Here is a 113231-nt window from a genome sequence, read left to right on the forward strand (position 1 = left end):
CCTGCGCCCCGGCCCGGCGCTCGCCCCGGCCCCGCCCCCGGACACCGGCTACGCGCTCCGGCTCCTCCGCGAGCCCGGACCGCGGCTCGTCGTGCTCGGCTATCTCGGGCACATGTGGGAGCTGTACGCGCTGTGGACCTGGCTGGGCGCCGCACTCGCCGGCGGGGACCCCGGCCCGGCGGAGCACCTGCTGGTGTTCGTGGCGGCCGGGCTGGGCGGCGCCGCCGGCTGCGTGCTGGGCGGCCGCGCCGCGGACCGCTACGGCCGCGTCCCGGTGATCGCGACGTCGTTGCTGGTCAGCGGGGTCTGCTGTGCGGTGTCCCCGGTCGTGCTCGGCGCCGCGCCGCTGCTGGTGAGCGCGTTCTGCGTGCTGTGGGGCGCGGCCGCCGTCGCCGACTCCGCGGTCCTGACGACGGCGACGATCGAGGTCGCCGACCCCCGCTACACCGGCACCGCCCTGACCGTGCAGACCGCACTCGGTTTCCTGCTCACCGTCGCCGGGATCGCGACGGTCCCCGTGGTCGCGGCGGCGGTCGGATGGCAGACGGCGCTCGTCGTGCTCGCCGTCGGACCGGCGCTGGGCCTGCCCGCGGTGCTCGCACTGCGCCGGTACCTGCCCACCGCGCTCCCGACCCCGTCCCCCTTGGCCCCGTTCCCCCCGGCCGCCCCTACGGCAGCTCCGGTGGCAGCCCCGGCGGACGCGCCGACCGTCGAGCTCCCACGGATCGCGATGGACGACCGCCCGACGGCGCCGCTGTTCCGCGTCGTGGACGGGCCGCCGACCGTGGAGCTGTACCGCCTGCGCCGGGCGGCGGGACCGGACCCCTCCGGCTTCGCCGACCGCCTCGCGCGGGTGCTGTCCGACCGGTCCCGGGCTGCCGCCCCGCCGCCCGCGGCCCCACCGACCGCAGCCCTGTCGAACGCCGCCACGCCGACAGCCGCCCCACGGAGCTCCGGCACTGCCGCGGCTCCGCGGCGGCGGGCTCGACCGGGCGGATGACGTCGCTGCGTCGCGTGGACGATCTTCGCGGCCGACCACCGTCGACGGAGCCGTGCGGCCGTCCGGTGTAGGTGACCACCGCCGACGGACCACCGCGGCCGCCGGTGGGGGATCCGTGAATTCGCTTACCGGGTAAGCGAATTCACGGAAGGAACCGTCCCCGCGCGGCATCGGGGGACACCGACGCAGGACGATCTGCACCATCGCTCGCGGCTCGCGCGGTCGATGCGGGGTGGTCGACAGACCCTTGTGTAGGGAATTCGCTTACCCGGTAAGCGAATTCGTAGAGGGAGCACTCCCCGCTTGGCCACGGCGACACCGACGCACGACGATCTGCGCCATCGCTCGTGGCTTGCGCGGTCGACACACGGGGGTCGACAGACCCTTGGTGCGTGGATTCGCTTACCGGGTAAGCGAATTCGCAGAGGGAGCCCCCGGAACCACGGCGTCGGAGGTCCGGGCGATCCGCAGCAGGTCCGCGTGCTGTGCCACCGCCTCGTCGTGCGACAGGGGATCGCCGTGCCCCGGGACGAACACCCGTGTCCCGGTGGAGGAGGGTGCTGCGCCGACGTCGAGCAGCAGCCCCACGGCGGCCGCCCAGTCCCGGCGGTAGGAGTCCGGCCCGAACGACGGCGGTGCCCCGTTCTCCAGCAGGTCCCCGGCGAAGAGCACGCCCGCGTCCGGGACGTGCACCGCCAGGTCGTGTCCGGTGTGCGCGGGGCCGGGGTGCACGAGCTGCACGACGCGTCCGCCCAGGTCGAGCGGGTGCACGGAGCCCGGGCGGGGGCAGACCGGGCGGTCGGGCAGGACCGGGACGGTGGCGGCGAGCGCATCGGCCGTCGCGGCGGCGGAGCTGCCGGTGTCCCCGGAGCCGCCGGTGATGGAGCCGCCGGTGTCCCCGGAGCTGCGGGTGTCCCCGGCGTCGCGGTAGTGCCGGGTCCAGTGGGCGCGCTGGGCGGCGGCCGTCACCAGGAGGGCGCCCGCGCAGCCGGCCTGGGCGTACACCGGGGCGCCGGGGAACGCGGCGGTGCCGAAGCAGTGGTCGAAGTGGGCGTGGGTGAGGGCCACGACGACCGGCAGGGCGGTCACCGCGCGCACCGCCGCGGCGAGCTCGGCGCCCTGGGCGGTGTCGCCGCGGGTGTCGATCACCAGGGCCGCGGACGTGCCGAGCACGAGGCCGGTGGTCAGGTCGAGCTCGTCGTGGCGGCGGGCGAGCACCCCGTCGGCGAGCTCGAGCCAGCGCCCGTCCGAGCGCTGCCCGGCCGCTCGCTGCTCGTCCGACCGCTGCCCGTCCACCCGGTGATCCTCGCGCTCAGACCGCGATCGCGGTGGACCGGCCCAGGGCGTCGGTGCCGGGGCCGAGCAGCTCCGCGGTCCCGCGGGCCACGCGCTCCGCGGTCCAGGCGCAGGCGAGTGCGTCGAGGACGTCGTCGAGCCGGACGGCGGTGGGCAGGTCACCCAGCGACGCGGCGGAGGGGACCCACTCCGACAGCGCCGCGACCCGCTGGCCCGCCCCGCGCGCGGTCTTCTTCGACGCGAACGCGCACGACGGCGCCATCGTGCGGAACGTCAGCTCCGGGTGCGCCTCGACCACCGACGACGGCAGCCGTACCTGCTGGAACTCGCGGATCTTTCCGACGATGTACCAGGTCTGCAGGCTGATCTTCTTCCCCGTGACGGCCTGGGCGGCGGCGCAGGCCTCGTCGTAGGAGCCCGCGTCGAGCACCGGGGCGGGCGGGGTCGGGAACAGCGACGACCGGGCCCGGCCCAGCCGCGCCGACGCGAGGATCTCGGCCTCACGCCGCTGCGCACCGGCCGGGACCGACAGCGGGATGTCGACCCCGACGGCGTCGCACCCGGCCGTCGCGGCGAGCACCGACGCGGCGTCGGGGACCACCGTCCACGTCACCTCGCGTGTCCGTCCGCTGCCGGAGAGCACGCACACCACCCAGCCACCCGGGACCCCGTCCACGCCGCCGATCCGCATGGGGGAGGATCGTGCCCCGTGCGCGTCTACCTGGGCAGTGACCACGCCGGTTTCGAGGTCAAGGGCAAGCTCGTCGAGTACCTGACCGAGCAGGGGATCGAGGCGATCGACGTCGGGGCCCCGACCTACGACGCCCTCGACGACTACCCCGCCTGGTGCATCGAGACCGCGCGGCGCGTGGTCGAGGACCCGGAGTCCCTCGGCATCGTGCTGGGCGGATCCGGCAACGGCGAGCAGATCGCCGCCAACAAGGTGCAGGGCATCCGCGCCGCGCTGGCGTGGAACGAGGCCACCGCGAAGCTCGCCCGCGAGCACAACGACGCCCAGGTCATCGGCGTCGGCGCGCGGCAGCACAGCTTCGAGGAGGTCGTCGCGATCGTCGACGCCTTCCTGGCCACCCCGTTCTCCGGCGACGCGCGCCACCAGCGGCGCATCGACCAGGTCCTCGACTACGAGCGGACCGGCGAGATCGAGCTCCCCGCGTCCTGACCCGGAGCCGAGATGCCCGAGGGACACACGCTGCACCGGCTGGCGCGGCTGCACCGGAAGCTGTTCGTGCGCCGGCCGGTCGGCGTGTCCAGCCCGCAGGGCCGTTTCGCCGCCTCCGCGGCGCTGCTCGACGGCGAGGTGATGACCGGGGCCGAGGCCCACGGCAAGCACCTGTTCCACCGCTACGGCCGCGACCGCGTCGTGCACGTCCACCTCGGTCTGTACGGCACGTTCGTCGAACAGCCGCTGCCCGCTCCGGAACCGGTCGGGCAGCTGCGGATGCGCCTGGTCGGGCAGACCCACTACGCCGACCTGCGCGGCCCGACCGCCTGTGAGCTCCTCACCTCGGCCGAGGCCCGCGCCCTGCGGGCCCGGCTGGGTGCGGACCCGCTGCGTCCCGACGCCGACCCGGACACGGTCTGGGCCCGCGTCTCGGCCTCGCGCAGCCCGCTCGCGACGCTGCTGATGGACCAGAAGGTGCTCGCCGGCGTCGGGAACGTCTACCGCGCCGAGGTGCTGTTCCGGCACGGCCTGGACCCGCAGCTCCCGGGCCGGTCGCTGGACCGGGAGACGTGGGACGCGATGTGGGCCGACCTCGTCGTGCTCATGCGCGACGGCGTGCGGACCGGCCGCATCGACACCGTGCGTCCCGAGCACGACCCGCGCCGGCGCGGGCAGGCCGGACGGAAGGACCGGCACGGCGGCGAGGTCTACGTCTACCGCCGCACCGGGATGGACTGCCTCGTCTGCGGGACGCCCGTACGGCACGCCGAGCACCAGAACCGCAACCTGTTCTGGTGCCCGCGCTGCCAACCGGCAGCCACCTAGGGAGGCGGCCTAGGGTGGCGGCCGTGGTGGAGCAGAAGCCGATCGAGTGCTGGATGACCGACATGGACGGCGTCCTCGTCCGCGAGGGCAGCATCGTCCCGGGCGCGGACACACTGCTGTCGCGGCTGCGGGACAAGAGCGTCCCGTTCCTGGTCCTGACCAACAACAGCATCCACACCCCCCGCGACCTGCGCTACCGGTTGCAGGCCACCGGCCTCGACGTGCCGGAGGAGTCGATCTGGACCTCCGCGCTCGCCACCGCCGCGTTCCTCGGCGAGCAGCGCCCGCAGGGCAGCGCCTACGTGATCGGCGAGGCCGGGCTGACCACCGCGCTGCACGACATCGGCTACGTCATCACCGACCGCAACCCCGACTACGTCGTGCTCGGCGAGACCCGCACCTACAGCTTCTCCTCGATCGCGACCGCGATGCGCCTGGTCGAGCAGGGCTCCCGCTTCGTCGCCACCAACCCCGACGCGACCGGCCCGTCCCCGGAGGGCATCCTGCCCGCGACCGGCTCGGTCGCCGCGATGATCTCCAAGGCGACCGGGGTCGACCCGTACTTCGTCGGCAAGCCGAACCCGCTGATGATGCGGGCCGCGCTCAACCGGCTCGGCGCGCACTCGGAGTCCACGGTCATGATCGGCGACCGGATGGACACCGACATCCTCGCCGGGCTGGAGGCCGGGATGCGCACGGTGCTGGTGCTCTCCGGCATCACCAAGGAGCACGAGATCGACCGGTTCCCGTTCCGCCCGACGCGGGTCGTCTCCTCGGTCGCGGACCTGATCGACGACGTCTGACCCCGCCCCGGACCTGCGGGGTTGCGAACTACACCGATGTGGTTCACCCTCGAACACATGTACGGAGAACTGGTGTCCTGGCAGCGGTGCGCCGGCTGCGGCGCGGAGGCCGAGCTCCCCGGTGACGAGACGGCGGGCGTCGCCGTCCCGTGCCCGGACTGCCCCGGCTCGATGACCGAGGAGTTCAGCTGGGACGCGGTCGCCGCCTGAGCGGCCCGCTCAGACCTTGAACCCCAGCGCGCTGGGCTCGCCCCGGCGCAGCGCCGCGACGTGCTCGACGACCGTGGTCAGCGAGTGCAGGTCGTGGCCGTTGCGCATGGCCGAGACCAGCGCGCGCTCGGCGGCCTCGATGCCCTCGGCGGTGTCGACGACCTCGGCGAGCCGGTCCGGCGCGGCGATCAGCAGGCCGTCGTCGTCGCCGCACACCAGGTCGCCCGGGCTCACGACGAGCCCGCCGAACGACACCATCTCGTCGACGGTGCCCGGGTCGCTCGTGCTGCCCGAGGCTGGGCAGGTCCCGCGGGCGAACACCGGTAGCCCGATCCCGCGCAGCCCGCGGACGTCACGGACCAGCCCGTCGACGACGATCCCGGCCAGCCCGCGCCGCTTCGCCTCGGTCGCGAACAGCTCACCGGACACGGCGCGGTGACCACCCGCCCCGGCGACCACGAGCACCGAGCCGGGGCGGGCCGCGGACAGTGCGGCGAACATCGGCAGGTGGTCGTCCACACAGGACACCGTCACCGCGGGCCCGGCCATCGACACATCCGGCACCAGGGCCCGGATCGCGGGGTCCACCACGGGAAGCGACTTGTCGGCGTCGCAGATGGAGGACACCTGCAGCTCGCGCAGACGGTCCAGGAGGTCGGTCATGGACGTCATCCTGTCGCACCGTCCGCCGTTGCGCGCCGTCGAGCGTCCGCGGCGCGCGCGGCGATCTCCGAGCGGCGCACCTTCCCGGCGTCGTCGCGCAGCGGGTGGTCGACGACCTCGATGCTCCGTGGCTGTTTCGCCCTGCTCAGACGCCCGTCGAGGAACTCGCGAAGATCGTTCTCGATGCCCGGTTCGGCCTGCACGACGGCGTGCACGACGTGCCCGTAGTCGGCGTCCGGCAGCCCGACGACGACGGCGTCCCGCACCCCGGGGTGCGCGGTCAGCGCCGCCTCGACCTCCGCCGGGTACACGTTCGCGCCGCCGACGAGGATCATGTCCGAGCGCCGGTCGGCCAGGTACAGGTAGCCGTCGGCGTCCAGCGAGCCCATGTCACCGAGCGACTCCCAGCCGTCGCGCTCGCGGGCGGAGGCGCCCAGGTAGTGGTACGTCGGCGCCCCGCCCGACCGCATCCAGATCTCACCGGTGACACCGGGGCCGAGCTCGCGGCCGTCGTCGTCGCGGACGGTGATCTCGCCGCGGGTGACCCGCCCGACCGACCCCGGGTGGGCCAGCCAGTCGCGGCCGTCGATGGCGGTGCCGGCCTGCGACTCGGTGCCGGAGTAGATCTCGAACACCGTCTCCGCGCCGACCCGGTCGATCCAGCCGCGCTTGACCTCCGGCGGGCAGGGCGCGCCGACGTGCAGCACGGTCCGCAGGGTCCCGGTGTCGCAGGCGGCCCAGTCGGCGTCGGGCAGGCGCAGCATCCGGCTCATCATGGTCGGCACCGCGTAGAGCCAGGTCACCCCGTACGCGGGGACCATCGCCAGCGCGCGGGCGGCGTCGAACCGGCCCATGAGCACGACGTGGTGGCCCTGGAGCAACGCCATCAGCGTGAACATGAAGGGCGCGTTGTGGTGCAGCGGCGCGGTGCAGCCGAAGACGCCGTCGCGGTCGATGCGCAGCCCGTCGGCGCGGGCCAGGACCTGTTCGACGCAGGCGGCCTGACCGGCGACGATCACCTTCGGGGTGCCGGTCGACCCGCCCGAGGTGGGTGCCTTCCAGCTGGGCCCGACGACGTCGGGGAGCGCGCCGTCGTCGTAGGAGCCGGCGTCGAGCGGGGTGTCGACGACGAGCGCCGGCGCGGCGACGGCGAGCACCGCGTCGCGCTCGGCGGCGGGCAGCCGGGCCGACAGCGGCTGGGGCACCGCGCCGATCTTCCACGCCGCGACCGAGCACTCGAGGTGCGCGGCGGTGTTCGGCAGCGCGATCGACACCAGGTCCCCGCGCCGCACCCCGCGGTCGGCGAACGCCCTGGCCAGGCGGTTGGTGCGGGCGTCGAACTCCGCGCGGGTGCGCACCACACCGGGGCCGTCCGCGGTGTCTTCGGTGACCAGCGGGCGGTCCGGGTCGGCGGCGACGAGCGCGCGCAGCCGGGCGGCGAGCGCGGTCGCGCCGGCGGGCACCTCGGGCTCGGGGAAGCGGGGTTCGCGGAGTCGTGCGGTCATGCGGTCCTCCCGGTGGTGCCGGCGACGGCGGGGTCGAGCCGCTCGTCGTCGGGGACCGGTCCGCGGGCCAGCACGTACCGGGCCGCCGCGAGCGAGACGAGCACGATCACCAGCGAGTACCCCACGACGGGCACGATCGACCCGGTCGCGGCCAGCAGCGACTGCCCGACGAGCGGGGCGGTGCCGCCGAACAGCGTGCCCGCCAGCGCGTAGGACAGCGAGATCGCGGTGTAGCGCATGCGCGCGGGGAACGCCTCGGCCAGCATCCCGGCGAGGATCGCGTAGTACATCGTGTGCGGCAGCGTCGCGAGCGCCATGCCGAGCGCGGCCAGCCCGAAGCTGCCGGTGGAGATCAGCCAGAACATCACCGGGAACAGCGGCAGCTCGATCAGCAGCAGCGCGGTGACGACCTTCCGCGGGTTCCACCAGGTCGCCATGAACGCCCCGAGCGGCTGGGTGAAGAACTGCACGGTCGAGCTGATCAGCACGACGTTGAGGAAGACCTGGCGGTCGAAACCGAGGTCGTTGACCGCCCAGGACAGCGCGAACGTGTTCTTGAAGTACGCGGCCGCGGCCACCAGCGCGCACGCGCCCACCGAGACGACCACCAGCATCGTCCGCTCCCGGAGCAGCTCCGCGAGCGGGAAGCGCGCCGTCGTGCCGCGCGACCGCATCGCGACCAGCGCCGGGCTCTCCTCGATCCGCAGCCGGATCACCAGCCCGACGACGACCAGCGCCGCCGACACGAGGAACGGCACGCGCCAGCCCCAGGACAGGAAGGCGTCCTCCGGCAGCATCGCGACGAGCGCGAACGAGCCGGTGGCGAGCATCTGCCCGGCCGGACTGCCCTGCTGGGCGAAGGCGCCGTAGAGGATCCGGCGGTTCTTCGACGCGTGCTCCGACGCGATCAGCACCGCGCCGCCCCACTCGCCGCCGACGGCGAGCCCCTGCACGAGCCGGGCCACGACCAGCAGCACCGGGGCGAGGACGCCGATGTCGTCGTAGACGGGCAGCAGCCCGATCGCGAGCGTCGAGACGCCCATCAGCAGCAGCGTCGCGACCAGCGCGGTCTTGCGGCCGAGCCGGTCACCGAGGTGGCCGAAGACGATCCCGCCGATCGGCCGGGCGAGGAACCCGACCCAGAACGTGGCGAACGAGGCCAGCACACCCGCGGCGGGGGAGGCGTTCGGGAAGAACAGCGGCCCCAGCACCAGCGCGGCGGCGGTGCCGTAGATGTAGAAGTCGTACCACTCGATGGTGGTGCCGACGAACGAGGCGATCCCCGCCTTGCGGCGCATCGACGGTGTGCTCGTGCTCAACCCGGTGCCCCCTTGCACTCGTCGTGGAGCGACGGTCGCGACCACGCCGTCGTGACCACCGCCACGCAACGGTAGAACAGCACTGGGACGTCATCGGGACGCTCTTGCTTCCGTTCCTGTCGTTCGATCGACATGATCGGAGGGGTGGAGCTACGGCAGCTGGAGTCGTTCGTCGTCGTCGCCGAGGAGCTGCACTTCGGCCGGGCCGCGGCCCGCCTGCAGGTCTCGGGGCCGCCGCTGTCCCAGCAGATCCGCAGGCTCGAACGCGAGGTCGGCGCCACGCTGTTCGACCGGCACACCCGCGCCGTCGCCCTCACCCCGGCGGGCGCGGCGTTCCTGCCCCGGGCCCGCCGTGCCCTCGCCGCCGCGGACGAGGCCGCGGAGGCGGCGCGCGAGGCCGCCGCGGGCGGCACCGGCTCGGTCCGCCTCGGGTTCGCCGGGCCCAGCTCCAACGCCTGGCTGTACCGGACCGCCCGCCGCTTCCGCGCGCACCGGCCGCAGGCCCGGCTGGTGCTGGTCACCGGCCGGTTCTCCGGCGAGCTGGCCGAGGACCTGCGCGCCGACCGGGTCAACGCCGCGCTGATCCGCACCCCGGTCGACGACGACGGCCTCGTCGTCCACGAGATCGACCGGCACCGGCTCGTCGCCGCGCTGCCCGAGGAGCACCCGCTCGCCGGGCGGGACGCGATCGACCTGGCGGAGCTGGCCCACGACCCGTTCGTCACCTACCCGGCCCGGCGGATGGCCGTCATGCGCACCTCGGTCGACGCGGCATGCCTGCACGCCGGGTTCCTGCCGCGCATCGAGCAGGAGGCTCCCGAGACGCACACCCTGCTGTCCCTGGTCGGGGCCGGTGTCGGGGTGGGGCTGGCGCTGGAGGCGACGGCGGAGCTGCGCACGCCCGGGGTGGTGCTGGTGCCGCTGACCGACCCGCCGGAGGTGCCGCTGGCGCTGGCGTGGAAGGCCGGCGCGGTGAACCCGGTGCTGGCGGGGCTGCTGGAGGCGGCCGGTGTGGGTGGGGCGGTCGTGCGGGGTGTCGGGTCGGTCTGACCCCCGCCCGCCCGCCCCACCTGCTCAGCCGGCGACCCCGGCCCGGGCGATGTAGTCGATCATCGCCTGGTCCGGGCCACCCGCCGCGGTCACCTCGTCGGGGTTCTCGTCCCGCAGCCGGTACAGCTGCCGCTGCAACGACTCGTCGCCACGGTGGAAGGTCGCCAGCAGCTCCGACCACCGCGCGGCGAGCGCCTGCACGCGCGGCTCCGCCGGGTCGGTGCCCGCGTCCATCTCGGCCTGCACGTCGGCGATCAGTCCGGGCCACGCGGCCGCTGCCGCCTCGCCCTCGGCGCGCCGCGCACGGAGCGCGGCGACCTGCTCGGGAGTGAAGTACTGCGCGAAGGTGTCGTTCACCCTGCTCACCTCGTCGATCATCATCAACACGTCCGACGGGTCGGGGTCCGGCGCGTCCCGGAGCCGGTCGACGACCGCCGCGAGCGTGCCCCGCAGGGCGTGCAACGCGGCCAGCCGGGCGTCGACCTGGTCCAGGTGCGCGGTGAGGACGTCGGCGAACGACCCGGACGAGAGCAGCCCGCCGATCGCCTCCAGCGGCAGGCCCAGCTCCCGCAGGGCGACCACCTGGTAGACGCTGCGGACGTCGCCGTCGTCGTAGACGCGGTGGCCGGAGGCCGTCCGCGCCGACGGCACGACCAGCCCCCGCTCCTCCCAGTGGTGCAGTGTCCGCACGGTCAGCCCGGTCACCCGGGCCAGCTCGCCCACCTTCACCTGAATCCCCTCCTGTCGGGCCGCCACGTCGTGGCGGCATGATGGACGGTGCCGCCTCACGCCGCGTCAGGTGCAAGCCCCGGAAGCGACGGTCCCGCCGCGACACGCCGGGGCCTGCGACACGCCGGTCACGGATTCACCCCCGCGAGTGGTCGGCCCCCGCCCACGGTCCGGTCGGCCGATCACCCTTCGCATCGGCCGCCCCGGACGTGGGGACGGAGGGTGTCCGGCGTCCTGGGAGAACCGGTTCCGTCCGTTTCACACCACACTTTTGGTACCCGTGGTGACCGGGTCACCCGTTGGTGTCGCTGCCGTATCCCCGCCGGTGAGCGGCTGCCTACTGTCCGCTTGCCGCGACGCACAGGCGTCCCGGTGGTGCTCACGGGAATCGTGAGACACGTCCGTCCCACCGGACACGATCGGGGAGAAAGACATGCGCAGGAAGCTTGCGGTCACCGGCGTCGCCGTCATCGCCACCATGGTCGCCTTCAGCCCGCTGGCGTCGGCTGCGCCCGCGCCGAAGGACGACGACGGTGACTCCTTCGTCCAGGACGTCGGCAACACCCGGGGCGACCAGTTCGGCCTGGTGAACCTCGACGACGTCAACGTCCTCAACAACGCCAACATCTGCCCGGGCGTCAACGCGGCCCTCGGCAACGTCCTCGGGATCCTCGGCGGCGGGGCGGCGCAGAACCGCGACAACCCGACGTCCTGCGACTGACGCCCGACGACGACCTCCGCCCCCTGCCTCCCGCCGCCACGGGACGCAGGGGGCGGTTCCGTGTCCGACGCCGGCCCCGGCCGGGACTCAGTGGAAGACGTAGTCCGACGGCTCGACGCGGCGGGTGCGCTCGTCGTACTCGCGCATGTAGCCGGGCCAGTTGGTGACGATCCGCCCGGTGTCGTCGCGGTACCAGGAGTCGCAGCGGGTCCACGCGGTGCCGGGGAAGCGGGCCTGGACCTCCTCGTCGTAGGCCTGCTCGACCTCGGGGCGGACCTCCACGCCGGACGCGCCGCGGCGGGCCGCCTCCTGCAGGGCCTCGCGGACGTAGCGGACCTGGTGCTCCAGGTACCGGATGATCGAGCCGCCGGAGGTGTTGGTGTTCGGGCCGTAGAGCACGAACAGCGACGGGAACCCGGGGACGGTCATGCCGAGGTAGGCGTGCGCGCCGTCGGACCACTCGGTACGCAGCGACCGTCCACCCGGGCCGCTGATCTCCATCGGGAACATGAAGTCGGTCGCCGCGAACCCGGTGCCCCAGATGATCGTGTCGACCTCGTGCAGCGTGCCGTCCTCGGTGCGCACCCCGGTCGGCTCGACGGCCGCGATGCGCGACGTCTCGACCTCGACGTTGGGCCGCTGCAGCGCGGGCAGCCAGTGCGAGCTGAACAGGATGCGCTTGCAGCCGAAGGTGTAGTCCGGCCAGACCTTGCGGCGGACCTCGGGGTCGCGCAGCTGGGCCCGCATGAACAGCGTCGCGTAGAGCCGCCCCAGCCGGCCCCAGGTGGCGGGGTGGCGGATCATCAGCGTCAGCGACTCGCAGTACTCGGTGATGAACCGGCGCCGGGCCCGCTGCAGGCCGGGCACCCGCGCGATCGCGGCCCGCCACCACGCCGGGAACCTGCGGTTCCGCCGCGGCAGGAACCAGTTCCCGGACCGCTGGAACACCGTCATGTGCCCCACCTCGGGGGCGATCGCCGGCACGAACTGCACGGCGCTGGCCCCGGTCCCGATCACGGCGACGCGACGTCCGCGAAGGTCGTGGTCGTGGTCCCAGCGCGCGGAGTGGAACATCGTCCCGGTGAACGAGTCGACGCCGGGCAGGTCGGGGGACACCGGCCGGTTCAGCTGCCCGGTCGCGACGATCAGTACGTCGGGGGTCCAGGTGCGCCCGTCGTCGGCGGTGACCGTCCACGGTCCGTCGGCCTCGTCGCGCCGGGCGTCGACGATCCGCACACCGGTCTGCACCAGCTCGTCGACCCCGAACTCGGCGGCGACCCCGCGCAGGTAGGCGAGGATCTCGGGCTGCGGTGAGCAGAGCCGCGACCAGTCGGTGCGCTGGGCGAACGAGTAGGAGTACAGATGGCTCGGCACGTCGCAGGCGGCGCCCGGGTAGGTGTTGTGCAGCCACGTACCGCCGATGCCGTCGGCGGCGTCGACGATCGTGACGTCGCGGATGCCGTGGGCCCGCAGCTCGATCGCGGCGGCGATGCCGCCGAACCCGGCGCCGACCACGAGAACGCTCGGTGCGTGCACGGGACCTCCCTGTCTCCGGAATACAGCAGCGATCACCGTAGCGACGCGGCCCGGGGCCCCGGGTGCCCGTCCCGGCCCGTGCGGGCCGTCTCCGACCTCACACGACGGGGCCGTGCGACCCGGCCCGCGACGGAGCACAGTGGAGGGTGAACGGCCGACACCGGGCCGGCCGGGAACGGAGCACAGTGATGAGCACCGTCGTCGTCGGCGTGGACGGATCGGACGCGGCCCTGGACGCCGTCGCGTGGGCGGCCCGCGAGGCCGCCGCCCGGCACGCCGACCTGCTGCTCGTGCAGGCCTTCGACGTCGCCGGGCTGTACGCGGACGCCGCCGTCGCACCCCTGCTCGACGACGTCGAGGAGTCGATCCGCGAGGAGTCCCGCGCGACCCTCGACGCGGCCCGGCACGCCGCCGCGCAGGCCGCACCCGAGGTCGCGGTCGACGTCGCCGAGGACCGGCGGGCGCCGTCGACGGCACTGGTCGAGCGGTCCGCCACGGCCGAGCTGCTGGTGCTCGGGTCCGCCGGGCGCGGGGCGATGGGCACCGCGCTGGGGTCGGTGACCCTCGCCGTGGCCTCGCACGCGGGCTGCCCGGTCGTCGTCGTCCGCGGCACGTCGTCCGACGGGCCGGTCCTGGTCGGGATCGACGGCGGCCCGCTGTCCGACGTCGCGCTGGAGCACGCCTTCGCCGCGGCCGCCGAGCACGGCACCGGGCTGGTCGTGCTGCACGCCTGGCACGACGGCCGGTCCCCGGCCCTGCGTGCGACCGGTGCGTTCGACCGGCTGCGCGAGGCCGAGGAACGGGCGCTGGCCGAGCGGCTCGCCGGCTGGTCGGAGCGCTATCCCGACGTCGCCGTCGAGCGGGTGATCGAGCGCGCCGAGCCGGGACGGGTGCTGGCCCAGCGCAGCGGGGCGGCGCGACTGGTCGTCGTCGCCACCCGGGGGCGGGGCGGGTTCACCGGGCTGCTGCTCGGCTCGACCGGGCTCGCGCTGGTCCAGCGCGCGGACTGCCCGGTGATGCTGGTCGGGCCCGCCGCGACGGCCTGAGCGGCTACGACCGGAGCGCGGGGTCCAGCGCGGCGGTGAGCGCGGCGACGGTGACGTCGCCGCGGTACTGCTCGCCGTTGACGAACAGGGTCGGCGTGCCGCGCACGCCCGAGCGCACCGCCGCGTTGAACCCGGCCTCGACGCGGTCCTCCGCCAGCCGCGTCGCCGGCCAGACGACCCGGTCCGGCCGCACCCCCGCGGCGACGGCGTGCTCCCGCAGCTCGTCCTGCCGCAGCCGCGGCGGACCGGGGGCGAACAGGGTGTCGTGCATCTCCCAGAACCGGCCGTCGAACCCGGCCATCTCCGCGGCGAGGGCGGCCGCGATGGCGTGCGGGTGCACCTCGTGCAGCGGGAAGTGCCGGAACGCGAACCGCAGCCGCCCCTCGAAGCGGTCGCGGACCGCCTCCAGCACCGGTGCGGCGTCGCGGCAGTAGGGGCACTCGAAGTCGCCGTACTCCACCAGCGTCAGCTCGGCCTCGGGCGGGCCCAGGACGTGGTCGTACGGTCCGACGGGCGGATCCAGGCTGATGACGGCCTCCTCGTTGCGTCCCGCGACGGGCGGGGCAGGATCAGCACATGGCGGTGGTGACCCTAGCCGAGCGCGGCGACCTCTCCGATGCCGCGCGGCGGTTCCTCGGGACCGAGTCCGGATCGGCGGTCCTGCTGGTCGGGGCGGCCGTCGTCGCGCTGCTGTGGGCCAACCTCGGCGCCGGCTACGAGACGTTCTGGCACACCCCGCTGGCCGTGTCGTTCGGCGGGTCCGCGCTCGACCTGGACCTGCGGCACTGGGTCAACGACGGCCTGATGGTGCTGTTCTTCCTCTCTGTCGGGCTCGAGATCGCCCGCGAGACGACGCTGGGCGAGCTGCGCGGGTTCCGCGCCCTGGCCGCACCGGCCGCGGCCGCGCTCGGCGGGCTCGTCGTGCCCGCGCTGTTCTTCCTCGCGCTCAACGCCGGCGGCGAGGCGGCGGGCGCCTGGGGCATCGCGATCTCCACCGACACCGCGGTGATGCTGGGTGTGCTCGCGCTGCTCGGCCCGCGCTGCCCCGACCAGCTGAGGGTGTTCCTGCTGGCACTGGCCATCGTCGACGACATCGGCGCGGTGCTGGCGATCGCGCTGTTCTACACCGACGAGGTCGACCTGCTCGCGCTGCTCGTCGCCGTGGTGCTGCTCGCCGTACTGCTGGCGCTGCGCTGGGTGCGGTTCTGGCGGACGCCGTTCTACGCCGTCGTCGGGATCCTGTGCTGGGTCGCGGTGCTGCGGTCGGGCGTGCACCCGAGCGTCGTCGGCGTCGCGCTCGGGCTGCTGGTCAACGCCTACGCCCCGCGCCGCACCGAGATGGTCGAGGCCGTCCGGATCGGGAAGAACTTCCTGCTCGACCCCACTCCGGAGCGGGCCCGCACCGCCCGCGCGGTCGCGGTCGCCGCCGTCTCCCCGAACGAGCGGCTCCAGCAGGCCATCCAGCCGTGGAGCAGCTACGTCATCGTGCCGCTGTTCGTGCTCGCCAACGCCGGGGTGGTGCTGTCCTCGGAGACCCTGTCGGCCGCGGCGACGTCGATGCTCACCTGGGGCATCGTGCTCGGCCTGGTCGTCGGCAAGCCGATCGGCGTCGCCGCCGCGACCTGGATCGCGCTGCGCACCGGGCTGGGCCGGGTGCCCGACACGCTGCGCTGGGGTCAGCTCATGGGCGGTGCCGCGCTGTCGGGCATCGGGTTCACCGTCGCCCTGTTCGTCACCGAGCTCGCGCTCACCGACGAGCTGCTCGTCGCCGAGGCGAAGATCGGGATCCTGACGGGGTCGGTGCTGGCCGCGCTGTCGGGCTGGCTGGTGTTCCGCCTGGCGGGGGAGCGGGGCGGGCAGTGCGCGCCGAGCGGCCTGCCGACGCTGCCGCCGCGGCCGTGGCGGCCGGCGGACTGACCTGCGTGGTTCCACGGAGGCCCGGCGACGCCGTCCGGGGCAGGGTGGCGGGACCCGAGGGGAAGGAGACCCCCGTGCACAGCGCTCTGCGCGCGATCCCGGTGGGACTGGTCGCCGGGCTCTGCGCGGCCGTCGTCGCCTGGTACCTGATCGGTGACGTCAGCACTGCCCCCGCGGACGGGACGCGGGGCCTCGACCCGCCGGCCGCGCTGGAGGCGCTGCCGTGGCTCACCGGCGTCATCGCGGGCGTGGGCCTGGCCTGCTGCGTCCTCGCCGTCGTGCGGAGGTGGGCCGCGGCGTCCCCGGTGGTGCTGTGCGTGGTGGCGGGCCTGCTGGTCGGGTGGGCCGGACGCATCATGACCGCGACGGTGATCGGCGCCAACATCGGCGGGGGCCTGATGATGCTGATCGGGCTGCCGCTGGCCGGGATCCTGGTCCTCGTCGCGGTCGTGACCGCACTCGTGATCGCGCGGAGGGCTCAGAGGGACGCGAGGATGTCGAAGCCCGACCCGTCGGCGACGGCCATGTAGATCCGCTGCTCGGCGCGGCCGTCGCGCACGGTCACCGGTCCGCGCGGGCCGACGTAGCGGCACCGTCCGGCGGCCTCGGACAGCCGGATCGCGTCGGTGGTGCCGACCCGGTTCACCAGGGCGGCGAGGAACCCGACGCCCTCGTAGCAGGATTCGCCGGGCGCGCACGGCAGCGGCGCGCCGGGGCCGAACCGGCGGGCGTAGCGGGCGCCGAAGGCCAGGCTCTCCGCGGTCGGGAGGGCCTCGAAGTAGCCGGCGGCGGTGAACACGTCCTGCGACGACCCGGCCCCGGCGGAGGCGAGCATGCTCTCGTCCATCAGCGGGGAGAACCGTGCGTACCGGCTCTCCAGCCCGCGCCGGGCGAACTCGCGGTGGAACGCGACCGCGTCGGAGCCGACGAGCAGCGTCAGGACCCCGTCGACGTCGAGGTCGGCCAGGTCGTCGAGCACCGCCCGGTGGTCCGAGGTGCCGAGCGGCACGAACCGGGTGTGGTCCAGCGTCGGCCCGCCGGACCCGTCGAGCGCGGCCCGGGTCCGCGCGATCGACCGGTGCGGCCAGCGGTAGTCGTTGCCGATCACCGCCCAGCGCCGGACGCCGATCTCCTCGGACATCCACCGCAGCGCCGGGGTGAGCTGGATGTCCGGTGTCTCACCGATCGGGACGACACCCGGCGTGGTCTCGCCGCCCTCGTAGAGCGCGGTGAACACGTACGGCACCAGCCCGCGCAGCGCGGAGGCGAGCCGCACCCGCACCGGGGAGATGTGCCAGCCGACGACGGCGTCGATCGCCCCGGTCCGCGCCGCCTGCGCGACCGCCGTCGCCACCTGCTCCGGCGCCCCGGACCCGTCGAGGATCCGCAGGTGGACGGGCCGGTCGAGGATCCCGCCCACCGCGTTCAGCTCCTCCACGGCCAGCCGGGCGCAGAGGATGCACGACGGGCCGTAGATCCCCTCGGAGCCGGCCGAGGGCACGACGAGGCCGACGGTGAACGACGGTCTCGCAGTCGACGGCATCGGACGCACCCCCACGGACGCTTCGACGACCGGAACGTCGGCGCGACGCGGGGTGTTCCCGCCGTCACAGTCCTTCCCCGGACCTTCGGCCCTGCCCGGCCGGTCACCGGTCCCCGATGATCGGGGACGAGGAGGTGGCCCGATGACGATCCGATGGGCGGTCCCGGCCCTGTCGGCGGCCGTACCGCTGGTGGCCCTGCTGGTCCGGCGGGCGGCGCGCCGGTCCGGGGCGACCGAGGCCGAGGCCGGCCGGACGCTGCCCGGCGACGAGCTGCTGCCCGCCGCCGACCTGCAGAACGACCGGGCCTGCACGATCGGCGCACCACCCGCCGCGGTGTGGCCGTGGATCGCGCAGCTCGGGCAGGACCGGGCAGGCTTCTACTCGTTCGAGACGCTGGAGAACCTCGTCGGGTGCCGGATCACCGGCGCGACGCGGGCGCACCCGGAGTGGCAGCACATCGGGCCGGGGGACCGGTTCCGGCTGCACCCCGACGTCGCGCTGCGGGTGGCCCAGGTGGAGCCCGGGAGCCACCTGCTGGTGACCTCGCAGGGCGGCGACGCCCCCGGCGGGGCGGACCTCGCGATGACCTGGCTGTTCCACCTCTCCCCGGTCGTGCTGCCCGGCGGCGCGACGGGAACGCGGCTGCACCTGCGGGAGCGCTACGCGACCGGGGGCGGGACGGCCCGGGTGATGACGGAGCTGGTCGGGGTCGTCAGTGCGGTCATGACGTGGCGGATGCTCACGCGGCTGCAGGAGCTGGTCGTCGGCGACGAGCGTCCTGCGGCCCGCGTACTTCGCCTGCACACATCCGGGTGATCGCGGATCGGCCCGTGTTGTCCGGTTCCCGGTTCCCGACCGGTGGCTGGCAGGCTGGTCGGGAGACCACGGACCCTCGTCCGGCGGTACCGAACGCGGTCGCCCGGGCCCGCGGAACAGAAAAGAGGAACCCGATGTCACAGCCGTACGCCGCCGGCCCCGCGCCCACGCCGGCCGACAGCAGCCGGATCGCCGCGATCCTGGCCCATCTGTCCGCGCCGATCGCCGCGGTGCTGAGCGCCGGACTGCTGAGCCTGGTCGGCCCGCTGCTGGTCTGGCTGGTCAAGAAGGACGACCCGTTCGCGCGTCGGGCCGCCGCCGGGGCGTTCAACTTCAACCTGTCGTTCTGGGTGCTGTTCATCGTCAGCTGGATCCTGGTCTTCACCGTGGTGGGGATCGTCGTGGCGATCCCGCTCATGGTCGTGCTGTTCGTGGTGTCCGCGTGGTGCCACATCAAGGGCGCGGTGCGGGCGTCGAACAACCGGAGCTACGACTACCCGTTCCAGCTGCGGGTGCTGTCCTGAGTCCGGAGTGAGACCGGGCGTCCCTCGGCCCGGTCGTGGCCTCAGGAGGGGTCGCCGGAGGATCGGAGCCGGCGTACGACTCGGATCCCGACGACGGCGAACGCCACCAGCCCGCCCACCTCGACGATCGTGAAGCCCAGATCCCACAGTGGGTTTCGAACCCGCGAACCGTCAGGACGGCGTCGGCAGCCCAGAGGACGGCGAACGCGAGGCCGAGCCACGGGACGTAGCGCGGGATCCCGGGGTATGCGGCTCGCGCGAGGAACATGCTCGTGGGCAGGAAGAGGAGAACGCCGGTCGCCCCGACGAGGCGGAGCGCATCGGCGCAGGCATCCAGCCGCGAGCCCTCGGCGGCGAGAACGTCGACGGGTACGGCGGCATCCTCTGGCGAAGACGGCGCGGGGACAGCGACGATCCGGTCGAGCTCCTCGTGTGGCCCGCACGAACAGGATCTGGGGAAGCGCGGCCGGCCGCCGCGGGTCTCCGACGGTCGATCTGATCTCGCCGGTCGTCCGTGGTCGGGGTGGCGGGATTTGAACCCACGGCCCCTCGCTCCCAAATCGCGCCGGAACAGTCTCTCCCCGGCGCCCGCTGTCTCCTGACCTGCCCGAACGCACTCACGAGACGCATCCCGACGGCGGCGTACTGGACCACGTTGCTACAGAACTGCTACATGCCGACCGCCGTCGAGCCGGCGCAGCCCTGACCCGTCGGGCTGCCCACTGACGGCGGCCATCCCGTACGCCCGCTCACCGCCGGAACCCACGTGTCTCCGGCGGTGATGCCGGCATGCCCGGACGACGGTTCAGCCTGCCCGCGAGACGGCCTCCCCCGAGAGGCCACGCCGTGCAGTACACCCCAGACACGTATCCCGGTCCCGACGCGTCGCGGACCACGACCGATCCCGGCACGACGAACAACACCGCCGACCCGTCTCTGTCGTCGGTGGTGGCCGTGGGAGCCGTGGCCGGGCCGCAGGCGCGGGCCGGAGGCAGGAGCGTCTGCGGGTCGGACGCGAGCGGACCGGCCGCGGCCCCGGCGGCAGCCGCGGGCCGGCCCGGGCTTGTTCTATGCGCCATATCGGGCCGGGCCCCCGAACCGCCTCGGGCCCCGGACACAGTGGACGGGTTGTGGTCACCGGCGTTCCCCTCGCCGGAGCTTGTCGACGCCGCGGCCGCGCTGCTGCCCGCCGTCCGTGAGCAGGCGGGCACGCTCGTCGAGGGACCGCGCTGGGAACTGACGGTCGGGCCGGGCATGTTCGCCGTCGGTACCCGGGACTGGGCGCGCGCCGAACGCACCGCGCAGCGTCAGGCCGAGGTACAGCGCAAGGACGTGGATCTGGCGGTCGGCCAGCACCTCACGACCGGTGAGTGGGTCGATCCGCCGCCACGGATGAGGATCACCGGCTGGTCGCGGAAGTCTCGGGCACGGATGGTGCGACGGCTCTGCGAACTGGACTACACACCGCTCTACGCCGGGGGCAGGCTCCCCGCGATGGTCACACTGACCTACCCCGGCGACTGGGAGACCGTCGTCCCCACCGGCCCGGTGCTGAAGCAGCACATGAAGGCACTGCGCAAGCGGTACCTGCGTGCGTGGGGTGAGGACTGGGCGTGCGTGTGGAAGCTGGAGTTCCAGCGGCGCGGGGCACCGCACGTGCACATGCTGTGCACTCCGCCGCACGGCCAGGCGGCCACGACCGGGGAGCGGTTCCATGTCTGGCTTTCGCGGGTATGGGCCGAGGTCGTCGACCACCCCGATCCCGAGCAGCGGCGACGGCACGAGCTGGCCGGGACGGCGCTGGACTACCGGGAGGGCCTGCGCGCGACGGACCCACGTCGGGTCGCGGCGTACTTCTGCAAGCACGGGATGCTCGCGGCGAAGGAGTACCAGCACCAGGTGCCCGAGGCGTGGCAGGAACCCGGCCGCGGGCCGGGACGGTTCTGGGGCGTGTGGAACCTCGAACGCGCCACCCGCACCCTCGCCGTCACCCCGGCCATCGGCGTGCAGGCCGGCCGGATCGCCCGGCGCTGGGCTCGCGCGCAGGGACGGGCGCAGCAGACCTGGAAGACGCGCGTAGAGCAGTCCACTGGCCGCGTCCGGTACCGGCGCTCGCGGTCACGGGTGAAGCTAATGACCAACGGCGGCCGGGGCTGGATCGCGGTCAACGATGGACCGGCGTTCGCCGCCGGCCTCGCCCGCTATCTCGACCAACTGGAGCACTCCTCAACAGGAACACGGCTGTCTTCTGTCTCCCCGTCGGCCAGGTCCCCCGAGAGCACCTCCGGTGGGCGGGTCCAGGTGGAGCACCCGAGGCGCTGAACGACCTGGACCCGCCCACCGGAGGTGCTACCGCCGCAGGTGGCCGGCGGGGAGACACCCTCCCCGGAGGTCGCCCGGGGTGTGGGGCGCGGCGAGCGCCCCGCGGACCTCTATATGGCTTCACTATCTGGAAGAATTCGTCCGCGATAAGTGCCGGTAAAGCCGCTCAGCTGACTTTGTGACCAGGTCACATCCGTGACAAGAATGACTTCTGCAACGAGAGGATCGGCGAGCCGACGCAGTTCGCCGGAATGCAGAATATCTCCACTTGTATCAATCCATGAAACTTCAAGATGATGGTCTCCCGGGTGAAACTCCAGCGACGAAATTTCCCCTCCTGTGGGAATCTCTCCTGCCGGGGTGTAGAAAAGAAACTGTCCGAGTACGGAGCTAATTGTCGTGACAAGGTCGTCGAATTTGTCAAAGCTTACTGTGTAATCATGCGCTCTTCCTTTTAAAGTTGATTTCCAGTATCGCTCTCTCGATGTGCGATAGTCATTTCTTGGGTAGACGGCAGAGCCTGCCTCGCGCGTGACGGTGTCGTGGTCGAGATCAGATCGGAGATTCGACCGTACCGACCGCAGAACTTGTTTGTCGGCCTCTTGTAAAGTGGAAAGACGGTGCCCGTAGGCGACGCTTTCTGCGCACTGCGAAAGCTTCTGGGCCAGGACGCGCACAGTTTCGTTGGCTGCCTCAACCTCGCGCCGACTCTGTTCGACGTTGGGCCAAAGTAGCTCTGGCATCATTATTGGGGAGTTATGCAAGTGGAGTTGCTGTTGGCGCATTTCGCGTACCCACGGAATCTCCGGAGAGTACTCATCGGTTGCTAACCGAGAGCCGGGTGTCAACTGTACGGCAGGAATAATGGGGTAACCTGCAAGTCTTGCCCGAAGCCACTCGATAAGCCACTGATGGGCTTTCTCCACCGTCTCGGCAGTTGACCGAAACTCCACTACATCAGCATTTGCCCAGTCAACGTTGGCGATGAGAGGCTGGGCTACCGTGATCAATCTTCCAATACGAAGCGGTCGGGCCTGAATACCGCCCAGATAAGGAAAGATATTTCCGACTTGACTCTCGGCGGTATCGCTATCGGGGGCGACCCGGCTACTATCAGAGAGGAAACTGCAGTGTCGACGAATTATCGGGCTAGAGCTGAGAACTGCTGCAACGTCGGCTACAGCCTTCCAGAGCTCGGCTTTCGTCATGGAATTTCACCGACCCCAACCAGGAGCGGCTCGTCGTCCTCTGAGCCACCCATCTCCCGCCAGTCTGTCTAGCGCCTTCTCGATCTTCTCGGCTGCAGCTCTCGACTCATGTTTCGAAAGAATAGCCGATGTGGACGTAAGAGTCCAATCCGACATTCCGAACTCGTTGCCTTTCTGCTCGATCTCCGGTCTTGAAACGACGGTCGCTTCGGTGGTAGATGCACGGCGAGTTCTCACTGATCGACCGTCCCGGAAGCGACCGTCCCTGAGCTCTTCCCCGACCCAGATTTCTCGTCGCATCGTTCCGATCGTTTGCAGTAGCCGGCTAGCCTGATGTTGGGGGAAGATTTTGGCGATAAGGCGATTAACCTCGTGCTCGACGTCTTGATAATACTTGACAAGACGTGATGCGGTCGCTTGTGCATCATTGTCATCATAGAATTCTTGACCCCGTTTTTCCGGCAGCGCGGATCGGATCTCCCACGCCCAGATCGTCGTGGCGACAGAAAGTGGGCCGCCTTCGACTTGCAGAGCACCAGCCTGTCGTAACAGTTCAAGACCAGAAGAATCTGTTAGCCAGGTGTCAGTTTGACTCTTCTTGAGATAGAATGTGCGGTTAGTTCGAGTATCTCGATAGAAGGTTAACGGCGCCTCTGGGGATCCAGTCAATGCCGCCACGATTTCAGACACTTCGTCGTAGGATGCTCGCTCAAACGCCCGGTGGTCGTACCGTGCGGCTTTCGCCGCAGTAAAGGGCAACTGCGCGGCCAATCGCGCACTCCAAGTCTCGTTGAGATCACCTAGCTCGCAGCTGAATAGCACGCGTTGTTCGTCAGCGACATTGAGAGTTTCGGGAAGTCGGCTTATACCGCGATGCAAAGCGAGAGCCGAGAGGTAGTCTGCAAAGGAGTCGTGAATTGCTGCGACTGCCCTCGAGTGTCCGACGTTCCTGATGATGCCGATCCGACGGCTGTCTTCATCGATCGACGTTGAATTTGTCGACTGAGGCAGGATCGCGGAGTGCTGATCGATGATTTCTTTCAAGGCAACGTTCCACCGAAACTCGTCACAATAGCGGCGCTGCTCGTCTAGGAGTGAACTAAATACTCCACCGAGAATCGTAAAAAGGATGTCCGAGCTCGGAACGTTGCTGCGATAGCAGAGGCCCTCAACGAAGTGCTCGTATATCTCAGATCTTGAGGAAAACTCTGTACCCGAAACGGCAAGTGTCAATCCCATACGGAACAGTAGAGGATTCTCTGAATCTTTACCAAGTACATTATTGACCTTGGCAATGCACAGCCGTGCGGTGTGCTCCTCCTCGTAGCCCCTGTCATGGCGAACTGACTGTAGCGCCAAATTTAGTTTGTGTTTATCACTGAGAGGTGCCACGGTCGCTGTGACCGGGGCTGCTGAGTTGCCAATAACTCCGCGCAGAGCGGCAAAGTCACGTCCGACAACTCCAATTTTGCAAGTTCGCTGACCGCGCATTCCGCTAAGGAGACTGATTTCCGCGGATAAGCTTTTTCTGAGGTTTGGGGGTAATTCTGACGCTCCGTCGATTATCAGGCAAACTTCGGGATCGCGCAGTAGATCAGTGGCCGTCCTAGTGGTCACGGGCTGTCCAAGCACAGCGAATAGGGAGTTTGCGACCAGTAGATCTAAGCGATTCTCCAGGTATTCTTCGGCAGAAGCGACTACTACTGCCACGCCTGAGCTTGCCGATTCTCGTCGAAGTTGCTGCAGGATGGTCGATTTACCGGAGCCTGTTCGGCCTGAGAGAATCGTAGCTGGGGCAGATACAAATTCGGCAGTCGACAAGATGAGCTCGTCTTGGCGGTCTTGACTACGCCTGCCCGTGCTTATTAGGGCGGCGGGAGTTGTGTCGGATTGTAGGAGGCCGAGCTGAACTAGCATATCGTCGAAAGGCAGAACGGTCACGGCTTTAATGTACTTTTGTCGCTCTTTCTCAGACCAACGATGAGTCGGAACGTCTGAGATGTGCATTCCAATCACATCTGCGATCTGACTCCGTGAGACGAGGCGTTCGCTCGGGTCGCTGTGGGAGGCCCGTTCCAAGAGAAATCGATATAGGGCATTTGCAGCCCTAGTAGACGACTGCCTAGCTTCTTCGAGGGTAATAGGACTCGGTAATATCGTCGAGAGCTGCTGTTCAATTGTTGCGAATAGGACTTCGCCTGATGAGGCTTCTGAAACTACCCTAGCGTTCTTGAGAATTTGACACGTCGCCGAATCGGGTGCAACTCCGAGCGCCTCGGCTAGAGGCTCGGGCCTATTCTCGGTCGCCGCTTGAAGTGCGTCCTTGAAACGGTGTCCGGTTGGACCGAGTCGTCCGTCGGTCACCAGCTCGAAAGAGGCGCTCTGATTTTCTAAGTCTGCCCACCGCAAGAAGATTCGCCGGAGTTCACCTTGATTCCAGGTGTATTCCTGCTGTCGAACCTTTGCTTGCCGTGCAAGAACAAGTTTTTGTTCTCCGTCAAGAACTTCGATGTCGACGATGTCTGCGCGTCCCTCGACCCGAAGAAATGCTTTTGTTTCGTCTGTTAGAACGTCGAATGCGGTCAGCATAGCTTGCGCATTCTGAAATGTAATGCCACGTATGGTGTCAGTTCCGGACACTAGAGACCTCTTAGTATCTGTTCAACTATTCGCTACTTTTCGCGCGGTCTCGAATTGTAGTGCCTAGCCGAGGTGTTTGTCAGAAGTTGCTGTCCGTCGTGTGAGCGCACGGGCGTCTCTGATAAGAATGCATCGGAAACGCGAATGAAGTACGATGGATTCATTAAACGCTCCGCTTCGGAGAGGGGGATCCACTGCGCTTGTCGCGTTTCGTTGCTGACGATGAGCTGCCCACTCATTGCGGTACATTTGAAAACGAGCGCGATTACCCCGATATTCATGTTCTTATACACGCCGGATAGATCGCCAACGTCTACAGTAATGCCAGTCTCTTCTAAGATCTCTCGGCGCACGCCATCCTGTGGTGTCTCGTTAATCTCTAGAACTCCACCTGGCGGTTCCCAGTGCAAGTTGTCTCGCCGTTGGATCGCCAAGATGGCATTATTCTGATCTACGACAATCCCAGCAACGCTTACCGAGTGGTGCGCGATGTCGGCCATGAGGCTCCTTGGCTGGGGCTTCGGTACTGTCTGGTCGTCATCGTAGTGGTCCAGTTGACTGGAGGAGTAGTGCATCTCGGAGCGCTCGATCGATCTGACGATCGCGCACCTTATCGTCAGATCGCGGACCAGCTGCGTGCAGCGATCGACCGCGGCGACCTGGTAGCTGGAGACAGGCTGCCCTCCGAGGCGAACCTGATGGAGCACTACGAGGTCGCCCGGATGACAGCCAGACAGGCGATCCAGGAGCTTCGCTCCGAGGGTCGTGTCGTGGCGGAGCAGGGGAGGGGTGTCTTCGTCCGCCAGCCCGTCCAGGTGCGCCGCCTCGCCTCCGAGCGCTTCGCGCGCCGTCACCGAGAGGCCGGCCTCGCCGCGTTCGGCGTGGAAGCGGAGAAGATCGGGTTCACGCCGCGCGTCGACCAGCTGGAGGTCTGGACCACTGCGGCGCCCGGTGAGATCCGCGACCGGCTGCGGCTCGGCGACGGTGAGGACGTCGTCATCCGCTCCCGCCGCTACCTCGCCGACGGGCAGCCCGTCGAGACGGCGGTGTCGTACCTGCCGGCCTCGATCGCGGCCGGGTCCCCGATCGTGGACGACGAGACCGGCCCGGGCGGCATCTACGCCAGGCTGGAGGAGCTGGGACACGAGCTGGACCACTTCACGGAAGAGGTCTCGGCCCGGATGCCCACCGTCGACGAGCGTCGTCGTCTGCAGCTCACCGACGGTGTCCCGGTGATCGTCGTGCTCCGCACCGCGTACGACACGACCGGTCGCCCCGTTGAAGTCTGCGACACGCTCAAGGCTGCCCCGGCCTACGTCCTCGAATACGACATTCCCGCGCGCTGACCTGCGCAGATCGGCCGCGCGACGTCTCGTTGTAGCAACTCCTCTAGACGGCTAAGTGTGCTGCGCGTACGATTCGCACTTACCTAGAGGACCTACCCCACGAGGTGAATCCCGTGCCGCAGATCTACGCCATCGACCAGACCGCGACCTTCGAACGACTGCTCTGGCTCTCGTCGGAGCCGAAGACCCGGTTCGGGGCGGACGTGCAGGAGACGACCAAGGACGGGCTGCCGAAGTGGGAGGTGCAGCTCGTCGCGAGCTTCCGGCAGTTCGGCCGGTCGACGAACGAGATCATCAAGGTGGGGCTCGCCGCCCATCACCAGCCGGGCGCCGACCTCGGTCCGGCCGAGCCCGTGCAGCTCGTCGGGTTCGAGATCGGTGTGATGGACAAGAAGAACCGCGAGGGCCAGGTCGTCGGCGCGCAGGTCTGGTACCGCTGCCACGAGGTGTGGGCCCTTGCGGCCACCGGTCCGCGGGCCAAGCAGGCGGAGGCGAGCTGATGAGCGCCTACGTCGACGCCGCCGACGGTCTCGCGTTCGTGTGCGAGACCTGCGAGACGCACTACGACCCGGACGCGGGGGAATGCCCGGAGTGCGGCGACTGGATGTTCGTCGCGGTCCTGCGCCCGGCGGCGATCGTCCCGGCCCGGCGTCTGGTGGGGGAGGCGTCATGACCGCCGAGCTGATCGTTCCGGTTCGTCGCGACGTCGTGCGCTCCTGGACCGGCGTCACCGGCTGGCTCGCCTGGCTGTTGCGTGCCTGGTCCGAGCGCCGGGCGCGCCGCGAGGAGCAGTACGAGGCAGGCGCCTTCGCCGAGTGGCTCCGCTACGCCTGGCGGGACGCCTGCGAGTGCGTCGGTGCCTGCAAGATCGTCGAGACCGTCACCGGTCCGACCGCTCGCACGCCGCGCGTCGGTTCGGTGATCACCGGTCCACCGGTATCGATGCTCGTCGAACTGATCCCCGGCCAGGAACCGGAGGACCTCACCCGCGTCGGCGGCCGGCTGGCACACTCCCTGTGCTTCGAGGGCCTGCGCGTTGTCCCGCACGCCGGCCGGTGGGTGCGGATCGAGCTGCTCGACCGGGACCCGCTCGCCGACCAGTACGCGCTGCCGGGCACCGCGGTCACGACGTGTCGACAGCCTGTCCTTATCGGACGGGACGAAGTCGGCGACGCGCTCGGCCACGCCTTCGCCGACGCGGCGCACGTTGCGATGCAAGGGCAGAACGGCGCCGGGAAGTCTCAGTTCGCCTACGGGCTGCTCGCGCAGCTCGCCGATGCCGACGACGTCCGCATCGCTGGCTCGGACATCACCGGCCTGCTGCTCGGGCGCCCGTGGGCGGGCACCGTGCACCGGCAGTGGCAGGCGACCGGCACGGCCGACCTCGAGGCGCACGCGACCCTCCTCGAACGGCTCGTCGGCGTCATGGACGAACGCCTCGCCACGCTGCCCGACCGGACCGGCAAGCTCGACCCGACGTCGGACCGGCCGCTGTTCGTCGTCGTGGTCGAGGAGTTCCCCGGCCTGCTCCGCGCGGCGGCCGGCCTCCCGAAAGCGGCACGCGGTGAGCGCTCGGTGCTCGACCGGATCAAGTCGGCCAACCTCCGGCTGCTGTCCGAGGGCCGGAAGGTCGCCTTCCGCGTCGTCACCCTCGCCCAGCGCGCCGAGGCCGAGGCGATGGGCGGTGGCTACGCCCGCGATCAGTACGCGCTGCGGCTCTCGTTCCGCGTGCCCGGCGACTCGCTGGAGATGCTGCACGGCCCGGGCGTCCGCGACCTCGCCGAGCGGCACGCCACCGCACCACCCGGTGTCGCCGTCTTGTCCGCACCCGGCCGCGAGCTCGTCCGCGTCCGCGTGCCCTACCTCGGTGACTACGCCGAGTACTGCGACCGCATCGCACGCACCGCGCGGGAGGCGGGCTGACATGGACACGACCACCGACCCGGTGTTCATCGCCGTCCGCGCCGGCCTCGACCGGACCACCGCCGAGATCCTGCGACTCGGTGCCGTCCGACCCGACGAACCTGCCGACACCGCTGCGCGTGCTCACCGCATGGCCGACCTCTACGAGCGGACCGCGCGTTGGTGGCGTGTTCTGGCGCGCAGCGAGGCCATGCGCACCCGCGTCGACCTGCTGTTCTACCGCGCCGTTCTGGGCGCCCAGGGCGACGCCGAGCACGAGGCCCGCTTCTGGCGGGACAACGCCCGCGCCTGGGATGCCCGGACCGAGGAGGCCCGCTGACATGGACGCCCTGCTACTCACCGCCGAGGAGACCGCAAAGCTGCTCCACATTGGACGCTGCAAGGTCTACGACCTGATCCGCAACAACGAGCTGCGCTCCATCAAGATCGGCGGCGCCCGCCGCATCCCGCGCTCGGCCGTGGAGGAGTACGTCGCCCGGCTCCTCGACGAGGACGCGGCCTGATGGCGCGCCGACACCAGCCTTCCCCGCCGTCGAAGCGACGGGTGAACGGCGAGGGCTCGATCTACCAGCGCAAGGGAGACCTGCTCTGGGTCGGCACCGCCTACGTCCCGACCAGCTCCGGGAAGATCAAGCGGCAGCCGGTCTACGGCCGGAGCCAGGAGGAGGTCAGGGAGAAGCTCGACGCGCTCAAGGCCCGGGCCGTGAACGGCGGCCTTGTCGACGACCGTCAGACCACCGTCGCGGAGTTCCTCGCAGACTGGCTCGACGACATGCGTCACGAGAAGCGCGCCGCCACCACCGTCCGCGGCTACGAGTCCGCGGTGCGGCTGCACATCGTCCCCGTGCTGGGACGCAAGAAGCTCGTCAAGCTGACCGCCGTCGACGTCCGGTCGTTCATGGCCGTGATGCGGGAGAAGTGCCTGTGCTGCGCCAACGGTTGGGACGCCCGCCGCCCAGAGGAAAAGCAGTGCTGCTCGGCCGGCCGCTGCTGCGGACGCCACCCCTCGGTCCGGCAGCTCCAGTTCGTGCACGCCGTGCTCCGCAACGCGCTCGGGCACGCCGAGCGGCTGGAGCTGATCAACCGCAATGTCGCCAAGCTCGTGCGCGTCAAGACGCCCGAGTACTCGGTGGGGAAGGGCCTGCCCGTCGAACAGGCGCGCGCACTGCTCACCGCAGCCGAGGGGACCCGGTTCCACCCGCTCTACGTCGTCGCGGCCACGCTCGGCCTGCGTCGCGGCGAGCTGCTCGGTCTGCGCTGGTGCGACATCGACATGGACGAGGCGACGGTCCACGTCCGCCAGACCGTCCAGCGGGTCGGAGGCAAGCTCGTCGTCGAGGGCACCAAGACGCGCGCCTCCGAGGCCGTCATCCCACTGCCGAAGATCACCCGCACTGCGATCCTCGCCCGGCGCCGGGCCTGGGCCGACGAGCGCACGGCGGCAGGGGAGTGCTGGCAGGACTACGACCTCGTGTTCTGCACTCAGATCGGTACGCCCGTCGAGCCGCGGGCGCTGAACCGCGACTTCGACAAGCTCCGCAAGCGCGCCGGCCTGCCCGGCGTCCGGCTGCACGATCTGAGGCACACCGTCGTGAGCCTGCTGCTCGCGCTGGGAACACCGCCGCACGTCGTGCAGGTCATCGCCCGGCACGCGGACATCGACGTCACGATGACGATCTACGCGCACACCAACCTGGACGCCATGCGCCAGGCGCTCGACGCCATCGACTGGGAGGCGTCATGACCGGATGCTGCTACAGGACTGCTACATACCGATCTTGGGACAAGACCGGGTCGACCTGTTTTCGCAGGTCAACCGTGGTCGGGGTGGCGGGATTTGAACCCACGGCCCCTCGCTCCCAAAGCGAGTGCGCTACCAAGCTGCGCCACACCCCGTCGCCCGCAGTCTAGCCCCGTCCCGACTGCACCCCGGCGCCGCCGTCGGCGCCCGGTGTGTCCCGCGCTACAACGACCGGGCGTTGCTCCCTCCGCTCCCGCCTTCCTAAGGTAAGCCTTCCCTTAGTGAAAGAGGAGCGTCACGTGACACCGTCCGGACTGCACGACCCCGCCGCCGAGCACGCGAGCTGCGGCGTCGGGCTGATCGTCCGCAAGGACGGGGTGCAGACCCACGACGTGCTCGTCCTCGCCCATCGTGCCCTCTGCGCGGTGCCGCACCGCGGCGGGATGTCCGCCGAGGGCGTCGGTGACGGCGGCGGCGTCTCGGTGGACCTGTCGGTGCCGTTCTTCTCCCGGCTCGCCGGCCGCGAGCTGACCCCGGGGCGGTTCGCCGTCGCCAACGTCTTCCTCCCCTCCGACCCCGACCGTGCCGCGGCGGCCGCAGCGCTGGTCACGCTCACCCTCACCGCGCACGGCTGCACCGTCCTGGCCGTCCGCGACGTGCCGGTCGACCCGTCGGTGCTGCGCCCCGCGGCCGTCGCGCAGCAGCTCCCGGTGCGGCAGTGGATCGTCGAGGTCCCGGACGTCGCGGACCCGGAGCGTCTGGCGCACGGCGCGCTGCTCGACATCGAGTCGGTCGCCTACACCGACGACGCCGTCGCCGGTCTCTACCCGCTCAGCCTCTCGACCCGCACCCAGGTCCTCAAGGGACGGCTGAACTCGTGGGAGGTCGTGCCGTACTTCGCCGACCTGACCGACCCGGAGCACCGGGTGCGCAGCCTCTACTTCCACACCCGCTTCTCGACCAACACCGACCCGCACCCGTCGATGGCGCAGCCCTTCCGGCTCCTCGCGCACAACGGCGAGCTCAACACCGACCGCAAGAACCGGATCGCCGACGAGGCCCTCGCCCGCGCCCGGGGCCGCCGGATCGTGCGCCCGCCGGGGCAGTCCGACAGCGCGCGGTTCGACCAGACCCTGCACGCGCGCGTGGCGGGCGACGGGCTCGACCTCGTCGCGGCCGTCGTCGCCGCGATGCCCCCGGCCTGGGAGAACGACCGCACGCTGCCCGCGCCGGTGCGCGCGATGCTGGAGTACCGGTCGCTGGTCGAGGAGATCAACGACGGTCCGGCCGCGCTCGTCTTCTCCGACGGCGAGGTCGTCGGCGCCCGCCTCGACCGGCTCGGCCTGCGTCCACTGCGGACCTGCGAGACCGCCGACTACCTGACCGTCTCCTCGGAGGCGGGCCAGTTCCCGTTCCCCGACGACGACGTGCTGCGCCGCGGCCGCATCGAGGCCGGCGGGATGCTGTGGTGGAGCACCCGCGAGCGTCGCAGCTACGACACCGCGCAGACCCTGGAGCTGCTCGCCGCCCGCGCCGACCACGAAGCCCTCCTGGCGGGCGCGCGGACACCGGCGGCCGAGCTGCCGCCCGCTCCCGCGGGATCCGGGCCCGCCGCGACCGGTGACCTCGCCGTCCACCAGCGCTACGTCGCCTACGGCCTGGACGCCGAGGCGTTCCGCGTCCTGCTCGACCCGATGCTCGACACGGGGACCGAACGCGTCTCCGCCATGGGCTACGGCAACGCCATCAACGCCCTGAGCGACCGCGAGGGCGGCGTCGCGCACTACTTCTCCCAGCGCTTCGCGCAGGTCACGAACCCGCCGCTGGACCCGATCCGCGAGGCCGACGGCATGACCCTGCGCGTCGCGCTCGGCACCCGCCCGGTGCACGACGGCCCGTTCCACCGCATCGTCCTCGACTCGCCCGTCCTCGACGCCGACGGCCTCGCCCGCATCGGCGCCCAGCACGTCGTCCCGGTCGGCCGGTTCGCGCTGCTGCACGAGCCCGGCACGCTGGAGGCCGCGGTCGAGGGACTGTGCGCCGAGGTCGTCGCCTTCGCCCGCGACGGCGGTGGCATCGCCGTCCTCGACGACCGCGCCGTCGCCCGCGACCGAGCGGCGGTCCCCGCGGTGCTCGCCGTCGCCGCGGTGAACCGCGCGCTGGTCGCGGCCGGGCTGCGCCCCGCGGTGTCGCTGGTCGTCGCCACCGGGCAGGTGTGCTCGGCGCACCACCTCGCCGTCGTCCTCGGGTTCGGGGCCTCGGCCGTGCACCCGCACACCGCCCACACGCGCGCCGCGCAGCAGCATCCCGGCGACCCCGGCGCGGCGTTCGCCCGCTTCCGCGTCGCCGCGGAGAAGTCCCTGCTCAAGACCATGGCCCGGATCGGGCTGTGCACGATGGAGAGCTACGTCGGCGGCGAGTTCTTCGAGGCCGCCTACCTCGACACCCGCGACCCGGTGCTCGCCCGCTGGCTCCCCGAGGTCGACGCCCCGGTCGGCGGCGCCGGGTTCGCCGACATCGAGCGGTCGGTGCGCGACTGGCACGCCCGCGCGCTGACCGTCACCGGCCCCGAGGACGTGCCGCAGCTCGGGCTGTTCAAGGAACGCTCCGACGGAGCCGGGCACTCCTACGGCGCCGCCGCCGTCACCGCGTTCACCGGCCTGGTCGACGAACGGACCGGCCTCACCGCCGGCCCGGCCGACCGTGAGCTGCGGCTGCTCCCGCTCGCCGCGCTCACCGACTCCCTCGGCCTGCACGACGACGCCTACGTCCACACCGGACTGGGCGCGCTGACCGCCGCCGAGATCGACGCGTCCGCGCCCACGCCCGGCTACCGCGAGCTCGTCCGGTCCCTCACCGCCGAGCGTGCGCGACGCCCGTCCGCGCTGCGCGACGTGCTGATGCTCCCGCCGGACCTGCGCGACGGCCGCCCCGCCGACGTCCTCGACCGGATCGACCCGGCGGGCAACGCCTGCATCGCCGTACGCGGCCTGCGTCGCGACGGCGACCTGCTGCACGTCGACGGCGACGCCGCCCCGCTGGCGTCCTGGCTGGCCGAGCGGTTCGGCGCGTCCGTCGCACGCCTCGACCACGGCACCCTGCGGGTGGTCGCGGCCGGGACAGCGGGGGACTGGCTGGACCTGCTGGTCACCGCCCCCGACCCGGTCGCTCCCGACGACGTGCAGCCCGCCTCGCAGATCACCCGCACCCTCGCCTCGGGCGCGATGAGCCACGGCGCGCTCGTCGCCGGGGCGCACGAGGCCGTCGCGCACGGCACCAACATGGTCGGCGGACTGTCCAACTGCGGCGAGGGCGGCGAGTCCCGCAGCCGGTTCGGCACCATCCGCGGCTCCCGGATCAAGCAGTTCGCCTCCGGCCGCTTCGGGGTGTGGGCGGGCTACCTCGCCGACCCGATGCTCGAACAGGTCGAGATCAAGATCGCGCAGGGTGCCAAGCCCGGCGAGGGCGGCCAGCTGCCCGGAGCCAAGGTGACCGTCGACATCGCCGCCGCCCGCGGCGCGACGCCCGGCGTCGAGCTGGTGTCCCCGCCGCCGCACCACGACACCTACTCCATCGAGGACCTCGCCCAGCTCATCCACGACGCCACCGCCGCGCGGGTGAAGGTGGTGGTCAAGCTGGTGTCCTCGGAGGGGATCGGGACGATCGCCGTCGGCGTCGCGAAGGCCGGCGCGCACGTCATCAACGTCGCGGGCAACACCGGCGGTACCGGCGCCGCGAACGTCACCAGCCTGAAGTTCGCCGGGCGCTCCGCCGAGCTGGGCGTCGCCGAGGTGCACCAGGCGCTGTCCGCGCACGGCCTGCGCGACACCGTCGAGCTGCGGTGCTCCGGGGCGCACCAGACCGGCGGCGACGTCGTCGTCTCCGCGCTGCTCGGCGCCGACGGCTTCGAGTTCGGGACGACCGCGCTGATGATGCTGCGCTGCGTCATGGCGAAGAACTGCAACGTGAAGTGCCCGGCCGGGATCACCACCGACGCCGACGCGTTCGACGGCGACCCCCGCGCGCTGGCCCAGTACCTGCTCGGCGTCGCCCACGAGGTCCGCGAGATCCTCGCCTCGCTCGGGCTGCGCAGCCTGCGCGAGGCCCGCGGCCGCGCCGACCTGCTGCACCTGGCGCGGCACCCGTCGCTGGTCGGGCGCCTGGACCTGCGCCGCCTGCTGCACCGGGTGACGACCCCGCAGGTCGCCGACCCGGTGCGGGTCGGCGCCGACCACGACCACGACGAGCGCTGGTCGGCGACCGTCCGCGCCGCCCTGGCCCGCGGTGAGTCCGGAGTGGACATCGACGGGGGAGCGCTCGGCAACCGGCACCGCTCGGTGGGCGGGCGCCTCGCCGTCGACGTCGAGCGGATGCTGAACCACGAGCACGTCCCGGGACCGGCACTCGTCGACGACCGTGGCCGCCGCTTCCTGCCGCAGCGGTGGCTGCGGATCCGCACCCGCGGCGCGGCGGGGCAGTCGTTCGGTCTGCTCTGCAACGACGGGATGTGGCTCGTCCACACCGGCACCGCCAACGACGGCGTCGGCAAGTCCGCCTGCGGCGGCACCATCGCGATCCGCTCACCCGGCACCGTGCACGACGACCGGCCCGGCAGCAACGTGCTCGTCGGCAACTTCGCGCTGTTCGGGGCCACCGGCGGCCGGCTGTTCGTCCACGGCGAGGCGGGGGACCGGTTCGCGGTGCGGAACTCCGGGGCGAGCGCCGTCGTCGAGGGGCTCGGCGACTTCGGCTGCGAGTACATGACCGGCGGGGCCGTGCTGAACCTCGGTGCCGCCGGGTCCGGCCTGGGCAACGGCATGTCCGGCGGGTTCCTCTACCAGTACGACCCGGCCGGGACGGTCGGGTTCTCGACCGACTCGGTCGACGTCGCACCGGTCTCGGGATTCCACGTGACCGCCGTCCGGCTGCTGCTGGAGTGGCACGCCGACGCCACCGGCTCGCCGCTCGCCGTCCGGCTGCTCGAGCACTGGGACCGCGAACGCGCGCACCTGCTCGTCGCGACCCCGCGGGCGCTGCGGCTCTACCAGGACGCCGGGGAGATCCTCGCCGCCCGCACCCGCCGCGAGCTCGTCGACGAGCTCGCCGCATCCCTCGCCGCGCACCAGCTGCGCCGGCACAAGCTCGCCCAGCGCGACGGCGTCCCCGTCGCATCCGGGGCGGTACCCGACGGCGACGCCGGGGAGGAGATGTTCGTCCTGCTCAACGGCCTGACCGTGCAGACCGTCGCCGAGGAGGTCGCCGCCCGCCGCGGTGTCGACGCCCGCACACTGCTGCTCACCGAGGACCACGCCGTCCGCACCCGGCTGGTCCGCTACGCCCGCGACGCCCTGGCCGGCTACGCCGACGACGAGCTCGCCGTGCTGGTCTCCGACAAGCGCGTCGGCGACCTCAAGCGCTCCCTCGCGCAGCGCGACGTGTACGGCACCGACAGCCCCGGCACCTACGGCTGGATCCTCGCCCAGGACGCCGCCAACACCGCGCGCCTCGGCCGCATCCCGGGCGTCGAGGAGCTGTTCGCGGCCCGCGCCGCACCGGACCTGGTGGGCGCCCCGTGACCGCGCCGCCGCCCCCGGCCGAGCTGAGCAGCCTGGCGATCTCGCCGGACGCCCCGTTCACCGCCGAGCAGCGGATCTGGCTGTCCGGCTACCTGGCGGGCGCCCGCAGCGCCGCCGCCGCACCCGTCCGGAAGGAGACCGGGATGACCCCGGTGCACGTGCTGTACGGCACCGAGACCGGCAACGCCGAGTACGTCGCCGACCTGCTCACCGAGCGCCTCACCGAGGCCGGGGTGCCGTGGGAGCTGCACGAGCTCGACGCCGTCGGCGCCGACGCCCTCGCCGCCATGAGCAGGGTCGTCGTCGTCTGCTCCACCTACGGCGACGGCGAGATGCCCGACAACGCCGACCTGTTCCGGAAGATGGTCACCGCCGACGACGCGCCGCGCCTGGAGGCGACGTCGTTCGCGGTGTGCGCGCTGGGCGACGAGTCCTACGAGGACTTCTGCGCGGCCGGGCGGCTGCTCGACACCCGCCTCGCCGAGCTGGGGGCGACCCGGATCCTGGAGCGCCGCGACTGCGACGTGATGTGGGAGGACGCCTCCGCGCAGTGGTTCCCCGAGATCGTCGCCGTGCTGGCCGCCACGCCCGCCGCGACCACCGCGCCGGACCCCGCACCCGAGCCGGAGCCGGTCCGCCGCCGCGACCGCCCCGCCCCGGTGCCCGCGGTGCTCGCGCACCGGGTGCGGCTGTCCGGCCCCGCCTCGGACAAGGAGATCCACCACCACGAGTTCGACCTCACCGGCACCGGCCTGACCTACGCCGCGGGCGACTCGCTCACCGTCGTGCCCGCCAACGACCCCGCGCTCGTCGAGGCGTTCCTGGCGCACCTCGGCCACGACGGCGACGCCCCCGTCGGCGACCGTCCACTGCGCGAGCTCCTGACCAGCGCACACGAGATCGTCACACCGTCGCGGGACCTGCTCGACGTGCTCGCCGAGCGTGCCGCCGACGCCGGGCTGCGCGCCGCCCTGCGCGACGACCGGGCGGCCTGCCTGTGGGACCGCGACCTGCTCGGGCTGCTGCACGCCGCGCAGCTGCGGCTCGACCCGGAGGAGCTCGTCGGGCTGCTGCGCCCGCTGCAGCACCGCGCGTACTCGATATCGTCGAGCCCGCTGCTGTTCCCGGACCGGGTGCACCTGACCGTCGCCGCGGTCCGCTACCGGTGCGCCGACCGCGCGGTCGGCGGGGTCTGCTCCACCCACCTCGCGGACCGGCTCGCGGTGGGGGACACCGCCGTCGTCGCGCTGCAGCCGAACACCGGGTTCCGGCCGCCCGCCGACGACGTCGACATGATCATGGTCGGGCCGGGGACGGGTGTCGCCCCGTTCCGCGCGTTCCTGCAGGAGCGCGCCGCCCGCGGGGCGCGGGGCCGGAACTGGCTGCTGTTCGGCGACCGCCGCTCCGACCACGACTTCCTCTACCGGTCCGAGCTGCTCGGCTGGGCCGAGGACGGCCTGCTCACCCACCTCGACCTGGCGTTCTCCCGCGATCAGGCGGAGAAGGTCTACGTCCAGGACCGGATGCGCACCCACGGCGCCCGGCTGCACGCGTGGCTGGCCGGGGGCGCCCACCTCTTCGTGTGCGGCGACGCGAGCCGGATGGCCCGCGACGTCGACGCCGCGCTGCACGAGATCCTCGCCGCCCACACCGGGGGCGAGGACGGTGCGGCCGAGTTCGTCGCCGATCTCAAGCGCGGGAAGCGGTACCTGCGTGACGTCTACTGACCCGGAGCGTGTCCCGTGACCCTGCCCCACACCGATCTCGACGTCCTGCTCTCCCACCTCGCCGGCGACCGGCTCGACCTCGACGCCGGCACGCTGGCGCGGCACCTCCCGCTGCTCGACGAGGTCGTCGCGACCACCGCGAACGGCAGCGCCCTGATCAGCGAGCTCGGCACCTACGCCGAGCCGACCTTCACCGGCGAGGCGTTCCCGGTCCGGCCCGGCGCGGTGACCCTGCGCCTGTCCCGCCCTGCGGTCGCCTCGGTCGTCGCGACCCGGGCCGACGACGGGCGTCGCGAGCCCGCCGCGCTGTGGCTGTTCGACGGCGACGGCGCGGCCGTGCACCGCGCGCACCTGCTGTCGCCCGACGCCCCGCTGGTCACCGAGGTGCTGCGGCTCGCCCCGCGCGCCGACGACCCGCCCGCCGCGCCGCCGCCCGCGGCTCCCGACGAGCTCGACCACCTCGGTCTGCTCGACGCGCTCACCGACGGCGGCGGCCGGGTCCCCGACGGGCTCGCCCCGGCCACCCCGCCGTGCGACGTCGCCCGGGTCGTCGACCTGCTGTGCCTGCTCTGCGAGCACGGCGTCCCGGCCGGGCTGGCCGTGCCCCACGGTGGCTGCCTGCAGGTCGGGACGGGGTCGGTCGACCACGTCGAGACCGGCGACGTCGTCGGCGTGGTGTCCGGTGCGGTGCAGTTCGCGTTCGCCCCCGGCGAGGTCGACGCGGTACGCCCGGTCCGCACGCACGGCCCGCACGGTCCGATGACGACGGTGCTCCTGACCGGCGCGGACGGCCGCTGCCTGGCCCTGGTCGGGCAGTTCGGGCTGCCGTCGACCGAGGTCGTGACGGCCTGGGAGCGCATGGTCCGGGACGTGCTGCTGCACCCGATCGGGTGAGTGGTGAACGCGGTGGGCACGGTGGCCGTAGAGACGGGCAATCAAGGATGAACCCGTCAGAAAGGACACCGGGATGCGCCGCACCCTGCCCCGTCTCGCCGCCGTCACCGCCGTCACCGCACTCGGCTTCGCCGCGACCGCGGGCATCGCGTTCGCCCAGGAGACCGAGGTCCCCGAGCCGTCGACGTTCACCAGCATGTACACCGTGAGCGCGACGCCGGACGCCGTCATCAACAACGACGGGCAGGCCGTCCCCGGCGAGCCCGGCGCGACCGGTGAGTTCAACTTCCGGATCAACTCCGACGACGAGATCATCTGCTACGACATCACCCTGCGCGGCGTGACCGGCGAGTACCAGAGCCCGGCCAAGACCGCGACGCACATCCACGAGGCCGCCGTCGGCAAGCCCGGCCCGCCGCGCCTGGCGTTCCCGAACCCCGAGGGTGACGGCGACGTCCGCACCTCGTCGGGCTGCATGCAGGGCCCGTTCACCACCGGGCTCGAGGGCGACAACGGCCAGGACACCGCGACCGGCTTCTCGCTGAAGCAGATCGAGGCGAACCCGACCGGCTTCACCGGTGACACCCACACCGCCGACTTCGCGGCCGGCACGGTGCGCGGCCAGCTCGCCGCCGTCCCGATGGGCGGCGTCGAGACCGGCGCCGGTGGCTCCTCCTCCGACTCGACCGCGCTCTACGCGGTCGGCGCCGCCGGCCTGGCCGCCGCGGCCGGAGCGGGCGTGCTGATGGCCCGCCGGGGCCGTGCGCAGAGCTGACCACACGCGTGACCGGCGCCCGGGAGCCCTGCTGCTCCCGGGCGCCGTCGCGCTGGTGTTCCTGCTCGTGGGGTGTGGGGCACCGCCCGCCCCCGCTCCCACCGTGCCGGCGCCCGCGGCACCGTCCGCCGGCGCGCCGCCCGCCGCGGTCCCGGCCGCGGCCGGTGTGCCCGTCTCGCTGCGCATCCCGGCGATCGGGGTGGACGAGCCGGAGCTGCTGCGGCTCGGCATCGCCGACGACGGCACCGCCGAGGTCCCGCAGGACTACGACCGCGTCGGCTGGTTCGACCGCGGCACCGCGCCCGCCCCGACCGTCCTGCTCGGGCACGTCGACTCGCGCGACGGGCCCGCGGTGTTCATCGACCTGCGCGACCTCGCCCCCGGCGACGTGATCGAGGTCGGCCGCGACGACGGCTCCGTCGACCGGTACGCCGTCGAGCGGACCGAGCAGATGCCCAAGGACGCGTTCCCCACCTTCGCCGTGTTCGGCGGTGCGTCACCGGACCAGCTGCGGCTGGTCACCTGTGCGGGCGACTTCGACCGGGGGGCGCTCAGCTACCTCGACAACATGGTCGTGCACGCCCGGGCGCTCTGACCGTTGCCCGACGCGCCGAGACGTCCGGTTCCGCCCCGGACGCCCGGTCCGGGACCACACTGATCGGGTGACGGTGCCGCGACAGCGCGACCCGCGCCCGACGGGCGCCGCAGCCGGACGCCCCCGGGCGTCGCGGCTCGCCCGGCTGCGCCGCGTCCCACCGCTGCACCTGCTGCTCGGTGCGACCGGCGCGCTGCTGGCGGTCGGAGTCGTGATGGTGCTGTCGGCGTCGGCGGGCGGGAAGACCGTCGCCGACGGGATGGTGCTCACCGTCTTCGTCCGCCACCTCATCTTCCTGCTGCTCGGGGTCGGCGCGTTCGCGCTCGGGATGTGGGTGTCACCGGTCCGGCTACGCCGGTGGACGCCGTGGCTGCTGTTCGCCTGTCTCGCCGCGCTGGTGCTCGTGCTGGTCCCGGGAATCGGGGAGGTCCGCGGCGGTGCCCGCCGGTGGATCTCGGTCGCCGGGTTCACCGTGCAGCCGGGCGAGGCGGCCAAGGTCGTGCTGCTGCTGTGGGGCGCGCACGTGCTCGCGCTGCGCGGTCGCGCCGTGCGCCACGGCCGCTACGCCGTCCTCCCACTGGTCCCGGTCGCGCTGCTGGCCGGGGCGCTGCTCATGCTGCAGCCCGCGCTCAGCACGACCGTCGCGCTCGGCGTCATCGTGCTGTCGCTGCTGTTCTTCGCCGGGGCGCCGCTGGTGCTGCTCGGGGGCCTGTCCGGCGGGGCGCTGCTCGGCGTCGCCGTCCTGGGGTTCACCGCCGACTACCGCCGCGACCGGATCAGCACCTTCCTCGGCGCCGGCGACGAGCTCGGCGCCGGCTACCAGTCCCGCCAGGCACTGCTGTCCCTCGCCGACGGCGGCCTCTTCGGCACCGGCCTCGGCCAGGGCCGCGCGAAGTGGGACTACCTGCCCAACGCCGCGAACGACTTCATCTTCGCCGTCATCGGTGAGGAGCTCGGGCTGGTCGGCGGGCTCGCCGTGCTGGCGCTCTACCTGCTGATCGCCTGGGTCGGGCTGCGCGTCGCCGCCCGCACCCGGGACACGTTCCTGCGGCTGGTGACGGCGGCGACCGCGACCTGGGTGGTAGTGCAGGCCGTGATGAACGTCGGCTACGTCGTCGGCCTGCTCCCGGTGACCGGTCAGCAGCTGCCGCTGGTGTCGGCCGGCGGGACGGCGCTGGTCAGCACCCTGTTCCTGCTCGGGCTGGTCGCCAACGCCGCCCGCCGCGTCAGGTAGCCAGGCTGCCGCGCAACACCGTGGACCCGGCGCCGTCGAGGACCCGGAACTCCTCCGCGTCGGCCCGCAGCACCGAGGAGTTGAGGTTGCAGACCATCGGCGACGCCCCGGTCCCGATGAACTCGCCCGCGCTCACCTCACGCCCGTCCTCGGCCTCGACGACGACGCGGTAGGTCGCACCGGAGCGGAACCCGTCGCCGTCGAGCACGATCTCGACGCCCCAGGTGTGCGGGATCGCGACCGCCGTGGCCTGCACCGCGGAGTCCATCGCCTGGACCGCGACCGGCTCGCGGGGGATCCCGTCGTGGTCGCCGACCAGGTAGCCGGCGACGCCGCCGACGAGCAGCGCGGCCGCGGCCGCCGCCGCGACCGGAGCCCACCGGTTCCGTGCCCGGGCCGCGGCCGATGCCGGACGCTCGGCCCGCGCCGCCGCCATGATCCGGTCGCCCAGGTCCGGCGGGGGAGCGGGAGTGTGGTCGAGCCGGTCGGGATCGACCCGGCCCAGCGCGGGCAGCACACTCGCGACCTCGGCCAGCTCCTCGCGGCACGCCGGGCAGCCCTGCAGATGGGCCTTGAGGGTCGCCAGCTCGTCGCCCTCCAGCCGGCCCATCGCGTGGTCACCCAACGACTCCCGCATCGCCCGGTGCTCGTCCGGAGTCACGGTTCCACCCCCATCTCGTCCATCGCCAGTCGCAACGCCTTCAGCCCGTAGAAGACCCGGCTGCGGATCGTCCCCACGGGCACCCCCGCCTCCGCCGCGATCTCGGCGTGCGGACGGCCCCGCAGGTACGCCTCGACGATCGCATGCCGGTGCTCCGGACGGAGCCGCCGCAACGCCTCCTCGACCAGCCAACCGTCGACCAGGGCGTCGTCGGCAGGGCCGATGGAGTCGTTCCCGGTCTCGGGCTCGTCGGTGAGCCTGCGGCGCCAGGGCCGCGCCGCGACCCTACGGATCTCGTCGATGACCACGTTGCGGGCGATGGCGAACAGCCACACCCGCAGACTGGCGACCGACGGGTCGTAGGAGTCGGCACGACGCCAGGCGCGCAGGAAGACCTCCTGCACGGACTCCTGGGCCGCACCCTCGTCGCCCAGCTGACGCAGGGCATAGCGGTAGAGCTCGGCTCCGTGCGCGGTGTACGCGGCGCGGAGCCCCGGCTCGGAGTCGAGCCCGGGTTCGGCGGCGCGCGCGTCGACGGAGCGCAACCTGCGGTGGGGCGCCTTCATCGGTGTCCGCAACCTCCTGAACGTCCCTGTCCCCGGTGTGTACGCACCCGGGGGCGGGGATGTTCACGGGGTCGGAGTGGGATACGCTGCGGGGGTCCTGATCGACGAGATCGGGGCATGCGGGCGTAGCTCAATGGTAGAGCCCCAGTCTTCCAAACTGGCTACGCGGGTTCGATTCCCGTCGCCCGCTCCACCGTCTGACCAGCGGAAACGCTGATCAGCTCTGATCTTGAGACAGACTTCGTGCATCAAACGTGGTGCGAGTCGGTCCTAGCGTTGACTGCATGGCAGGTCGACAGCCCGCGAGCACGGCTCGCGCCCGGGGCAGCATCACCACGCTTCCGAGCGGCACCATCCGCGTCCGGGTCTACGCCGGGATCGACCCGGTGTCCGGACGCCGGCACTACCTCACCGAGCTGGTCCAGCCGGGGAAGAAGGCGCAGCGCGAGGCCGAGGCCGTGCGGGCCCGGCTGCTCGCCCAGGTCGAGGAGCGCCGCAATCCGCGGACCAACGCCACGGTCGACGAGCTGGTGCGGCGCCACCTCGACCAGTTCGCCGGGGCGCCGAACACCCTGCAGATGTACCGCGGCCACGTGAAGAACCACATCTCCCCGCTGCTCGGGCGGATCAACATCGGTCGCCTGGATCCCGAGATCCTGGACTCCTTCTACGCCGAGCTGCGCCGCTGCCGGGTCCACTGCTCCGGGTCCGGGCTCGTCGACCACTGGACCCGCCGGGACCACGAGTGCGACGACCGGTGCCGCCCGCACCGCTGCAAGCCGCTCTCGGCGACGACGATCCGGCACATCCACTTCATCCTCTCCGGCGCCTACAAGCGCGCCGTGCGCTGGCGCTGGGTCGCGGTGAACCCGCTCGCCCAGGCCGAGCCGCCGCCGGCCCCGAAGTCGAACCCGCGGCCGCCGAGCGCCGAGCAGGCCGCGCAGCTCCTCAACAAGGCGTGGGACGACCCGGACTGGGGCGCCCTGATCTGGACGGCGATGACGACCGGTGCCCGCAGAGGAGAGCTGTGCGCCGTCCGCTGGACGTGGCTCAACTTCGAGGAGGGCCGCGAGACGCTCTGGTTGCAGAGCGGGATCCGCAAGAGCGACGACGGCTGGGTCGAGGGCGACCTCAAGACCCACCAGCAGCGCCGGATCGCGCTCGACGCCGAGACCGTCGCGGTGCTCACGGACCTGCGCGGCCGAGCGATGAAGCGCGCGGCGATGCTCGGAATCGAGCTGGCGCCGGACGCGTTCGTGTTCAGCACCGCGGCCGACGGCGCGACGTTCCCGACGCCGGACAGCGTGACTCAGCGCTACGACCGGATGGCGAAGAAGCTCGGGATCGTGACGACGTTCCACAAGCTGCGGCACTACTCGGCGACGGAGCTGATCGTGGGTGGGGTCGACCCGCGGACGGTCGCGGGGCGGCTGGGGCACGGGGACGGCGGGACCACGACGTTGAAGACCTACACGGCGTGGGTGTCGGAGGCGGACCAGCGAGCTGCCGCCGGGCTCGGGGCGAGGATGCCGGAGCGGCCTACGCGGGCGGAAGAGAAACGGCGTGCAGTCCGGCCGTCAGTGCACCCGTATGAGCACCTGGCGGACGAGATCGTCGCGAAAGTCAGCGCGGAGGAATACGCAACAGGAAATGTCCTCCTGCCGGCTGAACGAATTGCCGAGCGGGCCTGAGTCTCGTTGTCGACGGCACGCCGGGCTGTCCGGTTACTCAAGGACCGAGGCTTGGTCGTATCGGTTGGTGGTCGGCCAATCCTCGCTGACAGTCGTGCAGTCACGCTCGACGATGTGGCGAACAGTAGCGGTCTAGTTGAAGCCATTGCCCAACCGGAGGAAGTTCGGGTGAGGTCCGCTTGGATCGCGACAGTGCGAGGGCCACATGGGTTTTGTTCTCGGGGTCGAATCATCAGCGGATCACTCGACAACCCGGACTTTTTTCGAAGTCACCTTCTTGGTATCGCGCGGATCGATGACCCGGAGGGAACTGATGACGGGGAAACCTGGATCGGGCGATACGAACTGGAGCTTCGTCCGAGGATAGGAGAGGCCGATGTTGTAGTCCTCCGTTGGTGATTCGCTATGCGGGTGATTGACAGCTTAACGTCTAGAGTGCTATCGACGGGCTAGATTGACATCAGTTCACCTAGCGATATACAGATCAAAACCTTGCGCGCATCAGGCGGACCAGTCAGCTGCAGTTCTGGACACTTCGAGATCTAGCGTGCAAGATCGTACGGTATAGATTCCTAGCAGTTGTAGCGGAGGAGCCCAGCGTGGCGGAGGACGCCAACAGTGATTCAACGCGAGTCTCTGCGGCAACGGGAGGTGTCTGGCCGGACCTGACTGTCTGGCGCTCGCCCACCGTGCCGAGCTGGCGCCAACCTCAGATCGGAGCCGTAGGTGCTTTGATTTCGCACTGGTCGACCAGGCGTCACACGCCCGCCCTGATTTCCCTACCGACTGGTGCCGGGAAGACAGCTGTAGCGGTAGCGGCGCGGTACTTGGCGCAAGCTGGTCGAACTCTGGTTGTCGTGCCTACAGCCGATCTTCGGGATCAGCTAGCGAATGCATTTGCAAGCTCGGCAGATCTTGTCCGAATTGGTGCGCTCGATTCAGCTCCCGAGGTAGACGTGTTGAAGCAGGTTGGACTAGTGGATAGCTGGGCCGACATCGAGCGATTCGATGTGGTCGTTGGCCTGCCAAACTCGATCAGTCCAGTTCACTACGATGATAATGGTCCGCGGCAAGATCTCTTTGATCTGATCATAGTAGATGAAGCGCATCACGCTCCAGCGCCGACCTGGGCGGCGATCATCGAGCACTTCGAGTCGGCTGCTGTAATGCTGCTGACTGCAACTCCACGTCGTTACGATGGTAAAGCACTACCTGGTGATCACATCTTCCATTATCCGCTAAGGCGTGCGCTTGACGAGCGAATCTTCCAGCCTGTTCGTGCGAAGTTGGTCGGAGGTGGTGGGCGAGAAGCTCGGCGTCAGAACGACCTAGCAATAGCAACTGAAGTGGTTCTGACCTTGGCCATGCCGGAGCATGCTCGTAGCACGCTTCTCGTCCGGGCGGGGTCGATCGCCCGAGCGAATGAGCTCGCTAACCTCTACAGGGATAGAGGCGTGGAGGTTGCGGTACTAAACTCGAGAACGAAGCCTGAACAGAAGACTGAGATCGTTTCGCGTTTGCGTTCGGGGGAGCTCAAAGGGGCTGCTGTCGTTGGTATGCTGGTAGAAGGATTCGACCTACCAAGCATTCGTGTTATCGCTTACCACGACAAGCATAAATCGCTTCCGGTCACGGCTCAGATGATTGGTCGCCTTGCTCGCGTCGACCGGAACTTTCCGCAAGAGTCGGTTCTAGTTACAGCAAAAGATGTCGACGTCTACCCAGAGCTTCAAGGCGCGGTGAGGGAACTTTATGTGGAGGATCCGGATTGGGCCCGGATACTTCCAGGAGTGATCGATGATGCAATAGAGTCCGAGATTGCGAACAGAGAGTTTGCGGAGCGCTTTACTGCAGGTGACCCTAGCGTCTCCTTGGCAGCGCTTTCTCCTCTGCGTCGGATTATCGTGAACGAACTGGTTTGGGATTCACCTGAAGGAGCTTTGACTGAGCTATTAATTCCACCGAATCTCGAACAAGGTAGGACTCTTCGTAGCGAGCGTGTTCTCTACTCGGGACTGAGTGAAGACCGCCGAACGCTCGTTTGGATTACGGAGGCAGTTGAGCGACCGAAATGGCACCCAGCCCCTGGCCTTGATGGTGTCAGCTACAATCTCCACTCGATCTCTCTGGCTATCCCGACGAGGACGGACCTTCCGGATCTTCTCCTGATGAATAGCGACAGTATCGCAATGCTTCGACAAGTTGTCGAGCTAATTGTCCCCGAGCGTTCTCGTATTCCTGCCGACGCGGAGCGAATGCAACAGGCATTCGACAGTGTCGATCGAGTCTCAGTCTCATCAGTCGGGATGCGAAACAGCTATGGCGGGCAACCCGGTACGGCAGCATATCGAATGTATTCAGGTAAGGGCGTCGACCGCGGTCTACGCGAGGTGGATACTGCCGCCGGAACATTTGGGCACGCGATGGTTCAGGTCTACGACGGAACTGATTCGTTCACCTCCGGGATCGCCAGCGAGAAGATGAAGGTATTGGGAGACTCGTTACTCCCCTCTGCGTGGGTACGTCGCATTTCTGGCCGGCTTCGCTTCCCGTTACTGGCAGCCGTCTGGAAGCGTCACAGGGCAACTGCTGCCGCAGCTATCTCGCGGCAAGCAGCTGCGCGGATGGCCCGAGGCGCGCGTCGTTGCAATTGAGATGGCTGGTCAGCTTGTTGGGCAGGGATGGCAGGTCGATGTCGGACGCGAACTGGCAGTTTCTATTCTCGATCTCCATGCCACCAATACTGTACTCCGCTCATTAGATCCGTTGCCGGTCGAGATTCTTAATCCACTCGACAAAGATCAGCCTGTATGGAGTGGATTGTTCGATGTTCTGGGCCGAGTGACTATCGAGGAACGCGGCACGTCCGAGCTTTCCGCTTGGCGTGGATATTCTGGAATGCGACCGATGTCAGAACTGTTGATGGAGTACCCGCCGACCATCTTCTTCTCAGATGGATCGACAGTCGTCGGAAACCGACTGTTCGAGCCAGTTTCGCGTGTGAAGTCGATGCCGCTAGTTGAATTTCTGGATGAGCGCTGGGAGGGTGTGAATCTGTGCGCTGAGACGAAGGCTACTGCAGCAAGGAGTGCGTCAGGTAAGTCTATCCATCAACACCTCGAAGAGTACCTAATTCGGAGTCCGCGCCGGCTCCGGCACAAGTGGGTACTTCATAATGATGGCGGTGGGGAGTTCGCTGACTATCTCGTCTTAGAAGTTGGGCGCGACGAAGTTATTCTGGATTTGTGGCACGCTAAGCCGAGTGGGGGTGCCTCGCCAAGCGTTCGCGTTAAGGATCTCGAAGTCGTTGTAGCGCAGGCCATCAAGAGTCGACGCTGGATGACAGACGCTGGATTCTGGCAAGAGTTATTGATGCGCATTGATGGGAAGGCGCCGAGAGCGACTCTTGTTGCTGGAGGCGAGTTCCCCTTGCGGATTCTTTGTGGCGCGGAGGACAGGCATTTTCCTCGAAATTTCAGTCGAACTCGTCCGCGAGTACGAGGTAAGATTTCGATTTTCCAGCCAGGTCTAGGTCGGGAGAGCCTGGAAGAAAGAATGACGACAGGAGAATTGTCTGCTGTTCAGGTACGGGATTTGTTAGCGGTGTTTCACGATACGGTGTCGACCGTGGCTGTCGCCTCAGTTTGGTGTAGTCCGTAGATCGTGCGGCCCTCTCGATTGCAATATATGCATTCTGTTCATGCAGCTCAAGTTCCGGGCTGGGAGACGGTGGTCCGGTGAGCACGCTGTACGTGACACTCTCGCGGGCCATCAACGAGCTGGCCGCCGAGGAGATCCGCGGCTGGCTGGACAAGCGCTTTCCCCTCGCATCGCCGGCCTGACCGGCTGCTGCGTCGACGTCGGCGGTGTCGCGGACACCGCCGAGCGTCCTGCTGCTCCGCGTCGCGTGCATGAGGCTCGAGGGGTACGACGTCATCGCCTACGGCGCCGCCCTGCCTGGCCGTGCTCGTCGACCAGGACTGGGGCCTGACGGTGGTTCGGGTCGGGCTGTTCGGCAGCCCGGCCCGATCGGGATGCTCGTCGGGACCGTCCTGGTCGGTCTGCTCACCGACCTGCTCGGGCGTCGACGGCCGGTTCTCGCCGGCGTCGCGCTCCTCTCGCCGGCGATGGTGCGGTATGGCCCGGCGCCCGGGGTGGCGCTGCTTGCTGGCCTGGCGGGCCGCCGGTCAGCGCTTCCGGAGGGTCAGGGTGACGATCCCGCCGAGCACGGCGTGGCGCCCTAGCCGTGCCGGGTCGCCTCTGAAAGTGGCGGACGAGGAGCCCTCCTGTCCGTCGAGGTTCCCCGGCCGCCTGGCTCCACCCAGCCGACGGACCTCCATGCTCTCGACTCGGACCGGGCGGGCGTGACGAGCTGTCGACGAACGGAGTTGCCAGGGCAGCTCATGAGCACCGATCGGCGATCGTTGTCGCAGGTCGTCGGCGTGTACGACGCCGCGGACTTCCAGTGGAACGCTGAGCGGCGCTGATCGTGAGACAGACTTCGTGCGGCAGTGCCGGCCGCGGGCTCGATTCCGTCTCAGGGTGTGTTTCCCGGGTCGGCCGGGTGTGTGTCGATCTGGCCGGGCGGGAGGTCGCAGGCGGCGAGGTAGTCCTGGACCATTCGCTCGGCGTCGCTCAGATCCTCGACCTGGGTGACGCCGATCTCGGCTCCGCCGGCGTCGGAGATGTGGAGTTCCCAGCCCTCGGCCCATCGGCGCGTCGTGACGAGGTAGTGGACCGGATCGGCCGCGGTCACGACCACAGCGCGACCGTCGGGGTCGATGTGCGTCCTCGCCCCGATTCGCTGGGCGATGGCCGCGGGGACGGCCAGGCCCAGACGTAGGCGACCGGTGGCGCGCTCGGCGGAGTCCGCGGGGTAGAGCTCCACCACGAGGCCGCAGTCGAGCTCGGCGGCATAGTGGACGGGGCCGCCACCGTGCTGCTCTCGCACGAGGGGCAGACCGAGGTCGGTGTAGAATACGCGGCAGGCTTCCAGCTGCTCGGTGTAGATCACCAACAGCGTCGGGGTGATCGAGGTCCCGGACACGGGCCCGAGGCTAGTTCACGGCTCGTGCGCGCGTCGGGTCCGAACGGGCCGCACATCGCATCCGCGTCGGAATCCACCTCGCGAAACCACGGCATCGGACCAGGATCGGGGCCGTCTACGACGGGCAGGACGGGGAATCCACACCCGTCCAGCGCCGGCCACCGCAGTGCAGCGGTTCAGCAGTGGGGGTCGTTGTTGTCGCGGCCCTGCATGCAGGGTTCGCCGTTGCTGTTGGTCGGGCCGTCGGTGCGGCCTTCGTAGTAGCCGTACTCCGGTGACCACGCCCGGCCCTCGGTCGGGCCCGTGTAGGGCGCTGCACCGGGCCCGTGGGATTCGACCGCGGTGCTGCAGTCCTGCTCGTCGGGCCCGCACGGGGCGTCGCCGCGGTCGATCCACGAGGGCCAGGTCCCGCAGGCGGCGACGTAGTCACCCGGGTCGCCGGTGGTGCGCGAGTTCCACCAGGCCGGGTCGTCGCAGCGGTCCGCTGCGGTGAGTTCGGGCTCCGGGGTCGGGAGGGGGACGTCGGGGATGACGCGGGCCGGGAGCGGCGGTGCCGGGAAGAGATCGACCAGCGCCGGTCCCGCTACCGCGACCGGCGCAGCCAGCAGCTCCTGTGCGGACGTCACCGTGGGGGAGGCCTGAGCGAACGACAGCATGCTCGCGCCGGTCAGCGCGGCCACGAGCGCGATCGCCACGGAGCCGCCGACTGCGACGTGAGAGAGGGGACGCCTCCGGCGGCTGGTGATCATCGTGTGGTCCCCGAATCGGTCCGGGTCGCCCGACACGACCCATTCGGCACGTCCATCGTGCCGAACGGTCCAGTGTTATGCCGCCGACTGGCGGCTCATCTGAAGTGATGACCCTGATCCGGCGAGGCGGAAGCGCCGACCGGGAGTCCCGTCCCGAATCGCGGCGGCGCAGCTGCGCGTCCCCCGCTCTTCGCCGGCGAGATGCGTGCCTGCCCGGTTGTCATCTGGTCAGGGACGTAACACCGACCGTATGTAGCGTGCTTGCTGATCGTCGATCACCGCCTCGTCGAGCAGTCTTCCGAGGCGCTGTTCGAGGGTCGTCGAGTCGTCGTTCTCCAGCTCGGTGACGGTAGGGGTGACGTTCGTCGGAGCCGGTGTATCCACCCGCACGTCAGCGGCGCTGTCCGCTTTCTGTGGGTCGGGCTGCGCGGTGGCCTGAGGCGGCGGCGGCGTCGGGTGCGGTCGCTCGGGGAGTGTCGCGGCGGCGCGGAGCAGCTGTTCGTCGTCGCCGACCAGGAGCTGCCCGAGGAACACCTGCTCGCCGTTCCGCATACGTGCGGACAGTCTCGGGAGGCGGGTGAGCGCGGCGGACTCGGACTCGAGGGCGACGATGTCGGCCAGCCGCGCGTCGCGCAGCTGCGGAGGAGTGCGAGAGAGGTCGGAGACCAGGCCGCCGAGGATCCGCGTCGTGGTCACGGCGATGTAGTCGGTCAGCGGACGCAAGGTGTTCGCCTGGAAGAACCCGCGTACCTGTTCGCCCGGTTCGAGGCATTGTCTCAGCGCGGTTTCGCTCTGGCGCCATTTCCGGGCTGCTCGGTGGCCGAGCAACGGTTCGTCGTCAGCGGGTCCTGCGTCCTCCGTTTCCACGACAGGGTCGGCCCAGAACGACCATCCGGGAGGAGCGGGGCCCCAGGTCGGGTCGGGCTGCCAGCCCGGTGGAGGTGTCCAGCCCTCGGGAGGTGTGGGCCAGTTCGGCGGCGGCCGCCAGGCGGTGGGGGACATCGTGTTCTCCGGGGCGGATCAGGCCGGGACGGCGGCGCCGTCGGCGGCGATCGTGCGGCTCGCGCGCCATTCCTCAGCTTCGGCGAGTTCGGTGAAGTGCAGGACGTTGTCGCCCTGATCGGTACGGCGTAGTACCTCGAGGACTTCCGCCGGTGTGGCGTGGAAGAACTCCCGCCGCAGGTTGACCCGGTTGACGCGGCGGTCGGCGAGTTCGCGATGAAGGCGGTTCTCCAGGCCGACGGCGTCGGAGCTGAACACCAGGGCGTGGATGTCGAACTTGAACGGAACCGATGCGTCGCCCAGCTCCCGGACGCGGTCGTGGGGATCGAGTCGGCGGGTCATACCGATCTTGACCATGTGCTCGCCGAACGCTCCGACGTTCGAGATCACGTAGACGTGACCGGTGCGGATGTTCGCCTCGCGCGACTCGACGCCCTCGATGGCGGAATGGAGTTGGTCGAGTTTCGTCTCGGCCTCGGCCACCTTTGCGTCGTCCCCCTGCGCACGCCACCTCTCCTGCACGAGCCTCCAGTGGTTCTGCTCCTTGAGGAGCCGAGCCTTCTCTCGCTCGAACTCCTTTCGGGCCGCGTCCTCGTCGCGCTGGCGTTCACGTTCGGCGCGGACGCGTTCCTTCTCCTGCTCCTGGTGGGTGAGGTAGTCAGCGGTGAGTTCGAGTTCCTCGACCCGTGCCCGGTGGTAGGACTCGCTGACCCGGATCTGCATCGTCCGCCCGAGTTTGGCGATGGTGTCGCGGGCCTTCGTGAGCCGGTCGATCGAGGCGGCGAGGCGATGGGGTCGCATCGTGCGGATGCAGTTGTCGGCCTCGGCGTTGTAGGCACGCAGCATCAGCTTGGTGTAGTCGCGCAGCATCCGCTTGCCTTCGGTTGCCGACCCGTTCACGGTCCAACCGGAAGCAGCCAGTACTGCCTCGTCGTTGCGTTGCAGGGATTTGTACCGGTCCTTCAGATCCTCCAGGCGGGACTTGTAGGCGACGGCGTCCGCGAGGCGATGCCGGAACTCGTAGATTCCGGCCTCCTGCAGCATGGCCAGGTCCTCGGTGACGACGATCTGCCGGTCCAACTCGGCGATGCGTGCCCGGCGCTCTGCGAGCTCGGCATCGACCGCTCGTTCCCGATCGACGGCCTTCGCCCGGGCCGTCGTCAGGATTCGGTCGGACACGATCACCGCTTCGGAGAGAACGGCCCGGCTCTGCTCCGCGATCTCCCGTGCCCGCAGATGCTCGGTCCGCACGGAGTCCGTAGCGGCTGCCAGCGTGGCGCGGACCTGCGCCAGCTGTGCACCGGCCTGCTCCGCTTCCTGCTCGAAGGCGACCGCGTCACGGTTGCGCAGTCCCACGTTCTGCCGGCGAAGCTCTCCCACCTCCTGGCGGAGCGCCCCGATCTCCTGGCGCGCGCGTTGACCGTTGGCGTGCAGGAGGGACTCCAGCTCACCGACTCGGAGGTGGAGCTCGGCGTTCTCGACTTCGGCTTCGCGCAACGCCCGCCGGGCGCCGAGCAGACCGACCGATCGGTTCTCCTCCGGGCGTCGAGGTGGTGGCTGGTCGGGTCTGCCCATGTGCGCTCCTGGAACTGGACGGCGTTCTCGTCGATCGTCCCCATCAAAAACCAGGTTGGCGAGGCCGGATCGTCAAGCAACCGGAGGTCGCGAGACGAGCCGGTCGGTCGAGCCGGACTCCGAGACGGGACGGCCGCTGATTCGTGTGGGGTCTGCCGCTATCTCGCGTGAACATCGCCGCTCAGGACGACGAGGTGATGCGTCCGGAGATGGTGCCGGCGGTGGCCTGCGCATTGGCGGAGACCGAGAGCACGACCGTGCCGCTCTGTCCCGGGTTGATCTGGGCGTACGGCGTGTTCGACTGACTGATGGTCCAACCGTTCGGTACGCGCTCGGGGGTGAACGAGGACGTCATCAGCGGCACCTGGCCGGTGCTCTCGATGCGAATGGACACGGAGCAGGATCCGGGAATCACCTCGGGCGTCTTGCCCTCGACGAGCGTGCGTGAGACAAGCGGGTTGACCGTCACCGCGGTGGTGCTGTCCACGGTGACGTTCGAGCAGTCGGCCGATGACTTGGTGCCTGACGCGCCGGCGACCTTGGCTGAGGCGGTGGAGTCGATGAAGCCGGTCGTGCCTCCGATGGTGGTGGTGAGGACGACGATGGCGAAGGCGATACCGCCGGCGAGCAGGAGGCCGAGGGGGATGCCCACGAGGACGGCGGTGCGGCGGCTGATCTTCTTCACGGTCTCTCCCCGTAGGTCGCGCCACTGTGTCGGTGGCACCCGTGAAGACGATCGAGACCGCACGGTCGTTAACGTCGATCATCAGGGCTGATGATCGAGAATCCTCCTGCTCGACGTGCATCCGTTTGTGGCGCGAACCGCAAGCACGGTCGTTCCTGCGGCCCCTGCGCTGCGAGCTCCACCGTCGTCGCAGCGCAGGGGGCTGTGTGAGATGTCAGGGTCGGGCCTTCCGAGCTCTGGCTTCGTGATTCGATTCCCGTCGCCCGCTCCATCGCCTGAAGTGCACGTTCGAGGTCTGCTGCACGATCGACCGCGGTGAGTGGGTCCTGCCTGCTCGGTCCGGCAGTCAGGCAGCTCCGCTCGGGAGCGACGCGTCCTCGCCCCCGGTCCTCTCCGCCGGGTGCGCTCCTGCGGCGCACCCGGCGTCCGATGAGGTCAGGCCCGGGCCGGCACCACCGCGTCGCGCAGCAGCCCCGTCGCCGGGTGGCAGTTGACGTACTCGTAGTATTGGTCGCCGGCGTCGAAGACCGAGACCTCGTGGTAGAGCCGGAGCTTCTCGAGCTGCTCGACGACCCGGAAGAAGGTCACGAAGATCCGCAGGTGCGTGGGGTGGGACTCGGCCCAGCGCTCCAGCAGGTCGAGCGAGCGCCAGTGGCCGATGTTGTAGGACTTGTCGACGGAGTTGCCGTCGAGGTCGATGTAGCGGACGTACCGGTTGCTGTAGCAGCCGATGTCCTTTCCGTTGTCGCGCAGGAAGTCCATCCCCTGGCGGAGGACCGGTTCGATCTCCTCGGAGTAGAGGGTCCGCTCCCGCTCGCCGGCCTCGGCCCAGTCCTGGCCCGAGCGGATCAGCGCGATGTTGCCGTGGGGTCGTACGAGGACCCGGCCTCGGCGCGACGGGTCCTCGGAGGCCGTCAGCTCCCCGTCGGCGCCGAGCCATTCGGTCTGCGAGAGCGGGATGCGGTCGCGCATCGAGCCCCAGTAGCCGTGTTCCTCGATCTCGCCGCTGACGCCGTCCATGATCGCTCCGACGCCGGGGAAGTCCTCGGTGAAGGCGTAGAGCGTCTCGAACTGGTCGGCACGCGGCGAGAGGATCTCGCGGAAGACCCCGACGTCGGCCGCGAGGCGCTCGTCGGAGTTCCACCAGCCGGCGACGTCGGGGCCGGACAGCCAGCGCTCGTAGGTCGCCGGATCCCGCCAGTAGCCGACGGCGATCAGGTTGACGTGGTCCTGTGCGTCGGTGTGCTCGGTGGTGTCGTACTCGCCGGGGCCGTCCGGGAGCGCGAACTGGCCGACGATCTCCCGCAACGTGCGCAGCGCCTCCGCGCGGTGGTCCTCGCCGCGGTACTGGACGCCGAAGTAGCCCATCACCACCTGCGTGAGGTCGTTGCCGGCACGGGCGACGAACATCGGGAACGGCGGCCGGTAGTCGTCCGCGACGCGGCGGGACAGTGTCCGCGGGCACTGCAGGTGGGTGTCGATGGCTGATTCCATGGCGTGCTCCCGGCTGGTGCTCTGGTTCCGCGCCCTGATGGGCGGTGGCGGGAAGGTAGGAGCGGCTGCCTGCATCAGTCAATGAGTAGTGACGTATTGACGTAGTCGTCGGTGGCTGCCTGTATCGTTCCGCAGATGCGGCCGATATCGTCTCTATCAGGAGCAACAGCGACATCAGTCTGGTGTGCGGGTCATCGGGCGGCCGTCGGCTCGCCGCGTGCACTGTGTCGGCACGGTCAAGTTCGTGCGACTCCCACGGAGGGGGCGCCCGCCCGACGTCGCGGCGGAGATCGCGGATGACCGTGCTCGAGTTCGACACCGCGACGGTGCCCGAGGGGGAGAGGCTCGCGCGCTGGTTGTCCTCGGTGCACGCCCAGCTCGGGACCCTGGACGTGCTTCCCCGGGCGGGCCGGACGGTCTCCGGCAGGATCTCCGGGACGCGGCTCGGCGCCGGTCGCGTGTCCCGCCTCGCCGCCGGACCCCACCGGTTCGTCAGGGCGCAGCGTCACATCGACCCCTCGGTCGAGGCCGGGCTGCATGCCGCGCTGATCCGGCAGGGCCGCTCGGTGGCGGTGCAGGGTGGTCGCGAGGTCGTGCTGGGCGCCGGAGACGTCGTCGTCCTGGACGGCGGGAGCCCGTTCACGCTGACCGCCGTCGACCCGTTCGACTACACCATCTGCACGCAGCCGATCGGCATGGCGGGTGTGCGTCGGGCGCAGGTGGCCCGGATGCGGGCCGTGCGGTTCGACGGCAGGGACGGCATGGGGGCGGTCGTCGCCACGCTTCTCGACTCGCTGCACCGGGTCGCCGCCGCGGAGCTGTCCGGTCCGGCCCTCGACGGCGTGCAGCGCACCATGGCGAACCTGTTCGCCATCCTCGCCGGCAGCCAGTCCGACGGGCAGGCGTCCGGGTCGGTCCACGTCGAACGGGCCCGCGAGGTCATCGAGGGGCTGCTCCCCGAGGCCGATCTCGGGCCCGCCCTCGTCGCGGCGCGGTGCGGGATCTCGGTGGGGCACCTGCACCGGCTCTTCGCCGAGACCGGCACCTCCGTCGCCGCCGTCATCCGGGAGCAACGGCTACGACGGTGCCGGGCCGAGCTGGGCGACGCCAGGTTCGCGCACCTGACGGTGGCCGAGGTGGGCGCTCGATGGGGGTACCCGAGCCCGGCGTGGTTCGGCCGTGCGTTCCGGGCGCGGTTCGGCTGCTCACCGGCGCGCTACCGGGCGGAGGAGCTCGAGCCCGTCCGGTCGGGGGAGGCCGGTCGCGGAGGGCGCTGAGGCGACACGTGTGGACGCGATCACCGCATCTGCGGAACTATGGTCGACTGATAACCGAAGCAGCGGAAGTGTGCTGTCGTGCATCGCAGTCCGACGAAGGAGTCGCAGTGAGCACCGTGTACGAGTCCCTGTACATCGGCGGGGAGTGGGTCTCCCCGTCGTCGTCGCGCACCATCGAGGTCGTCTCCGCCAGTACGGAGGAGGTCATCGGCCGGGTTCCCGAGGCCGTCGAGCGGGACGTCGACGCCGCTGTCGCGGCCGCTCGTGCCGCGTTCGACGACCCGTCGGGCTGGGCGATGTGGGCGCCCGCGGACCGGGCCGCGGTGATGGAGCGGCTCGCCGACGAGCTCGACGCCCGCGCGCCCGAGATGGCCCGTCGGGTGGCGTCGCAGAACGGCATGCCGATCTCGATCGCCGCCCAGCTGGAGGGCGTCTTCCCCCAGGTGCTGTTGCGCTACTACGCCGGCCTGATCCGCAGCACCGAGCTCGACGAGGTCCGCGACGGGCTGATGGGCGGGCGGATCCGGGTGACCCGCAAGCCGATCGGCGTGGTCGCCGGGATCGTGCCGTGGAACTACCCGCAGACCCTCGCCGCGTTCAAGCTCGGGCCGGCGCTCGCGATGGGCTGCACGATCGTGCTCAAGCCCAGCCCGGAGACCGTCCTCGACGCGCAGCTGTTCGCCGAGGCGGCGGCCGCCGCGGGCCTCCCGGCGGGCGTGGTGAACATCGTCCAGGGCGGTCGGGACACCGGCCAGTACCTGATCGAGCACCCGCAGGTCGACAAGGTCGCCTTCACCGGGTCGACGGCGGCGGGCCGGACCGTCGCCGAGACCTGCGCACGGCTGCTGCGTCCGGTCACCCTCGAACTGGGTGGCAAGTCGGCGGCGATCGTCCTCGACGACGCCGACCTCGCCTCGAACCTCGAGAGCCTGTTCGGCGCGACCCTGCTCAACAACGGCCAGACCTGCTACCTGGGCACACGCATCCTGGCGCCCTCGTCGCGCTACGCCGAGGTCGTCGACACGCTGACCGGGTTCGCCCGCAGTCTCCAGGTCGGCGACGCCCTCGACGAGCGGACCCAGATCGGCCCGGTCGCGTCGTCGCGGCAGCGGGACCGGATCGAGGGCTACATCGCCAAGGGGGCCGGCGAGGGTGCCCGGATCACCACTGGCGGTGGACGCCCGGCAGGGCTCGACCGCGGCTGGTTCGTCGAGCCGACCGTGTTCGCCGACGTCGACAACCGGCACACGATCGCCCAGGAGGAGATCTTCGGGCCGGTCCTCTCGGTGATCTCCTACGCCGATGTCGACGACGCCGTCCGGATCGCCAACGAGTCCGACTTCGGTCTCGGTGGCAGCGTGTGGACCTCGGATCCCGAGCGGGGCGAGGCGGTCGCGGCCAGGGTGCAGACCGGGACGATCGGCATCAACGCCTACCTGCCCGACCCGGCCGCACCGTTCGGTGGTGTCAAGCAGTCCGGGCTGGGTCGCGAGCTCGGACCCGAGGGGCTGGTCGCCTACCAGGCGCTGAAGTCCATCTACCTGGCGCCGTGAGACCGACGGCCGTCGCCCTACCGGTCCGGGGCGGCGGCCGTACGCCGGCTCAGCCGCCGATCCGTGCGACCCGCAGCTCGACCAGGTCGCTCACGTAGCGGCCGCCCTTCACGTCACCCGGCACGGCGACCCGGGGCCGGTCCAGCGGCTTCCCGTCCTCGGTCAGAGCCACGAGCAGGCCACGGTTGCCGAAGTCGGGGGAGGCCTCGCCGTAGGAGACGAGGGCGCGGTACCCGTCGGCGCCGACCGCGAGGACCCCGAAGGACAGCAGGTCGTTCTTCGCGTCGGTGGTGGCGAGTGCCTCCGGCGGGAGCAGCCGGACGAGCGGCACCCCGCTCAGGGTGTGCTCCTGCGGGCCCTTGCCGCTGCCGTAGCGGACGGTCACCGTCGTCTGGGGCAGGGCCGCGAGGTCGGCGCGGCTCCAGGTCCGCGGCGCGCGGACGTCTCCGGACACGGCCACCTCGCCCGGCGTCGGTGCCGTGGCGGTGGTCGTCGCCGCCGGGGCCGGGGCCGGCGCGGCGGGGGCGGGGGACCCGCAGCCGCTGACCAGCGCCGCCGTCGTGAGGAGGGCGAGCAGCAGAGCACGCGTCGTGGGCATGGGAGCAGACTAGATCGAGACCCGGATGTGCGGAAACGATCGTCTGCACAGTCCGCGGATGCGGTTTCTCGGCGATGATGGACGTGACGCCGACGCACGGAGGTTGGTCCATGCCCCTGGACTCCGCGATCCCGCCGCACCTGCGGGAGGCCCGCGTCCTGGAGGCGGCGTCCCCGGACGGCCACCACCCGCCCTACCCGTCGTTCTCGGCGTGGGCCGAGCCCGACGTCCGGCAGGTGGTGATCGCGTTCCTCGGAGCGCAGGGTGCGGGGCGCACCGATGACCTCGGTTCCGCCCTGCGGGGTGCGGACGGGCCCCGCCATCACGACCGTGCGGTCTCCGCCGGGAGGGACGACCGCCCCGCGGAGACCGTCGTCGCCGCGTACTGGACCGACCCGCTCGCCTTCGAGCGGTGGTTCGACGCCCACCGGGAGGCGTGGCTGTCCCCGGCCGATGGTGGTCGATGGATCGAGGCGGTCCGGCCGTCGGTCCGTCGGCTGGAGACGATCGCGGGAGCGCGCAGCCGGCCCGAGGGCGTGGCCGTCGTCGCGGAGCGGTTCTCGGACGCGGTCGTCGAGCACGGCTACTGGGGCAGCATGCGTGACCGGATGCCGGCATCGGCGACGGAGGCCCTGGGCGACCCGTTCACCCCCTGGGCGACCGTCGTGGACGACCGCGTCCGGGTGCGGGGACGGGGGAGCGTGTGCCTGATCCGGTCCGGCCAGGACTGGTCCGACACCGGCGACGACGAACGCAGGACCTACCTCGACGCGATCGCGCCGCGCCTGCACGAGGGCATGGACCATCTCGCGGGTCCCGGCGGGCCGGCCGCGGGATGCCTGAGCAACCGCTTCCTCACCGTCGTCGACGACGACGGTGACCCCGTCGAGCGCACCTACGGGCTGGGCTGGTGGCGCACCATGGCCGACCTGGAGCGATGGTCGGCGTCGCACCGCACCCACCTGGCGATCTTCGGCGCGTTCGGACGCGCGGTCCGGGCGCAGGGCGGTCGTAGTGCCCTGCGGCTCTACCACGAGGTCGCCGTCGCGGCGCCCCATGAACAGTGGTTCGAGTACGCGGGCTGTGTTCCGGGGACGGGGCTGCTCGCGAACGCGGCGATCAGTCCTCGGTGATCGCGGCCAGCTCGCGGGCCGTCCGTTCCCGCACCCGGTGGGACAGGCCGGCGGCCGGGCCGTCGTCGCGCAGGCAGTCCGGGCAGGGATGCCACCGTCGCGCGCCCGAGGCCAGTCGCTCGTCGACCGGGGTCAGGGGCAGGTGCTCCCCGGGGGCAGGCGTCCACGACCGGTTGCACCCGTCGTTGCTGCACCGGAGAGCGGAGTCGGCGCTGTCCATCAGGAGTCCTCGATCGGGTCGGACGGGTTCATCGGGCGGTGGGGCCCGCGTGCCGGCGGAGCCAGGTCGGTGGCCGGCCGCACTCGTCCGCGATCCGCCGCCAGCTCCAGCCCGCTTCCCGGCGGTCGCGGAGGTAGGCGTCGAGATCCGCGAACCCGTGCGTGTCGGCCACCCGGCCGGCGTGGTCCCGGGCCGCCGTCCGCACCGTCACGTGCGGGGTGAGGGTGACGCCGTGCCGTTCCATCGCGGCCGTGACGGCGTACCGGCTCATGCCGACCTCCTCGGCGATCGCCCGCACCGAGCGGTGCTCGACGAGATGGCGCCGGCGGAGGAAGGCCCCGACGTCGTCGAATCCGCGGATCCGGCGGGACAGCTCCGCGTCGTGCCGCGGCGGGCGCGGCCCGGAGACCATCTCCGCCACCTCGCGCGCGGTGTCCGGGTCCACGGTCCGCAGGTGCCGGCTGAACCAGTCCTTGTGCAGTCCGGCGGCCCGGCTCAGCCCGGCCAGGCTTCCGCCGTCGGTCAGACGGCTCCGCACGAGGCTCCCGACGTCGGCGAACCCGGCGTCGTCGGCCGCACGCTGTGCCACCGCACGCAGGCGGGCCACCGACGCCCGGCCGGCGGCCTCGTGGCGTACCCGGGGCGGGATCGCGGCCAGGGTCAGCAGGGTCTTGCGGCGGCGCTGCTCGGGCTGGCGGCGTCCGCGCGCCGCCGATGCCGCCAGCCGGGACAGTCGGCCGGTCGCGGCCCACTGTCGTCCGACCTCGCACCCGGCCCGCACCGCGGGATCGTCCCGGCGTCGCCGTTCCATGGCGCGGGCCCGCCGCTCCCGGGTGGCCCGGCCCTCGAGCGGCTGGCTCCGTTCCAGCCCGAAGGCCTCGCGGTAGCCGGCCCGGTCCCAGCCGTGTGCCCGCAGGTGGGCGCCCACCGAGCGGAACCAGTCGCCACAGAGGTGGCACCGGGCGTGCTCGACGTCGATCTGCATGACGCCGATCGGGACGTGGAACACCGTCCCGTCGGCGAGCCGCCCGAGCGGGCGGGAGCTACGAACACCGCTGTCGAATGCAGCCTCCGACATCACACCCCCCTGACTAGTCACAGTGAGACTAATCAGGGGGTGGTGTGCCTGTCACGAGGTCGGGACGCCGCGTCTCACCGGACGCGGTAGGGGAGGACCTTCCCGTTCAGGGTGATCACGAGGCGGTCGCCCTCCGGATCGGCGACCCGTGCCATGGCGAGCTCGAAGCCGATGGCCGAGACGATCCCGTCGCCGAACTCCTCCCGGACCAGCTCGGACACGGTCGAGCCGGGACCTGTACGACCTCGCCCGGTCGGTGGGCCAGCGGGTCACTGGGGCCGACGGCGCCCGCGTCCCGTCGCCGCCGAGCTCGACGGAGCCCGGGCCGACGCACCCTCGGCAGACCGGTCGACGGTGCCGACCTGGGCAGACGTCCGGCTCCCCGGACGGTGGTTCGGCGTCGAGTCACCCGCGGCCCCGGGCCGGGCCTATCTTCGCTGAGGCGTTGTTATCGTCAGGAACGAGCCGCACACGCGGAGAAGGCGGACCGTTGCGCGGACGCGAGGGCTGGGCGCGGAGGGGGAGTCGGCGATGGCTACGGAGGAGCACGCTCGGGTGGCGGCCCTGCGCGACGCCGAGGCGAAGGCGTCAACTCTGTTCGACGAGGTGGTCGACCGCGGTCTGATCGTGCCCGGGGTGACCGAGCACGCGCTGTCCGGCCAGGTCCGGGAGCTCGCATCGGAGCTGTTCGGCATCCGGCGCTTCTGGCACAAGCGGATCGTCCGGGCCGGGCCGAACACGGTGCATCCGTACCGGGAGACCCCGCCCGACCTCACGCTCGCCACCGACGACATCGTCTTCCTGGACTTCGGCCCGATCTTCGACGAGTGGGAGGCGGACTTCGGCCGCACCTACGTCCTCGGCGACGACCCGGCCCGGCATCGGCTCGCCGCGGACCTGCCACGGCTGTGGGATGCAGGACGACGGCACTTCCACGAACGGCCGGACATCACCGGCGAGGAGCTGTATCACCACGTCCTGGGGCTGATCGCCGAAGCGGGGTGGGAGCACCCGGAGACGCACGCCGGACACCTCGTGGGCGAGTTCCCGCACGAACGGATCGACGGGGAGGAGCGCGGCAGCTACATCACCGCCGGAAACCGCGCGCCGCTGCGACGCGTGTCGCCGTCGGGGAAGACGTGTCACTGGATCCTGGAGATCCATATCGTCGACCCCGGGCGAGGGTTCGGGGGTTTTTACGAGCAGCTCCTCGACATCTGAGCCGCTCGGTCGTGGGAACACCTCGGGCCTAGGATCGCCGAGCATGGTGGAGTACCGAGTCACGACGGCGGCGCGGATGGTGGGTGTCGGTGACGACGTCTTCCGCCGATGGATCGCCAAAGGTGCCCTCGTCTCCGGTCGCGACTCCGGAAACCGGATGATCGTCGACGGAGCAGACCTCGCCACGTTCCTGCGCGACAACCCCGGCCTCGGCCCTGACGACCCGCGGCCGGGGGACACGTCGGCGCGCAACCACATGGTCGGGCTCGTGACGTCGGTCGTCAGTGATCTCGTCATGGCGAAGGTCGAGATCCAGGCCGGGCCCCACCGGGTCGTGTCGGTGATGAGCAGTGAGGCGGCCCGCGAGCTCCGCCTCGAACCGGGTTCGCTGGCCGTCGCGGTCGTCAAGTCGACCGACGTCATCATCGAGACGCCCACCGTCGGACAGGACTCCGGACCGGGTCGGTCATCCTGATCATCCCCGCATACGCATGCCCATCCATCCTGATGCAACGCAGGTGCGGCTCATCCGAGGGCAACCTACGGTCAGGACATGGAAGGTGTGCCCGTCGTTCCCGACCCCACGGCGCTCTACCGGATCCGAGACTCCGCCTACGCGACCGATCTCCTGGTCGCGGCCGTCGCGGAGCTCGACCTGTTCAGCCTGCTCGCAGGGATCGGGCCCACGACGGCATCCGAACTGTGCGGCGAACTGGGGCTCGCCGCCCGACCTGCCGACGTCCTCCTGACGCTCTGCGCGGCACGGGGACTCGTCGACCGCGATCTCGCCTCCGGTGACCTCATCCGGGTGACCGACCTCGCCCGAGCGCACCTCACTGCGGGCTCGCCGTACGACCTCCGTGCCTACTACCGGTCTCTCGCCGAGCGACCAGGAGTCCAGGAGCTCGTCCGGGTGCTCCGGACCGATCGGCCGGCCGCCTGGGCGAGCAGCACAGCGGGCGGCGCCGTCACCGCAGACCGACGGGACTGGTCGGGCCGTCTCGTCGATCCGGACTTCGCCGGTCGCATCACCGCCGCGATGGACGCCCGGGGGGCGTTCCTCGGCCCCGCGCTCGCCGACACTCTCGCCGATCTGCCCTGCACCGGGCTGCTCGACATCGGCGGCAGCTCCGGTGTCTACGCCGCCGCGCTCATCGAGAAGCGAGCCACGGCCCGAGCGGCCGTCGTCGAACGCCCGCCCGTGGACGCGGCGGCCCGCTCGCTGCTGGAGGCCCGAGGTCTGGCCGGGCGAATCGAAGTGATCGGCGCCGACATGTTCAGCGATCCGCTTCCCGCGGGGTACGACCTGCACCTCTACTCGCAGGTGCTGCACGACTGGGACCGGGAGCGCGTCGCGCAGCTGCTTGCGGCGTCCTTCGAGGCGCTGCCGCCAGGTGGGTGGCTGGTCGACCACGACACTCACATCGACGCGGACAAGTCCGGACCACTCCCCGTGGCCGAGTACTCCGTCCTGCTGATGCACTCGACGCCGGGAAAGTGCTGGTCGGTCGGTGAACTCTCGGAGATGACCGCCGCCGCCGGGTTCGTCGACGCCCGGGTGCTCCCGACCGTCGCCGACCGCAGTGCGTTCCTCGTGCGCAAGCCCGGCTGACCGGCGCGCACACCACGGTGCGGTGCGCCGTCGGGGCGACGACGCACCGCACCGAGTGGTCAGCCCGGGAAGTTCCCCGGCTTCTCCTCGAAGATCATCGTCTTGTTCTCCAGGTACGGCAGCAGGCCGTCGACGCCGCCCTCCCGGCCCGTCCCGGACTGCTTGAACCCGCCGAAGCCGATACCGAAGTCCGTCCGGAAGTTGTTGTGCCCGACCGTCCCCGCCCGCAGGCGGCCGGCCACCTCCCGCGCGCGGTCGGCGTCGTGGGTGAACACCGCGGCGTTCAGCCCGTAGATCGTGTCGTTGGCGATCCGGATCGCGTCCTCCTCGTCCTCGGCCGGGATCACCGACAGGACCGGACCGAAGATCTCCTCCTGGGCGATGGACCAGGAGTTGTCGACCCCGGCGAACACCGTCGGCTCGATGAACCAGCCCCGGTCGAGGCCCTGCGGGCGGCCCCCGCCGGTCACCAGGCGCGCACCCTCGGCCTTGCCCTGGGCGATGAAGCCCTCGACCCGGTCGCGCTGGCGCTCCATGGCCAGCGGGCCCATCTGGGTGTTCGCGTCGAACGGGTCGCCGACGCGGACCTGGGAGAACGTCCCGGCCAGGGCGTCGGCCATCTCGTCGTGCCGCCGTCGCGGTACGACGATGCGGGTCAGTGACGAGCAGACCTGGCCCGACAGGAAGCACTCGGCGCCGGACAGGCTCGCCGCGGCCTCGGCGAGGTCCATGTCGTCGAGGATGACCGCGGCGGACTTGCCGCCGAGCTCGAGGGTGTAGCGGCCGATGCGCTCGCCCAGGATCGAGGCGATCCGGCGTCCCGCCGCGGTGGAGCCGGTGAAGGCGATCTTGTCGACCCGGGGGTCGCGGACCAGGGACTCGGAGACCTCGCGGTCGGCGGTGAGGACGTTGAGGGCGCCGGCGGGCAGGCCGACCTTCTCCGCGATCTCGGCCATGATGTACGGCGCGCCCGGCGCCTCGGGCGAGGCCTTGAGTACCACCGTGCAGCCGGCGAGCAGTGCCGGTGCCAGCTTGTAGGCGATCAGTGTCATGGGCGCGTTCCACGGGATGATCGCGCCGACGACCCCGACCGGCTCACGGGAGATCATCCCGTACCGGCCGCCCGCGGTCGGCGTCGCCGGCTCCTCGAACGCGAAGGTGTCGGCCAGGTCGGCGTAGAACGCGTACGCGTCCGGGACCCCGCCGATCATGGCCTGGGCCGCGCCCAGGACGATGCCGGACTCGCGCGGCCAGACCTCGACGACGTCGGCGGTGCGCTCCCGCACGGCCTCGCCGATGGCGCGCAGGAACTCCGCGCGCTGCGCATGACTCATCGCCGGCCAGGGGCCGTTGTCGAACGCGTCGCGGGCCGCGGTGACGGCCCGGTCGACGTCGGCGTTCTGGGCCTCCGGGACCTGGTAGTAGACCTGTTCGGTGGCGGGCTCGATCACCGAGATCGTGCTGGACGAGGACGGGGTGACCCACTCGCCGCCGATGAAGAACCTGTCGAGCGCCTTGAGCGGTGCCCGGGTGTCACTGGTGATGCTCATCGAGTGTCGGACCTCCATTGGTCGACGTCGCTCGTGGCGGGCGGCGGGTCGTGTGCGTGCCGCCCGGTGGCGGTTTCGAGAGTGTCACCCGAAGCGCATCTTCGCTAGCGCGGATCGAATGAGGATTATTCTCCGCACTTGCGGACAGCAGTCCCGATCGTCTTCTCAGGTCGCGGTCGACGCGTACGGAGGGCCGGTTGCTCCGGACCACGTGGGTCCGGTCGCCAGCGACCGGCGCCACTGCTCGGCCACCACCGGGGCGAGCCGCTCGGTGTCGACGGCGTCGGGGGCGAGCAGCACCTGCAGGGCGATGCCCCGCAGCTGGCCGAGGAGCGCCACGGCCACGTCGTGCGGCTCGGCGTCCGGCCGGACGGATCCCGCGGCGATCCCGGCCTCCACGTCGGTGCGCAGATCGGCGCGGAACGCGTCGTCGCGCTCCCGGAAGACGTCGGAGAGCTCCGTGTCCGTGAGTGCTTCGGTCCAGAGCAGCAGGAAGGCGCGGTTCATCGGGCCGAGATCGCCCAGGGCGCCGACGTACCCGCGTGCGAGTGTCAGCAGTCGCTCCAGTCCGGGGGCGGTGCCGGCGAGCCCCGGAACGAACCCGCTCTGCGTCGCGCGGGCCAACGCGTCGAGCAGTGCCCGTTTCGATCCGAAGTGATGGGTGACGATGCCCCGGCTGTACCCGGCACGCTCGCCGACCCGGGCGAGGGTCACGGCGCGCACCCCGGACTCGACGACCAGATCCGCGGCCGCGGCGAGCAGCGCGGAGCCGGTCTGCTCCCGCCGCTGCGCCTGGGTGCGCCGGCCGACCCGCTCTCCCTCTGGCATGCCCGGATAGTAGGCGGGACGTAACTTGCGTGTCGACTCACAAGTATCTTAGGGTGGGTCCACCCCAGGACGAGGAGAGACCGATGATCGAGATCGACGACCGGGCGGTCACCCACGTCCGCAGCGGGGCGCTCGTGGAGTCGGTCCTGCAGTCGAGCACTCCGATCGGAGCGTGACCGGATGCCGGCCGTGTTCGTCCACGGCAACCCCGAGACCGCCGAGATCTGGGCTCCCCTGCTGCGCGAGCTCGACCGCGACGACGTGACCTGTCTGTCGCCGCCCGGGTTCGGCGCGCCGATCCCGGCGGGATTCGACGCGACCGTCGGTGCCTACCGGGACTGGCTGGTCGGCGAGCTCGAGGCGTTCGCCGAGCCGGTGGACCTCGTCGGGCACGACTGGGGCGGTGGGCACGTGGTCGGGGTCGCCATGACCCGCCCGGACCTGCTCCGCAGCTGGGTCAGCGACGCGGTCGGGATCTTCGACCCCGACTACGTCTGGCACGACCTCGCCCAGGAGTGGCAGACGCCCGGCCGCGGGGAGACCGCGGTGCGGAGCAGGTTCGGGGCGGCCCACCCCGAGCGGGTCGCGTCGCTGACCGGGCGCGGCATCAGCGCGGCGGTGGCCGAGCGGGTGGCGGCCGGACAGGACGAGGCGATGGGACGAGCCGTTCTCGCGCTCTACCGCTCGGCCGTCCAGCCGGTGATGGCCCGGCTCGGCGCCGACCTGCACCGCGCGGCGGAACGGCCCGGCCTGGCGATCATCGCCACGGCCGACCACGTGGGCGGCACCGAGGCCCGGCGACACCGCTCCGCGAGAAGGGCGGGAGCCGGGACCGCGGTGCTACCGGGACTGGGGCACTGGTGGATGGACCAGGACCCGGGGCTCGGGGCCCGGACGCTCACCACCTTCTGGGACGCGGTGCCGCAACGGCCGTGACCAGCTCTTGTCCACCACCGATCTGAGAGGTAGCTCCATGTCCCGCACCCCACTCGTCCTCGTCCACGGCAACCCGGAGTCGGCGGCCATCTGGGGACCGCTCATCGCGGAGCTCGACCGGGCCGACGCGGTCGTCCTGTCCCCGCCCGGGTTCGGCGTCCCCGCGCCCCGCGGCTTCGACTGCTCGGCCACGTCCTATCGGGACTGGCTGGCGTCCCAGCTCGAGCTGTTCCGTGCGCCGGTCGATCTGGTCGGTCACGACTGGGGCGGGATCCACGTCGCCGCGTTGGCCATGAGCCGGCCGGACCTGCTGCGCAGCTGGGCCTCCGACGCCCTCGGCGTGTTCGCTCCCGACTACCTCTGGCACCCGCGGGCACAGGTGTGGCAGCAGGAGGGCCCCGGGGAGGCCTCGGTGCAGGAGATCTGGGGAGGCGATCTGCACCAGCGGCTCGCGGTGACCTCGGCCCTCGGTATGACCGGGCGCATGGCGGAGCGGGTCGCCGCAGGCATGGATCCCGAGATGGGTCGTGCCGTTCTCGCGCTGTTGCGGTCGGCACGGCAGCCGGCGATGGCGGAGGCGGGACGGCTTCTGCTGGACGCCGCACAGCGTCCGGGGCTCGCTCTCATCGCCGTGGACGACGTCGACAGGGCCAGCGGGACGCTGGTGCAGCACGAGTGGGCGGCGCGACGGTCGGGCGCGACGATGGCGCACCTGGAGGGCGTGGGCCACTGGTGGCCGGAGGAGACGCCGGCGCCGGTCGCCGAGGCCCTGACGCGCTTCTGGGCAGAGCTGCCGGATCCGGACGGCGCGTCCGCGAGCTCCCGGGGATGACATCGACCGGCCGCACCCGGGGGGGCGGAGCGACCTCACCAGGCGACGGCGCCGCCGTCGGCGAGGAGGTTGACCCCGGTGCAGTACGACGACGCCTCGCTGAGGAGGAACACCGTCGGTCCGACCATCTCCTCGGGCTCGGCCATCCGGTTCAGCGGGATGTCCGGGATGTAGGTCTTCACGTGCTCCCACACCGCGGGTGACTTCGCCATCGGGGTCGCCGTGTAGCCCGGGCTCACCGTGTTGACCCGGACACCCCGCCGCGCCCACTCCAGCGCCAGTGACGTGGTGAGGTGCACGACGCCGGCCTTCGCCGAGTTGTAGTGCGCCTGGGTCAGGCCCCGGTTGGCGATCGCCGCCGAGATGGACCCGATGTTGACGATGGTCCCTCCGCCGTGGGCGAGCATGGCCGCGCCCTCGGCCTGGCAGGCGAGGAACACGCCCGTCAGGTTGATGTCGACGAGCCGTCGCCACTGTTCCTCGGGCATGCCCTCCGCGGGGGCGCCGTCGTTGATGCCGGCGCAGTTCACCGCGTGCCGCAGCGGGCCCAGCTCGGACTCGGTGCGGGCGACGGCGTCGCGCAGCGACGACGCGTCGGTCACGTCCGCCGGACAGCTGATCGCCCGGCGGCCGACCGCCTCGACCGCCTCGACGGTGGACCTCAACGCGTCGGCCGAGACGTCCGCGCAGGCGACGTCGGCCCCGGACTCGGCCAGTCCCAGCGCGACCGCGGCGCCGATGCCGCCGGCGGCGCCGGTCACGAACGCGACGCCGCCGTCGAGCCGGAAGTTCGGTGCAGCCATCCCCGCCTCCTCAGCGGCTCTCGGGTGTCGTGGCGGCGGCCCGTCCGGCGTCCTGCCGCCGGACGGCCCCCACGGTCACGGTGTCGGGCACGGTGGTTCCTCTCGTGTCGCCGGTGGATCAACGATTGCGTTGACGAGGTCGGGTGCAGAGCGCCCCGGTGCGGTCCGGGTGGCGGCCCCGCGGGGCCGCCACCCGGGGGTCACGCGCCCGTGGTGGCGCCGCGGGCCGCCCGCTCGGCCGCGTGCTTCTCGGTGAAGGCGTTGATCGCGGCCCACTGACGCTCGGCCAGCGGGTCGCGCACGCTGCGGGTCCACGCCTCGTTGGCGAGCAGCCGCTTGGTCGTGCCCCGGAACCGCGGCGCGACGTGGTTGGCGAACAGGTGGTAGTGGTGCAGGGTCTCCTCCCAGGGCGCCCAGTTGTGGGCGAACATGAGGTACGCGCCGAAGCCGCCGCGCGACTGCTCCTGGAGGCGCTCGATCTGCTCGATCGCGTCGTCGACGGTGCCGATCACGCCCATGCCGGACTCGATGACGAAGTCGATCCGCTCCTTCGTCGACTTCCCCTGCACCGACAGCTGCGGCGCCGACGCCGTGTGCTGCAGGTAGTCGAACCACGCGTCGATGCCGTACGCCACGTCCTTGATCGCCTGGTCCCTGGTGTCGGCGATGTGCATCGGGCCGACCAGGCGCCACCCGTCGCGGCTGGGCGTGGTCCCGTGCTGCTTCGCCGTCTCCTCCACCACGTCCCAGTGCAGTGCGAGCGCGTCGAAGCCGGCCTCGCTCATGGTGGCGCCGATCGAGATCATCCCCAGGCCGTGCCGGCCGACGAGCCGCGGACCCGAGGGGGAGACGATCGCGGCGGTGGCGACCTCGAAGTGCGGGTCGCTGTAGCAGTCGAGCTGCAGGCGGGCCTCGACCAGCTTGTACCGGTCGGTCTCGATGGAGATCGGCTCGTCGCTGGTGAGCAGGTGCATCAGCACCTCGACGTCGGTCTCCAGGGCGGCGCGGGTGTCCTTGGGGTCGATGCCGAGCATGAGGGCGTCGGTGGCCAGGGCGCCGGGCCCGACGCCGAGCATCGCGCGGCCGCGGGTCATGTGGTCCAGCTGCACCATCCGGTCCGCGACCAGGAAGGGGTTGTGGTACGGCAGCGAGACGACCCCTGTCCCGAGCCTGATGTGCTTGGTGACCTGGGCGCAGTGGGCGATGAACAGGATCGGGTCGTTGATGAGCTCGACGCCGCACGAGTGGTGCTCCCCGAACCACGCCTCGTCGAACCCCATCGCGTCGAGCCGCTGGACCAGCTCGGTGTCGCGCTGCATCGAGTACGTCGGGTCCTGCCCGACGGGCACGTGGTGCGGGGGAAGGAAGATGCCGAAGCGCATCCGTGACATGTCAGCTCCTCTGCTGCTGCCGGGCCGGACCTTCGGATGTGAGCGTGGCCACTCCTCGGCGGCTTTGTCAACGGAATCGTTGATTCGGGTCGAGGTCCCGAATCGATGGCGGCGTACGCGGGGGTGTCCACTTTCCGCACAGTCCGTACGACGTGACCGCGGTCATGCTGACGACTCCGACAGAGCGGTCGGGACGCGGCCGCTGATCGACACGTACTGGAGTCCCCGTGAGCCGTCTGCGTTTCGGCACCTTCCTGGCGCCCTTCCACAAGCCCGGTCAGAACCCGACGCTGGCGCTGCAGCGCGACCTCGAGCTCGTCGAGCACCTCGACGCCCTCGGCTACGACGAGGCCTGGATCGGCGAGCACCACTCGGCCGGTTCGGAGATCATCGCCTCGCCCGAGATCTTCATGGCGGCCGCGGCCGAGCGCACCCGTCGCATCCGGCTCGGCACCGGTGTCACCTCGATCGCCTACCACAACCCGCTGTGGGTGGCCGACCGCATGGTGATGCTGGACCACCTGACCCGCGGCCGGGCGATGCTCGGGTGCGGCCCGGGATCGCTGCCGACCGACTCGGCGATGATCGGCCTGACCCCGACCGACACCCGCGAGCTGCTGGAGCAGAACCTCGACATCATCATGCGGCTGCTGCGCGGTGAGTCGGTCACCCGGCAGACGAAGACCCACAACCTGGTCGACGCGCAGCTGCAGCTGCGTCCCTACACCGACCCGTGCTTCGACGTCGTCGTCGCCGCGGTGGCCTCGCCGACCGGGCCGCGGATGGCCGGGCAGCACGGCGTCGGGCTCCTCTCGATCGGTGCGACGCTCACCCAGGACGGCTTCGACGCGCTGGCCCACCACTGGAACGTGGTCGAGGAGCGGGCCGCCCACCACGGGCAGCCCGCCCCGGACCGTTCCGCCTGGCGGCTGTGCGGGCTGATGCACATCGCCGAGACCCGCGAGCAGGCCTACAAGGACGTGGAGTACGGCATCGAGCACTGGTTCCAGTACTTCCAGAAGGTCGCCGCGTTCCCGCAGATGGCGGTCGGGGACAGCGTCGACGTCAAGGGGATGATCGACTTCATCAACGAGGCCGGGATCGGTGCGATCGGCACGGTCGAGGACGCCCGGGCGCAGGTGCAGAAGCTGGTCGACCAGTCCGGCGGGTTCGGGGCGTTCCTGATGCTGGGCCACGAGTGGGCCAACCCGGAGGCGACCCGGCGCTCCTACGAGCTGATCGCGCAGCAGGTGTTCCCGCACTTCCAGGGGCAGGCGCAGAGCACGCTCGACGCGAAGGACCGGGCCGGCGCCACCCGCGAGGCGCACGCGCAGACTCAGCTCGACGCCGTCGACCACATGACCAGGAAGTACGAGCAGGAGAAGGCGTCCGGGAACTGAGCCGGTCGGGGTGGGGCCGGTCCGCCGGTCCCACCCCGGGCTCCCCGACGTGCAGGATGGGTCCGGGAGGAGGGCCGATGACGACCAGGGGTGACGACTGGGAGCGGTTCCAGTCGGGCGAGGAGCCGAGCGGCCTGCGCCACGAGGTGCTCACCTCCTGGCGACGGTCACGGTTCAGCGGGGTCGACCCGGAGCACGTCGACGTCCCCTACATCGAGACCGACCTCGACACCCAGTTCGCCCGCGTCGCAGTCCCGATCATGAGCGGGATGGCCGAGCTGCTGGTGGGTGACAGCTCCTGCCTGGCGCTGGCCGACGCGTCGGGCAGCGTGATCTGGCGCTGGGTGTCCGAGCCGATGCTGCGCGACACCCTGGACGAGCTGTCGGTCGTCGAGCACTTCAACTTCGGCGAGGAGCACGTCGGCACCAACGGGCTGGGTACGGCACTGGAGACCGGCGCGCTGGCCGTCGTGCGCGGTTCCGAGCACTACGTGCACCGTTTCCACGACGTCACCTGCGTCGCCGCGCCGGTCCGGCACCCCATCACCCGTCGCATCGCCGGTGCGGTCAACGTGACCTGCCGGGCCGCCGACACGAACTCCCTGCTCACGGTGGTCGTGCGCAAGCTCGTCGAGGAGATCCGGGTGGCCATGTCCGACATGGCCACCGGCCGCGAGCGCCGCCTGCTCTCGGCGTTCCTGCAGGAGCAGCGCCTCGGTTCCGGACCGATCGCCGTGATCGGCGACAACCTGATCATCACCGACCAGCGGGCGGCCGACCTCGGGCTGGACCGGCTCGACCTCTGGGACGAGCTCCGCGCCCTGCGCGGCACCGGCGACCGGATCAGCCTCGGGCTCCCGGCCGACCTCACCGCGACGGTGCGCCTCGTCCGGGACGGCGGCACCCCGACGGGTGCGGTGCTGACCGTCGACGACCCCGCCGACCCGCCCGCCGCCGCCGGGGCCACCCCGGCGGTCCGGCGCGCCCGCCGGCCCCCGGCCGCCGCGGGCGGGGACCGGACCGCGATCGCCGCCCGTGCCGCCGCCCTCGCCGGGACCGGGCCGGTCGCGGTCCTCGGGGAGGCGGGGACCGGGAGGACCACCGTGCTCCGGACCGCGATGGGCGACGGGGCGGAGGTCCTCGACGCCGCCACCCACCGGCTCGACCCCGCCGGATGGATCGCGCGCCTGCGCCGCGGCGCGGCCCGGGGTGCCGTGGTCGTCCGCCACACGGAGCTGCTCGACACCGCCGCGGTCCGCACCGTCACCGCCGTCCTCGGCGAGGTCCTCGCCGACGACGGCACCCGGCCCCGGGTCGGGCTCACGGTCACCGTCGCCGAGGGCGAGTCCCCCGCGTCCGCCGCCGCCCTGCTGCTGGACGGTCTCGGCGCGAGCGTCCTCCCGGTGCCGCCCCTGCGCCGTACCCCCGACGTGATCACCGACCTCGCCCGCGGCGAGCTGCGCCGGCACGGCGACGGGCTGACGTTCACCGCGGACGCGCTGGCCGCGCTGCGCCGCTACCACTGGCCCGGCAACCTCGCCGAGCTCGCCCGCGTCGTGCGGGACGCGGCCCGGGACGCCGACGGCCCGGCGGTCGGCGCAGCCGACCTGGGGCCCGGGGTCCGGCACGCCGGCGGACGTCGCGCACTGACGCCGCTGGAGACCGCCGAGGCCTCGGTCATCGCCGCCGTGCTGCGCGAGCACGACGGGAACAAGTCCACCGCCGCCCGTGAGCTCGGGATCTCCCGCACCGCGCTGTACAGCAAGATCCGCCTCTACCGCCTCTACCGCCTCTGACCCGGACGGCGCCGTTCACGCGGGCGCCCGGTCGTGGGGCGGGTCGCGCACGATCCGCTGCCGGGCGACGAGCTCGACGGTCACCAGCGCGGCGACGGTCTCGGCGGCGAGGAGCCCGACGAGGACGAGGATCTGGGCGACGGCGGCCCGGACGGGGTCGCCGCTGCCGAGCAGGACGCCGACGAAGGCCCCGGGCAGGGTGACCAGCCCGACGGTGCGGGTCTGGTCGAGGGCGGGGACCAGGGCGTCGTGGGCGGCGGAGCGGATGACCAGGACGGCGGCGTCGCGGGGGAGGAGCCCGAGTGCGAGGGCGGCCTCGTACTCGCCGTGGCGGTCGGTGAGCTGGGCCAGCGCCCGGCGGCCCGCGAGCGAGGTGGCGGTCATGGCGCCGCCGATGACGATGCCGGCGACGGGGACCACGGCGACGCCGGTGAGGGGTACCGCGCCGGTGGCGAGGACGACGGCGAGCACGGGGGCGGTGCCGGCGAGGATGGCGACGCCGGCGAGCAGCCCCCGTCGGCGGCGGGTCATCCGTCGTGCCGAGGTCACGGTGGCGGCGGCGAGCATGAGGACGACGAACGCCGCGGTCGCCCACCAGTGCCGGACGACGAACACGATGACCCCGGCGACCACGGCGAGCTGGACCACGGCGCGGACCGCCGCCCACACCGACATCCGTGCGGTGCCGGTGCCCCCGACGCGGGCGGCCAGGGCGGCGATCGCGGTCAGCGCGACGACGGCGAGGACGGTCGGCCAGCCGGCTCCGATCTGCACCCGCCCACCGTCCCATCCCGGCCCCGCGGGCGGGGTCCCGCTCGGGCGACGACGCGCACCCGCCCCGTGCCGGCCGGGACGGGCGCGCCCCCGGTCACCGGGCGGGGACGGCCGCCCGGCGGGCGAGCGCGACGTCCTCGCCCAGCAGCTCCCGGGTGATCCCGGCACCCGCGGCCGCGCCCGCGGCGACGGCGGCCGGCACGGTCGCCATCGGGTCCGTGACGTTCCCGGCGACCCACAGCCCGGGCACCGTGGTGGCGCCCATCGGACCGGCGGGGACGTGGTCGCCGAGCCCCGACGGGTGGGCGACGGCCGCCGGCCCGAGCGCGGCGAGGAACCCGCCCCGCGCGACGGACCGCGGCGAGACCGTCAGCGCGTCGATCCCGATGACCTGCCCCGACCCCAGGCGGAGCCCGGAGAGCCCTCCGGGCCCGGTCTCCACCGCGGTCACCTCGCCGTCGACGACCGAGATGCCGCGGGCGGCGAACCCGTCCCACTGCTCGTCGTCGGGCTCGGGTCCGGTGTGCAGGAACAGGGTGACGTCGTCGCTCCAGCGGGTGGCGAGGTGCGCCTTCACCAGGTCGTGCGGGCCGGTGGACAGCACCCCGATCCGTGTGTCGCGGTGCTCCCACGCGTGGCAGAACGGGCAGGCGAAGACGTCGGCCCCCCAGCGCGCGGCGAGGCCGCCGACCGCCGGGAGCTCGTCGGTCAGACCGGTGGTGACCAGGAGCTTGCGACCGGTGACCTCGGCACCGTCGGCGGTGGTGACGGCGAACCCGCCGTCGGGCAGGAGGCGCGCGCCGGTCACCCGGGCGTCGCGGACGACGCCGCCGTAGCCGCGCACCTCCTCCCGGCCGATCCGGGCGATCTCGGCCGGCGGCAGACCGTCGCGGGTGAGCCAGTTGTGCACGCCGTCGGCGGGGGCGTTGCGCGGGGTGCCGTCGTCGAGCACCAGCACCCGCCACCGGGCCCGGGCGAGCAGGAGCGCCCCGGAGAGTCCGGCGGAGCCGCCGCCGACCACGATGACGTCGTAGGAGAGGTTCATGCAGCTCAGCGTGCGACCCACTCGTGATTATCGGCAAGTATCGTTGCTGGAACGGCAAAGGCGTCGTCGGTCGGGGCCCGGCGGTCAGGTTGCGGCGAGCCGGTCGGCCAGCTCCCGGCACACCTCGTCCAGGGTCGCCAGCCCGGCGGCCACCGCGGGCCGGTGCCGCGCACCGGCCCGGACCGCGGCGACCACCCGGCGGATCGGCACCGGCGGCGTGTCGATCCGGATCCGCCGGGTCTCGTGGCGGGCCGGGACGTCGGCCAGGCGGGGGACCAGCGCGACGCCGAACCCGCGGGAGACGAGCGCGGCGCCGGTGTCCCACTCGTCGGCGTGGTGGGCGATGTCGGGCGCGAACCCCGCGCCGGCGCAGGCCATCGTGACGAGCTGGTGGTAGGCCCGTCCCGGGTTGCTGCAGATCCACCGCTCCGCGGCCGTGTCGGCCAGCCCCACGTCCGCGCGCCCGACCAGCGGGTGGTCCGGGCCGACCAGCAGGTCCAGCGGCTCGTCGAACAGGGTCCGCTGGTCGAACGCCGGGTCGGTCACCGGCGGGAGACGCGACGTCGCGACGACCACCACGATGTCGGTGTCACCCGCGGCGAGCAGGTCGAACGCCCGCGCCGGCTCGCACTCCCGCAGCTGCAGCTCCCACCCGGGGTGGGCGGCGCGCAGCCGTCCCAGCACCTCCGGCACGACGGCCGCCGCCGCGGTGGAGAACCCGGAGAACCGCAGCGCCCCGCCGGTGTCGCCGTCGCGGTGGGCCGCCAGGTCGGCCTGCGCCCGTTCCCACTGCGCCCGCAGCGTCTCGCCGTGCGCCAGCAGGGTCCGCGCCGCGGCGGTCAGGCGCACCCGTCGTCCGTCGGGTTCGAGCAGCGTCACCCCGAGCTCGCGGGCCAGTGCCTGCATCTGGTGCGACGCCGACGACGGCGTCATCCGGCACACCTCGGCCGCCGCGGTCACCGTCCCGTGCCGGGCGATCGCGGCCAGGACCCGCAGCCTCCGGTCGATCATTCGCGGAACGTACAAGATTCCGGGTCCGAATCCGTGATGGACCTGAATGGTTCCCGACGCCCACCCTGTCGTCGTCAGCACACCGCGGAACGGCAGGAGCACGACGGATGGGTGCGTACCGCGCGATCGTCATCGGCCTCGGAGGGCTCGGCTCGGCCGCGCTGCACCGGCTCGCCACCGAGCTCGGCCCGGGGGTCCTGGGCCTGGAGCAGTTCGCGCTCGGGCACCACCGGGGCGCCTCCCAGGACCACTCGCGGATCATCCGGCTCGCCCAGCACCAGGACGCCTACGCCGCCCTGGCCGCACCCGCCTACCGGGCGTGGGCCGCCGTCGAGGAGGAGTCCGGCCAGCGGCTCGTCACCCGCACCGGCGGGCTGGTGATCGAGGACCGGGTCGCCCGCGCGGGCACCGCGACCGGCACCCGCAACATCGAGGGCTACACCGCGCTGTTCGACCGCTACGGCGTCGGCTACGAGCTGATCGACGCCGACGCCCTCACCGGGCGCTGGCCCCAGTTCCGGACCTCCGGCGGTGAGCAGGCCCTCTACCAGGAGGAATCCGGCATCGTCGACGCGGCGCGGGCGAACGCGGTGCACGTCGCGCTGGCCCGGGCGCACGGCGCCGAGGTCCGCCCGCACACCCCGGTCCGGTCGATCCGGGCCGACGGCGGCGGGGTCGCGGTCGTCACCGACGGGGGCACCCTACACGCCGACCGCGTCGTGCTGGCCGCCGACGCCTGGACCAACCAGCTGCTCGCCGGGGTCGGGGTGCGGCTGCCGCTGACCGTGCTGCGCGAGCAGGTCACCTACTACGCGACCCCGCACCTGGCCGAGTTCTCGCCCGGCCGCTTCCCGGTGTTCATGTGGCACGGCGAGCACAACTTCTACGGCTTCCCGGTGTACGGCGAGGTCGCGACCAAGCTCGGCCAGCACATGGGCGGCGAGGAGACCACCGCCGACGGCCGGTCGTTCGACCCCGACCCGGTCCGCCGCGAGCGCTACGACGCCTTCCTCGCCCGGCACCTGCCGCGGTTCCGCGGTCCGGAGCTGTACTCGAGGACCTGCCTCTACACCGTCCCGCCGGACCAGGACTTCGTCCTCGACACCCTGCCCGGCACCCCGCAGATCGTCGTCGCCATCGGGGCGGGACACGCGTACAAGTTCGCCGCACTGATCGGTGGGCTGCTCACCGATCTCGCGCTCGGCAAGGAGCCGGCGCACCCGGTCGACGCCTTCTCCGTCACCCGGCCCGCGCTGACCGACCCCGCCTTCCCGCGCAGCTTCCACACCTGAGCCCGTCCGCCCCGCGACGAGAGGAGACCCCGTGAGCATCGACCTCCCGGTCACCCCGGGCCCGGCGCCCGCCCACCACGACGCCCTGCCCGCCCGGCCGGTCGACCCCGCCACGTTCGGCGACGAGGCCACCTACCGGCACACCCGGCTCCCGGTGGACCTGGCGTCGACCCTGCTGCCCGACGCCTACACCTCGCCGGAGTTCTTCGCCCTCGAACGGGAGCGGGTGTTCGCGACCGGCTGGGTCGCGGTCGGCCTCACCGCCGACGTCGACCGGCACGGGGCCTGCGTCGTCGTCGAGGTCGCCGGGCGGTCGGTGATCGTCACCCGCAACCGGCACGGTGAGCTGCGCGCCTTCCACAACGTCTGCCGCCACCGCGCCACCCGGCTGCTCGACGCCGACGCCCGCGAGGTCGGCAGGCGCGGCCGCATCCGCTGTCCGTACCACAGCTGGACCTACGACACCGACGGCTCGTGCCTGGGCACCCCGCTGTTCGAGGGCTCCGACGTCCCGGCCGGGCAGGAGCCCGTGTTCGACACCTCGGTCGCCACCGGCTTCGACCGCGCCGACCAGGGGCTGCTCCCCGTCGCCGTCGACAGCTGGGGGTTCCTGCTGTTCGTGCACCTCGGCCGCGACCCGGGCCCGCTGCGCGAGCAGCTCGGTGACCTGCCCGCGCGGTTCGCCGGCCACCGGCTGGAGACGTGGACGCCCCGCCGGCGCCGCCGCTACGACGTCGCGGCCAACTACAAGCTCGTCGGCGAGAACTTCATGGAGTACTACCACCTGCCCTGGGTGCACCCCGAGCTCAACCGGGTCTCGCGGTTCTCCGACCACTACCGCTGGCAGGGCCCCGGGATGTACACCGGCATGTGCACCACCCCGGTGTCGCGCAACACCGAGGCCGGCGGCTGGGACGGCCCGGCGCCGCTGAGCACGCTCGGCCCCGACGACGCGGACAGCGGCCGCTTCGTCTGGCTGTTCCCGAGCTGCGCGCTGGTGGTGCTGCCCAACCACGCCTTCCTGCTGCTCAACCGCCCGGTGGCCGCCGACCGGACCGAGGAGACCGCGGTGCTGCTCACCCACCCCGAGTTCGTCGACGACGAGGCCGGCCGCGCGGGGCTCGACCAGCTCGAGGCGTTCTGGGACCTGGTCAACCGCCAGGACCTGGAGATCGTCGAGCGGGTCCAGCAGGGCCTGGCGGACCCGGCCTTCCGCGGCGGCCGGATGTGCTTCCGCTTCGAGGAGCCCGTCCACCGCTTCCAGAACATGGTCGTCGACCGGATGGTCGGCCTCGACCGGGTCTCGGCCGGTGACGACGTCACCGCGGCGCGGATGTTCCCGGACCAGGAAGCTGTCATCTGATACCTGTCTTGTGACAGGTATATGTGTACGGTGGCGGTGTGGACGACGACCAGGAGACCCGGCTGTTCGAGCTGGCCGACCGCATCCTCGCGGTCGGCCGGCTCATCCACGCGTCGAAGGAGCCCGCGTTCGCCGGGCAGAGCTGGACCCCGCTGGAGAGCGCGGTGATGCGCGTGGTCGACCGCGAGCCGGGCATCACCGCCGGTGCCGCCGCCCGGGCGACCCGGCTGATCTCCAGCAACACCAGCCGCGCGCTGCGCAACCTCGAGGCCAAGGGCCTGGTGCGGCGGGTGTCCGACCCCGACGACGCGCGCCGCGTCCGCCTGTACCCGACCGAGGAGGCCGCACGGAACCTGGGCGAGCTGCGCCGCATCTGGAGCGGCCTGCTCGACGGGGTCGCCGACGACCCCGCGGAGATCGACACGGCCGTCGTCCTGCTGCGCCGGATCGAGAACGGGCTCGCCGGCGGCCCCCGCACCGACATCCAGGAGCAGACATGACCGACCGCACCGCACTCGTCGTCGGGGCCTCGCGCTCACTCGGGCTCGCCCTGGCGGGCGAGCTCGCCGAGCGGGGGTTCGACGTCGTCGCCACCGTGCGTGGTGAGACCCCGGAGGCCCTCGCGGCACTCGCCGACCGGACCGGGCGGGTGACCGTCGAGCACCTCGACATCACCGACACCGGGCAGATCGACGCGCTGCGCGAGCGGCTCGGCGGCCGCCGGATCGACCTGTTGTTCGTCAACGCCGGCATCACCGACGCCGACGTGCCGGCCGCGCAGGTGCCCACCGAGGTGTTCGTCGAGGTCATGGTGACCAACGCGCTGAGCCCGATGCGGGTCGTCGAGGGGCTCGCCCCGCTGGTCCCGCCCACCGGCACGATCGGGGTCATGTCGTCGCGGCAGGGCAGCATCGGGTTCAACACCCGGGGCGGGCACGAGGTCTACCGGGCGAGCAAGTCCGCGCTCAACCAGCTCATGCGCAGCTACGCCGCCCGGACGGCCGGGGACCCGCGCACCCTGCTGCTCCTGCACCCGGGGTGGGTGCAGACCGAACTGGGCGGCCCCGGGGCCCGGCTGACCGTCGCGGAGAGTGCGCGCGGGGTGGCCGAGGTCCTGGTGGGCCACGCGCACGACGGCGGCCTGCAGTTCCTCGACCACACCGGCGCGGTCGTCCCCTGGTGAGGCCCGGCGCCCCGGTGGCGGTCAGGACACGTGCGACACCTCCGGCCGGGACTTGTGGCTGTTGTCGTCGCCGACCGCACCCTGGGCGCCCTGCGGGTTGCACTCCTCGCTCCCGGCGACGCCGAGCCGGACCACCACCGACTTCGACGCCGGCTGGTTGCTCTTCAGCGCGGTGGCGTCGAGCGGCACCAGCGGGTTCGTCTCCGGGTAGTACGCCGCCGCGGTGCCCCGCGGGACGTCGTAGGCGACCAGGCGGAAGCCGGACGCGCAGCGCACGTGCTCGTCGCCCTCCCAGCGCGTGATCAGGTCCACGTGGTCGCCCTCGGAGTACCCGAGCGCGGCGATGTCCTCGCGGTGGCAGAACACGACCCGCCGCCCGCCCTCGATGCCCCGGTAGCGGTCCGACAGGCCGTAGATGGTGGTGTTGAACTGGTCGTGGCTGCGCAGGGTCTGGAGCAGCAGGTGCCCGTCGGGCACCTCCAGCACCTCGATCGGGGACACCTCGAACTCGCCGCGGCCGCTTGGGGTCTCGAAGGTCCGCGAGTCCCGCGGCGGATGCGGCAGGACGAACCCGCCGGGGCGGCGGACGTTCACCTCGTAGCTCTCGCAGCCGGTCACGACGCGGGAGATGTGGTCGCGGATGCGGCGGTAGTCCCCGCGCATCGCCGCCCAGTCGATGCCGTACCGGTCGCCCAGGGTGGCCTCGGCGATCCCGGTGAGGATCGCGACCTCCGAGCGCAGGTGCGGGCTTGCCGGCGGCAGCGGGCCGCGGGACGAGTGCACGGAGCACGTGGAGTCCTCGACCGAGACGAACTGCGGTCCGGACTCCTGGACGTCGCGCTCGGTCCGGCCCAGGGTGGGCAGGATCAGCGCGGTCCGGCCGCCGTGCAGGTGCGACCGGTTGATCTTCGTCGAGATCTGGACGGTCAGCCGGGTGCCGGTCAGCGCCGCGGTCGTGACGTCGGTGTCCGGTGCGGCCTGCAGGAAGTTGCCGCCGAGGCCGACGAAGACCTGGACCTTCCGGTCGCGCATGGCCCGGATGCTGTCGACGGTGTCGAAGCCGTGCTCGCGGGGCGGGTCGAACGCGAACTCGGCCTGCAGGGCGTCGAGGAAGGAGTCCGGGACGCGCTCCCAGATGCCCATGGTGCGGTCGCCCTGGACGTTGGAGTGGCCGCGGACCGGGAACAGCCCGCCGCCCGCACGGCCCATGTTGCCCTGGGCGAGGGCGAGGTTGACGACCTCCTTGATGGTGGCCACGCCGTTGCGGTGCTGGGTCAGCCCCATCGCCCAGCAGTAGACCGTCCTGCGCGAGTTCCGGAGCAGGGTCGCGGCCCGGGTGATCTCGTCCCAGGACAGCCCGGTGGCGCGGGCGACGACGTCGTGGTCGACCCGGGAGACGTGGTCGCGCCACGCCTCGAACCCGGAGGTGTGCCGGTCGAGGAACTCGTGGTCGAGCGCGTCCCACTCGATCAGCAGCGAGCCGATGGCCTGGAACAGCGCCAGGTCACCGTTGACCCGGACCGGCAGGTGCAGGTCGGAGATGTCGGTGCCGCGTCCGAGGACGCCCTTCGGGGTCTGCGGGTTCTTGAACCGCATCAGCCCGGCCTCGCGCAGCGGGTTGATCGTGAGGATCGTGGCACCGTTGCGCTTGGCGTGCTCGAGCTGGGTCAGCATCCGCGGGTGGTTGGTGCCCGGGTTCTGCCCGGCGATGACGATCACGTCCGCCTCGAGCAGGTCGGGCAGCGTCACGCTGGCCTTGCCGATCCCGATCGACTCCTGCAGCGCGATCGAGGTCGACTCGTGGCACATGTTCGAGCAGTCCGGCAGGTTGTTGGTCCCGAACGCCCTGGCGAAGAGCTGGTAGACGAACGCGGCCTCGTTGGACGCCCGGCCGGAGGTGTAGAAGGTGGCCTCACCGGGGCCGTCCAGGGCGTTCAGCTCGTCGCCGATCAGCCGGAACGCCGCGTCCCAGCCGATCGGCTCGTAGTGGGTCCCGCCCGGGCGCCGGACCATGGGGTGGGTGATCCGGCCCTGCTGGCCGAGCCAGTACTCCGACCGCTCGTCGAGCTCGGCGACGCTGTGGCGGGCGAAGAACTCCGGGGTCGCGCGCCGCGTCGTCGCCTCCTCGGCGATCGCCTTCGCGCCGTTCTCGCAGAACTCGGCGACCGAGCGGTGCCCGGGGTCCGGGTCCGGCCAGGCGCAGCTGGTGCAGTCGAAGCCCTCGGCCTGGTTCAGGTTCAGCAGCGTGCGTGCGGTGCGGGACGGTCCCATCCGCTCCAGTGACCGCTTCATCGACACCGCGACGGCCGTCGCGCCGACGGCGTGGTCCTCGGGCGTGCCGACCTCCAGGTCGGCCTCCGCGTAGTCGTCGCTGTGTCCGTCCATGGGTCTACCTCCGCGCTCGACGACCGTCGGGCGGCGCCCCCGTCGGCGTCCCGCCCGCTGTGGACGCGCTACCCGGCCGGAGTGGTCCCAACCGTCCACGGACCCGATCGGGGCCGCACCGGCGACGGGCGTCCGGGCCGGCCCGGGGGAGGGGATCACGCAGGGTCACCGGTCGGCGGTCCGCCGACCACCGGTCGCCCCGGGCGCCGCGCCGGGCGTCCCCAGTCGCCCGGTTGTCGTGGCGGGCAAGCGGATCCGCCTCGTCCTCCGACGGCCGGTCGTTGTCCGGGGTGTGGTGCGCGCCGACCGGGAGCCCGGCGTGCGCCACCGGTCGGTCCGAGGCGCGTCGCCCCCGCCAGGGCGGTACGTCCCGGACCGGCCGTCCCCCCGTCCGGGCGTCGTCCGACGGCCGGGGGGACCCGAGCCCGCACCGGCGGAGCACGCCGGTCGGATCCGAAGGAGCCTCAGGTGGACATCCTCGACGTCCGGGACGAGCTGTTCCGGCACCGCCCCGCACGGGCCGACATCGGCCGCGCGGAGGCGGCGACGACCCTCCGGTTCGCCTGCGCCGGGACCCTCGGCCAGACCGTCGGGGCGGCATCGGTCCCGGTGCTGGACGTCCCCGCCGGGTGCGCGCGCTCCGTCGGGCGCCTGGCCCGGCAGCTCACCGACCTGTTCGAGATCCCCGTCGTCCGGCTGTCCGCCGAGTCGCTCCGGGTCGTCGCGCGGGTCCCGGAGCTGGCCCGCCGCACCCGGCTGTGCGACAGCACCGGCCGCTGGGTGCGCGGCCTGCCGCCGCCGGTCGTCGCGGGCGACGACGCGGTCCTGGCCGGGGCCTGGCGCGCCGCGTTCCTGGCGGCCGGGGCGCTCGGCGGCCGCGGCCGGGCCGGGCTGGAGCTGCTCTGCCCGTCCCCGGAGACGGCGATGGCGCTCACCGGAGCGGCCCGGCGCCTCGGCGTCGCCGCGCTGACCCGCCCCGGCACCCACGGCGACCGGGTCGTCGTCCGCGACCCCGTCGACGTGCGGGCGGCACTCGGCCTGATGGGTGCGCCGCGCGCGGCGCAGGCGTGGACCCCCGACCTGCGGCGCGGGACCGGCGAGGTCCCGGTGAGCGGCGCGCTGCACGACGCCAACCGGGAGCGCGCCTCCCAGGCCGCGGCGATGACGACCCTGCGCGTCCAGGCGCTGCTGGAGGACCCGCCCGCCGGGGTGCCCGAGCGCCTGCTGGCCACCGGCCTGCTGCGGGCCCGCAACCCGGAGCTGTCGTTGCAGGAGCTGGGCCGTCTCGCCGACCCGCCGATGACCAAGGACGCGATCGCCGGGCGGCTGCGGCGGCTGCTCGAGCACGCCGAGCGCGAGCGCCTCACCCGCTGAGCGCGCCGCCCTACAGCTTGGCCTTCACCTGTGCGCAGAGCGCGTCGGTGGACAGGCCGTAGCGGTCGTGCAGGGTCGGCAGCGCGCCCGCGGCGAGGAACTCGTCGGGCAGGGCCGCCGGCCGGATGCGGGTCGCGACCCCGGCCCAGGCGGCGGCCGCGGCGACCGACTCCGACAGCCCGCCGACGACGCTGTGGTTCTCGGCGGTGACGACGAGCCGGTCGGTCCGCAGCTCCCGCAGGATCGTCTCGGTGTCCAGCGGCTTGACCGTCGGGACGTGCAGCACCGCGGCGTCGACGTGGTCGGCCTCCAGCCGGGACGCGGCCTGCAGCGCGCGCATGGTCATCAGCCCGGTCGAGACGAACAGGACGTCCCGCCCGGGCCGGAGCAGCGCGGCCCGGCCCAGCTCGAAGCGGTAGTCGTACTCGTCGAGGACGGCGGGGACCCGGCCGCGGAGCAGTCGCAGGTAGGTGGGGCCGGGGTGGTCGGCGAGCTGGGGGACGGCCTGCTCGATGTCGGTCGCGTCGCACGGGTCGACGATCGTGAGGTTCGGGCAGGCACGCAGGATCGCGAGGTCCTCGGTGGCCTGGTGGCTGGGGCCGTAGCCGGTCGTCAGCCCGGGGAGCGCGCCGACGACGTTGACGTTCAGCCCGGGCTCGGCGATGTCGAGGCACAGGAAGTCGTAGGCCCGGCGAGTGGCGAACACCGAGTAGGTCGACGCGAACGGCACCAGGCCGACCTCGGCCATGCCCGCGGCGGCGCCGAGCATCGCCTGCTCGGCCATGCCCATCTGGAAGAAGCGGTCGGGGTTGGCGTCGCGGAAGACATGCATGTCGGTGTACTTGGCGAGGTCCGCCGACAGGCCGACGATCTCGGGCCGCTCGTCGGCGAGCCGGTTCAGCGCGTGTCCGAACGGTGCACCGACGGTCCGCTGGTCGGGGTCGGCGAACGAGGCGATCATCGCCGAGGTGGTGAGCCGCCTGCGCGGTCCGGTGGTCGTGTTCATCGCGCGATCCCCTCGAGTGCGTCGTGGGCGGCGGCCCACTCGTGTGCGGCCACCGGCAGGAAGTGCGCCTTCTCGCGCTCCTCCAGGAACGGCACGCCTCGCCCGGTGCGGGTGTCGCAGATCAGGACCGACGGGCCGCCGGTGTGGTCGCGGATGCGGTCGAGGGCGGCCAGCAGGGCGTCGACGTCGTTGCCGTCGACCCGCTGGGTGAACCAGCCGAACGCGCGCCACTTGTCCGCCACCGGCTCGGTCCGCAGGACCCCGCCGGTCGGGCCGTCGGCCTGCAGCCCGTTGACGTCGACGACGGCGGTCACGGCGGCGAGCTCGTGGTGGGCGCACGCCATCGCCGCCTCCCAGGTGGAGCCCTCGTCCAGCTCGCCGTCGGACAGCAGGTTCACCACCCGGGCCGGGTTGCCGCGGTGGCGCAGGCCGAGCGCCATCCCGCAGGCGACGCCGAGACCGTGCCCGAGCGAGCCCCCGGAGATCTCCATGCCGGGGGTGTAGGACGCCATCCCCGACATCGGGAGGCGGGAGCCGTCGGACCCGTAGGTCTCCAGCTCGTCCTCGCCGATCGTCCCGGCCTCGGCGAGGGCGGCGTAGAGGGCGATCGCGTAGTGCCCGACGGACAGCAGGAACCGGTCGCGGCCGTCCCACTCCGGCTCCTGCGGGCGCAGCGTCAGCTCGCCGTCGCCGCGGGCGTAGAAGGCGGCGAGCACGTCGGCGACGCCGAGCGCCTGGCCGATGTAGCCCTGCCCCTGGACCTCGCCCATGGTCAGTGCGTGGTGGCGGATCCGGGTCGCGGCCGCGCGGATCCGCTCCGCCCGCGTGTCGGGCGGGCTGATCGTGGGTGAGCTCATCGTCGGGCACCTCCGGTCGGTGGTCGGGCCGCCGCTCTGCGCAGCGCCACGGGTAAAGGTTGTACCAATCCGCTGAAGCTGGCGATAGGGGGGCCTGCTGCGTCACAAAAGGTTCGACCAATGCTTGACGGGTGGGAGTGGGCGCCCTACCTTCGGCGTCGCGACCCGGGGGCGGCCCCCGGACGACGAGGAGGTCCTGCGATGGGTGTCGATCTCTCCGCGTTGATGCACCGGCTCGCCGGTGCGGCGACGCGGGAGCCCCGCAACGGGACCCTGCGGCTGCCGACCGAGCGCGAGCTCGGCGCCTCGCTGGACATCAGCCGGGGAGCGCTGCGCGAGCAGCTCTCCATGCTGGAGGCGATGGGCTTCGTCGAGCGGACCCAGGGCCGGGGCTCGCACCTGCGGGTGCCCGACGCCGGGTTCATCCAGGTCTACTTCGACCTGTCCCAGCAGCTCGGCCACCTCAGCGGCGACCAGTTCCGCTCCGCGCGCGAGATGCTGGAGCTCTCGGTCGCCGAGGAGGCCGCCCGGCGCGCCACCGCCGACGACGTCGACGACCTCCGCGCCCTCGTGGACCGGATGGTCACGGCCAGCGGCGGCGGCGACGACGTCCGGGCCGCCGAGCTCGACATGGAGTTCCACCGCAGGCTGTTCCAGGTCGTGGACAACCCCATCTTCACGATGCTGCACGACGGCCTCAGCCACGCGCTGCGCGACGAGATCGTCGAGCGCCGCCGCCGTGCGGTCCGCCGCACCCCGCTCGGACCGGGCCAGACCCGGGTCGTCGACACCGTCCACTACGGGGTCGTCGAGGCGATCGGCGAGCGCGACCGCGAGGGCGCCCGGACCGCGATGCGCCGCCACTTCGAGGTGTGGTCCTCGCTCGTCGGCGAGCCCTGACCTCCACCCACACCACCGGACGGGCCCCCGGCGCCCGCCCGGGGACTCCGCATGCCGGGAGGAGCGAGGCACACCGCCATGCACATCGTGTTCGTCGGAGTCGGCGCGATCGGCCTGCCCATGGCCGCCCGTCTCGTCGGCGCCGGGTTCACCGTGACCGGGGTCGACCCGGCACCCACCGCGGCCGAGCGGGCCGCCGGGACCGGCCTGACGGTCGTCCCCGACCTCGCCGCGGCCGGCTCCGCCGACGTCGTGGTCGTGATGGTCGCGACCCCCGAGCAGCTCGACGACCTGGTCGGCGCCGCCACCGCGGACGGGCTCACCGGCCGGTGCTGGATCGTGATGAGCACCGTCGGTCCGGACGCCGTCCGGGCCCAGGCCGCGCGCCTGGCCGCGGCCGGCGCGGCCGTCCTGGACGTGCCCGTGACCGGCGGCGTCGCCCGCGCGCGCACCGGGGAGCTCACGCTGTTCGCCGCCGGGCCCGCCGCCGACGTCGACGCCGCCGCCCCGGTGCTCGGCGCGATGGGCACGGTGCGGCGGGTCGGCACGGACCCCGGCGACGGCCAGGCCGTGAAGATCGTCAACCAGCACCTGTGCTCGGTGCACCTGGCCGCGGCCGCCGAGGCGCTGGCCCTGGCCGGGCGGCTCGGGCTGGACCGGGCGGAGGTGCTCTCGCTCGTCGAGGGCGGGGCCGGCGGCTCCTGGATGCTCACCGACCGCGGCCCTCGGATGCTCTCGGCCACCGACGTCGAGGTGACCAGCACCGTCGGCATCTTCGTCAAGGACTCCGGCCTCGTCGCCGACGCCGCCGCGACGGCCGGCGCGGACACCCCGCTGCTCGCCGCGGCCCACGACCGCTTCCTCCGCGCGAGCCGGGCGGGGCTGCTGCATCGCGACGACTCGCGCGTGATCGAGACCTACTGACCGCACCCCCGACAGGAGCAGCACGATGACCCCGACCGCAGGCAGCGTCGCCGGCAAGGACGACCCGAAGAAGGTCTCCGTCGCCTCGATGATCGGCACCGCCGTCGAGAGCTACGACTTCTTCATCTACGGCACCGCGGCGGCCGCCTACTTCGGCACCGTCTTCTTCCACACCGACAACGCCCTGATCGGCGTCCTGGCCTCGTTCGCCACGCTGGCGATCGGCTTCGTCTTCCGCCCCCTGGGCGGCTACCTCGCCGGGCACTACGGCGACCGCCTCGGACGCAAGCGCGTCCTGATGTGGTCGCTCATCGTGATGGGCGTCGCCACCGTCCTGGTCGGTGTCCTGCCCACCTACGCCCAGGTCGGTGTGCTGGCCCCGATCCTGCTCGTCGTGCTCCGCATCGCCCAGGGCATCGGCTTCGGGGCCGAGTGGAGCGGGGCGGTGCTCATGGCCGTCGAGCACGCCCCGGAACGACGGCGCGGCTTCTTCGGCGCGGTGCCCCAGATCGGCATCCCGGCCGGTCTGCTGCTGGCCAACGGCGCCTTCCTGCTCTCCGAGCAGATGTTCACCGGCGACTGGGTGTGGCGCGCGCCGTTCCTGGCCTCCGCGGTGATGGTCGGCGTCGGCATGTTCATCCGGATGCGGGTCGCCGAGTCGCCCGAGTTCGACGCGATGAAGGCCTCGGGCGAGATCCGCAAGACCCCCGCCCTCGACGTCCTCCGCAACGACTGGCGGATCGTCCTGCGCATCGTCGGCCTGCGTCTGGCCGAGACCGGCGGCTACTACATCACCACCAGCTTCATGCTGTCCTACGTCGTGCTGGCCTCGCTGACCGACCGGACCACCGTGCTCATCGGCACCCTGGTCGGGTCCGCGCTCGGGCTGGTCAGCCACCTGGCCTTCGGGGCGCTGTCGGACCGGATCGGGCGCAAGCCGGTGTTCCTGTTCGGGTCGGTGTTCACGATCCTCTTCGGTGTCCCGATGTTCCTGCTGGTCAACACCGGTGCCGCGATCGCCGTCGTCGTCGCGGTGGCACTCGGGCTGCTCTTCAGCCACGACCCGATCTTCGCGGTCGAGGCGTCCTGGTTCTCCGAGCAGTTCCCGCGCGACGTGCGGTCCTCGGGCATCTCGCTGGGCTACAACGCGGCCGCGGTCGTCGCCGGTCTGCTGCCCTTCGTCGCCACCGCGCTCTACGGGCTCCTCGGCTGGTACGGCCCGGCGGGTCTGTTCGTGCTGCTCGGGATCATCTCGACCTGGGCGAGCCGGTTCGCCGCGGAGACCGCACCCGCCCGCGTCGGGCCGTCGACCCCGGCCACGGCCGGAGCGCCGGCGCAGGTCCGCTGACGGCCGGGCCGGGCCGTGCCACGCAGGCCGGCCCGGTCCGCCGTCGCTCAGCCGCGGGCCGCGACGACCCCGGCCGCGGCCAGCGGTGCGGTCGCCTCGCCCACGGTCGCGAACCCGTCGCCGCGGGTGTCGCCGCGCAGGTGCCGGGCGTGGATGCCCTCGGCGATCACGGCGACCTTGAGGTAGGCGAGGCCGCGGTGGAACGCCCAGTCCCGCGGCTCGCGCCCGGACGACGCGGCGTAGTGCTCCACCAGCTCGTCGGCACCCGGCATCCGGGGGCTGGTGGAGGCCGCGGCCCCGGCCAGGACCGGGGCGAACACAGGGTCGCCGTAGACGACGTGCAGGGCCAGGTCGGCCAGCGGGTCGCCGAGGGTGGCCATCTCCCAGTCGACCAGCGCCCGGACCACGGTGGGGTCGTCGCGGTCGAGGATGGCGTTGTCGATGCGGAAGTCCCCGTGCACGACGGCGTGGTCGCTCTCGGCCGGGCAGGTCGCGTCGAGCAGGCCGTGCAGGGTGTCGACGTCGGGCAGCTCGCGGGTGGCGACGCGCTGCCACTGGCCGTACCAGCGTTCGACCTGGCGGCGCAGGTATCCGGCGGGGCGGCCGAGCTCGGCCAGGGGGCCGGTGGTGACGTCGACGGCGTGCAGCGCGGCGAGGGTGTCGACCAGGGAGAACGCGGTCGCCCGCACGGTCGGGTCGTCGAGGGCGGCGAGGTCGTCCTCGCTGCGCACCACGATCCCGTCGACGAACCCGGTGAGCGCGAACGGCACCCCGAGTACCGCGTCGTCGGCCAGCGCGACCGCCGGTGCGACCGGGACCCCGCTGCCCGCGAGGGCGGCGACGACCCGGTACTCGCGGCCCATGTCGTGCGCGGAGGGGGTCAGTGTGCCGAGCGGGGGGCGGCGCAGGATCCAGACGTGCTCGCCGTCGGTGACCCGGTAGGTCAGGTTCGACCGCCCACCCGAGACGAGCTCCGCGGTGACCCCGCCGCGGTAGCCGTCGACGTGCTCGCCCAGGAAGGTGTCCAGCGCGGCCAGGTCCAGGCCGTCGGGGCTCATCGGGTGGCCCGCGCGACGGCGCGGCGGGCGATCGACCAGCGGTGGGTCTCCGAGGGGCCGTCGTAGATGCGGAACGGGCGCACCTCGCGCAGGAACCGGCCCAGCAGGACGTCCCCGGAGACGCCGCGGCCGCCGTTGAGCTGCAGGGCCCGGTCGACGACCCGCCAGACGGCCTCCGCGGTGAAGGTCTTGGCGATCGAGACCTCCATGCCGGCGGGGCGGCCCTGGTCGAGCTCCCAGCAGGCGCGCAGGATCAGCCCGCGCGCGGCGGCGATGTCGATCTCGTTGTCGGCGATCATCGCCTGCGCCATCCCGAGGTCGGCCAGCCGTGACCCGAACACCTGCCGCTCCGCGGCCCAGGCCACGGCGATGTCCTGGGCGCGGCGGGCGATGCCCAGCCAGCGCATGCAGTGGGTCAGCCGGGCCGGGCCGAGGCGGACCTGGGCGTAGCGGTAGCCCTCGTCGACCTCGCCGAGCACGGCGTCGTCGGTGATGCGGCAGTCGGAGAACTCGACCTCCAGGTGCCCGCCGTAGAGCGACTCGTCCAGCGTCGGGATGTGGCGGCCGATCGTCATGCCGGGGTTGCCGGCGTCGACCAGGAACATCGTCGCGCCGCCGCGGTCACCGGGGGAGCCGGTGGTGCGGGCCATGACGATCGCGAACGCGGCTCCGTCGGCGCCGGTGATGAACCACTTGCGGCCGTCGATGCGCCAGCCGCCGTCGATCCGGGTGGCCGTGGTGGACAGCGCGTCGGGGTCGGACCCGGCGCCGGGGGAGGGCTCGGTCATCGCGAAGCACGAGCGCACGTCCCCGGCGGCGAGCGGGGCGAGGTAGCGGACCTTCTGGTCCTCGGAGGCGATCCGCTCGAGCAGGTGGATGTTGCCCTCGTCGGGGGCGGCGATGTTCAGCGCGATCGGGCCGAGCAGCGAGTAGCCGGCCTCCTCGAACACCGCGGCGCGGCCGCACATGTCCAGGCCGTGCCCGCCGAACTCGGGGGCGGCGTGCGGGGCGAACACCCCCGCGGCGCGGGCGGCGTCCTGCAGTCGGACCCGCTCCCCGTCCGACGGCAGGACGCCGCCGTGGGCCTCCTCGACCGGGACCACCACCTCCCGGACGAAGCGTGCCGTCCGCTCCGCGAGGTCCTGTACGTGCGCGTCCTGGGCGAGGTCGACCGCCATGTCTCCTCCATCGGCTAATGGGTGTTAGCCATCTTGTAGCAGCATCGCACCATCCGAGGACAGCGTCGGGAGCCACATCTCACACCACGGCTATAGACTGCTAGCCGTGCGGAGCGATCAGATCCGGTCGGCGGCGCTGGCGGAGTTCGCCCGCCGCGGCTACGAGGCGACGACGATGGCCGACATCGGTGCCGCCGTCGGCATCCGCGGGCCGAGCCTCTACAAGCACGTCCGCTCCAAGCAGGAGCTGCTCGCCTCGGTCATCGACGCCACCATGGACGCGCTGATCCGCGAGCACGACGCCGCGGTGGCCGGGATCGACGACCCGGTCGAACGGCTGCGCCGCGCCGTCGAGGCGCACGTGCGCTACCACGCCCGGCACCGCGTGGAGGCCTTCGTCGGCAACCGGGAGCTGCGCAGCCTGACCGAGCCGCACCGGTCGGAGATCCTCGGCAGGCGCGCCGACTACGAGCAGCGCTTCCGGCGGCTGATCGCCGAGGGCGCCGACGCCGGGGTGTTCTCGGTCGCGTCGCCGCAGCTCGCGTCGTACGCGATCCTCGACCAGGGGATGGGCGTCGCGGTGTGGTTCCGCGACGACGCGGGCCCGGGGGAGAACGAGGTCGCCTGGCAGCTCGCGGACTTCGCGCTGCGCCTCGTCGGGGCCGGGCCCGCCGCGCTCAGGCCCCGGTGAACCGGGGCCGCCGGCGCTCGGCCAGCGCCCGCGCGCCCTCCAGGAGGTCGCTGCCGCGCCCGGCCTCGACGACCGAGTCCTGCTCGTCGGCCAGGTGCGTGTGCAGGTCGGTGTCGCCGCTCTGCCGCAGCAGCCGCCGCACCGCGCCGAACGCCCGCGTCGGCCCCGCCGCGACCGACGCCGCGTAGTCGCGTGCCGCCGCGTCGACCTCCCCGTCGGGCACGACCGTCGTCACCAGGCCCCAATCCAGCGCCTCGGCCGCGGTGAGCCGGCGCCCGGTCAGGAACATCTCCTGCGCCCGGCGCAGGCCCACCAGCCGGGGCAGGAACCAGGACACCCCGGCGTCGGAGGTCAGCCCGATGCCGCCGTAGGCGGTGGTGAACACCGCCTCCTGCGCGGCGACGACGACGTCCGCGGCGCACACCAGGCCGAGCCCCACCCCGGCGGCGGCGCCGTGCACCGCGGCGACGACCGGGGCGTCCATCGTGGACAACCGCTCGACGGCGGGGTGGTAGAGGTCGGTGAGGTCGCGCAGCAGCGCGGGCAGCTCCTCGGGCGGGCAGCCGGTGAACAGCCCGATGTCGCCGCCGACGCTGAAGACCTTCTCCCCGCCGGTCAGCAGGACCGCGCGCACCGTCGTGTCCCGGGCGAGCGCGTCGACGGCCCGGGCGAGCTCGGCGCCCATCGTCGCGTCGACGGCGTTGTGCTTCTCGGGCCGGTCCAGCCGCACGGTCGCGACGCCGTCGGCGACCCGCACGTCGAGGGTCGTGTACGGCGGCGCCGCCGCGGCCCACCGCGCGGTGTCGGTGAGCTGTTCGAGCCGGGTGAGCCTGCCGTCGGCGACGGTGACGACGTGGGTGAACGCCGCGTCCAGCGCGCCGCCGCCGCGACGCCCGCGCCCCCGGTAGCGCCCGCTCACCAGCATCCGGCCGTCGGCGGTCGGGGTGAACCGCTCCGGCTCGGCGCGGGCGGCGAAGTTCCGGGCGATACCGCCCCAGCCGTCGCGGCGCATCGCCTCGGCGCCGCGGTGCTCACCGCCGACGCCGCCGGGCATGCCGTCGGCGAGCACGCCGACGAAGTCGGGGTGCAGGATCGCGTCGAGGGTCTCCCGGTCGCCCTCGGCCAGCGCCGGGTAGAGGCGGCGGACCACGGTCTCGTCGTCGGTCGTGCCCATCGTGTCCTCTCCTGCGGTCATCGGCCGTCGAACTCCGGGGCGCGGCGCTCGGCGAACGCGGTGATGCCCTCCCGGACGTCGGCGCGGCCGGCGCCGGCCCTCATCAGCTCGTACTCGGCCATCAGCTGGTCCGCGTGCGTGCGGTCGCCGCTGTCGCGCAGCAGCTGCTTGATCCCGCCGTAGGCCCAGGTCGGCCCGGCGGCGAACTCCCGGGCGAGCGCCCAGCCGGTGTCCTCGAGCTCGGCGCCGGGCACCACCCGTGAGGCCAGCCCGCACTCCAGGGCCTCGGCGGCGCCGACCGGCGTCGAGCGCAGCATCAGGTCCTGCGCGCGGCGCAGGCCCACCAGCCGCGGCAGGTACCAGGAGCTGCCGCCGTCCCCGGTCATGCCGAGCCGGGTGAAGCCGGTCGCCAGCTTGGCGTCGTCGGCGAGGACCACGACGTCGGCGCCCCACAGCAGGCCCAGCCCGCCGCCGCCGACCCCGCCGCGGGCGGCGGCGACGACGGGCACCGGCAGCGCGGACAGCCTGCGCAGGGCCGACCGGTGCCAGGTGCTGATCATCGAGTCCAGGTGCTCGGGCAGCGCGTCGAGGTTGCTGCGGAAGAACCGCAGGTCACCGCCCACGCAGAAGGCCGGGCCGTCGGCGGTCAGCAGCACGCACCGCACGGTGTCGTCGGTCTCCGCGGTGCGGATCGCGGCGTCGAGCGCCTCGACCATGGCCGGATCGATCGCGTTCCCCGCGTCCGGGCGGGTCATCCTGATCTCGGCCACCCCCTCGGTGACCCGGTAGGTGGCTCGGTCTGCGTGCATCGCGTCCTCCCGAACGGCGTCCCCGGCGTTGACGTCGAATCTCGCATAAGTTTATTCTCGATTCAAATCTGGTCGACGAAAGGTGCTGCGATGCCGCCGCGTTCCGGTCCCCGTCTGGTGGTCGTCGGGGCGTCCCTCGCCGGTCTGCGGGCCGTCGAGGCCGCCCGCGACGCCGGCCACACCGGCCCGGTGACGCTGGTCGGCGCCGAGCCGCACCTGCCCTACGACCGGCCGCCGCTGTCGAAGGCCTTCCTCGAGGACGGGGAGGCCCCCGACGTCCGCTTCCGCGAGGAGGAGCACCTGCGCTCCGACCTCGGCGTGGACCTGGAGCTGGGTGCGCCCGCGACCGGGCTCGACGCCGACGCCCGCGAGGTCGTCGTCGGCGACCGACGGATCGGCTACGACGCCCTGGTGGTCGCCACCGGTGCGCGGGCCCGCAGGCTGCCCGGCGACCTCGCCGGGCTGCACACCCTGCGCACCCTCGACGACGCCGCCGCCGTGCGGGCCGCGCTCGACGCGGGGGCCCGCACCGTCGTCGTCGGCGCGGGGTTCATCGGCTCCGAGGTCGCCTCCGGCGCCCGCAGGAGGGGACTGCCCGCCACCATCGTCGAGGCGCTGCCCACCCCGCTGGTGCGCGCGGTCGGCGAGCAGATGGGCGCGGCGCTGTCCCGGCTGCACGAGGCACACGGCACCGACCTGCGCTGCGGCGTCGGCGTCGACGCCGTGGAGGGGACCGACCGGGTCACCGGTGTCCGGCTGAGCGACGGCACCGTGCTGCCCGCGGACCTCGTCGTCGCCGGGATCGGGGCCACCCCGGACACGGAGTGGCTGGAGGGCTCGGGCGTCGGGCTGCAGGACGGCGTCCTGGCCGACGAGACGCTCGCGACCGCGCTGCCCGGGGTGTACGCCGCGGGCGACGTCGTCCGCTGGCGCAACCCGCTGTTCGCCGACCTGCCGACCGGTGGCCTGATGCGCATCGAGCACTGGACCAGCGCCGCGGAGCAGGGCGCCCGCGCCGCGCGGAACGCACTCGACCCGGCCGCAGCGACGCCCTACGAGACGGTGCCCTACTTCTGGTCGGACTGGTACTCCAGCCGCATCCAGTTCGTCGGGGTCGCCGCCGCCGACGAGATCCGGGTCGTCTCCGGCTCGGTGGAGGAGGGCCGCTTCGTGGCCCTGTACCGCACCGGGGACCGGCTGACCGGCGCGCTGACGCTCGACCGTCGCGCCGACGTCATGAAGTACCGCGTCCGCATCGGACGCCGCACGAGCTGGGCGGACGCACTCGCGTTCGCCGAGGAGCGCAACGCCGCGGCCGTCGCGGCGGGCCACTGATCGACGCAGGAAGAGGAACTCATGGGCGAGGCCTACATCGTCGACGCCGTCCGGGCCCCGGTGGGCCGGCGCAAGGGCGGCCTGGCCGCGGTGCACCCCGCGGACCTCGGCGCGCACCCGATCCGGGCGCTGGTGGAGCGCACCGGCGTCGACCCGGCCGCGATCGACGACGTCGTCTACGGCTGCCTGGACACCATCGGCGCCCAGGCCGGGGACATCGCGCGCACCGCGGCCCTGGTCGCCGGGCTGCCCGAGTCCGTGCCCGGCACCACCGTCGACCGGCAGTGCGGGTCCAGCCAGCAGGCGGTCTCCTTCGCCGCGCAGGCGGTCATGGCGGGCACCCAGGACCTCGTCGTCGCCGGTGGCGTGCAGGTCATGTCCCAGTACCCGATCCTGTCCTCGTTCACCGCGGGCGAGCCGTTCGGGGCGACCGACCCGTGGACGGGCAGCGTCGGCTGGGAGGCCCGCTACGGCAACCAGGAGATCAGCCAGTTCCGCAGCGCGGAGATGATCGCCGAGAAGTGGAACCTCTCCCGCGAGGACATGGAGGTCTTCGCGCTGGAGAGCCACCGCCGCGCGCTCACCGCGATCGAGGAGGGCCGGTTCGACCGCGAGATCGTGCCCTTCGGCGAGGTCGTCCGGGACGAGGGCCCGCGGGCCGACACCTCCCTGGAGAAGCTCGCCGCCCTGAAGACCCTGACCGACGGCGGCCGGCTCACCGCCGGGGTGTCCAGCCAGGTCTCGGACGGCACGGCGGCGCTGCTCATCGCCTCGGAGTCGGCGGTGCGCGACCACGGGCTGACCCCGCGGGCGCGGATCCACCACGTGTCGGTGCGCGGCTCGGACCCGGTGTGGATGCTGACCGCGCCCATCCCTGCGACCGAGTACGCGCTCAAGCGCACCGGCCTGACGATCGACGACATCGACACCGTCGAGATCAACGAGGCGTTCGCCTCGGTCGTGCAGGCCTGGCTGATCGAGACCGGCGCCGACCCGGCGAAGGTCAACCCCAACGGCGGCGCGATCGCCCTGGGCCACCCGCTCGGCGCGACCGGTGCCCGGCTGATGACCACGATGCTGCACGAGCTGGAGCGCACCGGGGGCCGCTACGGCCTGCAGACCATGTGCGAGGGCGGCGGCCAGGCCAACGTCACGATCATCGAGCGGCTCTGATGGGCACCGCCGTCGTCGTCGAGGCCGTCCGGACCCCGGTCGGCAAGGGGAAGGCCGGGGGAGGGCTGTCCGGGGTGCACCCGGCCGACCTGCTCGCCGGCCAGCTCGTCGCGCTGGTCGAGCGGGCGGGCATCGACCCGGCGCTGGTCGAGGACGTGATCGTCGGCTGCGCCCAGCAGGTGGGGGAGCAGGCCGGCAACATCGGGCGCAACGCGGTGCTCGGGGCCGGGTTCCCGGAGAGCGTGCCGAGCACCACCCTGAACCGGCAGTGCGGGTCCAGCCAGCAGGCCGCGGCGTTCGCCGCGCAGGCGGTCATGGCCGGCGTGCACGACGTCGTGATCGCGGCCGGGGTGGAGTCGATGAGCGCGGTGCCGATCGGCAGCGCGCGCGCCGGCGCCGGGGCCCGGCACGCGGCCCGCTACCCGGACGGGCTGGTCAACCAGGGCATCTCGGCGGAGCTCGTGGCCCAGCGCTGGAAGCTCGACCGCGACGAGCTCGACGCCTACTCCGCCGAGTCGCACCGCCGCGCCGCGGCGACCTGGGCCGAGGGCGGCTTCGACGCCGAGGTCGTCGCGGTCCCGGAGGCACCGGACCTGGTCACCGACGAGACCGTCCGCGGCACGACGACCGCCGAGGGCCTGGCCGGGCTGCGGCCGTCGTTCCGGACCGACGGGGCCCTCGCCCGCTTCCCGGACGTCGACTGGAAGATCACCCCGGGCAACTCGTCGCCGCTGACCGACGGTGCGTCCGCGGTGCTGGTCATGAGCGAGCGCCGCGCCGTGGAGCTGGGTCTGCGCCCGCGCGCCCGGTTCCACGCGTTCTCCGTGGTCGGCGACGACCCGCTGATGATGCTGACCGGGCCGATCCCGGCCACGCACGCGGTGCTGGCCCGCAGCGACCTGGGCATCGGCGACATCGACGCCTACGAGGTCAACGAGGCGTTCGCGCCGGTCCCGCTGGCCTGGGCCCGCGAGTTCGGCGCGGACCCGGCCCGGCTCAACCCGCGCGGCGGGGCGATCGCGCTGGGCCACGCGCTCGGCTCGTCGGGGACCCGGCTGCTGGTGACGATGCTGCACCACCTGGAGGCCACCGGCGGCCGCTACGGCCTGCAGACGATGTGCGAGGCCGGTGGCATGGCCAACGCGACGATCATCGAGCGGCTCTGAGGGGACGGCGGGCCGCCCCCGCGGGTCAGCACCCGCGGAAGACGGCCCGCCGCTTCTCGACGAACGCGGCCCGGCCCTCGGCGTAGTCGTGGGTCGTGGCGTGGCGCTGCTGCAGCGTCGCCTCCAGCTCCAGCTGGTCGGCGAGGCGTCGCTGGGCTGCGGCGCCGAGCGCCTGCTTGGTGCTCGCCAGCGCGACCGTCGGCGCCTGCGCGAGCCGCTGTGCGAGGGTCTCCGCCTCCGCGGCGAGGCGCCCGACGGGGTGCACGGCGTTGACCAGGCCCCACCGGAGCGCGGTCTCGGCGGGCAGCCGGTCGCCCAGCATGCACAGCTCGGCGGCCCGGGTCAGCCCGATCCGCTCGGCCAGGAACGCGGTCGTCCCACCGTCGGGCATCACCCCGATCCGGACGAAGGCGAGCAGCAGGTAGGCGTCGTCGGCGGCGACGAGCAGGTCGCAGGACAGGGCGAGGGACACCCCGAGCCCGGCGCAGGCGCCCTGGACCGCGGCGACGAACGGCTTCGGCGCGGCCCGGATCCCGGTGACGATCGGGTTGTAGATCTCGCGCAGCCGGCTCGACAGGTCCGGGTCGCCCTCCGGGGTCAGGTCGCGGGCGTTCTTCACGTCGGCGCCCGCGCAGAATGCGCGGCCCGCCCCGGTGACGAGCACCGCCCGCACCGTGTCGTCCGCCGACGCGCGGCGGACCGCGTCCAGCAGCTCGGAGCCCATCTGCGGGGTCCAGGCGTTCAGGGCGTCCGGCCGGTGCAGCTCGATCCGGGCGAGCCCGTCGCCGGTCGTGTAGCGCAGGTCCTCGTAGCGCGGGGTCACCCCCGCAACCTACATTGAACTCAGATTCGAAAACAGAGGAGACCGTGTGACCGTGGAGCTCGCCGAGCAGACGCAGGACTGGACCGAGCCGGGGGCGCACCCCGTGCTGCCGGGGGTGCACCGGATCCCGTTGCCGTTGCCCACCGACGGCCTGCGCGCGGTCAACGTGTACGTGATCGAGGGCGCCGACGGCCCGACGCTGGTCGACTCCGGCTGGGCCGGCGCCGACGGCGACGCCCTCACCCGCGGGCTGCGCGCGCTCGGGTACTCCCCGGCCGACGTCGCGCAGGTGGTGGTCACCCACGCCCACCACGACCACTACACCCAGGCGCTGACCCTGCGGGCGGAGCACGGGACCCGGGTCCTGCTGGGCCGCGGGGAGGAGCCGACGGTCACCGCGCAGACCCACCCCCTCGACCACCCGGCCCCGCAGCCCCCGCTGGTGGCCCGGGCCGGCGCAGCGGACCTCGCACGCGAGTACGCCGCGCTGGTGGCGGCGATCGAGCAGTCCGACACGACCCCGTGGGGTCCGCCGGACGTCTGGCTCGACGACGGCGGGACCGTCCCGACCGGGCGGGGGGACCTGGAGGTGCGGGCCACCCCGGGGCACACTCGCGGACACGTCGTGCTGCGCGACACCGCACGGGGCGCGCTGTTCGCCGGCGACCACGTGCTCCCGCACATCACGCCCTCGATCGGCTACGAGCGCGCCCCCGAGCCCACCCCGCTGCGCAGCTACCTGGACTCGCTGCGGCTGGTCCGGGACCTGCCCGACGCCCTGCTGCTGCCCGCACACGGGCCGGTGACCCGCAGCGTGCACACCCGGGTCGACGAGCTGCTGGCCCACCACGAGCAGCGCCTGGCCGCCGCGGCCGACCGGGTCCGCGCCGGGGACGACACGGCCTGGGCGGTCGCCGCGGCGCTGCCGTGGACCCGGCGCGCGCAGCACGTGTCGCAGCTGGCGACCGAGCACGCGGCGCTGGCGGTGCTGGAGATCGCGGCCCACCTCGACGTGCTCGTCATGGCGGGGGAGCTCGTCGCGGCCGACGGTGCCGACGGCGTCCGCCGCTACGCCACCACCTGAGACGCCCGACGCGCCGCCACCCGGGCACGGGCGACGGCGCGTCGGCGGGGAGCGGAGGTCAGACGGTCGCGGTGAGCGGGAAGTCCGCGAGGATGCGCTCGGTGACGAGCTTGGCGGTCTCCGCGCATGCCGTCGTGCCACCGTTGGCGTACTCCTTGACGCCGTCGCCGACGTTCCAGAGGTTCGCGATCGGGGTCTCCGAGGTCAGGTCGTACCCGGCGACGGCGCGCTGCGGCGGCCAGCCGTCGCGCATGACGGCCACGGACAGGATCCGGGCGCCGTCGAAGCCGGGGACCTGCTCCTGGAGGTCCTTCTTCAGCAGCGCCACCTCGGCGTCGGCGTCGAAGTCGCCGACCGAGGGCTTGGGCACCGACGCCGCGACGTAGAGGTTCCAGCCGTCGGGGGCCATCTCCGGGCAGGTGTCGGTGAAGTTCGCGACGTAGCAGAGCCGCTCGGACTTCGAGAACAGCAGCATCCCCGGCACGTCCACCAGGCGCTCACGGCTGGCGAAGTTCACCGCGAGCATCGAGCACGGACGGTCCTTGATCCGGACCTGCTCGCGGTAGTCGGCCGGCAGGTTCTCCTCGCCGACCATGGCGACGGTGCCCGCGGGACCGGTGTCGCTGACCGCGACCCGGCAGGTGACCTCGACCCGCTCCCCGTCGCGGACGACGGTGGCGCCGGTGACCCGGCCGTCGGCGACGTGCAGCCGCTCGACCTCCGAGGACAGCCACACCTGCCCGCCGTTGCGGGCGACGGAGTCCGCCAGCGACTGCCAGACCCCGATGGTCCCGGCGGGGCAGAACCCGAACCGCTTGAACGCGGACTTGCGGGTGAAGTAGGTGAGGAACACCCGGGCGGGCAGCTCCTCGGAGCCGACGGCGAACACCGAGGCGCACATGTTGCGGAACACGCCCTGGACGGCCTCGTTCTTCGAGTACTTCCCGACCCACTCCGCGGTGGACATCTCGCTGCCGGGCAGCGCGTCGTCGTCGGTGCGGGCGGCGCCGATGCCCGAGAGCAACTTCGCTCCCTGCCGGGTGAGCTGGGAGAGCAGCATGCCCCAGCCGCCGCGGGTGACGTCGAGGTTCTTCCCGCCGACCCGGTACAGCACGGGGACCTGCGGGGTGCGGACGTCGAACTCGGCGCCGACCTCGGCGAAGGTCTCCTCGGTGATCCCGCCGACCTCGATCACGATGGCCCCGTCGTTGACGAGGAAGCCGTCGATGTCGGTGGTCGACGCGCGACCGCCGACCTTGTCGAGCCGCTCCACGACGAGGGTGCGGTAGCCGGCGTGGGCCAGCCGGGCGGCGGCGAACAGGCCACCGGCCCCCGCTCCCACCACGAGCGCGTCGAACGCGGTGTCGGACTCGATGGGCGCCACGGGTCATCTCCTTCGGTCGCTTCTTTTAATCGACAGTAAATTAATGCCGTGGCCGGGTCAACCGCCCGGTGCGAGACCCTCCCGCACGATCGTCTGCGCGGTGCGCACGGTGTCGGCGAGGTCGCCGCGGTCGGGGCGCCACCACTCCGGCGCCCAGTTCAGCGCCCCCATCACCAGCATCCGCGCCGCGTGCGGGTCCAGCTCCGGGTCGAGCTGTCCGGCGGCCCGTGCGTCGTCGACCAGGCCGCGCCACAGGGCGCCGTAGCGGCGCTGGTCGCGCAGCTGGACGTCGCGGATGCCCTGCGGGAGCTGGGCGGCGTTGCGGATCGCCGCGGCGGCGTACTCCGAGTCGCGCAGCACGATCTCCAGGTGGGCGCGCACCGCGGTGGCGATCCGGTCCATCGGCGGCGTCCCGTCCGGGAGGGCGGCGAGCTCGTCGTGGACGTGGGCCATCGTGCGCCGCAGCCCGACCTGCACGACCTCCTGGATCAGCTCGTCGCGGGAGGCGAAGTGGTAGTAGATCGCCGGGGCCTGGAGGCCGGCGAGCCCGGCGATGTCGAGCAGCCGGGTGCCGGCGTAGCCGCTGCGGTTCAGCACGACCGCCGCGGCGTCGAGGATCCGTTCGCGGGTCCGCGCCGAGCGCGGCGCGGACCCGGTGCCCGCGCGGCGCGGCCCCCGTCGCCGGTCCGGTCCGTCCGTCATCGCGTCAGGCTACTGTCTAATCGTAATAAGAAAAAAGACCTGGAGGCGTGGCATGGACGAGGTGGAGCGCGGTCGTGGACCGCTGGCCGGCCGGACGGTCGTCGAGCTGGCGGGCATCGGGCCGGGGCCGTTCGCCTGCATGGCGCTGGCCGACCTCGGCGCCGAGGTGATCCGGATCGACCGGCCCGCGGCCGGGCCGCTCTCGACGGCGCCGCCCGCGGCCGACGTGCTCAACCGCGGCAAGCGGTCGGTCGTGCTGGACCTCAAGCGTCCCGAGGCGGTGGAGGCCGTGCTGACCCTCGCCGGACGCGCGGACGTGCTGGTCGAGGGGAACCGGCCGGGCGTCGCCGAGCGGCTGGGGGTGGGGCCGGACGCGGTGTGGGCGCGCAACCCCCGGCTGGTCTACGGCCGGATGACCGGCTGGGGTCAGGACGGCCCGCTCGCCCACACCGCCGGCCACGACATCGGCTACATCGCGCTGACCGGCGCCCTGCACGCCATGGGCGAGGCGGGCGGCCCGCCGCAGATCCCGCTCAACCTCGTCGGCGACTTCGGGGGCGGGTCCACCTACCTGGTGATCGGGGTGCTCGCGGCGCTGCTGGAGGCCGAGCGCACCGGGCGCGGCCAGGTCGTCGACGCCGCGATCGTCGACGGCGCGTCGCACCTGCTCGCCGCGATCCACGCCATGCTCGGCTCCGGCCGCTGGGAGGACCGGCGCGGGGTCAACATGCTCGACGGCGGCACCCCATTCTACGCGGTCTACGCGACCGCCGACGGCGGGCACATGGCGGTCGGGTCGCTGGAGCCGAAGTTCTACGCCGAGCTGCTGCGGCTGCTGGAGATCCCGCGCGAGGTGGCGGCGCCGGAGGACCAGCAGGACCGGAGCCGGTGGCCCGCGCTGCGGGCCGCGCTCGCCGCGCGCTTCGCCACCCGCACCCGCGACGAGTGGACCGCCGTCTTCGACGGCACCGACGCCTGCGTCGCGCCGGTGCTGGGGCTGCGCGAGGCCGCCGCCCACCCGCACGTCGCCGCCCGGGGGAGCGTGGCCGACACCGGCGGGGTGCTGCAGCCCGGCCCGGCGCCCCGGTTCTCCGGCCACCCCGTCACCGCACCCGCCGCGCCACCGGCCCGCGGGCGCGACACCCGGGAGGTGCTGGCCGGCGCCGGCCTGGACGTCGACGCCCTGCTGGCCTCGGGGGCGGCACAGGAGGCGTAGCCGCACCCGGCCCGGTGACCGGCCGCGGTCCGCCGGCGACATCGGCACCGGCCGCACCACGGGGTCCCGGGTCGTCCTGCCGGCGGCGTCCCGGACGGTGGGCCCGCGGTGCGCGACGCGGCCGGGCGCACCGCGTCGCGCAGCGGACCTCCGGACCTCAGGACATCCCGGACGCCGCGAGCGGGTCGTACCCGGCGCCGGACAGCAGCGTCTGCATCTGGCGCCGGCGCACCCCGATGTTGGACCCCTCGATCACCGGGTAGGCCAGCGCCTCGTCCAGGAGCCGCTTGAGCGGGAACCCGTTGTCGTAGGCCGAGACCCCGACCACCCGGATCAGGTCGTTGATCACCTCGACCGCGGTGTCGGAGCCGAGGACCTTCGCGTGCAGCGCCCACTCCAGGCCGTGCGGGTCACCGGACAGGGCCGCGTCCAGCGCCCGCCACGACAGCAGCCGGACCGACTCGATCCGCGCCTTCGCGTTCGTCAGGACGTCGGCCACCGCCTGGTGCTCGATGATCGGGACGGCGCCGCCCCGGTGCTCGGTGGTCGCGAACCGGAGTGCGATCTCGAACGCCCGGCGCATCGCCGCGACGGAGAACGTGCCGATCGAGGCCCCGCTGCCGACGAACGCGGCACGGGTCAGGTCGACGCCCTGCCCCTCGGCGCCGAGCAGGTTGCCGCGGGGCACGCGGACGTCGCGCAGCCGGATCCGCGCGGTGAGGCACCCGCGCAGGCCGGGCAGGTCGTAGAGGTGCTCGACCTCGATGTGTCCGGCCAGGTGCTCCCGCTCGGCGACGACGAGCGACACCCCGCCCGGGGCGCGGCAGACGATCGTCATGATGTCGGGACCGTCACCGTCCCACCCGGGCAGGTGCGACGCCCACGCCTTCGTCCCGTTGACGAGGTAGTGGTCGCCGTCCGGTTCCGCCGTGGTCCGGACCCCTTCGGCCGGGGCGGGCGCGTCGAAGTTCGCGCTGCCACCCGGCTCGGAGTACGCCATCGCCGCGACCGGTGCGCCGGCATCGGCCAGGAACGGCGCGACGAAGCGCTCGATCTGCTCCGGGGTGCCGACCTGGTAGACCGGCACCAGCGCGATCAGCGGCCCGGCCATCGAGATCACGAAGTCCGGGCTGTGGGCGGCCCACTCCTCGATCAGGATCGCGGCGTCGACGCCGTTGCCCGCGGCGCCGCCGAAGGGCACCGGGATCAGCCCCTTGAGGAAACCGGCCGCCACCGCCTGCTCGAACGCCGGCCGGGCGAGGTCGGCACGCCGGGCCGGATCCGGCTCGTTCCGCACGGCCTCGGCCAGATCCGCCAGGTGCGCCTCGGCGAACTGCCGGGCCACCTTCTTCAGCTGCTCCTGCTCGGGTGAGAGCGAGAACGACACCGCCATCGTCGACCTCCGTCGTCAGTCATGCGATCGACGCCAGTATCACGGCGGGACACCGGCCGGTCCGTTCAGTCCGTGCACGCTTCCCGTGCAGTTCGTGCATCGCGGCGGGCCTCGCTCGGCGACCGGCCGAACGCACGCCGGAAGGCCCGGCTGAACGACGACGGGCCGTCGTACCCCACCGCCGCGGCGACCTCGGTGACCGCCGGCGCGGCGCCCGGGCCGGCGAGCAGCGCCGCGGCCCGCTCCATCCGACGGCGGCGCAGCAGCGCGGCGAAGCTCTCGCCGCCGGCGCTCACGGCGGCGTGCAGCGTGCGCGGAGCGACGCCGAGCTCCCGGCTCACCGACGCCACGCCGAGTGCCGGGTCCCCCAGACCGCGGTCGATGCAGCGCAGGGCCGCGGTCCGCAGCGCGGCCCGCGGGTCCCTCGCGGCGGCGCCCTGCCCGCCGGCGACGCCGCACAGCGCCGAGACGAGGGCGGCCTCGACGTCGGGGGCGCCCGGCCCGGGCTCGACCTCCCACATGGCCCGCACGAGACCGGTCACCACGGCCCCCGCCCCGTCGGCGCCCCAGGCCCCGGCGAGCAGGTCCCGGACCGTGTCACGGCGGCTGCTCAACAGCGCGTGCGGCACCCGGTAGGACACCATCTCCCACGGCGCGTCGAACGCGAACCGGTACGGCTCGGTGGTGTCGACGACGGTGAACTGGCCGGGCCGCACCACCGACCGGCGACCGGCCTGCTCCACCCCGCACTCGCCGACCGTCTGGAGGTTGACGAAGACGTAGTCACCGTCGGTCCTGGCGACCTCCCGGCGCCCGTGGGTGGTCGTCTGCGGCTGCGAGCCGAGGGACGCCCGGACGACCGAGTCGAGCGACCGCGTCTCGACCCGGCTCGCGAAGCCGTGACCCGCGACGGTCGACGCCGGCGACAGCGGGACGAAGGCCTCGCAGATGATCTCCCTCCAGTACGCGAACTGCTCGCTCGCGGGCTGGGAGGACACGTCCCACACCGTCATGCCGCGCCTCCGTGGTCCGCCGGGCCCACACCATCGTCGGCACCGCCGTGACATCAGCGTCGCGTCCCGATCACGTCCGGGTCAACAGCCGGTCGGCCGGCTCGGGAGACGCGCTCCGGCCGGGCCCCGGTGTGGGCCGGACGGACGATTGCCCGCTCCATCCAGCGTTGTCTAATCTACGAGCGATTAAACATCGACGAGGAGGCCGACGATGCCCGCCCCGATCGCGCACCGCCGAGCGGCCCTGGAGGCACGCCACCCGACGTGGCAGCCCCGCACGCTCGACGGGTTCCTGGACGACTGCGCCCGCGAGTTCCCCGACCGGCCGCTCGTCGTCACCGACGACCGCACCCTCGACTACGCCGGCGCCGCCGAGTGGACGGCCCGGCTCGCCGGCGGGCTGGCCGCGCTCGGCGTCCGCCCGGGCGACCGGGTCGGCCTGCTCATGGCCAACCACCTGGAGTTCGTGCCGCTGAAGTTCGCGGTCGCGCGGGCCGGCGCGGTCGCCATCCCGTTCAACTTCCTCTACCGCCGCGACGAGCTCGCCTACGTGCTGCGCCAGTCCCGCTGCACGGTGCTCGTCACGATGACCGGCTACGGCGACCTCGACCACCTCGCCCTGCTCGACGAGGTGGCCCCCGGCTGGGAGCACGGCCCCACCGCCGAGCTCCCGGACCTGCGCGCGGTCGTCCAGCTGCCGACGGTGCGCCCGGCCCGGCCCGGCGTGACGACGGTGGAGGAGCTGGGTGCCCTCGGCGAGCCGGTCGCGGCCGGGTCCACCGGGGTCGCCCCGGGCGACCTGGGCGACATCCTCTACACCTCGGGCACCACGGGGTCGCCGAAGGGGGTGATGATCACCCACGACGCCGTCCTGCGCACCGGCTACGCCTCCGCGCTGACCCGCGCCTTCGAGGACGGGCGCCGCATCCTGTTCTCGCTGCCCTGCTACCACATGTTCGGCTACGTCGAGGGCCTGGTCGCGGCCATGTTCGTGGGCGGGGCGATCGTCCCGCGGCTGGCGTTCTCCGCGGCCGACTACTTCGACGGCATCGAGCGGCACCGCGCGACCGAGATCCTCTGCGTGCCCACCATGACCGTCGCCCTGCTGGAGCACCCCGACCGTTCCGCGCGCGACCTGTCCTCGGTGTTCGCCGTGCTCTCCGGCGCCGCGCCCGCGCCGGTGTGGCTGTGGGAGCGGGTCCGCGCCGAGCTGGGGATCTCCGAGATCACCACCGGCTACGGGATGACCGAGTGCGGCGGCGCGATGACGATGACGCTGCCCGAGGATCCCCTGGAGCAGCACTCGGCGACCGTCGGGCGGGTCAAGCGCGCCGGGGTGGCCGGGCTGCCCGACCACGACGGCGACCTGTGCCACTACCGGACCTGCGACCCGATGACCGGCGAGGAGCTGCCGGCCGGGACGGAGGGGGAGCTGGTGTCGTCCGGGCCCACCCACATGCTCGGGTTCTGGGACAAGCCCGAGGAGACCGCCGCCGCCCTGCGCGGGGGCCGGGTGTTCTCCGGCGACCTGGGCCGGGTCCGCGACGACGGCTACCTGGAGATCACCGGCCGCAGCAAGGAGCTCTACAAGAGCGGCGGCGAGCTGGTGATGCCCAAGGAGATCGAGGAGCTGATCACCCGCCACCCCGGGGTCAGCCAGGCCTACGCCGTCGGCGTCGCGGACGACCGGTGGGGCGAGGTCGGGTGCCTGTGGATCGTCCCGGAGCCGGGCGCGACCGTCGACCCGGACGCGGTGCTGGCGCTCTGCCGGGAGAAGCTCGCCCGGTTCAAGGTGCCCAAGCACGTGCTGGTGACCACCGCCGAGGACCTGCCGACCACCCCGACCGGCAAGGTCCAGAAGTTCCGGCTCGCCCGGCGCGCCGCCGAGGTGCTGGGCTGAGAAGGGGTCGGGCCCCGGGCGGCGCCCGGGGCCCGACCCTGTCGTGCCCTCAGGCGTCGAGCTGGTCGCGCAGCACGAACTTCTGGACCTTCCCCGACGGCGTCATGGGCAGCTCGTCGACCAGGAACCAGCGCACCGGCACCTTGTACGGGGTGAGCCGCTCCAGGCAGTGCGCGGCCAGCTCGTCGGTGAACCCGGGCTCCTGCGGCTCGTGGGTCACCACCGCGGCGGCGACGATCTCGCCCCAGGTGGGGTCCGGCAGGCCGACCACGGCCGACGCGGCCACGGCCGGGTGCTCGGCCAGCGCGACCTCGATCTCGGCCGGGGCGATGTTCTCGCCGCCGCGGATGATGAGCTCCTTCAGCCGGCCGGTCAGGGTGATCATGCCGCGGTCGTCCATCGAGCCGAGGTCGCCGGTGTGCACCCAGCCCTCGTCGTCGACGGTCGCGGCGGTGGCGCCGGGGTCGTCGTAGTAGCAGAGCATCTGGTTGTAGCCGCGGGCGCAGACCTCGCCGACGGTGCCGAGCGGCACGACGTCGCCGGTGGCGGGGTCGACGATCCGCGCCCCGGTGTGCGGCAGCGGGCGGCCGACGCTGCGGACGAGGTCGTCGGCGGTGTCGGAGCGCCGCGTCAGGCTCAGCACGGGGGAGAGCTCGGTCTGGCCGTAGAGGTTGTGCACGAAGGCGCCGAAGGTCTCCCGGACGGCGGTGATCATCGACCCGGGGACGGTCGCGGCGCCGACCAGGACGGTGTCCAGCGCCGGTGCCTGGCCGTCGCGGCGGCGCGCCTCGTGCAGCACCGCGCCGAGCACCGTCGGCACGCTCATCAGGATCGTCGCGCGCTCGTCGTGCATCGCGTCGAGCACGGCGCCGGGCTCGAACCGCTCGATCAGCACCACCGTGCCGCCCAGCACCGCGGGGCCCAGCGTCGAGATGACGCAGCCCGCGGTGTGGAAGGTCGGCAGCGGCGCGACGGCGACGGCGCCGTCGCGGGCCTCGGCGGTGTACATGGTGAGCCGGGCGTTGTTCAGCAGCGAGCGGTGCGCCAGCAGCACGCCCTTGGGGCGCCCGGTGGTCCCGGAGGTGAACTGCATCATCGCCGGGGCGTCCGGCGCGCTGCGCTCCGGCATGTCGGGCGAGCCGCCGTCGAGCGGCGTGCCGTGCAGCCGGTCGGTGTCGGACAGGCTGACCACGTGGGCGAGACCGGCCACCCGCGGCACGACGTCGGCGACGACGCCGGTCAGGTCGTGGTCGCGCACCCGGTCGGCGTGCAGCAGGACCGTCGAGCGGGACAGGGTGAGTGCGTACTCCAGCTCGCCCGGGCGCAGGGCCGGGTTGAGCGCCACCAGCACGACCCCCGCCAGGCCCGCCGCGTACTGGACGATCGTCCACTCCGCGACGTTCGGCGCCCAGATCGCGACGTGCCCGCCGGGCCCGGCGAGCTCCAGCAGGGTCCCGGCGACCCGGCTCGCCTCGTCGAGCAGCTCGGCGTAGGTCCAGCGGCCGGCGCTGCCGTCGTGCCGGGTCGCGACGAGCGCGACGGTGTCCGGGTGCGCGGCGGCCTGCTCGCGCAGGAGACCGCCGACCGTGCCCTCGACGAGGCCGGGGCCGGGGCCCTCGAGCCACTCGGAGCGCCCGGTCGCCGGGGCGGGGGAGGTGGAGCTGACGGCCTGCGTGCTCATGACGGGCCTCCGTGAGGCGGGAGAGGGCGTGGACCGATCGAATAAACGAACCTAGATAAAATTCCGGTCGGGTCAACCGCCGGTCGGAGCCGACAGCCCGCGCCGGACGATCGTCCGGGCGGTCCGGACCAGGGACTTCAGCGAGCCGCGCCCGGGGCTCCACCACTCGCACGCCCAGTTGAGCGCGCCGAGCACCAGCATCCGGGCCGCCCGCGGGTCGAGCCCGTCCCGCAGCTCGCCCGCGTCACGGGCGGCCTCGACGAGCTCGCGCCAGAAATCGCTGTAGCGCTGCTGCTCCGCCAGCTGCCGGGTGCGGACCTCCGGGGGCAGCTGCTGGGTGTTGCGGATCGAGGCGACCGTGTAGTCGGAGATGCGGAGCACGACCTGCAGGTGGGCCTCGACCGCGCAGCAGATGCGGTCCATCGCCGTCGCCCCGGCCGGCAGCTCCTGCACCTGCGCCCGCACGTGCTCCAGGTTGCGCACCATGCCCGCCACCACGACCTGTTCGACCAGGTCCTCGCGGGAGTCGAAGTAGTAGTAGACGGCCGGCGGCCGGACCCCGGCCAGCCGCGCGACGTCGGCGAGCCGGGTCCCGGCGTACCCGCGCGTCGCGAGCAGCGACGCCGTCGCGTCCAGGATCCGGCGCCGGGTCCGCGCCGACTTCTCGCCGGGGCCCCGGACGCCCGCCGTCCGGACCGTGTGGGCGCGGGGCACGACGTCAGTACGACGCGGGCAGGCCCAGGCTGCGCTGGGCGACGAAGTTCAGAACCATCTCCCGGCTGACCGGCGCGGTCTTGAGCATCCGGGCGACGAACCACAGGTCGGCCAGGCCGTACTCCAGCGACAGGCCGTTCCCGCCGTGGCTCTGGATCGCCTGGTCCAGGGTGCGCAGCGAGGAGTCGGCCGCGGCGAACTTCGCGATGTTCGACGCCTCCGCGGCGTCGGCGCCCGCGTCGAACAGCTCGGCGGCGCGGTAGGTCATCAGCCGCGACAGCTGGGTCCCGATGTAGGCCTCGGCCAGCGGGTGCGCGACGCCCTGGTGCGAGCCGATCGGCACGCCCCACACCTGGCGCTCGTTGGCGTAGCCGGTGGCCTTGTCCAGCGCGTAGCGGGCGATCCCGTTGGAGATGCAGGCCGCGGTGATCCGCTCCGGGTTGAGCCCGGCGAACACCTGGCGCAGGCCGTTGCCCTCGTCGCCGATCAGCGCCTCGGGGCCGACCCGCACGTCGTCGAGGAACACGGTGAACTGGTGCTCGGGCTGCTGCAGCGCCGCCGGGATGGTCTGCCAGGTCAGTCCCTCGGCGTCGGTCGGCACGACGAACAGCGACAGCGGGTGGCGCCCGCCCGGCCCCGGCTCGGGCTGCCGGGTCACGACCAGGACGGCGTCCGCCTCGTCGATGCCCGAGGTCCAGTACTTCTGCCCGCGGATCCGCCAGCCGTCGCCGTCGGGGTGGGCGGTGGTGGTGATCTCGTGGCTGTTCGAGCCCGCGTCCGGCTCGGTGATCGCGAACGCCATCTTGAGCGAGCCGTCGGCGATCCCCGGCAGCCAGCGCTCCTTGAGCTCGTGCGAGCCGTGCGCGTCGATGATCGACCCGCAGATCGCGGGGGAGATGACCATCATCAGCAGCGGGACGCCCTGCGACGAGGCCTCCTCGACGACCACGGCGAGGTCGCTCATGGTGCCGCCGCCACCGCCGTAGGCCTCGGACAGGTGCACGCCCAGGAACCCGGCCGCGCCGAGCTCCTTCCACAGCTCGGTCGGCTCCTCGTGGGCCTTCGCCTTCTCCATGAAGTAGCTGTGGCCGTAGCGACCGACCAGGGTCGCCACCGCGTCGCGCAGTGCCGCGCGCTCCTCGGTGTCGGCGACGATCAGCGAGCTGGGCATCGGTGTCTCCTCGGGGGCCCGGATATTTTTCTAATTCAGAATAGGTAACAGGGTGGGGCTCCGTCAACGCGGCCGGAGCGGCTCAGGGCATCGACGAGCCGCCGCCGACGGCCACGACCTGGCCGGTGACCTGGTGCGCCGCGGTCTCCGAGGCCAGCCAGGCGACCGCGTTGCCGACGTCGGCCGGGGTGGTGCGCCGGCGCAGCGCCTGGGTGCGGACGATCGCGTCGACCTGGTCCGGCGCGAACAGCGCGTCCGCCCCGCCCGCCCAGACCGAGCTCGGACCCACGTGGTCGTCCTCGGGGGGCAGGACCAGCCCGGGGGCGACGACGTTGCTGCGGATCCCGAACCGGCCGTTCTCCCGCGCCACCGTGCGGGCCAGCGAGATCAGCGCCGCCTTGGTGCCGCCGTAGATGCCCTGGCGGACGGCGCCGTAGGCGGCGTCGCTGGACAGGAACACGATCGCGCCCCGGCCGGCCTCGCGCATCGGGCCGAGCACGGCCTGCGTGCAGTCGATCGCGGCGAACAGGTTCACCTCGACCGTGCGCCGCCAGAGGTCCCGGTCGGTCTGCTCGGCGAACCAGCCGGGCCTGCTCCACCCGGCGTTGTTGACCAGCACGTCCACCCCGCCCCAGGCCGCCACCGCCTGCGCGGTCACCCGGGCGCCCGCGCCCTCGGCGGTCAGGTCGGTCGCGCACGCGGCCGCGTCCGGTGCGCCGAGGTCGCGCAGCTCGCCCGCGACCCGTTCGGCCTGCTCGCCGTCGATGTCGACGACCAGTACCCGCGCCCCCTCCGCCGCCAGGACCCGGGCGATGCCCCGCCCGATGTTGGCCCCCGCCCCGGTGACGACGACCCGTGCGTCGCGCAGTCCCAGATCCACTGTGCCTCCCGTTCTCCGGCCCGGTCTTTCGACGCGGGATTAAACACCGGTACGGCCGCGGCGTCGCCGTCTTGACACCGGACGGACGGCCGTGATGTCCTCTTGCGCGAGATTAATCAATGTTAAAAACGAGACCGTCCTGGGGGAGCAATGGTGCAGTCCCGGCCCGACCACGACCCGGTATCGGTGGGGTCGCTCGAGTTCTGGTCGCTGACCCCCGAGGGGCGCGAGGAGCGACTCCGGATCCTGCGCGACGAGCGTCCGGTCAGCTGGCAGCGCCCCGCCGAGGGGTCGATGCTGCCGCAGGAGGACGACGCCGGCTTCTGGGCGATCACCCGGCACGCCGACATCCAGGCCGTCAGCAAGGACCCGGCGACCTTCTGCTCCGGGCAGGGCGTGATGATCGAGGACGTCCCGAGCGACATCCTGGAGGCGGCCAGCTCGTTCCTCGCGACCGACGCACCACGGCACACTCAGCTGCGCCGGCTCGTCAGCGCCGCGTTCACCCCGCGCCAGGTCAAGAAGATCGAGGACCAGATCGCGGACCAGGCCCGCCGGATCGTCGACGAGCTGATCGCGACCGGGGACTGCGACTTCGTCGACCAGGTCTCCCGCCGGCTGCCGATGTGGACGATCTACGAGATGTGCGGCCTGTCCCCGGAGCGCCGCGACGCCGCCGCGCACGCCGCCGACGGCATGGTGTCCTGGTCGGACGCCGACGTCCGCGCCGGGCTGGAGCCCGCCGACCTGCTCAACCAGTCCCTGGTCACCCTCATCACGATCGGGCTGGAGCTCGCCGACGACCGGCGCGAGAACCCCCGCGACGACCTCATGACCAGCCTCGTGCAGGCCGAGGTGGACGGCGAGAGCCTCAGCGAGGAGGAGATCGCGGCGTTCTTCGTGCTGCTGTCGGTGGCGGGCAACGACACCACCCGCAACACGATCAGCCGCACGATGGAGGCGCTGACCCGGTTCCCGGACCAGCGCAAGATCCTCCAGGCCGACTTCGACGGCACGATCGGCACCGCCACCGACGAGTTCGTCCGCTGGGCCAGCCCGGTCATGACCTTCCGCCGGGTCGCCACCCGCGACGTCGAGCTGCACGGGCAGCAGATCCGCGAGGGCGACTGGGTCGTCATGTTCTACGCCTCGGGCAACCGCGACGAGCGGGTGTTCACCGACCCGCACGTCTTCGACGTCACCCGCTCGCCGAACCCGCACGTGGGGTTCGGCGGCGGCGGGCCGCACTTCTGCATGGGCAACATGCTGGCGCGGACCCAGCTGCGCGCGCTGTTCGGCGAGCTGCTGCACCGGGTGCCCGACCTGCGGACCGGCGAGCCCGTGCAGCTCGTCGGCAACTTCGTGGACGGCGTGAAGTCCATGCCGTGCACGCTCAACCTGTGAGGAGGAACCACCGATGCGTGTGGTGGTCGACTACGACAAGTGCACCGGGCTGGGACTGTGCGAGTCGCTGGCCCCCGACTTCTTCGAGGTCGCCGACGACGGCTCGCTGAACCTGTTGCAGGCCGAGGCCGACGAGGCGCAGCGCTCGGAGCTGGAGGAGGCCTGCCGGGCCTGTCCCACCGAGGCGCTGCGGATCGAGGGATGAGTGCGATGACCAGGGTGTTCGACTCCGTCGAGGAGCTGCTGACCGCGGAGGGCGAGTCCTTCGGGCCCACCGACTGGACCGAGATCGACCAGCGCCGGGTGGACCTGTTCGCCGAGGCCACCGGCGACCACCAGTGGATCCACACCGACCCGGAGCGGGCCGCGTCCGGCCCGTTCGGCCGGACCATCGCGCACGGCTTCCTGACCCTGTCGCTGCTGCCGCGGCTGCTGAACGAGCTCTACACCGTCGACAACGTCCGGATGGGCATCAACTACGGGCTCAACAAGGTCCGCTTCCCCGCCCCCGTCCCGGTCGGCTCGAAGGTCCGGCTCGCCGCCGAGATCGCGTCGGTGCGCCGTGGCGAGGGCTTCGTCGAGGTCACCGTGCGCTCGACGCTCGAGGTCGAGGGCTCGGCCAAGCCCGCCTGCGTCATCGAGAGCGTCGGCCGGCTCTACCCCTGACCAGCTGTGAACGAGAGGAACCGACAGTGACCCCGACCGCCCCCGCCGGCGCGCCGCGTCCCCCCGCGGCTCCCTACGAGGAGCTGATCGAGCCCCGGCGGGTGCACGGTTCGCTCTACACCTCGCCGGAGATCTTCGCCGACGAGCTGGAGCGCATCTGGTACCGGACCTGGGTCTACGTCGGCCACGTCAGCGAGATCGCCGCACCGAACGACTACGTCCGCAAGTCCATCGGCCCGCAGGACGTCATCATGACGCGCACGGCCGACGGCGAGGTGCACCTGCTGCTCAACCGCTGCGCGCACCGCGGCAACCTGGTCTGCGAGGCCTCGGCGGGCAACTCCAGCTCGTTCCGGTGCCCGTACCATGGCTGGACCTACCGCAACGACGGCCGGATGCTCGGCTACCCGTTCCCGCAGGGCTACGGCGGCCGCGGCAAGCTCGACCTCGGGCTCGGCCGCGTCGCCCGGGTCGGGGTCTACCAGGGCTTCGTGTTCGGCAGCTTCGCCCCCGACGGCCCCACGCTCGACGAGCACCTCGGCGAGGCGAAGGGCGAGATCGACCGGCTGGTCCGGCTCTCGCCGGACGGCGAGATCGAGCTGACCGCCGGGTTCCTGCAGCACCGGGCGCAGGCCAACTGGAAGCTCCTCGCGGAGAACGAGACCGACGGCTACCACCCGCAGTTCGTGCACGCGTCGATCTTCAGCGTCGCCGAGAGCGGGATCGGCGCCCTGTACGGCGAGAAGTCGACGGCCGTCACCCGCGACCTCGGGGGCGGCCACAGCGAG

The 113231-nt window shown here is 72.3% G+C and carries 106 protein-coding genes and 2 tRNA genes (2 of these 108 only partly in view); 60 read left to right on the plus strand and 48 right to left on the minus strand.

Going from position 1 to position 113231, the window contains the following annotated elements; genetic code table 11:
- Nucleotides 1-1000, plus strand: partial view of an MFS transporter gene (locus KPL57_RS02610; protein WP_226350283.1) — the 3' portion only. It extends 542 nt beyond the left edge of the window; the window shows 1000 of its 1542 coding nt (coding positions 543-1542); the start codon falls outside the window, past its left edge; the stop codon is at nt 998-1000.
- Between the two features lie 402 nt (nt 1001-1402).
- Here KPL57_RS02610 and KPL57_RS02615 read toward each other — a convergent pair whose 3' ends face one another.
- On the minus strand, nt 1403-2296 hold the full coding sequence (locus KPL57_RS02615) for an MBL fold metallo-hydrolase (RefSeq protein ID WP_226350284.1): 894 nt from the start codon (nt 2294-2296) through the stop codon (nt 1403-1405).
- 16 nt (nt 2297-2312) lie between these two features.
- The gene (locus tag KPL57_RS02620; RefSeq protein WP_226350285.1) at nt 2313-2987 is read right to left on the minus strand and encodes a DUF429 domain-containing protein; all 675 of its coding nucleotides are present in this window, start codon (nt 2985-2987) and stop codon (nt 2313-2315) included.
- An 18-nt stretch (nt 2988-3005) separates the two neighbouring features.
- Here KPL57_RS02620 and KPL57_RS02625 point away from each other — a divergent pair, with 18 nt between their 5' ends.
- The 4 genes from KPL57_RS02625 (at nt 3006) to KPL57_RS02640 (ending at nt 5317) form a co-directional block, all read left to right on the plus strand.
- A complete protein-coding gene (locus KPL57_RS02625; protein WP_226350286.1) occupies nt 3006-3476 on the plus strand; it encodes a ribose-5-phosphate isomerase in 471 nt (156 codons plus the stop codon).
- Nucleotides 3477-3488: 12 nt separating this feature from the next.
- Nucleotides 3489-4304, plus strand: a complete 816-nt coding sequence (locus KPL57_RS02630) for an Fpg/Nei family DNA glycosylase (RefSeq protein ID WP_226350287.1) — start codon at nt 3489-3491, stop codon at nt 4302-4304.
- Between the two features lie 62 nt (nt 4305-4366).
- Nucleotides 4367-5107, plus strand: coding sequence for an HAD-IIA family hydrolase (locus KPL57_RS02635; RefSeq protein WP_226350639.1), 741 nt, complete (start codon nt 4367-4369; stop codon nt 5105-5107).
- 57 nt (nt 5108-5164) lie between these two features.
- Complete coding sequence (locus KPL57_RS02640; RefSeq protein ID WP_168172127.1) at nt 5165-5317, plus strand: hypothetical protein; 153 nt, start codon at nt 5165-5167, stop codon at nt 5315-5317.
- Between the two features lie 9 nt (nt 5318-5326).
- Here the strand turns inward: KPL57_RS02640 and KPL57_RS02645 are convergent, their stop codons facing one another.
- From KPL57_RS02645 to KPL57_RS02655, 3 genes are read right to left on the minus strand one after another with little or no spacing between them, the layout of a single operon-like run.
- Nucleotides 5327-5980, minus strand: a complete 654-nt coding sequence (locus KPL57_RS02645) for an RraA family protein (RefSeq protein WP_226350288.1) — start codon at nt 5978-5980, stop codon at nt 5327-5329.
- A gap of 5 nt (nt 5981-5985) precedes the next feature.
- A complete protein-coding gene (locus KPL57_RS02650; RefSeq protein WP_226350289.1) occupies nt 5986-7485 on the minus strand; it encodes an AMP-binding protein in 1500 nt (499 codons plus the stop codon).
- Entirely contained in the window at nt 7482-8804 is a 1323-nt protein-coding gene (locus KPL57_RS02655; protein WP_226350290.1) for an MFS transporter, read from the minus strand. Before KPL57_RS02655 ends, KPL57_RS02650 begins: the two co-directional genes overlap by 4 nt.
- A 144-nt stretch (nt 8805-8948) precedes the next feature.
- Between KPL57_RS02655 and KPL57_RS02660 the strand changes: the two genes are divergently transcribed.
- Nucleotides 8949-9854, plus strand: coding sequence for a LysR family transcriptional regulator (locus tag KPL57_RS02660; RefSeq protein ID WP_226350291.1), 906 nt, complete (start codon nt 8949-8951; stop codon nt 9852-9854).
- Between the two features lie 24 nt (nt 9855-9878).
- Here the strand turns inward: KPL57_RS02660 and KPL57_RS02665 are convergent, their stop codons facing one another.
- Complete coding sequence (locus KPL57_RS02665) at nt 9879-10583, minus strand: MerR family transcriptional regulator (protein WP_226350292.1); 705 nt, start codon at nt 10581-10583, stop codon at nt 9879-9881.
- A 433-nt stretch (nt 10584-11016) separates the two neighbouring features.
- On the opposite strand from KPL57_RS02665, the gene KPL57_RS02670 reads away from it, so the two are divergent.
- Nucleotides 11017-11304: a hypothetical protein gene (locus KPL57_RS02670; protein WP_062396993.1), complete on the plus strand. Its 288-nt coding sequence runs from the start codon at nt 11017-11019 to the stop codon at nt 11302-11304.
- An 87-nt stretch (nt 11305-11391) separates the two neighbouring features.
- Here KPL57_RS02670 and KPL57_RS02675 read toward each other — a convergent pair whose 3' ends face one another.
- Nucleotides 11392-12840, minus strand: coding sequence for an NAD(P)/FAD-dependent oxidoreductase (locus KPL57_RS02675; protein ID WP_226350293.1), 1449 nt, complete (start codon nt 12838-12840; stop codon nt 11392-11394).
- A gap of 188 nt (nt 12841-13028) precedes the next feature.
- Between KPL57_RS02675 and KPL57_RS02680 the strand changes: the two genes are divergently transcribed.
- A complete protein-coding gene (locus KPL57_RS02680; protein ID WP_178376364.1) occupies nt 13029-13886 on the plus strand; it encodes a universal stress protein in 858 nt (285 codons plus the stop codon).
- Between the two features lie 4 nt (nt 13887-13890).
- On the opposite strand, the gene KPL57_RS02685 is transcribed toward KPL57_RS02680, so the two are convergent.
- Complete coding sequence (locus KPL57_RS02685) at nt 13891-14415, minus strand: thioredoxin domain-containing protein (RefSeq protein WP_226350640.1); 525 nt, start codon at nt 14413-14415, stop codon at nt 13891-13893.
- Nucleotides 14416-14462: 47 nt separating this feature from the next.
- On the opposite strand from KPL57_RS02685, the gene nhaA reads away from it, so the two are divergent.
- Together nhaA and KPL57_RS02695 are read left to right on the plus strand one after the other, a co-directional pair.
- Nucleotides 14463-15803, plus strand: a complete 1341-nt coding sequence (nhaA, locus tag KPL57_RS02690; protein ID WP_226350294.1) for a Na+/H+ antiporter NhaA — start codon at nt 14463-14465, stop codon at nt 15801-15803.
- 74 nt (nt 15804-15877) lie between these two features.
- On the plus strand, nt 15878-16333 hold the full coding sequence (locus tag KPL57_RS02695) for a hypothetical protein (protein WP_226350295.1): 456 nt from the start codon (nt 15878-15880) through the stop codon (nt 16331-16333).
- Here the strand turns inward: KPL57_RS02695 and KPL57_RS02700 are convergent.
- Nucleotides 16282-17346, minus strand: a complete 1065-nt coding sequence (locus KPL57_RS02700) for a substrate-binding domain-containing protein (RefSeq protein ID WP_226350296.1) — start codon at nt 17344-17346, stop codon at nt 16282-16284. The genes KPL57_RS02695 and KPL57_RS02700 overlap by 52 nt on opposite strands.
- A 142-nt stretch (nt 17347-17488) precedes the next feature.
- Here KPL57_RS02700 and KPL57_RS02705 point away from each other — a divergent pair, with 142 nt between their 5' ends.
- The 3 genes from KPL57_RS02705 (at nt 17489) to KPL57_RS02715 (ending at nt 21009) form a co-directional block, all read left to right on the plus strand.
- Nucleotides 17489-18163 (plus strand): hypothetical protein, encoded by a 675-nt coding sequence (locus KPL57_RS02705; RefSeq protein ID WP_226350297.1) that lies wholly within the window; start codon nt 17489-17491, stop codon nt 18161-18163.
- 134 nt (nt 18164-18297) lie between these two features.
- Entirely contained in the window at nt 18298-18687 is a 390-nt protein-coding gene (locus tag KPL57_RS02710; RefSeq protein ID WP_226350298.1) for a DUF4870 domain-containing protein, read from the plus strand.
- Nucleotides 18688-19815: 1128 nt separating this feature from the next.
- The gene (locus KPL57_RS02715) at nt 19816-21009 is read left to right on the plus strand and encodes a hypothetical protein (protein WP_226350299.1); all 1194 of its coding nucleotides are present in this window, start codon (nt 19816-19818) and stop codon (nt 21007-21009) included.
- Nucleotides 21010-21119: 110 nt separating this feature from the next.
- On the opposite strand, the gene KPL57_RS02720 is transcribed toward KPL57_RS02715, so the two are convergent.
- The 3 genes from KPL57_RS02720 to KPL57_RS02730 all read right to left on the minus strand — a co-directional run bounded on the left by KPL57_RS02720 (nt 21120) and on the right by KPL57_RS02730 (nt 25357).
- Complete coding sequence (locus tag KPL57_RS02720; RefSeq protein ID WP_226350300.1) at nt 21120-22217, minus strand: hypothetical protein; 1098 nt, start codon at nt 22215-22217, stop codon at nt 21120-21122.
- 6 nt (nt 22218-22223) lie between these two features.
- Nucleotides 22224-24806: an ATP-binding protein gene (locus KPL57_RS02725; RefSeq protein ID WP_226350301.1), complete on the minus strand. Its 2583-nt coding sequence runs from the start codon at nt 24804-24806 to the stop codon at nt 22224-22226.
- A gap of 83 nt (nt 24807-24889) precedes the next feature.
- Nucleotides 24890-25357 carry an NUDIX hydrolase gene (locus KPL57_RS02730; RefSeq protein ID WP_226350302.1) on the minus strand — a complete coding sequence of 156 codons (468 nt, stop codon included), beginning with the start codon at nt 25355-25357 and terminating at the stop codon, nt 24890-24892.
- 69 nt (nt 25358-25426) lie between these two features.
- Here KPL57_RS02730 and KPL57_RS02735 point away from each other — a divergent pair, with 69 nt between their 5' ends.
- From KPL57_RS02735 to KPL57_RS02765, 7 genes are all read left to right on the plus strand, one after another.
- Complete coding sequence (locus KPL57_RS02735; RefSeq protein WP_226350303.1) at nt 25427-26203, plus strand: GntR family transcriptional regulator; 777 nt, start codon at nt 25427-25429, stop codon at nt 26201-26203.
- A 113-nt stretch (nt 26204-26316) separates the two neighbouring features.
- Entirely contained in the window at nt 26317-26703 is a 387-nt protein-coding gene (locus KPL57_RS02740) for a hypothetical protein (RefSeq protein WP_226350304.1), read from the plus strand.
- Nucleotides 26703-26876 (plus strand): hypothetical protein, encoded by a 174-nt coding sequence (locus tag KPL57_RS02745; RefSeq protein WP_226350305.1) that lies wholly within the window; start codon nt 26703-26705, stop codon nt 26874-26876. Before KPL57_RS02740 ends, KPL57_RS02745 begins: the two co-directional genes overlap by 1 nt.
- On the plus strand, nt 26873-28126 hold the full coding sequence (locus KPL57_RS02750) for a hypothetical protein (RefSeq protein ID WP_226350306.1): 1254 nt from the start codon (nt 26873-26875) through the stop codon (nt 28124-28126). The genes KPL57_RS02745 and KPL57_RS02750 overlap by 4 nt, the downstream gene beginning before the upstream one ends.
- Nucleotide 28127: 1 nt before the next feature.
- Nucleotides 28128-28445 (plus strand): hypothetical protein, encoded by a 318-nt coding sequence (locus tag KPL57_RS02755; RefSeq protein ID WP_226350307.1) that lies wholly within the window; start codon nt 28128-28130, stop codon nt 28443-28445.
- Between the two features lies 1 nt (nt 28446).
- Nucleotides 28447-28629 (plus strand): helix-turn-helix domain-containing protein, encoded by a 183-nt coding sequence (locus KPL57_RS02760; RefSeq protein WP_085916238.1) that lies wholly within the window; start codon nt 28447-28449, stop codon nt 28627-28629.
- A complete protein-coding gene (locus KPL57_RS02765; protein ID WP_226350308.1) occupies nt 28629-29870 on the plus strand; it encodes a tyrosine-type recombinase/integrase in 1242 nt (413 codons plus the stop codon). The genes KPL57_RS02760 and KPL57_RS02765 overlap by 1 nt, the downstream gene beginning before the upstream one ends.
- 75 nt (nt 29871-29945) lie before the next feature.
- Here the strand turns inward: KPL57_RS02765 and KPL57_RS02770 are convergent.
- A tRNA-Pro gene (locus tag KPL57_RS02770) sits at nt 29946-30022 on the minus strand.
- A gap of 144 nt (nt 30023-30166) precedes the next feature.
- Between KPL57_RS02770 and KPL57_RS02775 the strand changes: the two genes are divergently transcribed.
- From KPL57_RS02775 to KPL57_RS02800, 6 genes are all read left to right on the plus strand, one after another.
- Nucleotides 30167-35443: a glutamate synthase-related protein gene (locus KPL57_RS02775; protein ID WP_226350309.1), complete on the plus strand. Its 5277-nt coding sequence runs from the start codon at nt 30167-30169 to the stop codon at nt 35441-35443.
- Nucleotides 35440-37170 (plus strand): sulfite reductase flavoprotein subunit alpha, encoded by a 1731-nt coding sequence (locus KPL57_RS02780; RefSeq protein ID WP_226350310.1) that lies wholly within the window; start codon nt 35440-35442, stop codon nt 37168-37170. The genes KPL57_RS02775 and KPL57_RS02780 overlap by 4 nt, the downstream gene beginning before the upstream one ends.
- Nucleotides 37171-37185: 15 nt before the next feature.
- On the plus strand, nt 37186-38064 hold the full coding sequence (locus tag KPL57_RS02785; protein WP_226350311.1) for a hemin-degrading factor: 879 nt from the start codon (nt 37186-37188) through the stop codon (nt 38062-38064).
- Between the two features lie 73 nt (nt 38065-38137).
- A complete protein-coding gene (locus KPL57_RS02790; protein WP_226350312.1) occupies nt 38138-38839 on the plus strand; it encodes a CHRD domain-containing protein in 702 nt (233 codons plus the stop codon).
- Nucleotides 38826-39434 (plus strand): sortase domain-bontaining protein, encoded by a 609-nt coding sequence (locus KPL57_RS02795; protein ID WP_226350313.1) that lies wholly within the window; start codon nt 38826-38828, stop codon nt 39432-39434. The genes KPL57_RS02790 and KPL57_RS02795 overlap by 14 nt, the downstream gene beginning before the upstream one ends.
- 67 nt (nt 39435-39501) lie before the next feature.
- Nucleotides 39502-40668, plus strand: a complete 1167-nt coding sequence (locus KPL57_RS02800) for an FtsW/RodA/SpoVE family cell cycle protein (protein WP_226350314.1) — start codon at nt 39502-39504, stop codon at nt 40666-40668.
- Here the strand turns inward: KPL57_RS02800 and KPL57_RS02805 are convergent.
- Complete coding sequence (locus KPL57_RS02805; RefSeq protein ID WP_226350315.1) at nt 40661-41329, minus strand: anti-sigma factor; 669 nt, start codon at nt 41327-41329, stop codon at nt 40661-40663. The genes KPL57_RS02800 and KPL57_RS02805 overlap by 8 nt on opposite strands.
- Entirely contained in the window at nt 41326-41895 is a 570-nt protein-coding gene (locus KPL57_RS02810) for a sigma-70 family RNA polymerase sigma factor (protein WP_226350316.1), read from the minus strand. The genes KPL57_RS02805 and KPL57_RS02810 overlap by 4 nt, the downstream gene beginning before the upstream one ends.
- Nucleotides 41896-42014: 119 nt before the next feature.
- On the opposite strand from KPL57_RS02810, the gene KPL57_RS02815 reads away from it, so the two are divergent.
- The 5 genes from KPL57_RS02815 to KPL57_RS02835 all read left to right on the plus strand — a co-directional run bounded on the left by KPL57_RS02815 (nt 42015) and on the right by KPL57_RS02835 (nt 47830).
- Nucleotides 42015-42088, plus strand: a tRNA-Gly gene (locus KPL57_RS02815).
- Nucleotides 42089-42179: 91 nt separating this feature from the next.
- Nucleotides 42180-43586, plus strand: a complete 1407-nt coding sequence (locus KPL57_RS02820; protein ID WP_226350317.1) for a site-specific integrase — start codon at nt 42180-42182, stop codon at nt 43584-43586.
- Nucleotides 43587-44275: 689 nt separating this feature from the next.
- Entirely contained in the window at nt 44276-46240 is a 1965-nt protein-coding gene (locus tag KPL57_RS02825) for a DEAD/DEAH box helicase (RefSeq protein WP_226350641.1), read from the plus strand.
- Nucleotide 46241: 1 nt separating this feature from the next.
- Nucleotides 46242-47246 carry a hypothetical protein gene (locus tag KPL57_RS02830; protein ID WP_226350318.1) on the plus strand — a complete coding sequence of 335 codons (1005 nt, stop codon included), beginning with the start codon at nt 46242-46244 and terminating at the stop codon, nt 47244-47246.
- Between the two features lie 251 nt (nt 47247-47497).
- The gene (locus KPL57_RS02835; protein WP_226350319.1) at nt 47498-47830 is read left to right on the plus strand and encodes a hypothetical protein; all 333 of its coding nucleotides are present in this window, start codon (nt 47498-47500) and stop codon (nt 47828-47830) included.
- A gap of 293 nt (nt 47831-48123) precedes the next feature.
- On the opposite strand, the gene KPL57_RS02840 is transcribed toward KPL57_RS02835, so the two are convergent.
- From KPL57_RS02840 to KPL57_RS02865, 6 genes are all read right to left on the minus strand, one after another.
- A complete protein-coding gene (locus KPL57_RS02840) occupies nt 48124-48600 on the minus strand; it encodes a VOC family protein (RefSeq protein ID WP_226350320.1) in 477 nt (158 codons plus the stop codon).
- A 209-nt stretch (nt 48601-48809) separates the two neighbouring features.
- Entirely contained in the window at nt 48810-49328 is a 519-nt protein-coding gene (locus tag KPL57_RS02845) for a hypothetical protein (RefSeq protein ID WP_226350321.1), read from the minus strand.
- Between the two features lie 282 nt (nt 49329-49610).
- Complete coding sequence (locus KPL57_RS02850) at nt 49611-50249, minus strand: hypothetical protein (protein ID WP_226350322.1); 639 nt, start codon at nt 50247-50249, stop codon at nt 49611-49613.
- A gap of 153 nt (nt 50250-50402) precedes the next feature.
- Complete coding sequence (locus KPL57_RS02855) at nt 50403-51959, minus strand: DUF4041 domain-containing protein (RefSeq protein WP_226350323.1); 1557 nt, start codon at nt 51957-51959, stop codon at nt 50403-50405.
- Between the two features lie 181 nt (nt 51960-52140).
- Nucleotides 52141-52644, minus strand: a complete 504-nt coding sequence (locus KPL57_RS02860) for a hypothetical protein (RefSeq protein ID WP_226350324.1) — start codon at nt 52642-52644, stop codon at nt 52141-52143.
- Nucleotides 52645-53079: 435 nt separating this feature from the next.
- Nucleotides 53080-54138, minus strand: coding sequence for a phenylacetaldoxime dehydratase family protein (locus tag KPL57_RS02865; protein WP_226350325.1), 1059 nt, complete (start codon nt 54136-54138; stop codon nt 53080-53082).
- Nucleotides 54139-54434: 296 nt separating this feature from the next.
- On the opposite strand from KPL57_RS02865, the gene KPL57_RS02870 reads away from it, so the two are divergent.
- The gene (locus KPL57_RS02870; protein WP_226350326.1) at nt 54435-55415 is read left to right on the plus strand and encodes a helix-turn-helix domain-containing protein; all 981 of its coding nucleotides are present in this window, start codon (nt 54435-54437) and stop codon (nt 55413-55415) included.
- A gap of 107 nt (nt 55416-55522) precedes the next feature.
- Nucleotides 55523-56968, plus strand: a complete 1446-nt coding sequence (locus tag KPL57_RS02875) for an aldehyde dehydrogenase (RefSeq protein WP_226350327.1) — start codon at nt 55523-55525, stop codon at nt 56966-56968.
- Nucleotides 56969-57017: 49 nt separating this feature from the next.
- On the opposite strand, the gene KPL57_RS02880 is transcribed toward KPL57_RS02875, so the two are convergent.
- On the minus strand, nt 57018-57566 hold the full coding sequence (locus KPL57_RS02880; protein WP_226350328.1) for a hypothetical protein: 549 nt from the start codon (nt 57564-57566) through the stop codon (nt 57018-57020).
- A gap of 110 nt (nt 57567-57676) precedes the next feature.
- On the opposite strand from KPL57_RS02880, the gene KPL57_RS02885 reads away from it, so the two are divergent.
- Nucleotides 57677-58699 carry a phenylacetaldoxime dehydratase family protein gene (locus KPL57_RS02885; RefSeq protein WP_226350329.1) on the plus strand — a complete coding sequence of 341 codons (1023 nt, stop codon included), beginning with the start codon at nt 57677-57679 and terminating at the stop codon, nt 58697-58699.
- On the opposite strand, the gene KPL57_RS02890 is transcribed toward KPL57_RS02885, so the two are convergent.
- From KPL57_RS02890 to KPL57_RS02900, 3 genes are all read right to left on the minus strand, one after another.
- Nucleotides 58686-58919 carry a hypothetical protein gene (locus tag KPL57_RS02890; protein ID WP_226350330.1) on the minus strand — a complete coding sequence of 78 codons (234 nt, stop codon included), beginning with the start codon at nt 58917-58919 and terminating at the stop codon, nt 58686-58688. The genes KPL57_RS02885 and KPL57_RS02890 overlap by 14 nt on opposite strands.
- 28 nt (nt 58920-58947) lie before the next feature.
- On the minus strand, nt 58948-59997 hold the full coding sequence (locus KPL57_RS65820) for a MucR family transcriptional regulator (protein ID WP_264197576.1): 1050 nt from the start codon (nt 59995-59997) through the stop codon (nt 58948-58950).
- Nucleotides 59998-60071: 74 nt separating this feature from the next.
- Nucleotides 60072-60218 carry a hypothetical protein gene (locus tag KPL57_RS02900; RefSeq protein WP_226350331.1) on the minus strand — a complete coding sequence of 49 codons (147 nt, stop codon included), beginning with the start codon at nt 60216-60218 and terminating at the stop codon, nt 60072-60074.
- Between the two features lie 310 nt (nt 60219-60528).
- On the opposite strand from KPL57_RS02900, the gene KPL57_RS02905 reads away from it, so the two are divergent.
- The 3 genes from KPL57_RS02905 to KPL57_RS02915 all read left to right on the plus strand — a co-directional run bounded on the left by KPL57_RS02905 (nt 60529) and on the right by KPL57_RS02915 (nt 62830).
- Nucleotides 60529-61218, plus strand: a complete 690-nt coding sequence (locus KPL57_RS02905; protein WP_226350332.1) for a M24 family metallopeptidase — start codon at nt 60529-60531, stop codon at nt 61216-61218.
- 43 nt (nt 61219-61261) lie between these two features.
- The gene (locus tag KPL57_RS02910) at nt 61262-61693 is read left to right on the plus strand and encodes a molybdopterin-binding protein (RefSeq protein WP_226350333.1); all 432 of its coding nucleotides are present in this window, start codon (nt 61262-61264) and stop codon (nt 61691-61693) included.
- A gap of 78 nt (nt 61694-61771) precedes the next feature.
- The gene (locus KPL57_RS02915; RefSeq protein ID WP_226350334.1) at nt 61772-62830 is read left to right on the plus strand and encodes an acetylserotonin O-methyltransferase; all 1059 of its coding nucleotides are present in this window, start codon (nt 61772-61774) and stop codon (nt 62828-62830) included.
- Between the two features lie 59 nt (nt 62831-62889).
- Here KPL57_RS02915 and KPL57_RS02920 read toward each other — a convergent pair whose 3' ends face one another.
- The gene (locus tag KPL57_RS02920) at nt 62890-64380 is read right to left on the minus strand and encodes an aldehyde dehydrogenase (RefSeq protein ID WP_226350335.1); all 1491 of its coding nucleotides are present in this window, start codon (nt 64378-64380) and stop codon (nt 62890-62892) included.
- 165 nt (nt 64381-64545) lie between these two features.
- Complete coding sequence (locus tag KPL57_RS02925) at nt 64546-65208, minus strand: TetR/AcrR family transcriptional regulator (RefSeq protein WP_226350336.1); 663 nt, start codon at nt 65206-65208, stop codon at nt 64546-64548.
- A 180-nt stretch (nt 65209-65388) separates the two neighbouring features.
- On the opposite strand from KPL57_RS02925, the gene KPL57_RS02930 reads away from it, so the two are divergent.
- Both KPL57_RS02930 and KPL57_RS02935 read left to right on the plus strand, forming a co-directional pair.
- A complete protein-coding gene (locus tag KPL57_RS02930; RefSeq protein ID WP_226350337.1) occupies nt 65389-66144 on the plus strand; it encodes an alpha/beta fold hydrolase in 756 nt (251 codons plus the stop codon).
- A 37-nt stretch (nt 66145-66181) separates the two neighbouring features.
- Nucleotides 66182-66976 carry an alpha/beta fold hydrolase gene (locus KPL57_RS02935; RefSeq protein WP_226350338.1) on the plus strand — a complete coding sequence of 265 codons (795 nt, stop codon included), beginning with the start codon at nt 66182-66184 and terminating at the stop codon, nt 66974-66976.
- Nucleotides 66977-67011: 35 nt separating this feature from the next.
- On the opposite strand, the gene KPL57_RS02940 is transcribed toward KPL57_RS02935, so the two are convergent.
- Nucleotides 67012-67779, minus strand: a complete 768-nt coding sequence (locus KPL57_RS02940; RefSeq protein WP_226350339.1) for an SDR family oxidoreductase — start codon at nt 67777-67779, stop codon at nt 67012-67014.
- A 200-nt stretch (nt 67780-67979) separates the two neighbouring features.
- Nucleotides 67980-69170 (minus strand): LLM class flavin-dependent oxidoreductase, encoded by a 1191-nt coding sequence (locus KPL57_RS02945; protein WP_226350340.1) that lies wholly within the window; start codon nt 69168-69170, stop codon nt 67980-67982.
- Nucleotides 69171-69397: 227 nt separating this feature from the next.
- Between KPL57_RS02945 and KPL57_RS02950 the strand changes: the two genes are divergently transcribed.
- Nucleotides 69398-70570 (plus strand): LLM class flavin-dependent oxidoreductase, encoded by a 1173-nt coding sequence (locus tag KPL57_RS02950; RefSeq protein WP_226350341.1) that lies wholly within the window; start codon nt 69398-69400, stop codon nt 70568-70570.
- Nucleotides 70571-70647: 77 nt separating this feature from the next.
- Nucleotides 70648-72366 (plus strand): sigma-54-dependent Fis family transcriptional regulator, encoded by a 1719-nt coding sequence (locus KPL57_RS02955; protein WP_226350342.1) that lies wholly within the window; start codon nt 70648-70650, stop codon nt 72364-72366.
- Between the two features lie 15 nt (nt 72367-72381).
- Here the strand turns inward: KPL57_RS02955 and KPL57_RS02960 are convergent, their stop codons facing one another.
- The 3 genes from KPL57_RS02960 to KPL57_RS02970 all read right to left on the minus strand — a co-directional run bounded on the left by KPL57_RS02960 (nt 72382) and on the right by KPL57_RS02970 (nt 75196).
- Nucleotides 72382-73134 carry an ABC transporter permease gene (locus KPL57_RS02960; RefSeq protein ID WP_226350642.1) on the minus strand — a complete coding sequence of 251 codons (753 nt, stop codon included), beginning with the start codon at nt 73132-73134 and terminating at the stop codon, nt 72382-72384.
- A gap of 100 nt (nt 73135-73234) precedes the next feature.
- A complete protein-coding gene (locus KPL57_RS02965) occupies nt 73235-74185 on the minus strand; it encodes an NAD(P)/FAD-dependent oxidoreductase (RefSeq protein ID WP_226350343.1) in 951 nt (316 codons plus the stop codon).
- Between the two features lie 84 nt (nt 74186-74269).
- On the minus strand, nt 74270-75196 hold the full coding sequence (locus KPL57_RS02970; RefSeq protein WP_226350344.1) for a LysR family transcriptional regulator: 927 nt from the start codon (nt 75194-75196) through the stop codon (nt 74270-74272).
- 107 nt (nt 75197-75303) lie between these two features.
- On the opposite strand from KPL57_RS02970, the gene solA reads away from it, so the two are divergent.
- From solA to KPL57_RS02990, 4 genes are read left to right on the plus strand one after another with little or no spacing between them, the layout of a single operon-like run.
- Nucleotides 75304-76488: an N-methyl-L-tryptophan oxidase gene (gene solA, locus KPL57_RS02975; RefSeq protein ID WP_226350345.1), complete on the plus strand. Its 1185-nt coding sequence runs from the start codon at nt 75304-75306 to the stop codon at nt 76486-76488.
- Nucleotides 76489-76519: 31 nt separating this feature from the next.
- On the plus strand, nt 76520-77851 hold the full coding sequence (locus KPL57_RS02980) for an aromatic ring-hydroxylating dioxygenase subunit alpha (RefSeq protein ID WP_226350346.1): 1332 nt from the start codon (nt 76520-76522) through the stop codon (nt 77849-77851).
- Nucleotides 77852-77889: 38 nt separating this feature from the next.
- Complete coding sequence (locus tag KPL57_RS02985; RefSeq protein ID WP_226350347.1) at nt 77890-78351, plus strand: MarR family winged helix-turn-helix transcriptional regulator; 462 nt, start codon at nt 77890-77892, stop codon at nt 78349-78351.
- On the plus strand, nt 78348-79034 hold the full coding sequence (locus tag KPL57_RS02990; RefSeq protein WP_226350348.1) for an SDR family oxidoreductase: 687 nt from the start codon (nt 78348-78350) through the stop codon (nt 79032-79034). Before KPL57_RS02985 ends, KPL57_RS02990 begins: the two co-directional genes overlap by 4 nt.
- Nucleotides 79035-79055: 21 nt before the next feature.
- On the opposite strand, the gene KPL57_RS02995 is transcribed toward KPL57_RS02990, so the two are convergent.
- Nucleotides 79056-81419 carry an FdhF/YdeP family oxidoreductase gene (locus KPL57_RS02995; protein WP_226350349.1) on the minus strand — a complete coding sequence of 788 codons (2364 nt, stop codon included), beginning with the start codon at nt 81417-81419 and terminating at the stop codon, nt 79056-79058.
- Between the two features lie 468 nt (nt 81420-81887).
- Between KPL57_RS02995 and whiA the strand changes: the two genes are divergently transcribed.
- Nucleotides 81888-82793 carry a DNA-binding protein WhiA gene (whiA, locus tag KPL57_RS03000; protein ID WP_226350350.1) on the plus strand — a complete coding sequence of 302 codons (906 nt, stop codon included), beginning with the start codon at nt 81888-81890 and terminating at the stop codon, nt 82791-82793.
- Nucleotides 82794-82803: 10 nt separating this feature from the next.
- On the opposite strand, the gene KPL57_RS03005 is transcribed toward whiA, so the two are convergent.
- Nucleotides 82804-83799, minus strand: a complete 996-nt coding sequence (locus KPL57_RS03005; protein ID WP_226350351.1) for a transketolase family protein — start codon at nt 83797-83799, stop codon at nt 82804-82806.
- Nucleotides 83796-84656, minus strand: coding sequence for a transketolase (locus tag KPL57_RS03010; RefSeq protein ID WP_226350352.1), 861 nt, complete (start codon nt 84654-84656; stop codon nt 83796-83798). Before KPL57_RS03010 ends, KPL57_RS03005 begins: the two co-directional genes overlap by 4 nt.
- A 201-nt stretch (nt 84657-84857) precedes the next feature.
- On the opposite strand from KPL57_RS03010, the gene KPL57_RS03015 reads away from it, so the two are divergent.
- The 3 genes from KPL57_RS03015 to KPL57_RS03025 all read left to right on the plus strand — a co-directional run bounded on the left by KPL57_RS03015 (nt 84858) and on the right by KPL57_RS03025 (nt 87828).
- A complete protein-coding gene (locus KPL57_RS03015; protein WP_226350353.1) occupies nt 84858-85556 on the plus strand; it encodes a FadR/GntR family transcriptional regulator in 699 nt (232 codons plus the stop codon).
- A gap of 78 nt (nt 85557-85634) precedes the next feature.
- Nucleotides 85635-86480: an NAD(P)-dependent oxidoreductase gene (locus KPL57_RS03020; protein WP_226350354.1), complete on the plus strand. Its 846-nt coding sequence runs from the start codon at nt 85635-85637 to the stop codon at nt 86478-86480.
- 25 nt (nt 86481-86505) lie between these two features.
- Nucleotides 86506-87828: an MFS transporter gene (locus KPL57_RS03025; RefSeq protein ID WP_226350355.1), complete on the plus strand. Its 1323-nt coding sequence runs from the start codon at nt 86506-86508 to the stop codon at nt 87826-87828.
- Between the two features lie 47 nt (nt 87829-87875).
- Here KPL57_RS03025 and KPL57_RS03030 read toward each other — a convergent pair whose 3' ends face one another.
- The gene (locus tag KPL57_RS03030; protein ID WP_226350356.1) at nt 87876-88886 is read right to left on the minus strand and encodes a phosphotransferase family protein; all 1011 of its coding nucleotides are present in this window, start codon (nt 88884-88886) and stop codon (nt 87876-87878) included.
- Nucleotides 88883-90064 (minus strand): acyl-CoA dehydrogenase family protein, encoded by a 1182-nt coding sequence (locus tag KPL57_RS03035; protein WP_226350357.1) that lies wholly within the window; start codon nt 90062-90064, stop codon nt 88883-88885. Before KPL57_RS03035 ends, KPL57_RS03030 begins: the two co-directional genes overlap by 4 nt.
- 106 nt (nt 90065-90170) lie before the next feature.
- Here KPL57_RS03035 and KPL57_RS03040 point away from each other — a divergent pair, with 106 nt between their 5' ends.
- Entirely contained in the window at nt 90171-90755 is a 585-nt protein-coding gene (locus KPL57_RS03040; RefSeq protein ID WP_226350358.1) for a TetR/AcrR family transcriptional regulator, read from the plus strand.
- On the opposite strand, the gene KPL57_RS03045 is transcribed toward KPL57_RS03040, so the two are convergent.
- Together KPL57_RS03045 and KPL57_RS03050 are read right to left on the minus strand one after the other, a co-directional pair.
- Complete coding sequence (locus tag KPL57_RS03045) at nt 90742-91950, minus strand: enoyl-CoA hydratase-related protein (protein WP_226350359.1); 1209 nt, start codon at nt 91948-91950, stop codon at nt 90742-90744. The two genes, KPL57_RS03040 and KPL57_RS03045, sit on opposite strands and share 14 nt — an antisense overlap.
- On the minus strand, nt 91947-92738 hold the full coding sequence (locus KPL57_RS03050) for an enoyl-CoA hydratase/isomerase family protein (RefSeq protein ID WP_226350360.1): 792 nt from the start codon (nt 92736-92738) through the stop codon (nt 91947-91949). The genes KPL57_RS03045 and KPL57_RS03050 overlap by 4 nt, the downstream gene beginning before the upstream one ends.
- Before the next feature lie 90 nt (nt 92739-92828).
- Here KPL57_RS03050 and KPL57_RS03055 point away from each other — a divergent pair, with 90 nt between their 5' ends.
- From KPL57_RS03055 to KPL57_RS03065, 3 genes are read left to right on the plus strand one after another with little or no spacing between them, the layout of a single operon-like run.
- Nucleotides 92829-94073 (plus strand): NAD(P)/FAD-dependent oxidoreductase, encoded by a 1245-nt coding sequence (locus tag KPL57_RS03055; RefSeq protein ID WP_226350361.1) that lies wholly within the window; start codon nt 92829-92831, stop codon nt 94071-94073.
- Nucleotides 94074-94094: 21 nt separating this feature from the next.
- Complete coding sequence (locus KPL57_RS03060) at nt 94095-95246, plus strand: acetyl-CoA C-acetyltransferase (RefSeq protein ID WP_226350362.1); 1152 nt, start codon at nt 94095-94097, stop codon at nt 95244-95246.
- Nucleotides 95246-96412, plus strand: coding sequence for a thiolase family protein (locus tag KPL57_RS03065; protein ID WP_226350363.1), 1167 nt, complete (start codon nt 95246-95248; stop codon nt 96410-96412). Before KPL57_RS03060 ends, KPL57_RS03065 begins: the two co-directional genes overlap by 1 nt.
- 25 nt (nt 96413-96437) lie before the next feature.
- Here the strand turns inward: KPL57_RS03065 and KPL57_RS03070 are convergent, their stop codons facing one another.
- On the minus strand, nt 96438-97235 hold the full coding sequence (locus KPL57_RS03070; protein ID WP_226350364.1) for an enoyl-CoA hydratase/isomerase family protein: 798 nt from the start codon (nt 97233-97235) through the stop codon (nt 96438-96440).
- Between the two features lie 46 nt (nt 97236-97281).
- Here KPL57_RS03070 and KPL57_RS03075 point away from each other — a divergent pair, with 46 nt between their 5' ends.
- Nucleotides 97282-98319 (plus strand): MBL fold metallo-hydrolase, encoded by a 1038-nt coding sequence (locus tag KPL57_RS03075; protein WP_226350365.1) that lies wholly within the window; start codon nt 97282-97284, stop codon nt 98317-98319.
- Between the two features lie 58 nt (nt 98320-98377).
- Here KPL57_RS03075 and KPL57_RS03080 read toward each other — a convergent pair whose 3' ends face one another.
- Complete coding sequence (locus tag KPL57_RS03080; protein WP_226350366.1) at nt 98378-99703, minus strand: NAD(P)/FAD-dependent oxidoreductase; 1326 nt, start codon at nt 99701-99703, stop codon at nt 98378-98380.
- A gap of 57 nt (nt 99704-99760) precedes the next feature.
- Complete coding sequence (locus KPL57_RS03085) at nt 99761-100405, minus strand: TetR/AcrR family transcriptional regulator (protein ID WP_226350367.1); 645 nt, start codon at nt 100403-100405, stop codon at nt 99761-99763.
- A 52-nt stretch (nt 100406-100457) separates the two neighbouring features.
- Here KPL57_RS03085 and KPL57_RS03090 point away from each other — a divergent pair, with 52 nt between their 5' ends.
- A complete protein-coding gene (locus KPL57_RS03090; protein WP_226350368.1) occupies nt 100458-101621 on the plus strand; it encodes a CaiB/BaiF CoA-transferase family protein in 1164 nt (387 codons plus the stop codon).
- A 157-nt stretch (nt 101622-101778) separates the two neighbouring features.
- On the opposite strand, the gene KPL57_RS03095 is transcribed toward KPL57_RS03090, so the two are convergent.
- Nucleotides 101779-103014, minus strand: a complete 1236-nt coding sequence (locus KPL57_RS03095) for an acyl-CoA dehydrogenase family protein (protein ID WP_226350369.1) — start codon at nt 103012-103014, stop codon at nt 101779-101781.
- A 65-nt stretch (nt 103015-103079) separates the two neighbouring features.
- Nucleotides 103080-104027: a helix-turn-helix domain-containing protein gene (locus KPL57_RS69270; protein WP_308252766.1), complete on the minus strand. Its 948-nt coding sequence runs from the start codon at nt 104025-104027 to the stop codon at nt 103080-103082.
- Nucleotides 104028-104238: 211 nt separating this feature from the next.
- On the opposite strand from KPL57_RS69270, the gene KPL57_RS03110 reads away from it, so the two are divergent.
- The gene (locus tag KPL57_RS03110; RefSeq protein ID WP_226350370.1) at nt 104239-105927 is read left to right on the plus strand and encodes a class I adenylate-forming enzyme family protein; all 1689 of its coding nucleotides are present in this window, start codon (nt 104239-104241) and stop codon (nt 105925-105927) included.
- Between the two features lie 49 nt (nt 105928-105976).
- Here the strand turns inward: KPL57_RS03110 and KPL57_RS03115 are convergent, their stop codons facing one another.
- The 4 genes from KPL57_RS03115 to KPL57_RS03130 all read right to left on the minus strand — a co-directional run bounded on the left by KPL57_RS03115 (nt 105977) and on the right by KPL57_RS03130 (nt 110373).
- Complete coding sequence (locus KPL57_RS03115; RefSeq protein WP_226350371.1) at nt 105977-107608, minus strand: AMP-binding protein; 1632 nt, start codon at nt 107606-107608, stop codon at nt 105977-105979.
- Between the two features lie 72 nt (nt 107609-107680).
- Nucleotides 107681-108322, minus strand: a complete 642-nt coding sequence (locus KPL57_RS03120) for a TetR/AcrR family transcriptional regulator (protein ID WP_226350372.1) — start codon at nt 108320-108322, stop codon at nt 107681-107683.
- 4 nt (nt 108323-108326) lie between these two features.
- Nucleotides 108327-109493: an acyl-CoA dehydrogenase family protein gene (locus tag KPL57_RS03125; protein ID WP_226350373.1), complete on the minus strand. Its 1167-nt coding sequence runs from the start codon at nt 109491-109493 to the stop codon at nt 108327-108329.
- Nucleotides 109494-109575: 82 nt separating this feature from the next.
- Nucleotides 109576-110373, minus strand: coding sequence for an SDR family NAD(P)-dependent oxidoreductase (locus KPL57_RS03130; protein WP_208823282.1), 798 nt, complete (start codon nt 110371-110373; stop codon nt 109576-109578).
- Nucleotides 110374-110523: 150 nt separating this feature from the next.
- Between KPL57_RS03130 and KPL57_RS03135 the strand changes: the two genes are divergently transcribed.
- The 4 genes in view from KPL57_RS03135 to KPL57_RS03150 are tightly spaced (at most 26 nt apart) and all read left to right on the plus strand, a layout consistent with a single transcriptional unit that may run on beyond the window.
- Nucleotides 110524-111777 carry a cytochrome P450 gene (locus KPL57_RS03135; RefSeq protein ID WP_226350374.1) on the plus strand — a complete coding sequence of 418 codons (1254 nt, stop codon included), beginning with the start codon at nt 110524-110526 and terminating at the stop codon, nt 111775-111777.
- Nucleotides 111778-111790: 13 nt separating this feature from the next.
- Nucleotides 111791-111982, plus strand: coding sequence for a ferredoxin (locus tag KPL57_RS03140; protein ID WP_178376531.1), 192 nt, complete (start codon nt 111791-111793; stop codon nt 111980-111982).
- A gap of 5 nt (nt 111983-111987) precedes the next feature.
- On the plus strand, nt 111988-112443 hold the full coding sequence (locus tag KPL57_RS03145; protein WP_178376532.1) for a MaoC family dehydratase: 456 nt from the start codon (nt 111988-111990) through the stop codon (nt 112441-112443).
- Between the two features lie 26 nt (nt 112444-112469).
- A protein-coding gene (locus KPL57_RS03150) for a Rieske 2Fe-2S domain-containing protein (protein ID WP_226350375.1) crosses the window boundary here: on the plus strand, nt 112470-113231 show its 5' portion. It continues 519 nt past the right edge of the window; 762 of the gene's 1281 nt are visible here — the first part of the coding sequence; it begins with the start codon at nt 112470-112472; its stop codon lies off the right edge, out of view.

Source organism: Pseudonocardia sp. ICBG601, assembly GCF_020496245.1.

Coding starts and splice junctions, on each gene's coding strand:
- KPL57_RS02620 (WP_226350285.1), bottom strand. CDS start 2,987: ATGCGGATCGGCGGCGTGGACGGGGTCCCGGGTGGCTGGGTGGTGTGC.
- KPL57_RS02630 (WP_226350287.1), top strand. CDS start 3,489: ATGCCCGAGGGACACACGCTGCACCGGCTGGCGCGGCTGCACCGGAAG.
- KPL57_RS02635 (WP_226350639.1), top strand. CDS start 4,367: ATGGACGGCGTCCTCGTCCGCGAGGGCAGCATCGTCCCGGGCGCGGAC.
- KPL57_RS02640 (WP_168172127.1), top strand. CDS start 5,165: ATGTACGGAGAACTGGTGTCCTGGCAGCGGTGCGCCGGCTGCGGCGCG.
- KPL57_RS02645 (WP_226350288.1), bottom strand. CDS start 5,980: ATGACCGACCTCCTGGACCGTCTGCGCGAGCTGCAGGTGTCCTCCATC.
- KPL57_RS02650 (WP_226350289.1), bottom strand. CDS start 7,485: ATGACCGCACGACTCCGCGAACCCCGCTTCCCCGAGCCCGAGGTGCCC.
- KPL57_RS02670 (WP_062396993.1), top strand. CDS start 11,017: ATGCGCAGGAAGCTTGCGGTCACCGGCGTCGCCGTCATCGCCACCATG.
- KPL57_RS02680 (WP_178376364.1), top strand. CDS start 13,029: ATGAGCACCGTCGTCGTCGGCGTGGACGGATCGGACGCGGCCCTGGAC.
- nhaA (WP_226350294.1), top strand. CDS start 14,463: ATGGCGGTGGTGACCCTAGCCGAGCGCGGCGACCTCTCCGATGCCGCG.
- KPL57_RS02700 (WP_226350296.1), bottom strand. CDS start 17,346: ATGCCGTCGACTGCGAGACCGTCGTTCACCGTCGGCCTCGTCGTGCCC.
- KPL57_RS02705 (WP_226350297.1), top strand. CDS start 17,489: ATGACGATCCGATGGGCGGTCCCGGCCCTGTCGGCGGCCGTACCGCTG.
- KPL57_RS02710 (WP_226350298.1), top strand. CDS start 18,298: ATGTCACAGCCGTACGCCGCCGGCCCCGCGCCCACGCCGGCCGACAGC.
- KPL57_RS02720 (WP_226350300.1), bottom strand. CDS start 22,217: ATGACGAAAGCCGAGCTCTGGAAGGCTGTAGCCGACGTTGCAGCAGTT.
- KPL57_RS02725 (WP_226350301.1), bottom strand. CDS start 24,806: ATGCTGACCGCATTCGACGTTCTAACAGACGAAACAAAAGCATTTCTT.
- KPL57_RS02730 (WP_226350302.1), bottom strand. CDS start 25,357: ATGGCCGACATCGCGCACCACTCGGTAAGCGTTGCTGGGATTGTCGTA.
- KPL57_RS02745 (WP_226350305.1), top strand. CDS start 26,703: ATGAGCGCCTACGTCGACGCCGCCGACGGTCTCGCGTTCGTGTGCGAG.
- KPL57_RS02750 (WP_226350306.1), top strand. CDS start 26,873: ATGACCGCCGAGCTGATCGTTCCGGTTCGTCGCGACGTCGTGCGCTCC.
- KPL57_RS02755 (WP_226350307.1), top strand. CDS start 28,128: ATGGACACGACCACCGACCCGGTGTTCATCGCCGTCCGCGCCGGCCTC.
- KPL57_RS02760 (WP_085916238.1), top strand. CDS start 28,447: ATGGACGCCCTGCTACTCACCGCCGAGGAGACCGCAAAGCTGCTCCAC.
- KPL57_RS02765 (WP_226350308.1), top strand. CDS start 28,629: ATGGCGCGCCGACACCAGCCTTCCCCGCCGTCGAAGCGACGGGTGAAC.
- KPL57_RS02790 (WP_226350312.1), top strand. CDS start 38,138: ATGCGCCGCACCCTGCCCCGTCTCGCCGCCGTCACCGCCGTCACCGCA.
- KPL57_RS02810 (WP_226350316.1), bottom strand. CDS start 41,895: ATGAAGGCGCCCCACCGCAGGTTGCGCTCCGTCGACGCGCGCGCCGCC.
- KPL57_RS02820 (WP_226350317.1), top strand. CDS start 42,180: ATGGCAGGTCGACAGCCCGCGAGCACGGCTCGCGCCCGGGGCAGCATC.
- KPL57_RS02830 (WP_226350318.1), top strand. CDS start 46,242: ATGGCTGGTCAGCTTGTTGGGCAGGGATGGCAGGTCGATGTCGGACGC.
- KPL57_RS02835 (WP_226350319.1), top strand. CDS start 47,498: ATGAGGCTCGAGGGGTACGACGTCATCGCCTACGGCGCCGCCCTGCCT.
- KPL57_RS02855 (WP_226350323.1), bottom strand. CDS start 51,959: ATGGGCAGACCCGACCAGCCACCACCTCGACGCCCGGAGGAGAACCGA.
- KPL57_RS02865 (WP_226350325.1), bottom strand. CDS start 54,138: ATGGAATCAGCCATCGACACCCACCTGCAGTGCCCGCGGACACTGTCC.
- KPL57_RS02870 (WP_226350326.1), top strand. CDS start 54,435: ATGACCGTGCTCGAGTTCGACACCGCGACGGTGCCCGAGGGGGAGAGG.
- KPL57_RS02880 (WP_226350328.1), bottom strand. CDS start 57,566: ATGCCCACGACGCGTGCTCTGCTGCTCGCCCTCCTCACGACGGCGGCG.
- KPL57_RS02885 (WP_226350329.1), top strand. CDS start 57,677: ATGCCCCTGGACTCCGCGATCCCGCCGCACCTGCGGGAGGCCCGCGTC.
- KPL57_RS02890 (WP_226350330.1), bottom strand. CDS start 58,919: ATGGACAGCGCCGACTCCGCTCTCCGGTGCAGCAACGACGGGTGCAAC.
- KPL57_RS65820 (WP_264197576.1), bottom strand. CDS start 59,997: ATGTCGGAGGCTGCATTCGACAGCGGTGTTCGTAGCTCCCGCCCGCTC.
- KPL57_RS02905 (WP_226350332.1), top strand. CDS start 60,529: ATGGCTACGGAGGAGCACGCTCGGGTGGCGGCCCTGCGCGACGCCGAG.
- KPL57_RS02910 (WP_226350333.1), top strand. CDS start 61,262: ATGGTGGAGTACCGAGTCACGACGGCGGCGCGGATGGTGGGTGTCGGT.
- KPL57_RS02915 (WP_226350334.1), top strand. CDS start 61,772: ATGGAAGGTGTGCCCGTCGTTCCCGACCCCACGGCGCTCTACCGGATC.
- KPL57_RS02920 (WP_226350335.1), bottom strand. CDS start 64,380: ATGAGCATCACCAGTGACACCCGGGCACCGCTCAAGGCGCTCGACAGG.
- KPL57_RS02925 (WP_226350336.1), bottom strand. CDS start 65,208: ATGCCAGAGGGAGAGCGGGTCGGCCGGCGCACCCAGGCGCAGCGGCGG.
- KPL57_RS02930 (WP_226350337.1), top strand. CDS start 65,389: ATGCCGGCCGTGTTCGTCCACGGCAACCCCGAGACCGCCGAGATCTGG.
- KPL57_RS02935 (WP_226350338.1), top strand. CDS start 66,182: ATGTCCCGCACCCCACTCGTCCTCGTCCACGGCAACCCGGAGTCGGCG.
- KPL57_RS02940 (WP_226350339.1), bottom strand. CDS start 67,779: ATGGCTGCACCGAACTTCCGGCTCGACGGCGGCGTCGCGTTCGTGACC.
- KPL57_RS02945 (WP_226350340.1), bottom strand. CDS start 69,170: ATGTCACGGATGCGCTTCGGCATCTTCCTTCCCCCGCACCACGTGCCC.
- KPL57_RS02955 (WP_226350342.1), top strand. CDS start 70,648: ATGACGACCAGGGGTGACGACTGGGAGCGGTTCCAGTCGGGCGAGGAG.
- KPL57_RS02965 (WP_226350343.1), bottom strand. CDS start 74,185: ATGAACCTCTCCTACGACGTCATCGTGGTCGGCGGCGGCTCCGCCGGA.
- KPL57_RS02970 (WP_226350344.1), bottom strand. CDS start 75,196: ATGATCGACCGGAGGCTGCGGGTCCTGGCCGCGATCGCCCGGCACGGG.
- solA (WP_226350345.1), top strand. CDS start 75,304: ATGGGTGCGTACCGCGCGATCGTCATCGGCCTCGGAGGGCTCGGCTCG.
- KPL57_RS02990 (WP_226350348.1), top strand. CDS start 78,348: ATGACCGACCGCACCGCACTCGTCGTCGGGGCCTCGCGCTCACTCGGG.
- KPL57_RS02995 (WP_226350349.1), bottom strand. CDS start 81,419: ATGGACGGACACAGCGACGACTACGCGGAGGCCGACCTGGAGGTCGGC.
- KPL57_RS03005 (WP_226350351.1), bottom strand. CDS start 83,799: ATGAACACGACCACCGGACCGCGCAGGCGGCTCACCACCTCGGCGATG.
- KPL57_RS03010 (WP_226350352.1), bottom strand. CDS start 84,656: ATGAGCTCACCCACGATCAGCCCGCCCGACACGCGGGCGGAGCGGATC.
- KPL57_RS03015 (WP_226350353.1), top strand. CDS start 84,858: ATGGGTGTCGATCTCTCCGCGTTGATGCACCGGCTCGCCGGTGCGGCG.
- KPL57_RS03020 (WP_226350354.1), top strand. CDS start 85,635: ATGCACATCGTGTTCGTCGGAGTCGGCGCGATCGGCCTGCCCATGGCC.
- KPL57_RS03025 (WP_226350355.1), top strand. CDS start 86,506: ATGACCCCGACCGCAGGCAGCGTCGCCGGCAAGGACGACCCGAAGAAG.
- KPL57_RS03030 (WP_226350356.1), bottom strand. CDS start 88,886: ATGAGCCCCGACGGCCTGGACCTGGCCGCGCTGGACACCTTCCTGGGC.
- KPL57_RS03035 (WP_226350357.1), bottom strand. CDS start 90,064: ATGGCGGTCGACCTCGCCCAGGACGCGCACGTACAGGACCTCGCGGAG.
- KPL57_RS03045 (WP_226350359.1), bottom strand. CDS start 91,950: ATGACCGCAGGAGAGGACACGATGGGCACGACCGACGACGAGACCGTG.
- KPL57_RS03050 (WP_226350360.1), bottom strand. CDS start 92,738: ATGCACGCAGACCGAGCCACCTACCGGGTCACCGAGGGGGTGGCCGAG.
- KPL57_RS03055 (WP_226350361.1), top strand. CDS start 92,829: ATGCCGCCGCGTTCCGGTCCCCGTCTGGTGGTCGTCGGGGCGTCCCTC.
- KPL57_RS03060 (WP_226350362.1), top strand. CDS start 94,095: ATGGGCGAGGCCTACATCGTCGACGCCGTCCGGGCCCCGGTGGGCCGG.
- KPL57_RS03065 (WP_226350363.1), top strand. CDS start 95,246: ATGGGCACCGCCGTCGTCGTCGAGGCCGTCCGGACCCCGGTCGGCAAG.
- KPL57_RS03085 (WP_226350367.1), bottom strand. CDS start 100,405: ATGACGGACGGACCGGACCGGCGACGGGGGCCGCGCCGCGCGGGCACC.
- KPL57_RS03090 (WP_226350368.1), top strand. CDS start 100,458: ATGGACGAGGTGGAGCGCGGTCGTGGACCGCTGGCCGGCCGGACGGTC.
- KPL57_RS03095 (WP_226350369.1), bottom strand. CDS start 103,014: ATGGCGGTGTCGTTCTCGCTCTCACCCGAGCAGGAGCAGCTGAAGAAG.
- KPL57_RS69270 (WP_308252766.1), bottom strand. CDS start 104,027: ATGACGGTGTGGGACGTGTCCTCCCAGCCCGCGAGCGAGCAGTTCGCG.
- KPL57_RS03110 (WP_226350370.1), top strand. CDS start 104,239: ATGCCCGCCCCGATCGCGCACCGCCGAGCGGCCCTGGAGGCACGCCAC.
- KPL57_RS03115 (WP_226350371.1), bottom strand. CDS start 107,608: ATGAGCACGCAGGCCGTCAGCTCCACCTCCCCCGCCCCGGCGACCGGG.
- KPL57_RS03125 (WP_226350373.1), bottom strand. CDS start 109,493: ATGCCCAGCTCGCTGATCGTCGCCGACACCGAGGAGCGCGCGGCACTG.
- KPL57_RS03135 (WP_226350374.1), top strand. CDS start 110,524: ATGGTGCAGTCCCGGCCCGACCACGACCCGGTATCGGTGGGGTCGCTC.
- KPL57_RS03140 (WP_178376531.1), top strand. CDS start 111,791: ATGCGTGTGGTGGTCGACTACGACAAGTGCACCGGGCTGGGACTGTGC.
- KPL57_RS03145 (WP_178376532.1), top strand. CDS start 111,988: ATGACCAGGGTGTTCGACTCCGTCGAGGAGCTGCTGACCGCGGAGGGC.